Annotated in this window: 102 protein-coding genes and 1 tRNA gene (2 of these 103 cut by a window edge); 50 read left to right on the plus strand and 53 right to left on the minus strand. The window is 65.7% G+C overall.

From position 1 onward, the window contains the following. The 3 genes from ACE10W_RS09040 to ACE10W_RS09050 all read left to right on the plus strand — a co-directional run. Nucleotides 1–810, plus strand: the 3' portion of a protein-coding gene (locus ACE10W_RS09040; protein ID WP_304551144.1) for a phosphatase PAP2 family protein. It extends 105 nt beyond the left edge of the window; 810 of the gene's 915 nt are visible here — the last part of the coding sequence; its start codon lies beyond the left edge, outside the window; the stop codon is at nt 808–810. A gap of 243 nt (nt 811–1,053) precedes the next feature. Then, nucleotides 1,054–2,301 carry a phosphatase PAP2 family protein gene (locus tag ACE10W_RS09045; RefSeq protein WP_375762593.1) on the plus strand — a complete coding sequence of 416 codons (1,248 nt, stop codon included), beginning with the start codon at nt 1,054–1,056 and terminating at the stop codon, nt 2,299–2,301. Nucleotides 2,302–2,534: 233 nt separating this feature from the next. Beyond that, complete coding sequence (locus ACE10W_RS09050; protein WP_304551146.1) at nt 2,535–3,677, plus strand: acyltransferase; 1,143 nt, start codon at nt 2,535–2,537, stop codon at nt 3,675–3,677. A gap of 303 nt (nt 3,678–3,980) precedes the next feature. Here ACE10W_RS09050 and ACE10W_RS09055 read toward each other — a convergent pair whose 3' ends face one another. From ACE10W_RS09055 to ACE10W_RS09080, 6 genes are all read right to left on the minus strand, one after another. Further along, complete coding sequence (locus ACE10W_RS09055; protein WP_011085266.1) at nt 3,981–4,190, minus strand: YodC family protein; 210 nt, start codon at nt 4,188–4,190, stop codon at nt 3,981–3,983. Nucleotides 4,191–4,539: 349 nt separating this feature from the next. Then, a complete protein-coding gene (locus ACE10W_RS09060; RefSeq protein ID WP_304551147.1) occupies nt 4,540–5,286 on the minus strand; it encodes an HAD family hydrolase in 747 nt (248 codons plus the stop codon). Continuing rightward, nucleotides 5,277–6,164: an oxygen-dependent coproporphyrinogen oxidase gene (hemF, locus tag ACE10W_RS09065; protein ID WP_304551148.1), complete on the minus strand. Its 888-nt coding sequence runs from the start codon at nt 6,162–6,164 to the stop codon at nt 5,277–5,279. Before hemF ends, ACE10W_RS09060 begins: the two co-directional genes overlap by 10 nt. 119 nt (nt 6,165–6,283) lie before the next feature. After that, a complete protein-coding gene (locus tag ACE10W_RS09070) occupies nt 6,284–6,649 on the minus strand; it encodes a 6-carboxytetrahydropterin synthase (RefSeq protein ID WP_028175029.1) in 366 nt (121 codons plus the stop codon). 17 nt (nt 6,650–6,666) lie between these two features. After that, a complete protein-coding gene (queE, locus tag ACE10W_RS09075) occupies nt 6,667–7,299 on the minus strand; it encodes a 7-carboxy-7-deazaguanine synthase (protein ID WP_304551149.1) in 633 nt (210 codons plus the stop codon). An 18-nt stretch (nt 7,300–7,317) separates the two neighbouring features. After that, the gene (locus tag ACE10W_RS09080; RefSeq protein WP_011085271.1) at nt 7,318–7,776 is read right to left on the minus strand and encodes a tRNA (cytidine(34)-2'-O)-methyltransferase; all 459 of its coding nucleotides are present in this window, start codon (nt 7,774–7,776) and stop codon (nt 7,318–7,320) included. A 277-nt stretch (nt 7,777–8,053) separates the two neighbouring features. On the opposite strand from ACE10W_RS09080, the gene petA reads away from it, so the two are divergent. From petA to ACE10W_RS09110, 6 genes are all read left to right on the plus strand, one after another. Then, nucleotides 8,054–8,584: a ubiquinol-cytochrome c reductase iron-sulfur subunit gene (petA, locus tag ACE10W_RS09085; RefSeq protein WP_026232845.1), complete on the plus strand. Its 531-nt coding sequence runs from the start codon at nt 8,054–8,056 to the stop codon at nt 8,582–8,584. Nucleotides 8,585–8,646: 62 nt separating this feature from the next. Then, entirely contained in the window at nt 8,647–10,710 is a 2,064-nt protein-coding gene (fbcH, locus tag ACE10W_RS09090; protein WP_011085273.1) for a cytochrome b/c1, read from the plus strand. A gap of 210 nt (nt 10,711–10,920) precedes the next feature. Next, nucleotides 10,921–11,595, plus strand: coding sequence for a dienelactone hydrolase family protein (locus tag ACE10W_RS09095; RefSeq protein WP_011085274.1), 675 nt, complete (start codon nt 10,921–10,923; stop codon nt 11,593–11,595). A gap of 119 nt (nt 11,596–11,714) precedes the next feature. Next, a complete protein-coding gene (locus tag ACE10W_RS09100) occupies nt 11,715–12,917 on the plus strand; it encodes a DUF4375 domain-containing protein (RefSeq protein ID WP_304551151.1) in 1,203 nt (400 codons plus the stop codon). 249 nt (nt 12,918–13,166) lie between these two features. Continuing rightward, nucleotides 13,167–15,332 carry an anthranilate synthase component I gene (locus tag ACE10W_RS09105; protein ID WP_304551153.1) on the plus strand — a complete coding sequence of 722 codons (2,166 nt, stop codon included), beginning with the start codon at nt 13,167–13,169 and terminating at the stop codon, nt 15,330–15,332. Between the two features lie 9 nt (nt 15,333–15,341). Next, the gene (locus ACE10W_RS09110) at nt 15,342–15,881 is read left to right on the plus strand and encodes an adenine phosphoribosyltransferase (protein ID WP_011085277.1); all 540 of its coding nucleotides are present in this window, start codon (nt 15,342–15,344) and stop codon (nt 15,879–15,881) included. Between the two features lie 114 nt (nt 15,882–15,995). On the opposite strand, the gene ACE10W_RS09115 is transcribed toward ACE10W_RS09110, so the two are convergent. From ACE10W_RS09115 to ACE10W_RS09150, 8 genes are all read right to left on the minus strand, one after another. After that, nucleotides 15,996–16,664: a hypothetical protein gene (locus ACE10W_RS09115; protein ID WP_161536094.1), complete on the minus strand. Its 669-nt coding sequence runs from the start codon at nt 16,662–16,664 to the stop codon at nt 15,996–15,998. 62 nt (nt 16,665–16,726) lie between these two features. Beyond that, nucleotides 16,727–17,479, minus strand: a complete 753-nt coding sequence (locus ACE10W_RS09120; protein WP_011085279.1) for a hypothetical protein — start codon at nt 17,477–17,479, stop codon at nt 16,727–16,729. 185 nt (nt 17,480–17,664) lie between these two features. Then, entirely contained in the window at nt 17,665–18,876 is a 1,212-nt protein-coding gene (locus ACE10W_RS09125; RefSeq protein WP_304551160.1) for a M48 family metallopeptidase, read from the minus strand. A 144-nt stretch (nt 18,877–19,020) separates the two neighbouring features. Then, nucleotides 19,021–19,581 carry a LemA family protein gene (locus tag ACE10W_RS09130; protein WP_304551162.1) on the minus strand — a complete coding sequence of 187 codons (561 nt, stop codon included), beginning with the start codon at nt 19,579–19,581 and terminating at the stop codon, nt 19,021–19,023. Nucleotides 19,582–19,719: 138 nt separating this feature from the next. After that, entirely contained in the window at nt 19,720–20,697 is a 978-nt protein-coding gene (locus tag ACE10W_RS09135) for a small ribosomal subunit Rsm22 family protein (protein WP_028175023.1), read from the minus strand. A gap of 113 nt (nt 20,698–20,810) precedes the next feature. After that, the gene (smc, locus tag ACE10W_RS09140; protein ID WP_304551164.1) at nt 20,811–24,275 is read right to left on the minus strand and encodes a chromosome segregation protein SMC; all 3,465 of its coding nucleotides are present in this window, start codon (nt 24,273–24,275) and stop codon (nt 20,811–20,813) included. 218 nt (nt 24,276–24,493) lie between these two features. Continuing rightward, a complete protein-coding gene (locus ACE10W_RS09145; protein WP_161536091.1) occupies nt 24,494–25,165 on the minus strand; it encodes a DsbA family protein in 672 nt (223 codons plus the stop codon). 127 nt (nt 25,166–25,292) lie between these two features. After that, a complete protein-coding gene (locus tag ACE10W_RS09150) occupies nt 25,293–25,784 on the minus strand; it encodes a DUF721 domain-containing protein (RefSeq protein ID WP_011085285.1) in 492 nt (163 codons plus the stop codon). A gap of 159 nt (nt 25,785–25,943) precedes the next feature. Here ACE10W_RS09150 and mutY point away from each other — a divergent pair, with 159 nt between their 5' ends. The 3 genes from mutY (at nt 25,944) to ACE10W_RS09165 (ending at nt 28,356) form a co-directional block, all read left to right on the plus strand. Next, nucleotides 25,944–27,062, plus strand: coding sequence for an A/G-specific adenine glycosylase (mutY, locus tag ACE10W_RS09155; protein ID WP_063921414.1), 1,119 nt, complete (start codon nt 25,944–25,946; stop codon nt 27,060–27,062). A gap of 52 nt (nt 27,063–27,114) precedes the next feature. Further along, a complete protein-coding gene (locus tag ACE10W_RS09160; protein WP_011085287.1) occupies nt 27,115–27,534 on the plus strand; it encodes a PaaI family thioesterase in 420 nt (139 codons plus the stop codon). 384 nt (nt 27,535–27,918) lie between these two features. After that, nucleotides 27,919–28,356, plus strand: coding sequence for a cupin domain-containing protein (locus ACE10W_RS09165; protein WP_011085288.1), 438 nt, complete (start codon nt 27,919–27,921; stop codon nt 28,354–28,356). 41 nt (nt 28,357–28,397) lie between these two features. On the opposite strand, the gene ACE10W_RS09170 is transcribed toward ACE10W_RS09165, so the two are convergent. After that, a complete protein-coding gene (locus ACE10W_RS09170) occupies nt 28,398–29,684 on the minus strand; it encodes a flavin-dependent oxidoreductase (protein ID WP_161536088.1) in 1,287 nt (428 codons plus the stop codon). Nucleotides 29,685–29,812: 128 nt separating this feature from the next. Here ACE10W_RS09170 and ACE10W_RS09175 point away from each other — a divergent pair, with 128 nt between their 5' ends. Further along, the gene (locus ACE10W_RS09175) at nt 29,813–30,433 is read left to right on the plus strand and encodes a glutathione S-transferase family protein (RefSeq protein ID WP_011085290.1); all 621 of its coding nucleotides are present in this window, start codon (nt 29,813–29,815) and stop codon (nt 30,431–30,433) included. Between the two features lie 93 nt (nt 30,434–30,526). Here the strand turns inward: ACE10W_RS09175 and ACE10W_RS09180 are convergent, their stop codons facing one another. Next, a complete protein-coding gene (locus ACE10W_RS09180; protein WP_304551166.1) occupies nt 30,527–31,447 on the minus strand; it encodes a LysR family transcriptional regulator in 921 nt (306 codons plus the stop codon). A 91-nt stretch (nt 31,448–31,538) separates the two neighbouring features. Between ACE10W_RS09180 and ACE10W_RS09185 the strand changes: the two genes are divergently transcribed. The 4 genes from ACE10W_RS09185 (at nt 31,539) to ACE10W_RS09200 (ending at nt 36,998) form a co-directional block, all read left to right on the plus strand. Continuing rightward, entirely contained in the window at nt 31,539–31,982 is a 444-nt protein-coding gene (locus ACE10W_RS09185) for a nuclear transport factor 2 family protein (RefSeq protein WP_304551167.1), read from the plus strand. 89 nt (nt 31,983–32,071) lie between these two features. After that, the gene (locus tag ACE10W_RS09190; RefSeq protein ID WP_249163245.1) at nt 32,072–32,203 is read left to right on the plus strand and encodes a DUF1127 domain-containing protein; all 132 of its coding nucleotides are present in this window, start codon (nt 32,072–32,074) and stop codon (nt 32,201–32,203) included. 349 nt (nt 32,204–32,552) lie between these two features. Continuing rightward, nucleotides 32,553–34,562 (plus strand): methyl-accepting chemotaxis protein, encoded by a 2,010-nt coding sequence (locus tag ACE10W_RS09195; protein ID WP_063921416.1) that lies wholly within the window; start codon nt 32,553–32,555, stop codon nt 34,560–34,562. A 426-nt stretch (nt 34,563–34,988) separates the two neighbouring features. Continuing rightward, entirely contained in the window at nt 34,989–36,998 is a 2,010-nt protein-coding gene (locus ACE10W_RS09200) for a methyl-accepting chemotaxis protein (RefSeq protein ID WP_304551168.1), read from the plus strand. A gap of 70 nt (nt 36,999–37,068) precedes the next feature. Here the strand turns inward: ACE10W_RS09200 and ACE10W_RS09205 are convergent, their stop codons facing one another. The 3 genes from ACE10W_RS09205 to ACE10W_RS09215 form a co-directional block, all read right to left on the minus strand. Continuing rightward, complete coding sequence (locus ACE10W_RS09205; protein WP_304551169.1) at nt 37,069–37,755, minus strand: glutathione S-transferase family protein; 687 nt, start codon at nt 37,753–37,755, stop codon at nt 37,069–37,071. A gap of 132 nt (nt 37,756–37,887) precedes the next feature. Further along, on the minus strand, nt 37,888–38,214 hold the full coding sequence (locus tag ACE10W_RS09210; protein WP_028175588.1) for a hypothetical protein: 327 nt from the start codon (nt 38,212–38,214) through the stop codon (nt 37,888–37,890). 210 nt (nt 38,215–38,424) lie between these two features. After that, nucleotides 38,425–39,555: a site-specific DNA-methyltransferase gene (locus ACE10W_RS09215; RefSeq protein ID WP_011085296.1), complete on the minus strand. Its 1,131-nt coding sequence runs from the start codon at nt 39,553–39,555 to the stop codon at nt 38,425–38,427. Between the two features lie 413 nt (nt 39,556–39,968). Between ACE10W_RS09215 and ACE10W_RS09220 the strand changes: the two genes are divergently transcribed. Then, nucleotides 39,969–40,910 (plus strand): neutral zinc metallopeptidase, encoded by a 942-nt coding sequence (locus ACE10W_RS09220; RefSeq protein ID WP_011085297.1) that lies wholly within the window; start codon nt 39,969–39,971, stop codon nt 40,908–40,910. A gap of 258 nt (nt 40,911–41,168) precedes the next feature. Further along, the gene (gene moaB / locus ACE10W_RS09225) at nt 41,169–41,732 is read left to right on the plus strand and encodes a molybdenum cofactor biosynthesis protein B (RefSeq protein ID WP_038965931.1); all 564 of its coding nucleotides are present in this window, start codon (nt 41,169–41,171) and stop codon (nt 41,730–41,732) included. A 210-nt stretch (nt 41,733–41,942) separates the two neighbouring features. On the opposite strand, the gene ACE10W_RS09230 is transcribed toward moaB, so the two are convergent. The 3 genes from ACE10W_RS09230 to ACE10W_RS09240 form a co-directional block, all read right to left on the minus strand. Beyond that, on the minus strand, nt 41,943–42,083 hold the full coding sequence (locus tag ACE10W_RS09230; RefSeq protein WP_156149833.1) for a hypothetical protein: 141 nt from the start codon (nt 42,081–42,083) through the stop codon (nt 41,943–41,945). Beyond that, nucleotides 42,083–43,057 carry a helix-turn-helix domain-containing GNAT family N-acetyltransferase gene (locus ACE10W_RS09235; RefSeq protein ID WP_304551173.1) on the minus strand — a complete coding sequence of 325 codons (975 nt, stop codon included), beginning with the start codon at nt 43,055–43,057 and terminating at the stop codon, nt 42,083–42,085. The genes ACE10W_RS09230 and ACE10W_RS09235 overlap by 1 nt, the downstream gene beginning before the upstream one ends. A 75-nt stretch (nt 43,058–43,132) precedes the next feature. After that, the gene (locus tag ACE10W_RS09240) at nt 43,133–43,708 is read right to left on the minus strand and encodes a glycosyl transferase (protein ID WP_011085300.1); all 576 of its coding nucleotides are present in this window, start codon (nt 43,706–43,708) and stop codon (nt 43,133–43,135) included. Nucleotides 43,709–44,040: 332 nt separating this feature from the next. Between ACE10W_RS09240 and ACE10W_RS09245 the strand changes: the two genes are divergently transcribed. After that, nucleotides 44,041–44,880, plus strand: coding sequence for an RMD1 family protein (locus ACE10W_RS09245; protein WP_028175591.1), 840 nt, complete (start codon nt 44,041–44,043; stop codon nt 44,878–44,880). Here the strand turns inward: ACE10W_RS09245 and ACE10W_RS09250 are convergent. The 4 genes from ACE10W_RS09250 to ACE10W_RS09265 form a co-directional block, all read right to left on the minus strand. Beyond that, nucleotides 44,874–46,490, minus strand: coding sequence for a PEP/pyruvate-binding domain-containing protein (locus ACE10W_RS09250; RefSeq protein ID WP_304551178.1), 1,617 nt, complete (start codon nt 46,488–46,490; stop codon nt 44,874–44,876). The two genes, ACE10W_RS09245 and ACE10W_RS09250, sit on opposite strands and share 7 nt — an antisense overlap. Before the next feature lie 11 nt (nt 46,491–46,501). Beyond that, a complete protein-coding gene (locus tag ACE10W_RS09255; RefSeq protein ID WP_304551180.1) occupies nt 46,502–48,430 on the minus strand; it encodes a hypothetical protein in 1,929 nt (642 codons plus the stop codon). 82 nt (nt 48,431–48,512) lie between these two features. Then, nucleotides 48,513–49,709 carry an acetate/propionate family kinase gene (locus ACE10W_RS09260; RefSeq protein WP_304551182.1) on the minus strand — a complete coding sequence of 399 codons (1,197 nt, stop codon included), beginning with the start codon at nt 49,707–49,709 and terminating at the stop codon, nt 48,513–48,515. Between the two features lie 4 nt (nt 49,710–49,713). Continuing rightward, nucleotides 49,714–52,101: a phosphoketolase gene (locus ACE10W_RS09265; RefSeq protein ID WP_304551184.1), complete on the minus strand. Its 2,388-nt coding sequence runs from the start codon at nt 52,099–52,101 to the stop codon at nt 49,714–49,716. A gap of 210 nt (nt 52,102–52,311) precedes the next feature. On the opposite strand from ACE10W_RS09265, the gene ACE10W_RS09270 reads away from it, so the two are divergent. The 4 genes from ACE10W_RS09270 to ACE10W_RS09285 all read left to right on the plus strand — a co-directional run bounded on the left by ACE10W_RS09270 (nt 52,312) and on the right by ACE10W_RS09285 (nt 56,716). Next, entirely contained in the window at nt 52,312–53,475 is a 1,164-nt protein-coding gene (locus tag ACE10W_RS09270) for a PA0069 family radical SAM protein (protein WP_097531883.1), read from the plus strand. Between the two features lie 24 nt (nt 53,476–53,499). Next, nucleotides 53,500–53,955, plus strand: coding sequence for a VOC family protein (locus tag ACE10W_RS09275; RefSeq protein ID WP_304551187.1), 456 nt, complete (start codon nt 53,500–53,502; stop codon nt 53,953–53,955). 76 nt (nt 53,956–54,031) lie between these two features. After that, nucleotides 54,032–54,892, plus strand: a complete 861-nt coding sequence (locus ACE10W_RS09280) for a ribonuclease HII (RefSeq protein WP_304551189.1) — start codon at nt 54,032–54,034, stop codon at nt 54,890–54,892. Nucleotides 54,893–55,207: 315 nt separating this feature from the next. Continuing rightward, nucleotides 55,208–56,716 (plus strand): glycosyltransferase family 39 protein, encoded by a 1,509-nt coding sequence (locus tag ACE10W_RS09285; RefSeq protein ID WP_011085309.1) that lies wholly within the window; start codon nt 55,208–55,210, stop codon nt 56,714–56,716. 117 nt (nt 56,717–56,833) lie between these two features. Here the strand turns inward: ACE10W_RS09285 and ACE10W_RS09290 are convergent, their stop codons facing one another. Continuing rightward, nucleotides 56,834–57,649, minus strand: a complete 816-nt coding sequence (locus ACE10W_RS09290) for a uracil-DNA glycosylase family protein (RefSeq protein ID WP_304551190.1) — start codon at nt 57,647–57,649, stop codon at nt 56,834–56,836. 135 nt (nt 57,650–57,784) lie between these two features. Here ACE10W_RS09290 and ACE10W_RS09295 point away from each other — a divergent pair, with 135 nt between their 5' ends. From ACE10W_RS09295 to ACE10W_RS09305, 3 genes are all read left to right on the plus strand, one after another. Continuing rightward, entirely contained in the window at nt 57,785–59,446 is a 1,662-nt protein-coding gene (locus ACE10W_RS09295) for an electron transfer flavoprotein-ubiquinone oxidoreductase (RefSeq protein WP_011085311.1), read from the plus strand. Between the two features lie 298 nt (nt 59,447–59,744). Then, nucleotides 59,745–61,541 (plus strand): tetratricopeptide repeat protein, encoded by a 1,797-nt coding sequence (locus ACE10W_RS09300; RefSeq protein ID WP_011085312.1) that lies wholly within the window; start codon nt 59,745–59,747, stop codon nt 61,539–61,541. A 28-nt stretch (nt 61,542–61,569) separates the two neighbouring features. Next, the gene (locus tag ACE10W_RS09305) at nt 61,570–62,454 is read left to right on the plus strand and encodes a 4-(cytidine 5'-diphospho)-2-C-methyl-D-erythritol kinase (protein ID WP_304551193.1); all 885 of its coding nucleotides are present in this window, start codon (nt 61,570–61,572) and stop codon (nt 62,452–62,454) included. 130 nt (nt 62,455–62,584) lie between these two features. Here the strand turns inward: ACE10W_RS09305 and ACE10W_RS09310 are convergent, their stop codons facing one another. From ACE10W_RS09310 to ACE10W_RS09330, 5 genes are all read right to left on the minus strand, one after another. Then, nucleotides 62,585–63,463, minus strand: a complete 879-nt coding sequence (locus ACE10W_RS09310; protein ID WP_304551195.1) for an alpha/beta fold hydrolase — start codon at nt 63,461–63,463, stop codon at nt 62,585–62,587. Next, complete coding sequence (locus tag ACE10W_RS09315) at nt 63,456–64,088, minus strand: LysE family translocator (RefSeq protein WP_304551197.1); 633 nt, start codon at nt 64,086–64,088, stop codon at nt 63,456–63,458. The genes ACE10W_RS09310 and ACE10W_RS09315 overlap by 8 nt, the downstream gene beginning before the upstream one ends. 44 nt (nt 64,089–64,132) lie before the next feature. Beyond that, complete coding sequence (gene fabF / locus ACE10W_RS09320; RefSeq protein ID WP_028175604.1) at nt 64,133–65,395, minus strand: beta-ketoacyl-ACP synthase II; 1,263 nt, start codon at nt 65,393–65,395, stop codon at nt 64,133–64,135. Between the two features lies 1 nt (nt 65,396). Further along, a complete protein-coding gene (locus ACE10W_RS09325; protein ID WP_304551198.1) occupies nt 65,397–65,912 on the minus strand; it encodes a helix-turn-helix domain-containing protein in 516 nt (171 codons plus the stop codon). 406 nt (nt 65,913–66,318) lie between these two features. Further along, nucleotides 66,319–67,326: a polyprenyl synthetase family protein gene (locus ACE10W_RS09330; RefSeq protein ID WP_304551199.1), complete on the minus strand. Its 1,008-nt coding sequence runs from the start codon at nt 67,324–67,326 to the stop codon at nt 66,319–66,321. A gap of 132 nt (nt 67,327–67,458) precedes the next feature. Between ACE10W_RS09330 and ACE10W_RS09335 the strand changes: the two genes are divergently transcribed. The 6 genes from ACE10W_RS09335 to glyS all read left to right on the plus strand — a co-directional run bounded on the left by ACE10W_RS09335 (nt 67,459) and on the right by glyS (nt 73,096). After that, nucleotides 67,459–67,686: a DUF2007 domain-containing protein gene (locus ACE10W_RS09335; RefSeq protein WP_011085319.1), complete on the plus strand. Its 228-nt coding sequence runs from the start codon at nt 67,459–67,461 to the stop codon at nt 67,684–67,686. Next, nucleotides 67,679–68,440 (plus strand): tRNA1(Val) (adenine(37)-N6)-methyltransferase, encoded by a 762-nt coding sequence (locus ACE10W_RS09340; protein ID WP_011085320.1) that lies wholly within the window; start codon nt 67,679–67,681, stop codon nt 68,438–68,440. The genes ACE10W_RS09335 and ACE10W_RS09340 overlap by 8 nt, the downstream gene beginning before the upstream one ends. A gap of 216 nt (nt 68,441–68,656) precedes the next feature. Next, the gene (locus tag ACE10W_RS09345) at nt 68,657–69,565 is read left to right on the plus strand and encodes a S49 family peptidase (protein ID WP_304551200.1); all 909 of its coding nucleotides are present in this window, start codon (nt 68,657–68,659) and stop codon (nt 69,563–69,565) included. Nucleotides 69,566–69,681: 116 nt separating this feature from the next. Then, the gene (locus tag ACE10W_RS09350; RefSeq protein ID WP_028175609.1) at nt 69,682–69,873 is read left to right on the plus strand and encodes a hypothetical protein; all 192 of its coding nucleotides are present in this window, start codon (nt 69,682–69,684) and stop codon (nt 69,871–69,873) included. A 188-nt stretch (nt 69,874–70,061) separates the two neighbouring features. Beyond that, nucleotides 70,062–70,997 (plus strand): glycine--tRNA ligase subunit alpha, encoded by a 936-nt coding sequence (locus ACE10W_RS09355; protein ID WP_011085322.1) that lies wholly within the window; start codon nt 70,062–70,064, stop codon nt 70,995–70,997. Then, nucleotides 70,997–73,096: a glycine--tRNA ligase subunit beta gene (gene glyS / locus ACE10W_RS09360; protein WP_304551201.1), complete on the plus strand. Its 2,100-nt coding sequence runs from the start codon at nt 70,997–70,999 to the stop codon at nt 73,094–73,096. The genes ACE10W_RS09355 and glyS overlap by 1 nt, the downstream gene beginning before the upstream one ends. A gap of 306 nt (nt 73,097–73,402) precedes the next feature. Here the strand turns inward: glyS and ACE10W_RS09365 are convergent, their stop codons facing one another. Beyond that, entirely contained in the window at nt 73,403–73,756 is a 354-nt protein-coding gene (locus tag ACE10W_RS09365; RefSeq protein ID WP_038965925.1) for a DUF1236 domain-containing protein, read from the minus strand. Nucleotides 73,757–73,980: 224 nt separating this feature from the next. Here ACE10W_RS09365 and ACE10W_RS09370 point away from each other — a divergent pair, with 224 nt between their 5' ends. From ACE10W_RS09370 to ACE10W_RS09380, 3 genes are all read left to right on the plus strand, one after another. Further along, entirely contained in the window at nt 73,981–74,136 is a 156-nt protein-coding gene (locus ACE10W_RS09370; protein ID WP_074077234.1) for a DUF3096 domain-containing protein, read from the plus strand. A gap of 96 nt (nt 74,137–74,232) precedes the next feature. Then, the gene (ppdK, locus tag ACE10W_RS09375) at nt 74,233–77,169 is read left to right on the plus strand and encodes a pyruvate, phosphate dikinase (protein ID WP_304551207.1); all 2,937 of its coding nucleotides are present in this window, start codon (nt 74,233–74,235) and stop codon (nt 77,167–77,169) included. A gap of 521 nt (nt 77,170–77,690) precedes the next feature. After that, a complete protein-coding gene (locus ACE10W_RS09380; RefSeq protein WP_304551209.1) occupies nt 77,691–79,145 on the plus strand; it encodes a cell wall hydrolase in 1,455 nt (484 codons plus the stop codon). A gap of 189 nt (nt 79,146–79,334) precedes the next feature. Here the strand turns inward: ACE10W_RS09380 and nadC are convergent, their stop codons facing one another. The 3 genes from nadC to nadA form a co-directional block, all read right to left on the minus strand. Beyond that, nucleotides 79,335–80,213 carry a carboxylating nicotinate-nucleotide diphosphorylase gene (nadC, locus tag ACE10W_RS09385; RefSeq protein WP_161536065.1) on the minus strand — a complete coding sequence of 293 codons (879 nt, stop codon included), beginning with the start codon at nt 80,211–80,213 and terminating at the stop codon, nt 79,335–79,337. A gap of 11 nt (nt 80,214–80,224) precedes the next feature. Then, nucleotides 80,225–81,835 (minus strand): L-aspartate oxidase, encoded by a 1,611-nt coding sequence (locus ACE10W_RS09390; RefSeq protein ID WP_304551211.1) that lies wholly within the window; start codon nt 81,833–81,835, stop codon nt 80,225–80,227. A 172-nt stretch (nt 81,836–82,007) separates the two neighbouring features. Then, nucleotides 82,008–83,126: a quinolinate synthase NadA gene (gene nadA, locus ACE10W_RS09395; protein ID WP_011085329.1), complete on the minus strand. Its 1,119-nt coding sequence runs from the start codon at nt 83,124–83,126 to the stop codon at nt 82,008–82,010. A gap of 341 nt (nt 83,127–83,467) precedes the next feature. On the opposite strand from nadA, the gene ACE10W_RS09400 reads away from it, so the two are divergent. From ACE10W_RS09400 to ACE10W_RS09430, 7 genes are all read left to right on the plus strand, one after another. Continuing rightward, nucleotides 83,468–84,721 carry an MFS transporter gene (locus ACE10W_RS09400; protein ID WP_038965920.1) on the plus strand — a complete coding sequence of 418 codons (1,254 nt, stop codon included), beginning with the start codon at nt 83,468–83,470 and terminating at the stop codon, nt 84,719–84,721. A gap of 41 nt (nt 84,722–84,762) precedes the next feature. After that, on the plus strand, nt 84,763–85,749 hold the full coding sequence (locus tag ACE10W_RS09405; protein WP_011085331.1) for an MDR family oxidoreductase: 987 nt from the start codon (nt 84,763–84,765) through the stop codon (nt 85,747–85,749). Nucleotides 85,750–85,862: 113 nt separating this feature from the next. Continuing rightward, nucleotides 85,863–86,462, plus strand: a complete 600-nt coding sequence (locus ACE10W_RS09410; RefSeq protein WP_011085332.1) for a hypothetical protein — start codon at nt 85,863–85,865, stop codon at nt 86,460–86,462. Between the two features lie 163 nt (nt 86,463–86,625). Next, nucleotides 86,626–86,859: a DUF6894 family protein gene (locus ACE10W_RS09415; protein WP_028175619.1), complete on the plus strand. Its 234-nt coding sequence runs from the start codon at nt 86,626–86,628 to the stop codon at nt 86,857–86,859. 232 nt (nt 86,860–87,091) lie between these two features. Continuing rightward, nucleotides 87,092–88,834, plus strand: a complete 1,743-nt coding sequence (locus ACE10W_RS09420; RefSeq protein WP_028175620.1) for a methyl-accepting chemotaxis protein — start codon at nt 87,092–87,094, stop codon at nt 88,832–88,834. 205 nt (nt 88,835–89,039) lie between these two features. Next, complete coding sequence (locus ACE10W_RS09425) at nt 89,040–91,010, plus strand: methyl-accepting chemotaxis protein (RefSeq protein ID WP_304551215.1); 1,971 nt, start codon at nt 89,040–89,042, stop codon at nt 91,008–91,010. Nucleotides 91,011–91,283: 273 nt separating this feature from the next. Beyond that, on the plus strand, nt 91,284–92,972 hold the full coding sequence (locus tag ACE10W_RS09430; RefSeq protein ID WP_304551217.1) for a methyl-accepting chemotaxis protein: 1,689 nt from the start codon (nt 91,284–91,286) through the stop codon (nt 92,970–92,972). Nucleotides 92,973–92,975: 3 nt separating this feature from the next. On the opposite strand, the gene ACE10W_RS09435 is transcribed toward ACE10W_RS09430, so the two are convergent. The 6 genes from ACE10W_RS09435 to ACE10W_RS09460 all read right to left on the minus strand — a co-directional run bounded on the left by ACE10W_RS09435 (nt 92,976) and on the right by ACE10W_RS09460 (nt 99,705). Next, a complete protein-coding gene (locus ACE10W_RS09435) occupies nt 92,976–95,672 on the minus strand; it encodes a DUF2339 domain-containing protein (protein ID WP_304551219.1) in 2,697 nt (898 codons plus the stop codon). A 50-nt stretch (nt 95,673–95,722) separates the two neighbouring features. After that, nucleotides 95,723–96,691, minus strand: a complete 969-nt coding sequence (locus ACE10W_RS09440; protein WP_028175624.1) for an NAD regulator — start codon at nt 96,689–96,691, stop codon at nt 95,723–95,725. 250 nt (nt 96,692–96,941) lie between these two features. Beyond that, entirely contained in the window at nt 96,942–97,448 is a 507-nt protein-coding gene (locus ACE10W_RS09445; RefSeq protein WP_011085338.1) for a tyrosine phosphatase family protein, read from the minus strand. 141 nt (nt 97,449–97,589) lie between these two features. Next, on the minus strand, nt 97,590–98,204 hold the full coding sequence (locus tag ACE10W_RS09450; RefSeq protein WP_011085339.1) for a YfbR-like 5'-deoxynucleotidase: 615 nt from the start codon (nt 98,202–98,204) through the stop codon (nt 97,590–97,592). Then, nucleotides 98,201–98,827, minus strand: coding sequence for a DNA-3-methyladenine glycosylase I (locus tag ACE10W_RS09455; protein ID WP_011085340.1), 627 nt, complete (start codon nt 98,825–98,827; stop codon nt 98,201–98,203). Before ACE10W_RS09455 ends, ACE10W_RS09450 begins: the two co-directional genes overlap by 4 nt. Next, nucleotides 98,824–99,705, minus strand: coding sequence for a folate-binding protein YgfZ (locus tag ACE10W_RS09460; protein ID WP_028175625.1), 882 nt, complete (start codon nt 99,703–99,705; stop codon nt 98,824–98,826). Before ACE10W_RS09460 ends, ACE10W_RS09455 begins: the two co-directional genes overlap by 4 nt. A gap of 101 nt (nt 99,706–99,806) precedes the next feature. On the opposite strand from ACE10W_RS09460, the gene ACE10W_RS09465 reads away from it, so the two are divergent. From ACE10W_RS09465 to ACE10W_RS09485, 5 genes are all read left to right on the plus strand, one after another. Beyond that, on the plus strand, nt 99,807–101,141 hold the full coding sequence (locus ACE10W_RS09465; protein WP_028175626.1) for a dihydroorotase: 1,335 nt from the start codon (nt 99,807–99,809) through the stop codon (nt 101,139–101,141). A 180-nt stretch (nt 101,142–101,321) separates the two neighbouring features. Next, nucleotides 101,322–102,191 (plus strand): sulfurtransferase, encoded by an 870-nt coding sequence (locus tag ACE10W_RS09470; RefSeq protein ID WP_304551222.1) that lies wholly within the window; start codon nt 101,322–101,324, stop codon nt 102,189–102,191. A gap of 81 nt (nt 102,192–102,272) precedes the next feature. After that, nucleotides 102,273–102,977 (plus strand): RNA polymerase sigma factor, encoded by a 705-nt coding sequence (locus ACE10W_RS09475; RefSeq protein ID WP_304551223.1) that lies wholly within the window; start codon nt 102,273–102,275, stop codon nt 102,975–102,977. A gap of 92 nt (nt 102,978–103,069) precedes the next feature. Then, the gene (locus ACE10W_RS09480) at nt 103,070–103,603 is read left to right on the plus strand and encodes a DUF4142 domain-containing protein (protein ID WP_060910880.1); all 534 of its coding nucleotides are present in this window, start codon (nt 103,070–103,072) and stop codon (nt 103,601–103,603) included. A gap of 10 nt (nt 103,604–103,613) precedes the next feature. After that, nucleotides 103,614–103,934 carry a cupredoxin family copper-binding protein gene (locus ACE10W_RS09485; RefSeq protein WP_011085346.1) on the plus strand — a complete coding sequence of 107 codons (321 nt, stop codon included), beginning with the start codon at nt 103,614–103,616 and terminating at the stop codon, nt 103,932–103,934. Between the two features lie 196 nt (nt 103,935–104,130). Here the strand turns inward: ACE10W_RS09485 and ACE10W_RS09490 are convergent, their stop codons facing one another. The 4 genes from ACE10W_RS09490 to ACE10W_RS09505 all read right to left on the minus strand — a co-directional run bounded on the left by ACE10W_RS09490 (nt 104,131) and on the right by ACE10W_RS09505 (nt 106,100). Continuing rightward, the gene (locus ACE10W_RS09490; RefSeq protein ID WP_008135624.1) at nt 104,131–104,397 is read right to left on the minus strand and encodes a hypothetical protein; all 267 of its coding nucleotides are present in this window, start codon (nt 104,395–104,397) and stop codon (nt 104,131–104,133) included. A 185-nt stretch (nt 104,398–104,582) separates the two neighbouring features. Beyond that, the gene (locus tag ACE10W_RS09495) at nt 104,583–104,960 is read right to left on the minus strand and encodes a TIGR02301 family protein (protein ID WP_011085347.1); all 378 of its coding nucleotides are present in this window, start codon (nt 104,958–104,960) and stop codon (nt 104,583–104,585) included. 201 nt (nt 104,961–105,161) lie between these two features. Next, nucleotides 105,162–105,596 (minus strand): NUDIX hydrolase, encoded by a 435-nt coding sequence (locus ACE10W_RS09500; RefSeq protein WP_011085348.1) that lies wholly within the window; start codon nt 105,594–105,596, stop codon nt 105,162–105,164. Between the two features lie 3 nt (nt 105,597–105,599). Continuing rightward, nucleotides 105,600–106,100 carry a hypothetical protein gene (locus ACE10W_RS09505; RefSeq protein WP_304551231.1) on the minus strand — a complete coding sequence of 167 codons (501 nt, stop codon included), beginning with the start codon at nt 106,098–106,100 and terminating at the stop codon, nt 105,600–105,602. Between the two features lie 63 nt (nt 106,101–106,163). Between ACE10W_RS09505 and ACE10W_RS09510 the strand changes: the two genes are divergently transcribed. Next, complete coding sequence (locus tag ACE10W_RS09510; RefSeq protein WP_304551233.1) at nt 106,164–106,928, plus strand: SOS response-associated peptidase; 765 nt, start codon at nt 106,164–106,166, stop codon at nt 106,926–106,928. Nucleotides 106,929–107,013: 85 nt separating this feature from the next. Here ACE10W_RS09510 and ACE10W_RS09515 read toward each other — a convergent pair whose 3' ends face one another. From ACE10W_RS09515 to ACE10W_RS09540, 6 genes are all read right to left on the minus strand, one after another. After that, the gene (locus ACE10W_RS09515; RefSeq protein ID WP_304551235.1) at nt 107,014–108,207 is read right to left on the minus strand and encodes a CaiB/BaiF CoA-transferase family protein; all 1,194 of its coding nucleotides are present in this window, start codon (nt 108,205–108,207) and stop codon (nt 107,014–107,016) included. Between the two features lie 36 nt (nt 108,208–108,243). Next, on the minus strand, nt 108,244–109,173 hold the full coding sequence (locus ACE10W_RS09520) for a glycine reductase (RefSeq protein ID WP_304551237.1): 930 nt from the start codon (nt 109,171–109,173) through the stop codon (nt 108,244–108,246). Between the two features lie 287 nt (nt 109,174–109,460). Continuing rightward, the gene (locus ACE10W_RS09525; protein WP_161536050.1) at nt 109,461–110,042 is read right to left on the minus strand and encodes an NUDIX domain-containing protein; all 582 of its coding nucleotides are present in this window, start codon (nt 110,040–110,042) and stop codon (nt 109,461–109,463) included. Nucleotides 110,043–110,058: 16 nt separating this feature from the next. Further along, the gene (locus tag ACE10W_RS09530) at nt 110,059–110,499 is read right to left on the minus strand and encodes a GNAT family acetyltransferase (RefSeq protein WP_304551238.1); all 441 of its coding nucleotides are present in this window, start codon (nt 110,497–110,499) and stop codon (nt 110,059–110,061) included. Beyond that, nucleotides 110,496–111,923: an FAD-binding oxidoreductase gene (locus ACE10W_RS09535; RefSeq protein WP_304551239.1), complete on the minus strand. Its 1,428-nt coding sequence runs from the start codon at nt 111,921–111,923 to the stop codon at nt 110,496–110,498. The genes ACE10W_RS09530 and ACE10W_RS09535 overlap by 4 nt, the downstream gene beginning before the upstream one ends. A gap of 76 nt (nt 111,924–111,999) precedes the next feature. Continuing rightward, nucleotides 112,000–112,989: an L-threonylcarbamoyladenylate synthase gene (locus ACE10W_RS09540; RefSeq protein WP_011085356.1), complete on the minus strand. Its 990-nt coding sequence runs from the start codon at nt 112,987–112,989 to the stop codon at nt 112,000–112,002. 68 nt (nt 112,990–113,057) lie between these two features. On the opposite strand from ACE10W_RS09540, the gene ACE10W_RS09545 reads away from it, so the two are divergent. Then, a tRNA-Pro gene (locus tag ACE10W_RS09545) sits at nt 113,058–113,134 on the plus strand. 63 nt (nt 113,135–113,197) lie between these two features. Here the strand turns inward: ACE10W_RS09545 and ACE10W_RS09550 are convergent. Continuing rightward, nucleotides 113,198–113,851, minus strand: the 3' portion of a protein-coding gene (locus tag ACE10W_RS09550; protein ID WP_304551240.1) for a site-specific integrase. It continues 555 nt past the right edge of the window; only the last 654 of its 1,209 coding nucleotides appear in the window; its start codon lies beyond the right edge, outside the window; its stop codon occupies nt 113,198–113,200.

The raw sequence follows: 113,851 nt of genomic DNA on the forward strand, positions 1-113,851 counted from the left end.
GCCCTCGTGCTAATGAGCCTGTACGCATTTCTCACAATCTATTTCAGCTTCGTTCGGCCAAATGCGGAGGCCGCGCGTATTCTCACCTGCTTCGGTCAGCTCGTTGTTGTGGTCCTCATGGGAATCGCGCTGAGCTACGCCGCATCCACAGTGCCACTGCCCTACCGCGACGTGGAACTTCACGCCATAGATCGATGGCTTGGATTTGATCGCGCCAATTATCTCGCTTTTTTGAGAAGGCACGATGCGCTCCTCAGCGCTCTTTCTTTCGCCTACAACTCCATGATGCAACAAAATATCTTGGTGTTGGTCGCCGCCGTTCTGACCCAGCGCTATGATCGATTGCAGTTGTACATCGTCGCATTTGCAGTTGCCGTGACGGCTACTGCCGCCATTGGATGCTGCATCCCGGCCGCGAATGCAATGATCTATGTGGATAGGGTTCCAACCGAATTCTCAACCTTGCCGGATGGCGGGCATAGCTATTTCCCGATCCTCGAAGGCCTTCGCAACGGAACGCTCTGCGTTATCGACTTTCGTTCCTTGGAGGGGCTTATCTCCTTCCCGAGCTTTCACACGGCGAATGCCATTCTATTCATGTGGGCTCTTTGGCCAATCCGCATCTTACGTTTTCTTTTAGTGCCGTTGAATCTTCTTCTCATCGCCGGCACGCCCCTCTGCGGCGCACATTATGCCGTGGACATTATTGGCGGCGTTGCTGTGGCATGTGGAGCTATCGCTGCAACGGCGTGGCTCATCCATGCCGGTCGGATCGGGCGTCGCGAACAATTAGTTCTCGCCCGAAGCTGACGCTCTAGCCATCGTGTGGATCGATCGCCGCGATCTTCATTAGCAGAACCGTCCGTTTATCGTAAATCGTCGAGGGGGCGATCGAACGGACATGATTTCTCATCATCGATCATTCGCTGGAGCCCGCTTGCTCCCGACATTTTTTCAATCGGCATCCGCGGATAAAAGAATCTTTCCTGCAAGGATTCATGCAACCTTAACTTGTTTAACCGTAGTTCTACGCATGTAAATCGGAATTCGGCAATGCGGCCCGCAAGCGTGCTTTTTGCGTCACGACCCGTCCTCGATGAAGGTTGCGGCCACCGACTTGGTAAGCACGGGGAAATCGTCAATACGGTACACGGCGGGCTCGCTGCAGCGATGCCGGCTGCGCGCTTCGAGCAGCAGTTGCCCTCGTGCAAGCGTGCCGATGACGAAGTTACGGCCGCTTGGAGGTTGCTGCAGTTCAATTGGCGAGTTCTAGCCAGTACCGCAGGCATCGTGGTGGCTTGGCTCGTCGCGACGCAGTTCTATATCGAGCCGTCAGGCTATCTCGTCGCGTTCGCGCTGGCGGCGCTGTATTGGTGGATCGGTCTGCGTAACGCCCGATCGGACGCCAGCGCAAATCCCAGGGTTTTTCTCTGTCTCACGGCGTCGGCGCAGATAACCCTGGCCATCCCGGTTCTGCTCACGTTGACCTATGTGGCCACTTCCATCGGCTTTCCGCTCCAAGACGCCCGTTTGCTGGCTTGGGATCGCGCGCTGGGGTTCGACTTCAGGAGTTTCCTCAATTTCATAAATCGTCACCCGGAATTGATCCCGGTCCTGGCACGATCTTACACTTCCATTACGCTCCAGATGATCCTGCTGGTTCTCGTTCTTCCCCTGGCGGGATGCTACCGGCGCGCTGCGGAGGCGCTATGCGCGTACTTCCTTGCCCTCCTCGCAACAACCTTCATCTCAGTCTTCGTCCCGGCCATCGGGGTCTACCATGTGCTCGAATTGCAAGCCTCCGTTTTCTCCTACTTCGAACCTTCGGGCTACTATGACACCTTGCGCGACGCGCCGCTCGTGCGCGCGGGGCTGCTCCAGAAGCTGCATCTGCCGGGTCTTGTAGGCGTCCTTACGTTTCCGAGCTTCCACGCGGCATCGGCAATCCTCTACATGTGGTCGTTCTGGCCGCTGCGCTGGCTCAGGCTGGCCATCGTTCCCTGGAATGTCTTGATGATCGTCGCGACGCCGCTGGGGGGAGGCCACTATCTGGTCGACATCCTCGCCGGGGTCGCAGTGTCAACCTTCGCGATCGTCATCACGGCAGCGATCAGCGCAGCTTGCTCGTCGGGGCGGATCATGAGTGCCACCAGCCTCGCGCCTAAGCCGGCTTCGCGAGTGCGGTTGCATATCGGGAAGGTCCCCAGCAACACTAGGAACAAATTCTTCACCAATAGAAAAGATAGTATTGATATCACAATGCAACCTAACGATGCGCATGCTAGAACCGCCAAAAGGTAGCGCGAAGTTGCAGTCTGCCGTCGCAATTGGGAATTTGGAATGTTCAGTGGGTCGGCCTACGCGCGAGCCATAGTAGGGTCGCTCCTCCGCATTGGAACGTCGGAAGATGTGCAGATCGCGGGTTCGGGTGTGCTCGGAATACGCCACGCGTCCCGTCAGCGGTCCGTGAAGTGCTGTTGGTCGATCGCCGCTTGGGCGTGCGGTCTTGCGGTGTTTCCTTGAGAAGCACAACCATGTTCAGCCTGGCTGATCAGCTGGCTCTTTCGCGCAGTCGGCCCGCTGGTTTCGACTACATGCGGATTGTGCTGGCGGCTACGATTATCTGCCTGCACAGCGCGAACGTCACCCTTGGGCTCGATCGGGCGATGGAAATAGTCGGCCATCTTCGCATGCTGAACGCAATGATCCTTGCGCTCTTCTTCGCCTTGAGCGGGTTTCTGGTGACGGCTAGCTTGTTGAGGTGCAAGAGCCTGATTTCATTTATCGGCCTGCGCGTGCTTCGCATTGCGCCCGCGCTCGTGGTCGAGACGATGCTCTCAGCCATCATCATCGGCCCGATCTTCACCGCGATGCCATTGGCTCAGTACTTCGCGGACTCGAAGTTCCATGTCTATTTTCTCAACATCGTCGGCGACATCCACTTTGAACTCCCGGGCGTATTTCTTCACAATCCGGTGCCTGATCTGGTGAATGCTCAGCTTTGGACGGTACCGTATGAGCTGTGGTGCTACGTCATCCTGGCGCTTCTTGCTGTGACCACGATTTGCTTCAACAGGGTGGTATACCTTGGGTTCCTCGTGTTCGCCCAGCTCGGGCTCGCCTGCTACGATATCTACCATTGGAACGAACTGTTCATTCACCTTCGTCCGCACCTTCTTGTGTTCTGCTTCCTTCTAGGTGTCGGCTTCTACCTCTGGCGCGACAGGGTACCCTTCAATCGGGCGACGTGTCTGTTCGCGCTTCTGCTTTGCACTGCCGGCATGGCCAGTGGACGCTGCGACGCGATTTTTGCCGCGCCCGCTGCCTATGTCGCGTGTTATCTGGGCCTCATGAATCCGCGGCGGAGCTGGATCGTGTCGTCCGGCGACTACTCCTACGGGATGTACCTCTATGGATTCGTCATCCAGCAGTGCATAGCAGCGTTCGGCCCATCGGTTCAGTATTGGTATCTGAACGTCCTGATCAGCCTGCCAATTGCCTTTGGCGTTGCTGTCGCCTCTTGGCACCTCGTCGAGAAACTTGCACTTCGACTCAGAGGTCAGCTCGAACGATTTGAGGCGGCCGTTCTGTCGCGGATTTCGATTGTTCGGTTTTCGCGCAGGTCACCGCGACCGATCGAATTAGGCGCGACGCTTGGCAGTAGCGCATCAGGCTGACAGCGCTGCCTAGAACTCGAACTGTTTTGTTCATGGCGGCATCCATGCATCGAGCAGATCTACAGCCCGCTGCTGCTCGAGGACAAGCCGCGCCCGCCGAATAGCGTAACAAGACGGTCTGACGATGTCTGGCGCCTCTCAAGACGCGCAATCCAGCCTCAGCGGACAAGGTGAACTACGCCTTGGAGGAGGCTTGGGGAGATGTTGAATATCCAGTTCTATGTCCGCTTCTGGCGCAGAAGCGGACATAGACGCGCCGGAGCCGAGCGCTCCGATCTCATGAGGCCGCGGCCTTAACCGCGCCTACTCCTCGTCTTCGTCGTCCTCATCCTCTTCTTCATCCTCGTCCACCTCTTCCAGGTGTTCGAGCACGGCGAGCGGCAGCGTCTCGCGAAACAGGTCGCCTTCCACGCCCATCCAGAGGCAGATCACGTCGTCGCCTTTGACTTCTGCGACGGTCAGCGGCTGGCCGCCGGATTTGAGCATGACGATATCGCCGGCTTTCAGTTCCATGGATGGTCCTTTCGGGTTGATTGACTTGAGAGGCTAGCAAGCCGGCATGACACGCCGATCACGGACTGCGGGATCAGTGGATGTGCTGCGGCAGCGCGCATCCGCTGCCAAGGCTGCTGAAACGCCGACGACGGAGCTTCAGGCCGGGAGCGGGACCATGACGGAGGCAAGGGCGCCTGCGCGATGGGTTGCGCAGGGGCTTGTCTGTCCCATGCGCCGCGATGATGGCATCATGCGCCTGTTTCGCCCGACGGGTCAAACGGTTTCGTAAAATCCGTAAGCCGTTGATTTTGCTGCAGCCGGCTACTGTGCATGGGGTTGTTTTTCGCGTTTTTGTTTCGCGCCCTGGTTACGACCGGTCCGGCACCAGCTCGGTCAGCGAGCGGATGATGCGATCGGGCCTCACGGTCGAGCCTTCGGGCAGGCCGTCGCCATGCACGTCGATCCAGATCGAATAGATGCCGAGGCGCTGCGGCGTCACGACTTCCCATTCGAGGTTGTCGCCGATCATCCAGGTGTCCTCAGCGGCGACGCCGAGCGCGTCCATCGCGTGCAGATAGGCGCGCTCCTCGGGCTTGCCGAAGCCGTGCTCGCCCTCGATCTGGATGTGGTGGAAGCGGTGCGCGAGCTCGAAGCGCTCGACCTTGGCGCGCTGGGTGTCGGCGGCGCCGTTGGTCACCAGTGCGAGCTTGATGCCGAGCGCCTTCAACTTGTCGATCGCCTCATGCGCGCCGGGGAAGACGAACATCTCCTCCTCGCGATAGGCGGTGAAGCGGTCGGCGAGGCGGACGGCGAGATCATCTGGCAGGGCGCGGTGGCCGGCGGCCGCGAGCGCGGCGAAGCCGCCCTTGACCGTGAGGTGCCGGGCCTCGGCGAGCTTCATCCGCCAGGCGGCTTCCGCATTGGCCCAGAAGTTTCGCGCGAAAGCCAGGACCGCGGTCGCGACCTCTCGCGGCGGCAGCGGCGCAAGCTCCTCGGCGAACTCGTTCGCGATCGTGTTCCAGGCGATCTCGGGCCGGCCATAGGCCGACAGGATGGTGTCGTCCATGTCGATCAGCATGGCGCGGGGGAGGGGCCTCACGATGGTCATGGCCATTTCACCTCCGGCGGCAGCGACGACAAGATCGAATCTACATTGCCGCCGGTCTTGAGCCCGAAGATGGTGCCGCGATCGTAGAGCAGGTTGAACTCGACATAGCGGCCGCGCCGGATCAGTTGCTCCTCGCGGTCCGCAGCGGTCCAGGCGCTCGCGAAATTGCGCCTGACGATATCAGGGTAGATCTTCAGGAAGGCGCGGCCGACGTCCTGGGTGAAGGCGAGGTCGGCGTCCCAGTCGCCGCTGTCGTGCCAGTCGTAGAAGATGCCGCCGATGCCGCGCGCCTCTTTGCGGTGCGGCAGGTAGAAATACTCGTCGCACCATTTCTTGTACTTGTCGTAATCGGCAACGCCGTTCGGCTGCACGCAGGCCTCTTTCATCGCGGCGTGGAAGGCGATGCTGTCGGCGTCGTCCTGCGTGCGCCGGCGATCCAGCACCGGCGTGAGATCGGCGCCGCCGCCGAACCAGGCCTTGGTGGTGACGACGAAGCGCGTGTTCATGTGCACGGCGGGCACGTGCGGATTGCGTAAGTGCGCGATCAGCGAGATGCCGGAGGCCCAGAACCGCGGATCGTCCGCCGCGCCCGGAATCTGAGCGCGAAACTCGGGCGCGAACTCGCCGTGCACGGTCGAGCAATGCACGCCGACCTTCTCGAACAGCCGGCCCGACATCATCGACATCACGCCGCCGCCGCCGGCCGCACCGCTATGATCGGTGCGCTGCCAGGGCGTCCGCGTGAAGCGGCCAGCCTCGCCCGGATAGAGGTCTTGCGGGGCGTCGTCCTCCAGCCGCTCGAAGCTCGCGCAGATGTCGTCGCGCAAAGCTTCGAACCAGGCGCGGGCGCGCGTCTTGCGGTCTTCGATCGTCGAAACGTCCATATTCAATTCCCGAACGGACCTGCCGTAGGGTGGGCAAAGGCGCCCTTGCGCCGTGCCCACCATCTATCACCATTTGTCTTGATTGGTGGGCACGCTACGCTTTGCCCACCCTACGAAATCTAACCTTGCGGACCGTAATAGGTGCAGCTCTCGTTGCAACTGTCGCGGTGGATGCTGACGCGGGTCAGCTTGCCGATATGCTGTAGCCGCTCCCAGACGAAGCGCGACAGGTTTTCCAGCGTCGGCTTGCCCAGCGCCTCGATCTTGTTGAGGAACTTGTGGTCCAGCATCAAGCGCACGTCCTCGATGGCGCGCTGGAGAAGGCCGAGATCGACCACCATGCCGGTCGCTGGGTCCGGGGTGCCGCGCACCGTCACCTCGGCGCGGAAGGAGTGGCCGTGGATCTCTTCGCTCGCCGCGCCGAACGTCGTTCCCGACAGTGAATGCGCCGCCTCGAAGCGGAACGATTTCGTCAATTCCCACATCTGTTCGAAAACCAATCCTATCTGATGCCGAGCGATTTATGCGTCTGCACGCTCAGCCGCCATTGCGGATGCTGCAGGCAATAGTCGATCGCCCGTGCGGTGTTCTCGGCGACCTCCGGCCCGTCCATCGGCTGCAGCGAGAAGCGCTCGAAGGCGAGGCCTTCGAAGGTCTCCGGCGCGGCGAGGGCCTGCGGATAGACCAGCTTCAACTCGTGGCCACGGCGCAGCACCAGCTCGCTGCCGCCCTTGGGGCTGACGCAGATCCAGTCGAGGCCATCCGGTGCGGCAATCGTGCCGTTGGTCTCGACGCCGATCTCGAAGCCTCGCGCATGCAGCGCATCGATCAGCACATCGTCGACCTGGAGCAGCGGTTCGCCGCCGGTGAGCACCACGTAACGGTTGGCGTTGGAGGCGGTCCATTGTGCCGCGATGGTGTCGGCGAGCTCCGCGGCCGACGCGTAGCGGCCGCCGAGCGTGCCGTCGGTGCCGACGAAATCGGTGTCGCAGAACTTGCAGGTCGCTGACTGCCGGTCGGCCTCGCGTCCGCTCCACAGATTGCAGCCGGCAAAGCGGCAGAACACGGACGCGCGCCCGGCATGGGCGCCTTCGCCTTGCAGGGTCAGGAAGATTTCCTTGACCGCGTAACTCAATGGTCTCTCCTCAACATATCAACCTTGCGGGTTCCGGATCTGCCGCAGCGCCTCGCCTGCGGCCATCGCCGCGGTCATGGCGACATTGAGCGACCGCAGTCCCGGGGCGATCGGGATCACCAGCCGCGCATCCGCGGCCTCGACCACCGCGTCGGTGACGCCGGCGCTCTCGCGCCCGAATAGCAGGATGTCCGACGTCTGGTAACGGAAATCGCGGTAGTCGGTGGCGGCCTTCGTGGTGAACAGCAGCAGCCGGCAGCCCTGTGCCGCGCGCCACTCCTCGAATTGCGGCCAGGAGACATGGCGGGTGATGCTGACTTGGTCGAGGTAATCCATTCCCGCCCGGCGGAAATGCCGGTCGGAGACGGGGAACCCTGCCGGTTCGATGATGTGGGCGGCCAGCCCCAGGCAGGCGCAGAGCCTGAGAATCGTGCCGGTGTTCTGGGGGATGTCGGGCTGGAAGAGCGCTATCTGCATGGGCGGCGTCGGGTTGGTTGTGGGCCGGAAATGTCTCAATAAAACATCGCTGGCCGCGGAATTCGTGCATTGCACGCTTCCCCGCCGTTAGCGGGCTTGCGCTCGCCCGGCAAGGGTGCCAATAGAACGATTCTGGACTGCTGTTTTCGCTTGTTTTGGCGGGGACAAGCGAAGTTCTGCCGCCGCGGGGGGTCGCGGGCGCCGGCAGCCAGTTCTGGGGACCTTGGGGGCCCCCGGAGCGGTTCCACCGGTAGCATAAGAAGAAAGGGTTGGAATCGTGACGACAGCGTCTTCGGCGGACCATCCGACACGCCGTGATTTCTTATTCGTTGCAACGGGGGCAGCTGCAGCAGTAGGGGGCGCAGCCGCGCTCTGGCCCTTCATCTCCCAAATGAATCCTGATGCCTCGACCATCGCGGCCGGTGCGCCGATCGAGGTTGATCTCAGCCCGGTCGCCGAGGGCCAGGACATCAAGGTATTCTGGCGCGGCAAGCCGATCTACATCAGCCACCGCACCAAGAAGCAGATCGACGAGGCGCGCGCCGTCAACGTGGCGAGCCTGCCCGATCCGCAGAGCGACGAGGCCCGGGTCAAGTCCGGCCATGAGCAGTGGCTGGTCGTGATCGGTATCTGCACCCATCTCGGCTGCATCCCGATCGCTCATGAGGGCAACTACGACGGGTTCTTCTGCCCCTGCCATGGTTCGCAGTACGATTCGTCCGGCCGCATCCGTCAGGGGCCCGCGCCCGCGAACCTGCCGGTGCCGCCGTACCAGTTCGTTTCCGACACCAAAATCCAGATCGGCTGAGCTTCGGACCCTCGTCCGAAGCTTCGCGCCGTCTCGTCGTATTATTTCCTCAGGATCGCATCATGAGCGGACCATCCGACTACCAGCCGAGCAATCCGGCCCTGCAATGGATCGAGCGGCGCCTGCCGATCCTCGGCCTCATGCACTCCTCCTTCGTCGCCTACCCCACTCCGCGCAATCTGAACTACTGGTGGACGTTCGGCGCCATCCTCTCCTTCATGCTGGGGATGCAGATCCTGACCGGCGTGATCCTGGCGATGCACTACACGCCGCATGCCGATCTCGCCTTCAAGTCGGTCGAGCTGATCGTCCGCGACGTCAACTACGGCTGGCTGCTGCGCAACATGCATGCCTGTGGCGCGTCGATGTTCTTCTTCGCGGTCTACGTCCACATGCTGCGCGGCCTCTATTACGGTTCCTACAAGGAGCCGCGTGAGGTGCTGTGGATCCTCGGCGTCATCATCTACCTCCTGATGATGGCGACCGGCTTCATGGGCTACGTGCTCCCCTGGGGCCAGATGAGCTTCTGGGGGGCCACCGTCATCACCAACCTGTTCTCCGCCATTCCCTATTTCGGCGAGAGCATCGTGACGCTGCTGTGGGGCGGCTATTCGGTCGGCAATCCGACGCTGAACCGCTTCTTCTCGCTGCATTATCTGCTGCCGTTCCTGATCGCGGGCGTCGTCGTGCTCCACGTCTGGGCGCTGCATGTCGCCGGCCAGAACAATCCTGAGGGCGTCGAGCCGAAATCGGAAAAGGACACGGTGCCGTTCACGCCGCATGCCACCATCAAGGACATGTTCGGTGTCGCCTGCTTCCTGCTGCTCTACGCCTGGTTCATCTTCTACATGCCGAACTATCTCGGCGACGCCGACAACTACATTCCGGCGAACCCGGGCGTGACGCCGCCGCACATCGTGCCGGAATGGTATTACCTGCCGTTCTACGCGATCCTGCGCTCGATCCCGAACAAGCTCGCGGGCGTGATCGGGATGTTCTCGGCGATCATCATCCTGTGCTTCCTGCCCTGGCTCGATGCCGCGAAGACCAGGTCGTCGAAGTACCGTCCGCTGGCCAAGCAGTTCTTCTGGATCTTCGTCGCGGTCTGCATCCTGCTCGGCTATCTCGGTGCGCAGCCGCCGGAAGGCATCTACGTGATCGCCGGCCGGGTCCTGACGGTCTGCTACTTCGCCTATTTCCTGATCGTGCTGCCGCTGCTCTCGCGCATCGAGACGCCGCGGCCGGTGCCGAACTCGATCTCGGAGGCGATCCTGGCCAAGGGCGGCAAGGCGGTAGCCTCCGTCGCCATCGCGCTTGTTGCCGCCGGCGCGCTGTTCCTCGGCAGCTTGCAGGACGCGCGCGCCAACGAAGGCAGCGACAAGCCGCCGGGCAACAAATGGTCGTTCGCCGGTCCCTTCGGCAAGTTCGACCGCGGCGCGCTCCAGCGCGGCCTGAAGGTCTACAAGGAAGTCTGCGCCAGCTGCCACGGCCTGTCCTACATCGCCTTCCGCAACCTCGCGGAAGCCGGCGGCCCCAGCTATTCGGTGGCGCAGGTGGCGGCGTTCGCGTCGGATTACAAGATCAAGGACGGTCCGAACGATGCCGGCGACATGTTCGAGCGCCCGGGCCGGCCGGCCGACTACTTCCCCTCGCCATTTCCGAACGAGCAGGCAGCCCGTGCGGCGAACGGCGGTGCGGCGCCGCCCGACCTGTCGCTGATCACCAAGGCGCGCTCCTACGGCCGCGGCTTCCCCTGGTTCATCTTCGACTTCTTCACCCAGTACCAGGAGCAGGGCCCGGACTACGTCTCGGCGGTGCTCCAGGGTTTTGAGGAGAAGGTGCCGGAGGGTGTGACCATTCCGGAGGGCTCCTACTACAACAAGTACTTCCCGGGCCACGCCATCAAGATGCCGAAGCCGCTCAGCGACGGCCAGGTGACCTATGACGACGGCTCGCCGGCCACGGTCGCGCAATATTCCAAGGACGTCACCACGTTCCTGATGTGGACCGCCGAGCCGCACATGGAAGCGCGCAAGCGCCTGGGCTTCCAGGTGTTCGTGTTCCTGATCATCTTCGCCGGCCTGATGTACTTCACCAAGAAGAAGGTCTGGGCCGACTCGCACTGAGCGGCGTGAGACGAGAATGAAAAGGCCCCCGCTAGGGGGCTTTTTTGTTGCCGTCATTCCGGGGCGATGCGTAAGCACCGAGCCCGGAATCTCGAGATTCCGGGTTCGCACTTCGTGCGCCCCGGAATGACGGGACTGTGGATTGCGCCGCGCGCCCCCAGCGGCCAAAATACCGCCAACCGCTCCCCCAGAAACTCATCGGAGGACACCATGGGAACCGCCATCACCTTCAAGCGCCCGGACGGCAAGGACGCATCGGGCTATCTCGCCAATGCCGCGCGCGGCAACGCGCCGGGCGTGGTCGTGATCCAGGAATGGTGGGGGCTGTCGGACCAGATCAAGGGCCTGTGCGACCGCTTTGCGCTGGCCGGCTTCGACGCGCTCGCGCCCGACCTCTACAAGGGCAAGGTGGTGCCGTATCACGACATGGAGAGCGCCAACAAGGAAATGAACTCGCTCGACTTCATGGACGCCACCACGCAGACCGTGCGCGGCGCCACGCAATATCTGTCGCGCAACGGCGCCAAGGTCGGGCTGACAGGCTTCTGCCTCGGCGGCGCCGTCACCATCATCGGCGCGACCAAGATCCCGGAGCTTGCGGCCGGCGTCGTGTTCTACGGCATTCCGCCGGAGCAGGCGGCCAAGCCCGCCGACGTCAAGATTCCGCTCCAGGCCCATTTCGCCAACAAGGACGATTGGTGCACGCCGGAGCTGGTCAACGGCTTCGAGAAGGCGATGAAGGCCGCCGGCAAGTCGCTGGAGCTGTTCCGCTATGACGCCGAGCACGCCTTCGTCAACGAGCAGCGCCAGGCCGTGCACGACCGCGAAGCCGCCGAGCTCGCCTGGGGCAGGGCGACGGAGTTCTTCCGGAAGCATCTGGGGTAACGGGGCGGCCTGCGGCGCGAGCCAACTAACGTCTCTTGCTGGACCACGACTGCAATTGCCTTTTGCAACTATAAGCCGTAGTTGCATGGCGTTTCGCCATGGTGAACGTGGGAGGCGTAATGATCGAAGGAAGCCGGTTAACAACAGTTGTCGTGTCTCTCGATGCGCTGGAGGCGGCTCAAGCACCTGAGAAGGCTGACTACCTGACCGAGGCGGTGGTCTACTACGTCAATGAAATTCAACGCGTCGGCGTCTACAAGGGACGTGAACTGCCGGCTGTGGCCATGCAGGCCTATCACGCCGACTACTATCTCGCTCAGGTCAACAACGGCGGTCACAGTCAGTTCATCGGTAACACGGGCGTTGCGATGCTGCCGACGACATCTGGCGATGCGCTCGCTGGACTGAAGGCTATGGGAGCGGCCGCGCAACACCAGATCCTGCAGGAAATGATGGACTGGGTGAAAGCCAATCCCGGCGAGGCTGCACTGCAAAACGGCTTCGGAGAGCGCGCCGCGCCGCTCGATGCGCTTGACCGTCGCTTCTATGAGGCCGAACGACAGCAACCAATGACGCAGCTGGCAGCCCGGTGGATCGCGAACTGGCCCGAATTGCGCGCCGTAGCCAAGCAGCAATACGCATCCGAAATCCAGCGGCTTGCGCAACTTAATCCGCATCTGTCGCAGCGACGGATCTGGCGAGGCGTTCGCCAGATCCGCTTCCAGATGACTGACCGCTTGCAAATCACGGTCGCCGCAGCATGCGGGGCGGTGGCGCCCGAGCCAGAGCTCAAGCTCATGGTTCTTGCAGGAAGCAGTATGGAGGTGGAAGGGCAGCAATGCATGGCCTTCGGCGTTAAGACAGACAAGGGCGCGCGACTCTGCGTTTATGAGGATGCGGGTGGACAACTTTATGAGTACGGCCCGGGCAGCCAGAGCCCGAAGCCTGCGGAAATGCATGAAATTTTGAAGAGCTTTCCGCCATCACTGGTGGGCGGGCGGCTATCTGTTGTGGGGGCTGACGCGATCCGGAATTTCTCGAGGATCGCCGAGCAAAACCTTGCAGCCGAAGCCATCGACCTGCTGTTGCGGAAGTCGGGTCTGGATCCGACCGCGATGATCACGGCGTTGGACGTGAGCGACGACCGGGCGGCATGGCATGCGGTCACAGGAAAGACCTGCGTTTTGATTGAAACCTTGGGCGACCGCGCCAACATGATCGGACCTGACGGCAGGCCCGCGCTCACGGTCACGCGGGCCGAAATCGAACGACATGCCGCGGAGGCGGCTGTGGGGCGCGACAGCCTGGAGATCCAGGCATAAGCCGCAACGCGATCCGCGCCATTTTGGTGATCGAGGCCGCCCGGCCGCCCTTGACGCCGTCCCCGCGCCATGGTGAGTATCCGCCCATGAGCACCGCCGTCCGCCCAGCCCGTCTTTGGTGGCGCACCTCCTAAGAGGTGGCCGGTGCGATTTCTTTTCCCAAAATCGTCGAAGGTCGCCCACGCAGTGCGGCGGCCTGATCGTTTGTCCTGTGTGGCGTTCCCTCGGCAAGTTTCGTAAGAGGACGACATGAACAGGACAGTCTTTGCCCTCCCGGCCAGAAGCGATTACGTGACCCGCGCGGGTCTCGCGATCACGCGCGTGGCGGAGCAGTTTACCGGCGGCGCGAGCCGGCTCGACGATCTCGTCAACCTGCTCGACCGCCGCCGCGGCGTGGTGCTGTCGTCGGGCACGACCGTGCCGGGCCGCTACGAGAGTTTTGACCTCGGCTTCTCCGATCCGCCGCTCAAGCTCGAGACCACGGGCGTCGATTTCAAGCTGGAAGCGCTGAACGAGCGCGGCCAGGTCCTGATCGCCTTCCTTGCCGACGTCCTGCGCGAGCCCTGCGTGGTGATCTCGGAGAAGACCGCTTCGCGCCTCGCCGGCCACATCATCCGCGGCGATGCCCCGGTCGAGGAAGACCAGCGCACCCGGCGCGCCAGCGTGGTGTCGCTGGTGCGCGACCTCGTCGCCGCCTTCTCCGCCAATGACGACGGGCTGCTCGGCCTGTTCGGCGCCTTCGCCTACGATCTCGTGTTCCAGATCGAGGATCTCGTGCAGAAGCGCGCGCGCGAGAGCGACCAGCGCGACATCGTGCTCTACGTTCCCGATCGCCTGCTGGCCTATGACCGCGCCACCGGCCGCGGCGTCGTGCTCAGCTACGACTTCACGTGGAAGGGCAGATCCACCGAGGGCCTGCCGCGCGAGACCGCCGACAGCCCGTACATGAAGACACCGCGCCAGGGCTTTGCCGATCATGCGCCCGGCGAATACCAGGCCACCGTCGAGACCGCGCGCGCGGCCTTTGCCCGCGGCGATCTGTTCGAGGCCGTGCCGGGCCAGCTGTTCGCCGAGCCCTGCGATCGTTCTCCGGCGGAAGTGTTCCAGCGCCTCTGTGTCATCAACCCGTCGCCCTACGGCGCGCTGATGAATCTCGGCGACGGCGAGTTTCTCGTCTCCGCCTCGCCCGAGATGTTCGTGCGTTCGGACGGCCGCCGCGTCGAGACCTGCCCGATCTCGGGCACCATCGCGCGCGGCACCGATGCGATCGGCGATGCCGAGCAGATCCGCCAGCTCCTGAATTCGGAGAAGGACGAGTTCGAGCTCAACATGTGCACCGACGTCGATCGCAACGACAAGGCGCGCGTCTGCGTCCCCGGCACCATCAAGGTGCTGGCGCGCCGGCAGATCGAGACCTACTCAAAACTGTTCCACACCGTCGACCACGTCGAGGGCATGCTGCGTCCCGGCTTCGACGCGCTCGATGCCTTCCTCACCCATGCCTGGGCCGTCACCGTGACAGGTGCGCCGAAGCTCTGGGCGATGCAGTTCGTCGAGGATCACGAGCGGTCGCCGCGGCGCTGGTATGCGGGTGCGATCGGCGCGGTGAATTTCGACGGCAGCATCAATACCGGCCTCACCATCCGCACCATCCGCATGAAGGATGGTCTGGCCGAGGTGCGCGTCGGCGCCACCTGCCTGTTCGATTCCGATCCCGCGGCCGAGGACCGCGAATGCCAGGTCAAGGCTGCGGCGCTGTTCCAGGCGCTGCGCGGCGATCCGCCAAAACCGCTCTCGACCTTCGCGCCCGATGCGACCGGAAGCGGCAAGCGGGTGCTGCTGATCGACCACGACGACAGCTTCGTGCACATGCTCGCCGACTATTTCCGCCAGGTCGGCGCCAGCGTCACCGTGGTCCGCTATGTGCATGCGCTCGACATGCTCAAGCAGAAGAGGTGGGATTTGCTGGTGCTGTCGCCCGGCCCGGGCAGGCCCGAAGATTTCGGGATCAAGAAGACGATCGATGCGGCGCTGGAGAACAAGCTGCCGGTGTTCGGCGTCTGCCTCGGCGTGCAGGCGATCGGCGAATATTTTGGCGGCGAGCTCGGCCAGCTCACGCATCCCGCCCACGGCCGGCCCTCGCGGGTGCAGGTGCGCGGCGGCCGCCTGATGCGCAATTTGCCGAGCGAGATCGTGATCGGCCGCTATCACTCGCTCTATGTCGAGCGCGACAGCATGCCGGAGGTTTTGTCCGTCACCGCCAGCACCGAGGACGGCGTCGCCATGGCGCTGGAGCACAAGACCCTGCCGGTCGCGGGCGTGCAATTCCACCCGGAGTCGCTGATGTCGCTCGGCGGCGAGGTGGGCTTGAGGATTGTCGAGAACGCGTTCCGGCTGGATGCGCGTGTTGATTGAGAGGCACCAATGACCTTTGACCACGACCTGAAGGCGAGCGTTCGCACCATCCCCGACTATCCCAAGCCGGGGATCATGTTCCGCGACATCACGACCCTGCTCGCGGATGCGCGCGCATTCCGCCGCGCCGTGGACGAGCTCGTGAACCCCTGGGCCGGCAACAAAATCGACAAGGTCGCCGGCATGGAGGCGCGGGGCTTCATCATCGGCGGCGCGGTGGCGCACCAGCTCTCCGCCGGCTTCGTGCCGATCCGCAAGAAAGGCAAGCTGCCGCACACCACCGTGCGCATCGCCTATTCGCTGGAATACGGCATCGACGAGATGGAGATGCATGTCGACGCCATCCAGCCCGGCGAGCGTGTCATCCTGGTCGACGACCTCATCGCCACCGGCGGCACCGCGGAAGGCGCGGTGAAGCTGCTGCGCCAGATCGGCGCCAACGTGGTCGCAGCCTGCTTCATCATCGACCTGCCCGAGCTCGGCGGCGCCGCCAAGCTGCGCGCCATGGACGTGCCGGTGCGCACGCTGATGACGTTCGAGGGGCATTGAGCGACGGCGGGCGCAAGATATCGCCCGGGTAAATTCTGGTCGGTGCAGGCCGAGGACGGGCTTCACCTCTCCCCGCTGGGGAGAGGTGAACACCGAGTTCGCCGGCCGAGTGCTCTACGACCGCTGCAGGATCAGGCTGAGCTCGAGCTCCCGGAACGCGAGGTAATTGCGCCGGGTCCACTGGTGCAGCTCGGTGGAGGCGTCCTTCTCCTGGCGCAGATAGCCGGTGAAGGAGAAGTTGAGCCGGTCGATATAGGTCTTCAGGAAGCCGGGCAGCGCGGGCAGGCGGAACAGCCTCCCGGTGGCCATTGCGGCCGGCAACTCGCCGCGCACGACGTGCTCATTGTCCACCGTGATCAGGTTCATCCGCGGGATCTGCTCGCGCAGCATCTCGTGGGCGCGGGCCGAGACGCGGTCGGTGTCGGCCACGAACAGGATCTGTGGCGCGACATGGCGGCGTGCCGCCTCCTTCAGGAGCCCGATCTCGTCGGCCATCTTGAAGAACTCGTCGAAGGCGTGGAAGCCGAGGTCGATCACCTTGGCAACCCCGTCATCGACGATGACGCGGTCCATCAGCTGCATCTTGCCGTAAGTGTCGATCACGTCGGCCGTCTCCGTGATCTTCGGCAGATAGTCGAGCAGCGACGGCTCCTTCAGGTTGACGTCGAAGGCCGCGACGTTGCCGTTCTTGAGCAGCAGGAACTCGCTCAACAGCCGCGCCAGCAGCGTCTTGCCGACCTGCGGGCGGGGCGAGCAGATGATGTAGACGGGTGTCGCGGGCATCACGAACTATTATCTGAGCGAACTCACCGCCCAATCCAGCCGTATCAGCCCGGGCTCCGCAACTATTTTTCGCTGCTGCGGGCGCCGGGCTTCGAACCGACGATGTCGGTCAGGCGGATGCGGTCGAACTCGCTCCAGACATTGGCCAGCCAGTGCCGGACATAGCCGCGCAGCACGAAGGAGTAGTTGGCGGCCTCGTCGTTGATGCCCTTGTTGGCGACGAATTTCAGGAACGGGACGGAGGAGACCTCGACCTGCTCATAGGCCATTTCGTTGAGCTTGGGGATGGTCAGCTCGGTGGCGTCCTTGATGCGGTGGAAGTAGGAATTATAGGTCGCCTGGTCCCACTGGAAGAACTGGGTGTCGTTGATGAAGTTCTTGACCAGGAAATATTTTGCGCCGGTCATGAAATTCGCGGTCTCGGCGATTTCGTCCAGCGAGGCGATCGAGGGGCCGAGGATGTGGAACACCGCGAAGGTGATCTGCCCGGCCTTGGCGGCGTCGAGGAAACCGATGTCGCGCAGCGAGGCGAGCGCCGGGGAGAGCAGGCCGGCGCGGACGTCGATCACTGTGACCGACGGGCTGGTCGCGTTGAGCGTATCGAAGATCTTCATCTGATCGGCCGTCGTCGTCATGTCGACGATCTCGGTGATGCCAGGATGGAAGCGCTTCAGCGTTCCGCGCGGGGATTCCGTGTCGAAGGCGCGGGTCGGCACGTTGTTGGCGGAAAAATAATCGAGCAGGGTGCGCGATACCGTGGTCTTGCCGACCCCGCCCTTGTCCGCGCCCACCACAACCACTGCCGGCTTTGCCATTGCTGTCCCCTAACGCGCGCCCCCGATCGCGAGGTCGCAATCGGCCGGGCCCCAAATCGATGTCCCGAGTCTGCTGTTGGGCGCGAACATGGCAGAAACAAGGGAGAATTCAATTCCGCAGGCCCCGGTTGCGGCAATTCCCGAGGTTTTTCCAGATTGCCGTGAAACTGGCCATGGGCGCGCGCTTAGTGGCGGCCCCAGGGCCCCATGGGATTCCCGATCGGGTTGCCGGCCGCGGTTCCGGAGGGGCTGGGCGCGGACACGGGCGGATTGGCCGGGCTGCCTGCATCGCTCCATGGCCCCTGCGACAGCGGTGGCGGGGTGTTCTGCGGGGCGGCCTGCGCCTCGGGCTGTTCCGTCTCGTCGGTCGGGTCCGGCAGCGGACCTGGATCATGGCCGCCGGCGAATTTGACCAGCGCGTCGACCCGGGACTGCACCGACGGGTGGGTCGCAAACAGATCGGCAAAACCCTCGCGCGGATTGTCGACGCAGAGCTCCATCACCGCCGAGGTCGCGCCCGGCAGCTCGCCGCGGTTCTCGATCTTGCGTAGCGCCGAGATCATGGCGTCAGGGTCTTTCGTCAGCTCGACGGAGCCGGCGTCGGCGAGATATTCGCGCGAGCGCGACAGCGCCAGCTTCACCACCTGCGACATCAGCCAGGCCACCACGATCAGCACGACCGCGATGATGATGACGATCACGGCGCCGCCCCCCGAGTTCTTGCTGTCGCTCGACGACGAGGACGACCGCGACGACGACGAACCCGAGGACCATGAGCCGCCGGAGTTCCAGCTCAAATTCGTGAACAGGCGGAAGAACAACTCGCCGAAGAAGCCGACCACGCCGGCGATGATGACGGCGACCACCATGAGCTGCACGTCGCCGTTCTTGATGTGGGTCAGCTCGTGGCCCAGTACCGCCTCGATCTCCTTGTCGTTCAGGGCGTTGAGGAGGCCGGTGGTGACGGTGATTGAATATTGCCGCGGGTTGAGGCCGGTCGCGAACGCGTTCAGCGCCGGGCTTTCCATGATCTTCAGCTTCGGCATGGTGATGCCGCGCGAGATGCAGAGGTTTTCGAGCAGATTGTAGAGCCGCGGCTCCTCCTTCCGGGTGACGTCGTGTCCGCCGGTCACGGCATCGATCATCGACTGGTGGAAGAAATAGGCGATCACGACCCAGACCGCCGTCACGACCGTCGCAACCGGCGCGGCGACTTTCAGGTCTAGGAAGGCGTGGCTCAGGTAGAAGGCGACGGTCTCATTGCCGTTGATGACGACTTCGGCGACCAGCGCGCCGGCATAGACCAGCACATAGACCAGCGCGAACAGGCCGGCGAGCAGCAGCATCGAACGTAACTTGTTCGAGGCGATGTGCGTGTAGAGACCATACGCGGCCATGGCTGCTTCCGTTAGCTCCCGTCATTCCGGGCAGGCCGCAGGCCTGAACCCGGAATCCAGAGCTTAGTGTCTCAGGCGAGGTTCCGGGTTCGCGTCTTCGACGCGCCCCGGAACGACAAAGATGAGAAACCGGTCACGCGACAATCAGAACTTCACCTGAGGCGCGGCCTCGACCTCGGTGCGGCTGGCGCCGAGATCGAAGAAGTCCTTCTTGGTGAAGCCGAACATGCCGGCGAACAACGCGGCGGGCATCTGCTGGATGCCGGTGTTGTATTCCTGGACCGCGCTGTTGAAGAAGCGGCGGCTCGCCGCGATCTTGTTCTCGAGGTTGGAGAGCTCGCTGGCGAGCTGCTGGAAGTTGGCGTTGGCCTTGAGGTCGGGATAGGCCTCCGACAGCGCGATCAGCCGGCCGAGCGCGCCGGAGAGCTGGTTCTCGGCGGCGGACACCTGCGCCGGGCCTTGCGCCGACATCGCCGAATTGCGCGCCTTGATGACGTCGTCGAGCGTGCCGCGCTCATGCGAGGCGTAGCCCTTCACCGTCTCGACCAGGTTCGGGACCAGGTCGTGGCGCTGCTTGAGCTGCACGTCGATATCGGCAAAGGCCTGGCCCACGCGCTGGCCCAGCGCCACCAGGCGGTTGTAGGCGCTGAAGGCCAAGAACACGAGGACGACGATGACGCCGAGAACGATCCAGCCGGTCGACATGGAGAACTCCTGAAGGGGATTTAAGGCGGGCGCAGCCTAGACCAAAATGGCGCAGGGCGAGAGCCCCGGCGCGGAGGGGAGGTAAGACTTGGTCGGATCAGGAACCATCCGAGTTCAAGGCAAAACCGCCGATCGAGGTTAACTTTCGGCAATGACGGTGTCGCCCCAGCGCCAGCGCCGGGCACTTGCATAGGCGGCCTTGTCGCGGCGGGGGATCTTGGCGAGTTCAACGCTTTGCTCGGTGCAAAGCTTCGCCGTGATTTCGGCCTTGCCGACATCCGGCGGCGCCAGCACGCGGGCGGCGCGCGTCGCGGGCGGCGTGCGGGTCAGGGCGACGTAGATGAAGCGCTCGTCCTCGAACGGCACGTCGGCGCCCTTGATCTGGCGGTGGGCCTGGGAGCGCGGCAGGCGTTGGGAGAAATGGCACCAGTCGGGCGCAATCAGCGGGCAGGGCCTTTCGTGCGGGCAGGGCGCGGCGACGTAAGCGCCGGCTGCGATCACCTGCTGGCGCAGCGCGAGGATGCGCGCGTAGCCGGCCGGCGTGCCGGGCTCGATCACGACCAGCGCATGGCGCGCTTTCGCCCACATCGTTTCCGCGAGTTTGCGTTGATCGGCCTCACCGAGCTCGCCGATGATGTAGCTCGCGACGACGAGATCGGCTGGCGAGACCTCGGCAAGGTTGCCGCCGGCATCGCCGGGCAAATAGCGGCAGTCCGCCAGACGCGTGCTGTCATGCGCGAGTTCGAGGGCAAGCCGACTCAGGGTGGCGTTGGCGTCGAGCAGGGTGAAGTCCTGCAGCGAGGGAAACGCCTCTGCGGCGGCCCAGCTTGCGGTGCCTGGACCTGCGCCGACGTCGAGCAGCGTCTCCGGGGCGAAGTCCGGCGCGATCTCGGTCAGCGCATTCAGGCTCGCCGCCACCGCCGCGTAGGTGGCCGGCATGCGCGCGAGCGCGTAGGCGAGCGCATCGGCCTCCGACTTGATCGTGCCGGAGCCGCCGCCGGCGCGATAGGTGTTCGAGATTTTCTGGGATCGCTGCGCGGCGTCGCTGCGCGAAAAGCCCTGGAGCTTGCCGTCGAGGGCGGCCTTTAGCTCAGCGGGAAGCGTGGGGGAGACCATTTTCATTCGCCGTCATTCCGGGGCGCGCGTAGCGCGAACCCGGAATCTAGAGATGGTGGCGCGAGATTCCGGGTTCGTTGCTGCGCAGCGCCCCGGAATGACGGCCAAAAACGTCACGCCACGTTCTGGTCGAGAATGTCCACCGCCTCTGAGAGGCTCACCGACACGAGTTGCGAGACGCCGCGCTCGGCCATGGTGACGCCGAACAGGCGGTTCATCCGCGCCATCGTGATTGGGTTGTGCGTGATGATGATGAAGCGCGTGTCGGTCGAGCCGGTCATCTCGTGCAGCAGGTTGCAGTACCGTTCGACGTTGTGGTCGTCGAGCGGTGCGTCGACTTCGTCCAGCACGCAGATCGGCGAAGGATTGGTGAGGAACACGGCGAAGATCAGCGCCATCGCTGTCAGTGCCTGCTCGCCGCCCGAGAGCAGCGACAGTGTCTGCGGCTTCTTGCCCGGGGGCTTGGCGATGATTTCGAGGCCGGCCTCCAGCGGGTCGTCGCTCTCGATCAGGTGCAGTGCGGCCTCGCCGCCGCCGAACAGCTCGACGAACAGGCGCTTGAAGTGGTTGTTGACGACCTCGAACGAGGTCAGGAGGCGCTCGCGCGCTTCCTTGTTGAGGCTCTGGATGCCCTGGCGCAGCCGCTTGATGGCTTCGACGAGGTCGTCGCGCTCGGTGACGAGGCCGGTGTGCTGGGTCTCGACCTCGCGCAGCTCTTCCTCGGCGCGCAGGTTGACTGCGCCGAGGCGCTCGCGGTCGCGGCGCATCTTTTCGAGGTCTTCCTCGATGTCGTGCAGCGGCGGCAGCTCCGCGCCGGGCTCGATCTCGGCAAGGCCGGCGACGGCCTGCGGCTCGACCTCCAGCATGTCGCGGATCTCGCGCTCGATGTCCTCGAGCCGGCGCCGCGCGCCTTCCATGCGCTCCTCGGCGCGGGCGGTGGCCTCGCGGGAGCTGGAGAGCGCCTCGAGCGTCAGCTTCGCGACGCGGTCGGTCTCCGCCATCGCGCTTTCCGCGGTGGCGAGCGCGTCGGCGGCCATGCGGCGGTCGTTTTCCGCGTATTCGATCTCGGTGATCAGCGCGCTGCGCTTCTCTGCGAACACGGCGGGGGCGTTTTCGAGCTCGCTGCGCTCGATCGTGAGTTCGGCGATGCGGGCCTGGATGGTGTCGATGTGGGAGGCCGCGCTCTCCTTGCGGTTCTGCCACTCGGTGCGCTCGGCGAGGATTGCCTGCACGCGGCGGTCGGCCAGCTCGGCCTCGCGCGCCAGCGCCTGCGCCTCGGCGCGGACCTGGGCGGCCATGCGGCGATGGGCCTCGATGTCGCTGCGGACGGCGGCGAGACGGGTCTCGGTGTCTTCGCTCGACGGCAGCTCGCTGATGCCGGCCTCGGCGTATTCGTAGGCGGCTTCGGCCTCGGCGCGGTCGGCGGCGAGACGGCTGTGCGCTTCCGACAGCGTCGCCTTGCGCGCGGCGTGGCGGCTGATCTCGCGCTCGGCCGTGGCATGGCGCTCGCGCGCGACGTTCAGCTCGCGCTGCGCGGCGCGCCAGGCTTCGCGGCTCGCGCCTTCGGTGCTGGCCGCCATCTGCAGTTCGGACTCGGCATTCTCCAGCGCCTGGCGCTTGATCTGCGCGTCGATGCGGGCCTGCTCCAGCTCGTTCTCGATGTCGACGAGGCGGGCGCGCTCGGCAAGGCGGCGTGCGGCGCCGGTCGGGGCATGGGCCGCCGCGACGAAGCCGTCCCAGCGCCAGACGTCGCCCTCGGGCGAGACCAGCCGCTGGCCGGTCTTGAGCTGCGAGACCAGCTCGGCGCCGCGCTCGCGCGGCACCACGCCGATCTGCGCCAGGCGGCGGGCCAGCTCGGCCGGGGCCTGCACATGGTTCGCGAGCGGCACGACGCCTTCGGGCAGCTCCGGATCGCCGTCGGTCTCGCCGACATTGGTCCAGCGCATCGGCGCCGACGGGTCGATCGGCGCATCGAGATCGTCGCCGAGCGCGGCGCCGATGGCCTTTTCAAACCCCTTGTCGACGGTGATGCCGTCGATGATCGGCGGCCACAGGTTCTTGGTTTCGCCATTGACGATCTTGGAGATCGTGCGCGCCTCGGTCTCGAGCCGCTGCACGCGCTTGTCGGCTTCGTTCAGCGGCGAGCGCGAGGATTCCAGCGTGTGCCGCGCGGCGACGTGCGCGGCTTCGCTCGCCTGCGCCGCGGCCTCCGAGGCAGCCAGCGTCTGCTCGGCGGTCTCGACCGTCGCGGTCAGCTCGTCGAGGTCGCCGAAGCCGCCCGTTTCATCGGCAAGCTTCTGCTCCTCGGCGGTGACGTTCGCGATTTCCTGGTCGAGCCGGGCGAGCTTGTCGCGGTGGGTGCGGACATTGGCTTCGAGCTGGTTGCGCTTGGCGGTGAGGTCGGCGAGCGCCGTGGTGAGCTCGGCGAACTGCTGCTCGGTTTCGGTCAGCACCGCCTCGGCTTCGCCGACGCGCTCGTCGACGCCGGAGCGCTTCTCGACGCGCGACTTGATCTCTTCCTTCAGCTCGGCGTCTTCACTGTCGAGGCGCTGGAGCGCGACGTCGGCGTCCATGGTTTGTTGCTGAGCACGGGAGATGTCGCCTTCGAACTGGGCGAGGCGGCGTTCGAGCTCGGCGACGCGCTCCTTGGCGCGCTCTTCCTCGCGGTCGAGCAGTTCGCGGGCATTGGTCAGGCGCTGGAGCCCGGCCGCGGCGCGCGCCTCGGCATCGCGCAGCGCCGGCATTTCGGCGGCGCGGATCGCCTGGATGCGGGCGGCCTCGGCCTGGTGCTGGGTGCGCTCGGCCATCTCGCGCACGGCGAGATCGTGGGTCTGGCCGGATTCGTTGACGTCGGCATGGGCGCCGATCCAGCGCAGATGGAACAGGGTGGCTTCGGCCTTGCGGACCTTGGCGGCGACCTCGCGATAGCGCACGGCCTGGCGGGCCTGCTTCTTCAGGCCTTCCATCTGGCCGGAGAGCTGGCCGATCACGTCCTCGACGCGGGTGAGGTTGGTTTCGGCGGCCTTCAGCCGCAGCTCGGCTTCGTGGCGGCGGGCATGGAGACCTGCGACACCGGCGGCGTCTTCCAGCACGCGGCGGCGCTGCTCCGGCTTGGCCTGGATGATCTCGCCGATCTTGCCCTGGTGGACGAGGGCGGGCGAGCGCGCGCCGGTGGCGGCGTCGGCGAACAGGATCTGCACGTCGCGGGCGCGCACGTCGCGGCCGTTGATGCGATAGACCGAGCCGGCCTCGCGCTCGATGCGGCGGGAGATCTCCAGAAGCTGGCTGTCGTTCATCGCCGCCGGCGCGGTGCGATCGGCGTTGTCGATCGTCATCGTCACTTCGGCGTGGTTGCGCGCCGGACGGTTGCCGGATCCGGCGAAGATCACCGCGTCCATGTCGGCGGCGCGCAGCGATTTGTACGAGGTCTCACCCATCGCCCAGCGCAGCGCTTCGACGAGATTCGACTTGCCGCAACCGTTGGGTCCGACCACGCCGGTCAGGCCGGGCTCGATGACGAAGTCCGTGGGCTCAACGAAGGACTTGAAGCCGTGAAGGCGCAGGCGGGTGATTTTCATAAGCACGCATCTCTGTTGGCAGGCGCGAATCCCCCTGCCGGGACAATACCATGGAAGGCAATGTCGCTATCCGGGCGAGTCGCGCGAGGCGCCTCATGCGGCTGGACAATGGCCGCGGTGCGCCGCGAGGGCAACCGGCGAAAGCCGCTTTTCCCAAGGGATTTATCCCGGGAATGATACGGCTTTCGAGATGCGAATCAGGCGTTGAGGGCGAAGAATCAGCTCTTCAGCAGCGGATTGATCTTCTTGGCGAATTCCTCGAACGAGGCCTCGCCCTTGATCTTCTCGCCGTTGATAAAGAAGGTCGGCGTCGAATCCACCTTCAAAACGTCGCTGGCGTATTTCTGGTCGGCGGCGATCTTGTCGAGCAGCGCCTGGTCCTTCAGGCAGGCTTCGACCTGCTGCTGGGTGAGGCCGGCCTGCTTGCCGATCCGCGTCAGGGTCTCGGTGGTGTTCTTCATCACCCAGTCGTTCTGCTGCCGGAACAGCATGTCGGTGACCGCGAAGTATTTCGGCGCATCGCCATTGGCGATGCAGCGCGACAGCATCGAGCCGGCGGCGGCTTTGATGTCGAGCGGGAACTCGCGGAAGACGTAACGGATCTTGCCGGTGTCGATGTATTCCGCCTTGATCTTGGGGAACACCTGCTCGTTGAAGGCCGCGCAATGCGGGCAGGTCATCGAGGCGAATTCGGTGATGGTGACGGCGGCGTCCTTCGGGCCGAGCGCCATGTCGGGCAGCGACACGGGCTTGGCCACGTCACCGGCGGCCTGCGCCATTGCTTCAGGGATCATGGCCTCGGAGATGAACCGCAATGGGGAGAACCCGGCGACCGCGGCAAGCCCGGTCAGCGACAGCATCGTGGTGAAGGCGCGGCGGGTGATGATCAAGGTCGGCTCCCGGATTGGCGTGGTCTTGCCCGAAGTTCCCATTTGGGCGGCCTGTCGCTAGCTTGAAACGTCGTTTGAGGCAATGGCGGGCCGCGGGAACGGGTCCAGATTGACCGCGAAATGAGGCTCAATTTCGCTTGATGGCCGCCCCGAGCCGCGCCAGCGCCGACTTGAGCTGTTCATCTTCGATGTCCCCGAGGGTCTCCTCCACCTTGGCGACACTCTTGGGGTCCGGCGGGCCCGGCCGGACCGGCCGCTTGGCGCGCGACAGGGGGGCCTGGCGGAAGGCGAGCTTGCCGACCGCGCTCCAGCCGAAGAAGCGGTTGACCCGTTCCAGGATCACATCCGCGGAATGCTGGATCTCCAGCGCCATCGGCCCCTCGACCCGCAGCACCAGCGTGGCCGGCTCCTGCGGCTGGCCCTCGACCGGTCGCGGCCATTGCATCTTGAGGGGCTCGGCATGGGCCGCGATCTCTGCTCCGGCAATCTGCGCCCAGCGCGTCACCAACTCGCGCGCGGCAAAGCCCTGTTTGGCGTACGCCTCGGCAAAGACGTCGTTGAGCAGCAGCGAGAGCGGCTTGGCGCTGATGGGGCCCGGCTTGGGTGGGAATTTGGACATGGACCCTTATAGCACTGCGGCGTGAGAGCCACAGGCTCTTCGCCGTCATGGCGGGTTCGTCCCGGCCATCCACGTTCTCTTGCGAAGAAAGACGTGGATGCCCGCGACAAGCGCGGGCATGGCGTGGAGAGGTCGGTGCGTTGTCGTTACAGTGGGAGCATGAGCCCCAAATCCGCCCTGAAGGCGAAATCGGAACCCAGTCAGCCGGAGACCGCATCGCGCCCCTTGGCGCTGCTCGCCTGGTATGACCGCCACCGCCGCCACCTGCCGTGGCGGGCGGCGTCTGGTGAGGCATCGGACCCTTACCGCGTGTGGTTGTCCGAGATCATGCTCCAGCAGACCACGGTAAAGGCGGTCGGCCCTTACTTCGAAAAATTCGTCGCGCGCTGGCCGGATGTCACCGCGTTGGGACAGGCTTCGCAGGACGACGTGCTGCGGATGTGGGCGGGGCTCGGCTATTATTCCCGTGCGCGCAATCTCCATGCCTGCGCGGTCGCGGTGACGCGCGAGCATGGCGGCGTCTTTCCCGACACGGAGGAGAGGCTGCGCGCGCTGCCGGGCATCGGGCCTTACACTGCGGCCGCGATCGCCGCGATCGCCTTCGATCGCCGCACCATGCCGGTCGACGGCAATATCGAGCGGGTGGTGTCGCGCTTGTTCGCGGTCGAGGAGGAACTGCCGCAATCAAAACCGCTGATCCAGCAACTGGCGGCGACGCTCCTTGCCGACGCCCGCGCCGGTGATAGCGCACAGGCATTGATGGATCTCGGCTCTTCGATTTGCACGCCGAAGAAGCCGGCCTGCTCGCTGTGTCCGCTGAACGATGATTGCATCGCACGCGCGCAAGGCACGCAGGAGAGTTTTCCGCGCAAGACGCCGAAGAAGAGCGGGACGCTGCGGCGCGGCGCTGCCTTCGTCGTGACGCGCGGCGACGAACTGCTGGTCCGCAGCCGGCCCGAAAAGGGCCTGCTCGGGGGCATGACGGAGGTGCCGGGCTCGGACTGGCTCGCCGGTCAGGAGGACGCGACGGCGAAGCAGCAGGCGCCTGCGCTGAAGGGCCTGTCGCGCTGGCAACGCAGGGTGGGCGTCGTCACCCACGTCTTCACGCATTTTCCGCTGGAACTGGTGGTCTATACCGCCAAGGCAGAAGCTCGCACGCGGGCACCCGCGGGCATGCGCTGGGTGCCGATCGCGACGCTGGCCGGCGAAGCGCTGCCCAACGTCATGCGCAAGGTGATCGCGCACGGATTGCGCCTCCCGCCGGCCCCATCCTCCTGACACCACGCTGGCAGCAGGGCCGCGTTAACAGGGGCGACACGGAGGCTCCCCAATGGTCAAGACCGCGCTCGACAACTTTCCCAGGCCGCCCTGTGCCGAGCTGCTGGGATGGCGCCTGCTCGATGCCCGTCCGGAGGACGGCTGGATCAAGCTCGGCTTCGAGGGCAAGCCCGAATTCTGCAATCCGGCCGGCTTCATCCAGGGCGGAATGCTCTCGGCCATGCTCGACGACACCATGGGCCCGGCCGTGCTGGTGATGAGCGAGGGCCGGCTCTACACCACCACCATCAGCATGACCGTGAACTTCCTGAGCCCCGCAAAGCCCGGCCCGATCATCGGCGAGGCGACGGTGACGCAACTCGGCAAGACCATTGCCTTCGTCGAGGCCAGGCTGATGACCGAGGACGGCACCGTGCTTGCCACCGCGACCGCGAGCGAGCGGCTGCTGGAAGCGGCGAGAGTGGTTCGCTGATCCAGGTGCGGCGGGCCCATTCTGCTCGAATAGGAGGGGATGCCTCGCGCAGCGCGGAAGCGGACAGAGATCTACCCGCGCGTGCAATCGCAGAATTTGCTCGCGAATTCCTTGCGCACGCAATGAGCGTGCGGCTCGTTGTCGGCTCTAGCAACGCGAGCATTTGACTCGCGCATATTGTCGCAGCCCGCAGAGAAAACAGGTGGATCCGCGCAATCCGCAGGCGAATCGCGACGGTCGAGGCGCCATCGACGTGACTTGCGGCAAATTGACCAATTCATATTTTTGGCGGAAACTTTGAATGTTGCTGCCCCGATAAAAATTTCACAAACCTGAACGGGATGATTGTCAAGCTGCGCGTTATTTGAGGCCTTGAGGTGAGTCATGGCGCTTGCGCTTATTGAGACCGGCCACACCAACGTCGATCTTAAACCGTCCCCGATTGAGCCATCCTGGATCATTGAAGGAAATCCGGAAGCGCGCTCGCACCTGCTGTCAACCAGCGCGTGCGGCACCGCCACGACCCTGATCTGGTCCTGCACCATGGGCAAGTTCAACTGGTACTACGATCTCGACGAGACGATCATGATCCTTGAAGGATCAACGGTGATCGAGAGCGATGGCATGCCACCGAAGCGCTACGGTGTCGGCGACGTTGTCTTTTTCCGCGAGGGCGCGCACGCCAAATGGCACATCGAAGACTATGTGAAAAAGGTCGCCTTCCTGCGCCAGACCAATCCCGTCGGGCTCGGTTACGCTATCCGTGCCATCAACAAGCTTAAGCGCATGTCGTCAACCTTGGGCGGTCGTCGCTCCACCTAACTCGCACCCGTCAACGGCATTGCGGAGTGTGAAGCAACGACCTAGGTGCTCGCGCCTCTCGCATCGGCGCGCCGCGGCACGATCGGCGGCTTGGCATTCAGCGCCTCGACCTGGAACCCCGCGACGCGCTTGTAGTTCGCGGCGATGTCTTCCAGCTCGTGCTGCGACAGCACGTCGGTGACGACCTCAAAGCCGTCGGGCGCGCGCTCTTCGACCAGTTGCATCACCTGCTCGGGTCCGTTCTTGCGGTTGAGCAGGACGAGGTCGGTGGTCGCCGGCCTCCGCTCGGCCTCGTAGGCGAGCAGCGCTGCCTGCGTCGGGCCATGCGCCAGGATCTCGCGGGTGATGACGCGGGCATCGAGGATCGCCTGCGAGGCGCCGTTCGATCCGATCGGGTACATCGGATGCGCGGCATCCCCCATCAGCGTGACGCGGCCGAACGTCCACTGTGACACCGGATCGCGGTCGACCAGCGGATATTCGTAGGCGTGCGGGCAGTTCCGGATCAGGCCGGGCACGTCGAGCCAGTCGAACTGCCAGCTCTCGAACCACGGCAAGAACTCCTCCAGCCGCGCGGTGCGGTTATAGTCCTCGCGTCGCCACTGGTAGGTCGGCGGCATGTGGCGCTCGGCGACCCAGTTGATCAGATGGTTGCCCGCCGCATCCGGCACCTTGCTGATCGGATAGCAGACGAATTTCAGGATCTCGTGCCCGGCCATGATCATGGTGCGGCCGGTGAGGAATGCCTTTGCCGGCGTCACGCCGCGCCAGAGGATGCGGCCGTTCCAGATCGGCGGGCCTTCATCGGGATAGAGCTTTTCTCGTGCGGCGGAATGGATGCCGTCGGCGGCGATCATGATCGCGCCTTCGTAGGTGCCTGCGGCCTTGCCGGTCGCCTTGTCGATGAAATCGGCGCGGACGCCGTCCGCTGTCTCGGTCCAGCCGGTCAGATGATGGCTGGTGAGGATGCTGTCGCGGCCGAGCCGCTCGATTGCGGTGTCGAGCAGGAGCTGCTGCAGCGTGCCGCGATGGATCGAGAATTGCGGCCATTTGTAGCCGGCCTCCAGCCCGCGCGGCTCACTCCAGATCGGCTTGCCGTGCTTCGAGAAGTAGGCGAGCTCGCTTGTGCGCACGCCGCTGGCATCGAGCTTGTCGATCAGCCCGAGCTCGATCAGCTCGCGCACGGCATGCGGCAGCACGTTGATGCCGACGCCGAGTGGTTTCAGCTCCGCGACGCTCTCGAACACTTTTACGGGAACGCCGATTCCGTGCAGGCTGAGCGCAAGCGTTAGCCCGCCGATGCCGCCGCCGGCGATGAGTACCGTCATGACAAAGCCCCTCCGATTGCGGGCGTCTTGGCACAGGCGGGCGGATGTGGGCAACTGCGAAGAGGATGTCGTGCTATGGACCTCGGGGCCGACAGTCGTTAATTTCCAATTTTCCCATGAGGTCCGACATGCTCAAGCTCTACTACGCCACCGGCACCTGCGCGCTCGCTACCTACATCACCCTGGAGGAGGCCGGCGCCGACTACACGGCTGAACGGCTGAGCTTCAAGGACAATCAGCAGAACAGCCCGGACTATCTCGCCATCAACCCGAAGGGCCGCGTGCCCGCGCTGGTGACCGACCGCGGCGTCCTGACCGAGACGCCGGCGATGCTGGCCTATATCGCGCAGACCTTTCCCAAGGCGAAGCTCGCGCCGCTCGACGATCCCTTCGACTTCGCCCAGGTGCAGTCGTTCAATTCCTATCTCTGCTCGACCGTGCACATCAACCATGCGCACAAGATGCGCGGCGCGCGCTGGGCGACACAGGAGAGCTCGTTCGCCGACATGAAGGCGATGGTGCCGAAGACCATGGGCGCCTGCTTCGCCCTGATCGAGCAGAAGATGTTTAGGGGGCCGTGGGTGATGGGCGATCAGTTCACGATCTGCGATCCCTATCTTTACACCCTGTCGACCTGGCTCGAAGGCGACAGCGTCGACATCAACGCCACGCCGAAGATCGCCGATCATTTCAAGCGGATGTCGGAACGGCCTGCCGTGCGCAAGGTGATGGACGCGCAGAAGGCGTAAGGTTCTTGTGGGGTGGGCAACGGCGCGAAGCGCCGTGCCCGCCATCTTTCCACGTCATGAAAGAATTGGTGGGCACGCTTCGCTTTGCCCACCCTACGACGAAGCCCTCCGCTTCTCCAACTCCCGTCCCGTCTCCAGCATCAGCCGCCGCAGCCAGATCGAGCCGGAATCCATCTGCGCGCGGGTCGGATAGAACATGAACTGCTCGTCGATGCCGGGGTCGAGCGGTGGGGTCACGGTGTCGAGGCCGAGCTGCCTCGACAGCGCCGCGATCAGCCGGCGCGGCACGAAGGCGACAAGGTCGGTGCGGGCGGCGACGTGCAGCGCTTCGAGATAGCCTGACACGACGAGTGCAATGTGCCGCTCGATGCCCTTGGCTCGCAGCCAGGTGTCGATCAGATCCTCACTATTGCCCCGGATGATCACGCCGACATGGCGCGCGGCGAGGAACGTCTCGCGCCGCTTCAGCTTGGCTCCCATGGGATGGCCGCGCCGCACCGCCAGCGCGTCGCTGTCGGTGTAGAGCAGCTGGCGGTGAAAGCCCTTGAAGGCGTTGCCGATCGAGATCACGAGGTCGATGGTGCGGGCGAACTCGGCGTGGAAGATCGCAGGCCCCCGCCACGGCACGACATCGACGCGAACGTTGGGCGCGGCCCGCGTCACTTTCTCCATCAAGGGCGGCATCAACAGCTCGACCGCGAGGTCCGGCATCATCAGGCGGAATTGCCGTTCGCTGCGCGCGGCGTCGAATTCATCCGGCACGAACAGCCCGCGCACCTGATCGAGCGCCTGTGCCAGCGGCGCGCGCAGGGCCTGTGCCCGCGGCGTCAGCTCCATGCGCGCGCCGGTGCGCACCAGCAGCGGGTCGCCGAAGATGTCGCGCAGGCGTTGCAACGCGTGGCTCGTCGCCGGCTGTGACAGGCCGATCCTCATGGCCGCGCGGCTGACATTGGCTTCGCGCAGCAGCGCGTCGAGTGCGGTCAAGAGGTTCAGGTCAAGCGAATTCAAATTCATGAGGCGAATAGATATCATATTGGCTATCGATTTGAAGAATGCTGATCGGCGGACGATGATCTCCCCGACGCCACCACACGGAGATGCCGCCATGAGCGCTGCCGCCAACAAGAAACTGATGCAGGATATTTTCGCCGCCGCCGCCAACCCCGATCCGGGCGCGCGCGACCGCGCCCTGTTCACCGCAAGCCTCGCCGACGATGCCAGATGGGTCGTGACCGGCCAGTATTCCTGGTCGCGCACCTTCACCGGCAAGGAAGCGATCCTTGGCGATCTGCACGGCTATGTGCGCACCCGCCTGCGCGACCGGACGCGCACCGTTGCCCACCGCTTTATCGCCGATGGCGACATCGTCGTGGTCGAAGCCAAGGGCGACAACGTCACGCCGGAAGGCGTGCGCTACGACAACGATTACTGCCTGGTGTTTCGCCTGGAGGGCGGCAGGATCAAGGAGATCCGGGAATATTGCGACTCGGTCCTGACCGAGAAGGCGCTCGGCCCGTTTCCGCAAACACCCGCGAGGGCCGCGAGCTGACCGGATTGATCGACGTCGCGCCGACCGACCGACCCGGTCCGTTACGGCCGTCAATGGTCGTGCGGGCCTGGCGGACGCTGGTGGAGATCATGCGGATCCGGCGGGAGCGGTCCCGGGCCCGGTGCCAGCTCGCTGCCATGACCGAGCGGGAGCTGCAGGACTGCGGGATGACCCGGTCGGAGATTGCGTACGAGCTGCATAAGCCCCGCCGGCGAAGTTAAGATCGGAAGGCGTTGCCTCGCCCCCGCTGGAAGCGGTCGAGAACGCGCTTGGCAAAATGACGCAGGGGCGGCCTGACGAACGTCCGTCGGGACGCTCCATGCAGCGATCTGCATGCGCCTGCGGGCCTTGCGCCAAAACCTTGCGCAACTGCCGATAAAATCAGCAGTTCTGCTGCGATCCTTCGCGCGCACGCGCGAAGGATTAGAAGGTTCAATTAACGAGTGTCCCCCATTGTGTCGCGGTGCAGCGTGGGTCGCCGAGCAACGACTCGCGGCTGCCAGGGTGGCCGGTGACGATCGCCGGACGTTCGGCCGCTCGAATTCACATGCATCTGGGTGGACAGTGGGAATGCCGAAATTTCGTTTGCGGATCAGGGGACGCCTGTACGCAGGCTTCATGGCCTTGGTGGCGGTCGGTCTCGTGATGGCGGTGGTCGCCATCTGGAACTTGCGGGCCGTGCAGGATCAGGTCGCAAAACTCTCGGCTTTCTCGGACAGCACGGCGCGGGTTCTGGAGATCTCGACCCATCTCCAGGCGATCCAGCGGGCCAATCTGCGCTACATCTACGACGCCAGCGAACCTGCGATGAAGGAAGCTTCTGAACGGGAAGCCGCGGCGACCGAGCTGTTGAAGGTCGGAGCGCAGGGGACGGCCTCCGAGGAGCGGCGTAAGCTCTACGAAGATCTCATCACCGACATCGCCAGGATGCGGAGCCTGCGTGACAATCTCGGCGACGCCGTCAACGAGGCGCGAACCGGCAAGGCGACGCTGTTGCCGAGCGGCGACGAACTGACCGTCAAGATGGGCAAGCTGGTCGATACGGCGCGCGCAGCCGTTGACGAAGACACCGCGGCCCTCGTTGCGGACCTCGAATCCAGGCTCCTTCTCGTCCAGATCGCGAACTGGCGTTTCTTGGCCTTGCGCGACACCAAGGGGCCGGCCAACTTCAGGACGAATGTCGACAGGGCCATGCAGCGGCTCACGGCGCTCGAAAAGAGCCCGCAGGCGACGGAATTGCGCGCCACGCTCGCGCCGGTGAAGACCTCGCTCGGAATCTACAAATCCGCGTTCGAGACGACGTCGGCCGCGATGCTCCAGGCCGACGAGATCTATCACAAGAACCTCGCCCCGCTCATCGTCGAGAGCATCGGCAAGCTCAAGGTCGCCGAAACCACCCTGAAGAAGGACTACAAGGATTCGCGTACCACCGCCGAAGCCGTGATCGAGGGCACGACGTCCGTGCAGGCGATCGCGGGCGGCCTCGCCGTTCTGTTCGGGTTGATCGTCGCCTTCCTGATCGCCCGCAGCATCGTCGGTCCCCTGACCTCGATGACGCGCGCGATGGGGCTGCTCGCCGGTGGCAATCTCGAGGTCGAGATTCCCGGCCGCGGCAAGGCCGACGAGATCGGCGACATGGCCAAGGCGATCGAGGTGTTCAAGAACAACATGGTCGACACCGAGCGCATGCGCGCGGAGCAGGTGGAGGTCGAGGCGCGGCAGGCCGAGGGCCGCAAGAAAGACATGGTCCGGCTCGCCGACCAGTTCGAGCAGGCGGTCGGCGAGATCGTCGACACCGTATCATCGGCGTCGAACGAATTGGAGGCCTCGGCCGGCACGTTGACCACGACCGCCTCGCGGGCCCAGGACCTGTCCACGGAGGTGGCCAGCGCCTCACAAGAGGCATCGGCCAACGTACAGGCGGTTGCCTCCGCGACCGAGGAGCTGTCCTCCTCGGTTTCGGAGATCGCCCGCCAGGTGCAGGAATCCGCCCGCATCGCCAGCGAGGCGGTCGGGCAGGCGAGCAGGACCAACGACCGGGTCGGCGAGCTCTCCAAGGCCGCCGCCCGCATCGGCGACGTGGTCGAGCTGATCAGCACCATCGCCGGCCAGACCAATCTGCTGGCGCTGAACGCCACCATCGAGGCGGCGCGCGCGGGCGAGGCCGGCCGCGGCTTTGCCGTGGTTGCCTCCGAGGTCAAGGCGCTGGCCGAGCAGACCGCGAAGGCCACCGGTGAGATCGGCCAGCAGATTTCCAACATCCAGGCCGCTACCGAGCAATCCGTCGGCGCCATCAGGGAGATCAGCGGCACCATCGAGCGGCTGTCGGAAATCTCCTCGACGGTTGCCGCGGCCGTCGAACAGCAGGGCGCGGCGACGCAGGAAATCTCCCGCAACGTCCAGCAGGCGGCTCACGGCACCCAGCGCGTCTCGACCAATATCGGCGACGTGCAGCGCGGCGCCTCCGAGACCGGTTCGGCCTCCTCGCAGGTGCTCTCGGCGGCGCGCTCGCTGTCGGCCGACAGCAACCGGCTGAAGCAGGAAGTCGCGAGGTTCCTGAACTCGGTCCACGCCGCCTGATCGGCGCGGGCGTCTCAAGAGCAAAGGTCCACGCGCATGCGCGTGGACCTGCGCGGCGCGGGTGGATCCTTCAGCTCGATCGCGCGGGCAGCTGCTCGATGCCCGGATAAATTCGTCGATACAATTTTGCTGGGCGTGCGACTCGCACTGCGCCCTGGCGCAAACCGCGTCGGACAGTTTCGATTGCCACATTCCTGTTCAGATGATTGCAGACCTGGCGGTGCCCGCCATCTCCGCGGGCATTCTTTCGTGCGATCCTCCGTAGTCGACGCGTGGCAAATGCAGCATTGAATTAAGAAGTATTCTTCATGGTGTCGCGGTGCAGCGCGAATCTCCGAAAGGTGATTGCGGCTGGGCGGGGGGCCGCTGCGACGTCGGGGAGTCGTTCGGTTGCTCCATCTCTCTTGCTATGGATGGACGGTGCAGATGCCGAGCTTGCGTTTCAGAATCCGGGGGCGTCTCTACGCCGGATTTTCGGTTCTCGTTGTCGTTGGCTTGATCATGGCCGCGGTCGCGATCTGGAATTTGTGGGCGGTCCAGGGCCAGATGGCGCGGCTATCCGCACTCTCGGACAACACGGCCCGCGTCCAGGAAATCTCGATCAACCTCCAGGCGCTGCGGCGCGCCAATCTCCGCTACATCTATGACGCCAACGAGCCGGCCTTCAAGGAGGCTGCGGAGCGGGAGGGGGCGACGGTGGAGCTGCTGAAGGACGCGGCCAAGTCGACGGTCTCCGAGGAGCGGCTCAAGATCTACAATGGCCTGATCGGTGACGTCGAAAAGATGAAGTCCCTGCGCGAGAGCATGGGCACCGCCGTCAACGAGACGGCGAAAGGCAAGGCTGTTCTGCTCGCCGGCGGGGATGAGCTGACCGCCAATACCGGCAAGCTCGTCGACGCCGCGCGTGAAACCGGCGATACCAGCGTGACCGCCCCTGTCGCCGATCTCGAATCCAAGATCCTGCTGGTTCGTGTCGCAAACTGGCGCTTCCTCGCCGTCCGGGACGCAAAGGGGCCGGCGACCTTCAGGACCAATGTCGATCGGGCGCAGCAAGCGCTCAAGTCACTGCAGGAGGCCGGTCTGCCGGACGAGGTCAAGGTCGCGTTCGGACCGATCAAGAGCTCGCTTTCGGCCTACAAGGCGGCGTTCGAGACGACCTCCGCCGCAATCCTCCAGGCCGATGAAATCTACCGCAACAGTATCGCTCCCCTGATCGGCGAAAGCGTCGACAAGCTCAAGATGGCGGAGACCGGATTGAAGGCCGACTACCAGAAGTCGCGCGCGGCCGCCGATGGCGTCATTGCCAATACGACCTGGATCCAGGAAGTCGCCGGCGGCCTTGCGATCCTGTTCGGCAGCCTCGTCGCCTTCCTGATCGCGCGCAGCATCGTCGGACCGCTGACCACGATGACCCGGGCGATGGGAGCCCTCGCCGGTGGCGATCTCAAGGTCGAGATTCCGGGCCGTGGCAATCGCGACGAGATCGGCGATATGGCCAAGGCGATCCAGGTGTTCAAGGAGAGCATGGTCGAGACCGAGCGCCTGCGTCACGAGCAGGTCGAGGTCGAGGCGCGGCAGGCCGAGGGCCGCAAGGCCGACATGAGAAACCTGGCCAATCAGTTCGAACGTGCGGTCGGCGAGATCGTCGACACCGTGTCGTCGGCATCGAACGAGTTGGAGGCCTCGGCCGGCACGTTGACCACGACCGCCTCGCGGGCCCAGGACCTGTCCACGGAAGTCGCCAGCGCCTCACAAGAGGCCTCGGCCAACGTACAGGCGGTTGCGTCCGCGACCGAGGAGCTGTCCTCCTCGGTTTCGGAGATCGCCCGCCAGGTGCAGGAATCCGCCCGCATCGCCAGCGAGGCGGTCGGGCAGGCGAGCAGGACCAACGACCGGGTCGGCGAGCTCTCCAAGGCGGCCGCCCGCATCGGCGACGTGGTCGAGCTGATCAGCACCATCGCGGGCCAGACCAATCTGCTGGCGCTGAACGCCACCATCGAGGCGGCGCGCGCGGGCGAGGCCGGCCGCGGCTTTGCCGTGGTCGCCTCCGAGGTCAAGGCGCTGGCCGAGCAGACCGCGAAAGCGACCGGTGAGATCGGCCAGCAGATTTCCAACATCCAGGCCGCCACCGAGCAATCCGTCGGCGCCATCAGGGAGATCAGCGGCACCATCGAGCGGCTGTCGGAGATTTCCTCGACGGTCGCGGCTGCCGTGGAGCAGCAGGGCGCGGCGACGCAGGAAATCTCCCGCAACGTCCAGCAGGCGGCCCACGGCACCCAGCGCGTTTCCACCAATATCGGCGACGTGCAGCGCGGTGCCTCCGAGACCGGTTCGGCCTCCTCGCAGGTGCTCTCGGCGGCGCGCTCGCTGTCGGCCGACAGCAACCGGCTGAAGCAGGAGGTCGCCAGGTTCCTGAACTCGGTCCACGCCGCCTGATCGGCGCGGGCGCTTCAAAAGCAAAGGTCCACGCGCATGCGCGTGGACCCGGGTTGAAGGCGTGGCGCGATCAGGCGACCTTGGTCATCATGTGCTTGAACATGTTGGCGCGCGCTTCGTCGTCCATCTCGGCCTTGAAGGTGAACTTGTCCTTCAGCCCGATCGCGCGCACAGCCGCAGGGCGCGCCGAGATCTCGTCGACCAGGCGCTTTACGTTCGGATATCGTGCAAAGGCGTCGTCGCCGAGCTTGAACGGCACCATCCGCGCCCAGCCCCACAGCGCCATATCGACGATCGAATAGCTGTCGCCGACCATGTAGCGGTGGTCTTTGAGGTGGCCGTCGAGAATCTTGTAGTGGCGATCGGTCTCGTACTGATAGCGGTTATGGGCGTAGTCGTGGTTCTGGTCCTTCGGCGCGAAATGCTTGAAGTGCACGGCCTGGCCCGAATACGGGCCGACGCCGGTGGCGATGAACATCAGCCATGACAGCGTCTCGCCGCGCAACGACGCGGCGGGCAGGAATTTTCCGGTCTTCTCGGCGAGATAGAGCAGGATGGCGTTCGAGTCGAACACGATCGTGCCGCCGTCGTCGATCGCCGGCACCTTGCCGTTCGGATTGATCTTGAGGAACTCCGGCGTGAACTGCTCGCCCTTGCGGGTGTCGATCTTCACCGGCTCGAAAGGAAGGCCGGACTCTTCGAGATAAAGCGCGATCTTGGTCGGGTTCGGCGAACCGTTGAAATAGAATTTGAGCATCACACATCTCCCCAGTGTTTCTTGCCGAGAGTGAACGCAGCGTCATTGCCGCGGGGCCGGCCTGTCTTGCCTGAAGCTCGTCGGGGAGGGCAACCGGCGAGTTTGCCGGGCGGTACCTGCGCGCCGCGCAGATCAGCCGGCGTAACAAAGGCCGATCGCCGCCGTAATAATCATCCCGGCGCCGACGGCTTCCAGCCGCAGCCCGAGCCGCGCGGCAAGATGCATGTCGGAGGCCCGCGCCGATCGCTCCGATCCCCGCGAATAGCCGTGCACGATGACGTCGTGATTGAAATCGTCGTGTGCTTCGTTGCTGCTGGCGAGCCCGACGCAGACCACGAGCACGCCGAACAGAGCGAGGCCGAAAAATCCCAGCAGCGCGATCAGGAACATCGGAAACATGCCGAGCAGGAAGATCGGCAGCAGCGGCACCAGCAGCAAGGTCTCGGACTGTCGTCGCATGAGAGCCAACCGGTCAGGACGGGGCTGATCGGTCGAATCTAGTCCTGGTTCCGCTGGCTTTCAACCACCGCTGTCACTCCGGGCGCGCCTCTTGGCGCGAGCTATGATGCGCAATTGCGCATCTGAGAGTCCATTGGGCGGCGTGTGCTTGGGTTCGATGGATTCCGGTTCTCGCTTCGCGAGCCCCGGAATGACGGAGGAGAGGGAGGACTACTCCGCAGCCATGCCGGAGCGGATCTCGGCGCGGAGCTCGTCGATCAGCTTGAGACCCTTCTTGGTCTCGACATGCCAGAAGGTCCAGCCGTTGCAGGCCTGCGCGCCCTGCGCCACCGCGCCGATGCGGTGGATCGAGCCGACCTTGTCGCCGAACATGATGGCGCCGTCGGCGCGGACCAGGGCGCCGAGCTTCTTCTTGGCGTCGAACAGCTTCGTGCCGGGCATGATCATGCCGCGCTCGATCAGCTCGGAGAACGCGACCCGCGGCGCCTCGCGCGCGGTCATGAACGGGGCAAGGCTTGCCTCCGGCAGCGGCTCGACCGCGGCGATGCGGGCCTCGGCGGCCTTGGCGTAGGTCTTGTCGCGCTCGAAGCCGATATAGGAGCGGCCGAGACGTTTGGCGACGGCGCCGGTGGTGCCGGTGCCGTTGAAGGGGTCGATCACGAGATCGCCGGGCTTCGATGACGACAGTAGCACGCGCGCGAGCAGGCCTTCCGGCTTCTGCGTCGGATGCACTTTCTTGCCGTCGGCGCCCTTGAGGCGCTCCTCGCCGGTGCAGAGCGGGATCAGCCAGTCGGAACGTGCCTGCACGTCCTCGTTGGCGGCCTTCAGCGCTTCGTAGTTGAAGGTGTAGCCCTTGGCCTTCTCGTCGCGCGCGGCCCAGATCATGGTCTCGTGCGCGTTGGTGAAGCGGCGGCCGCGGAAGTTCGGCATCGGGTTGGTCTTGCGCCAGACGATGTCGTTCAGGAGCCAGAAACCGAGGTCCTGCATGATCGCGCCGACGCGGAAGATATTGTGATAGGAGCCGATCACCCAGATCGTCGCCGACGGCTTCATCGCGCGGCGGGCGGCAAGCAGCCAGGCGCGGGTGAAATCGTCATAGGCGGAGAATGAATCGAACTTGTCCCAGTCGTCGTTGACGGCATCGACATGGGATTCGTCGGGGCGCTTCAGATCGCCCTTGAGCTGGAGATTGTACGGCGGATCTGCGAACACCAGATCGACCGAACCAGCCTGAAGCTTCGACATCTCGGCGACGCAATCACCGAGGATGATGCGATGCGACGAAGACTCAAAATTTGTGCGGGGCGCCCTTGCAGACGCCCCGCGACGCGACTCTACCATGACTCAAGAACTCTGACTCAGGCGACGCTGTCGGCGACGCGGGACCAAACAACCGACTGACCGTTACATTGAAGGGGCAAAGTAAAAATCGACTTAATCCGCCGCTTTCGTGTGCAGGCCTCGCATCGCGCGTCGTGCGTGGTTCGCTGTTCGCATTCGCCGAGTTTTACAGTGTATTTCTCGTTTCTTCGCGCTGCGGGAGCAGCTGGAGCTGCGAAACGACTCCAAATTTCTCTCGGAAAAAATTGCTCAACCCTCGGAAAAAATTGCTGGCATCGGCATGCTGTCGCACTAGGCAATAATTGCCGAGCGGGATATTGATAAAGGCAACGGAAATTTTACGTATGTGGCGCGTTGAGCTTTGTCGCATTTGCGCCCAATTGACGCCATCAAGGACTTAAGGGAAGCCCGCCATGCGCTACGATGATTTCCGCCGCAGCGACGACATCGAGGATCGTCGCGACGAAGGCGGCGGCGGGTTTGGCGGCGGCGGAGGCGGCGGGTTCGGCCTGCCCATGGGCGGCGGCGGGCTCGGCATCGGCACCATCATCGTGCTCGGCCTGATCGGCTACGCCTTCGGCATCGATCCGCGCATCCTGATCGGCGGCGCCGAGATCCTCACCGGCGGCGGCCAGGCGCCGAGCTACCAGACCGATCGCCAGTCGACGTCGGCCAAGCGCGGCGCGCCGACCGACGAGATGGGCAGCATGATCTCCGGCATCCTCGGCGAGATCGACGACCGCTGGAGCGAGATCTTCCAGGCCAGCGGCCAGTCCTACACCGGTCCGAAGATCGTGCTGTTCCGCAACGCCACCAATGGCGGCCGCTGCGGCATGGCGCAGTCGGCGATGGGCCCGTTCTACTGTCCGCCGGATCGCACCATCTTCCTCGACACCGGCTTCTTCCGCGAGGTCGAGACGCGCTTCCGCGGCTGCTCCGGCAAGTCGGCTTGCAATTTCACCACCGCCTACATCATCGCGCATGAAGCCGGCCACCACATCCAGAACCTGCTCGGCATCATTCCGCGCGTGACGCGGCTTCAGCAGCAGGCCGGCAGCAAGGCCGAGGCCAACGCGCTCCAGGTCAAGGTGGAGTTGCAGGCGGACTGTCTGTCCGGCGTCTGGGTCAACCGCGAGGCGAAGAAGCGTCCGAACTTCCTGGAAGCCGGCGACATCGACGCCGCGCTGACCACGGCCAGTGCGATCGGCGACGACACGCTCCAGCGTCAGGCCACCGGACGCGTCGTGCCCGATTCCTTCACCCATGGCTCGGCCGCGCAGCGCAAGCAATGGTTCATGACCGGCTACCAGCAGGGCACGGTCCAGGCCTGCAACACGTTCGGCGGCGGGTCGTAGTACACTGGACTTCGTGCCCCGGACGTAGCGCAGCACGAACTATGATGCCCAATTGCGCATCCGGGAATGCAGGAGTAGTGGCGTCATCCTGATGTGCTCGCCTCTTCGGCGAGCCTCGAAGGATGGCGAGCTCCCGGCCCATCCTTCGAGGTGCGCCCTTGCGGTGCGCTTGCGCCGCAAGAGCGCGCACCTCCCGAGCGAACGCAAATGCGTTCGTCCGGGGATGACGGCGGTGGCCGGGGAAACAGGAGTGAAGTCGTGGCCTCGATCGACGAAGCAAAACAGTTCATCCCGCTCAACATCGCGGTGCTGACCGTCTCCGACACGCGCGCGCTCGCCGACGACAAGTCCGGCCAGACGCTGGCCGACCGCCTCACCGGCGCGGGCCATCATCTTGCCGCGCGCGAGATCGTCACCGACGACGTCGAGGCGATCCGCGCCGTCATCCGCCGCTGGATTGCGGATAGCGGCGTCGACGTCGTCATCACCACCGGCGGCACCGGCTTCACCGGGCGCGACGTCACGCCGGAGGCGATCGAGCCCTTGTTCGAGAAACGCATGGACGGTTTCTCGATCGCATTCCACATGCTGAGCCACGCCAAGATCGGCACCTCGACGATCCAGAGCCGCGCCACCGCGGGCGTTGCCGGGGCAACCTACATCTTCTGCCTGCCCGGCTCTCCCGGCGCCTGCCGCGACGGCTGGGACGGCATTCTCGCCGCTCAGCTCGACTACCGCACGCGCCCCTGCAATTTCGTCGAGATCATGCCGCGCCTCGACGAGCATCTGCGCCGGCCGAAGGCGCAAGGCGCGACGGCGTAGTTGCCGGCGTTGACGCTTTCTTCCCTTCTCCCCCTTGTGGGAGAAGGTGGCGCGAAGCGCCGGATGAGGGGTTCCCTCCGCGGAGACCTGTGTTCGTGGAGACATACCCCTCACCCAACTGAGCCCGGGTCTACCGGCGTCGCTGCCCTCTCCCACAAGGGGCGAGGGCATAGCGATGCGCATCTCGCTCTTTGCGACATTCGTCCTCGACTAGAACTTGCTGGTCAGCGAACTCCACACCATCAGCCACATCTGCCGGCACGCCTCCGCGTGCAGGCGTCGCGCCCGGCGCTTGTAGAGATCGACGAGCTCTCCGGTGATGCGGTGCGCGGATTGGTGCCGCTGGTGCATCAGAGATCGCGCTCCCAGGTTTCGCCGACGAGGTTCTGGCCGAAGCTGCGGTGCGGCTCGGTGGCGACCAGCTTGAGGCCGGCATCCTGATAGATTTTTCGCGCGGCTGTGAGATTGCTCTGCGTCCACAGTGTCATCCGCCGATAGCCGCAGGCCCGTGCGAACGAGACGCATTCGGCGACCAGCCGCTGGCCGAGACCCTGTCCGCGTGCGGCGGGGTCGAGCAGCAGCAGCCGCAGCTTGGCGACGTCGTCGCTGGCCTTCACCAGGAACACCGAGCCGACCGGGCGGCCCTCGATGTCGGCGATCCAGCAGCGCTCGCGCGAGGCATCGTAGGAGGTCATGTATTTGGCGACGATCTCGGCCACCAGCGCCTCGAAGCCGGAATCGAAGCCATATTCGCCGGCATAGAGCGCGCCGTGGCTCTGCACCACCCAGCCCATGTCGCCGGGGCGGGGATCGCGCAGGATCGCGCGCGGCGCCGGCGCGCGTGGCAAAGCGAGCAGCCGCTCGATCGTCTCCATCGCTCCGGTGAGCCGCCTGCGCTCCTCGTCCGGCAGCGGCCGCAGCATCGCGGCGACGTCCTCCTGGGACGAGCGCTCCAGCTTGGCGAAGGCCTGGCGGCCCTTTGCGGTCAGGCTGAGCTGAACCTGCCGGCGGTCGCTGGCAAGCGGCTTGCGCGCGATCAGGCCGCTCTCGTCGAAATTCTGCACGATGCGGCTGAGATAGCCGGCGTCGAGCCCGAGCGCGATGCCGATCTCCTTGGCCGATTGCTCGCCTCCATGGGCGAGCTCGTAGAGCACGCGCGCCTCGCTCAGCGAGAACGGGCTCTTCAGGAGCTGCTGGTCGAGAACGCCGAGCTTTTGGGTGTAGAAGCGGTTGAAAGCGCGGACCGCCTGAACCTGGTCGTCGGCGACCTGTCCGGCCGCAGCGCTTGATGACGACGAGCTTGATGGCAGAGGGCTTGATGGCATGGGTCACCTCAACACTTGCCATTGTCAAACAATTATTTGACTTTGGCAAGTATCAAGAGTGAGTACAAGGTGGCTTCAGCCGACCATGACGATCCGGCTGCGCAGCATGGTCCGGGACGAGCGGCCGAGCCGGCGCAGCAGCCGCGCCTCCGAGCGGCGGGCCTGGGGCGGGTAGCCGCCGATCCGGTCGTAATGGTCACGCGCGATCAAAAGTCCCTGATCGCCGAGCGGGCCGACCAGCTTGCGGGCCACGGCGCGGAGCATGTCGCGGAATCCGGTGTCGGCGTAGGGCGAGCGGGCGTAGCGGAACACCGCCGCGCGGTCCCGGCCGCTGCTCGCGACGGCCTGGATGAATTGGGTGGTCTCCTCGATCCAGCCGGTTTCCAGCACCGCGCCTGCGGGCAGGAACATCAGCCAGGCCGACCGGGCCTGGAGCGCACCGGCGGCCAGCGCCGCGCCCTGCGAGGATCCCTCGAAGCCGATGAAACGGCAGCCGGCGACGTCGGCCACGCGCTCGATGACGCCGTTGCGCGTGCCGTCGACCAGGAGCACTTCCCGGACGATGCCCGCGGCGGCGCCGGGGACCAGCGCGGCCAGAGTTGCGACCGCCGTCTGCTCGACGCCCTCGGTCGGAATGATGACGCTCAGCATGGTTGAGGCTTCGATGTCCGCACTTCGGGAGAAGCGTAACTTGTTATGATGTTGTCATAAACACGCGGCAATGCCGAGTGCAACTTTTCGGCGGGGGCTCCGCCGTTCGATGGTAAACTGCCAGAGCCATCGCATCCAAAGATGTCCCGCGCGGGATGGCAATGTTGCTGAATATTTCGGCGCAGCTTTGTCTTGACCGTATTAACCCGGAGTTTCGTTCCGATATTGCGCGCCACGCAGGCGGATCGCAATCCTACGAGAGGAGGATGCGAGTGGAACGACGCCCCGGAACGGGAAAAGCAGGCAATCCATTGTGCTGAAGAGGGCTTCGTATGACTGCCGATCAACTTGCTGTTAGCGCGCCGTCGACATCTCCCAGGCCGGCCGCCGCGCCGACCTTGCGGATCCGGGCGCTGATGCTGGGCGACCGCATCAATGCTTCGGGCCTCGAGCTCGGCGCGCTGGTGTCGTCGACGCCGGCCGCCTTCCGCGTCCATGCCGGCCTTGCCGTGATCTTCCGCTACGGCGTCGTGGTGCTGATCGGCCTGTTGCCTTCGGAGGAGAAGGTGCTGATCGACAGCCTGAAGCCGCGCGTGATCGGCGAGCTCAGCCCCTATGAGGAAGAGACCGCGCAGGCGCAGCTCTGCAACGACGAGAACGCCGAGGTGATCCAGCCGGGCGGGCCGATCTGCCTCGCCAAATTCTCCGACGACCGGTTGCTTCTGGTTGCCGACGCGCTCGCCAAGAGCACGTCGCTGGCGCGCGACGAACGGCGTGTCGCGGCCGTGTTCGACGTCATCGAGCCGTTCGCGCGCGAGCTCGCCGAGCGCGGCCGCACGCCGCGCCGGCGCAGGGCCATTCTGCAACTGATCGGCAACGCGCTGCTGGTGCAGCAGCGCGTCGCCGGCCGCGTCGCCGTCGCCGAGAAGCCCGACGTGCTCTGGGAGAAGCCCGAGCTCGACCGGCTCTATGCCCGCCTCGAAGACGAGTACGAATTGAAGGAGCGCCTCGACACGCTCGAGCGCAAGCTCACCGCCGTGTCCGAGACGGCCAATGCGCTGACCGACATCATCGACACCGAGCGCTCGTTGCGTCTCGAGATCGCCGTGGTGGTGCTGATCCTGATCGAGGTCGCGATCGGGTGTATCCAGATCTTCGCCGGCATTCACTGAGCCGCGGCGGCGCGTGCCGGCGGATCGAGGTCGCCGGCCTGCAATTGCCATTTCGCGATCTCGGTGAGTTCGGCGTCGGGGCGCGTCTCCACCGTGCGGCAGCGTCCGAGATAGAGTTGTCCCGCATCGCCCTCGATCGTGATCCAGTCGCCCTCCGACAATGTCGCGTCGGCAAGCTGGGCCTGCCGCGCAACAGGATCGATCTTCAGCGCGTGACAGCCGACCACGCAGGGCTTGCCCATCTGCCGCGCCACCAGCGCCGCATGCGAGGTGCGCGCGCCGACCGCCGTGACGATGCCAGCCGCCACCGCGAAGCCCGCGACGTCCGCGGTGCTGGTATCGGGACGCAGCAGGATGACCGGATCGCCCGTGGCCGACAGGCGCTGGGCGCTTTCGGCGTCGAAGACCGCGCGGCCGACGCCGATGCCCCCGGACGCGCCGATGCCGATCGCCGCCGGCTCGCCCGCGCAGACCAGTGCGGTCGCGGCGAGCGAGGCGAGGTCGATCCCGGCGATCCGCTCCAGCGCCTCGTCCTGCGTGATCAGCCCCTCATGCACCAGGTCGATCGCGATCCTGACCGCCGCACGCGGCGTTCGCTTGGCCGCGCGCGTCTGGAGGATCCACAGCCTGCCATCCTCGACGGTGAACTCGACGTCCTGCACGTCGCAAAATTCACGCTCGAGCCGCTTCAGGATATCGCCAAGCTCGGCCTCGGTCCGCGGCAGTGCGCGCACGATCGCATCCTCGGCGTCGGGGGAGCGGCGTCCGGACACGACGTCCTCGCCCTGCGCATCGAGCACGAGATCGATCATCGGGCGCGGTGCGCCGGTCGAAGGATCGCGCGAGAAGGCCACGCCGGCACCCGATGCCAGCCCGCCATTGCCGAACACCATCGCCTGCACCGTGACGGCGGTGCCCTGGAGCCCTTCGAGTTGCTGGAGTTTCCGATAGGTCTTCGCCCGCTCGCTCGTCCAGGACCGGTAGACGGCTTGCGCCGCGGCCTCGAGCTGCGCGACCGCATCCTCGAGCCACCCATCGGCGTGATCCTCGACCAGCGCCTGTTCGTCGCCGGCAAGCCGCTCCAGCGCTTCGCTATCGAGCGCGCGATCGTTCTCGGCACCTTCGGCCTCGACCAGTTCCGAGATGCGGGCCGCGAATGCGGCGGCGTCCAGCCCGAGCACCGTCTCGCCAAAACTCTCCAGGAAGCGCCGCCGGCAGTCCCAGGCGAGCCGCGGCCGGCCGGTCGCACGGATCAGGCCGTGCACGGCATCCGACGTGCAGCCGACATTGAGCACGGTGTCGAGCATGCCCGGCATCGATCGGGCGGCGCCCGAGCGCACCGAGACCAGCAGCGGCAGCCGCCGGTCGCCGAACCGCCTTCCGGTCGCGCTCTCCAGGAAGGCAATTCCTTCCTTGAGCCCGTCGCTCAGATGACGCTCCGCATGCGCGTGCCCTGCGATGATGTCGGCGCAGAGCTTGACCGGCAGCACGAAAGCCGGCGGCACCGGCAGGCCCAGCGCCGCCATCCGGGCGAGGTTGGCGGCCTTGGCGCCGATCTCCTCGGCGGGACGCAATTCGGTCGCCTCGGCGCCGATACGCACGATATGCATGGTGCTTCCCCCTAGGCTGCGAGATCGATCATGATGTGCCGGCGCAACAGATGCCCGAAGCCGGCGAAACGGTCGGTGGCGCGCTCGATGGCGCGGGCAAGCTCGAGCACCGAGAGCGAGGTCGCGACGTCGAAGCCGCCGCCGAAGACCAGCGCGGTCGTCGCACGCTCGTGGCCGTCCGCGGCATGTTCGGTATCGATCAGGCGGCTCACGGCGGACAGCGCATCCTCGGAATCGGCGCGCCGCCCTTCCGGCACGTCGGTGGCCGCGGCGACGCCGCTGGCCGCGACCTCGGTCGCGGTCATCGCCACCGCACAGAGTTCGGCGAGTGCGGCCAGCAGCGACGGATCGGTTCGCTCCGGCATCAGCGAGGCGATGAAGGCCGCCTGCTCCAATTCGTCGACGGCCTCTTCGGCGCGATCGATCAACTGGGCGATCGTTGGCCGGGCGTTGAGCCGGTCGACTTCCTTGCGCGTTTCGAGCGCAATGCGATCGGCCTTCTGTTCGATCGCGCCGCAGCGTACTGCCAGCAGCTTGCGATCGGCCGGCTGGCCGGCCCGAAGCGTCGCAATATGGCGGGAGATCGCCGCAACGAGATCATGGGCAAGCCCGATCTGGCGCAGCACCGCGGCGAGCAGGGTGCCGTCAACGCGCTCCAGATGCCGCACCAGGTCGGCTTCGATCTGGTCGCGGACCGTCCTGACGGAGCGACCTGCGAGCAGCGCCTCGGTGGAGGCGCGCAGTGCCGCCTTCAGAAAATCGATCGCGGCGGCGCGGCCGAGCGCCTGGTCGAGCCGCTCGCCGAAGCCGATGCGCGCGGGGGCGGCGTTGCGCACCGCCGACCCCAACAGCTCGTTGCCGCCGAGCTCGAGAAAGCCGCGATGGCCGATCCGCTGTCGCGCCGCCCATTCCAGGATTCGTGTGGCGTCGTCCTTGGCAACCCAGGTCCGCAGCAGCTTGCGCGCCTTGTTCCAGTCGATCAGGAACACCAGCGCGGCGCCCACGGCCGCGAGGAATTCGTTGCGATCCGCGGCGTGAGCCGGCTGATGCTGGCCGGTGACGAGATAGAATGAATTGTCTTCGCCGAGGCCCGCGGCGGTGTGGCGGTCGAGCCCGCTCCAACTCGCCTCGAACTTGTCGAACAGCGAGATGAAGAATTTTGCCCGCGCCAGATGTACGTCGGTGTAGGTGACAGTGACCGCGTTCTTCTTGACCGCGATCACCACCACATGAACGTCCGTGGTGCCGATGTCGTTCTGGATCAGCAGCCGGCCGCCCGAGCGGGTCGCCATGGTGTCGAGACCGGGGTGGTTGAACTTCAGCCTTCGCGTCTGGTTCAGGCCTTTCATGAAGGCCTCCACCGCGCCGCGATCTTCGCCGTGCAGTCCGAACACATGGGCACCGTCGAGCGTTTCCTCCGAACAGTTCGCTGCAAGCTTGTTCAGCGCCTTGTGCAGATCCATCACCAGCCGATGGAGGCTGTCGCCGGACGCCTCGGCAACTCCGGTCAGGCGCGCAATGCGGGAAAGATCGATTTCATTGGTGGCATCGAGCAGACCCGCGCTTCGGACGGCCGTCAGCCGCGCGTTCGCCTTGTCGCCGTCCGACGGCGCGCCGGCGCTGACGGCGCGGATCATGGCCGCAGCGTCGTCCTGGATCTCCTTCATCAGCTTGGCGAGGTTCGGCGCCGCGAGCCGGGACGGTCCGACCAGATGGGCGCCGCCGATCAGCGTTGCGATCGCGGCTGGTGCAATGCCGGCGGCGTGACTCTCGACCGCAAGCTCGCTGGCGGGACGATCGGGATCTTGCGCATGCCGAGCCGCCGCCTGGAGCGCACTCATCCGCACCTTGATGCGGTCATTCGCGCCAAGCCCTTCCGCCACCAGCGCGGGCAACAGGATGTCGCCCTGTCCGAGTTCTTCGATGATCTGGGTTTTCATGGTCTGTCCGCGCAACGGTTGATGCCGTCCTTATGCCGCGAAGTTGCGACGGCCTCATTGCGACAGATCATTCATAAAACCGTCACGCAGCGTGTCGTTCGCGCAGCAGCGCGGCGCAATGGCGCGCGATCGTGATCTCTTCGTTGGTGGGAATGATGAAAATATCGACCGCACTGTCGCCGGTGCCGATCCGCTCGCGTCCCTCGCTATTCGTCGCTGCATCGATGCGCACGCCGAGCCAGGCGAGACGCTCGCCGATCGCGCTGCGGATCTCGCTGGCATGCTCGCCGATGCCGCCGGTGAAGACCAGACAGTCCAGCCCCTGAAGCGTGGTCGCCATCATCGCGATCTCCTGCGCTGCACGGAAGGTGAAGAGATCGATCGCGTCCCGTGCCGCAGCCTCGCGGCTCGCAAGCAGCGTGCGCATGTCCGCCGACATGCCGGAGACGCCGAGCAGGCCCGACTCGTGATAGAGCAGGTGCTGGACGTCTTCGACCGACATCCCCTCGTGCTGTTGCAGATAGAGCAGCACGCCGGGGTCGATCGTGCCGCTTCGCGTGCCCATCACGAGGCCGTCGAGCGGCGTCAGTCCCATCGTGGTGTCGATACTGCGGCCGTTGCGGAGTGCGCAGAGACTTGCGCCATTGCCGAGATGCGCGATGACGGTGCGCTTCGCAACGAGCTGCGGCGCGATTCCCGCGAGGCGGCCCGCGACATATTCGAACGACAGTCCGTGAAAGCCGTAGCGCCGGACGCCGCGTCCTTCATAGCGCCTCGGAATCGCGAAACGGCTCGCAGGCGGTGCAAGTCCGTGATGGAAGGCGGTGTCGAAGCAGGCGATCTGTGGCAGCGCGGGACGGATCGCGGAGAGGGTGCGGACCGGCGCGAGGCAGCGCGGCTGGTGCAGCGGCGCCAGCGGCGTCAGGGCCTCCAGCTTCGCGGTGATATCGTCCGTCAATTCGACCGGGCCTGAATGATCCGGCCCGCCGTGGACGATACGGTGGCCGACTGCGCGCAAGCTGTCTTGGCCGAACCGGTCGTCGATGAAGGCGAGCGCGTCGGCGAACAGGTGGCCGCCGTCGGCATCGGCCTCGTCCCGCCGCTTCTCGAACAGGTCTTCGCCCGCGGGGCCTTTCACGACGAGCCGGGGCCTGGCCTCGTGCTCGTCGAGCAGGCCCTTGCAGAGCAGCGCGGGCTCTGCTGTCGAGATCTCGAACAGGCCGAACTTGATGCTCGACGAGCCCGAGTTGAGGACGAGAACCGCCTCTGGCACCGGCATGGCGTCAGCCCGGCTTGCCCGGCCAGACCCAGTCGCGGATCTCGGGCATATCCTCGCCGTGCTCGCGCACGTAACGTGAGTGCTCGATCAGCTTGTCGCGGAGCTGCTGCTTCACCTGCGCGGCCCTGGTCGCAAGACCCGGCACGCGTTCGATCGCCTCGATCGCAAGGTGGTAGCGGTCGAGCTCGTTGAGCACGACCATGTCGAACGGCGTCGTCGTGGTGCCTTCCTCGGCGAAGCCGCGCACATGCAGGCCGGCATGGTTGGTGCGGTTATAGGTCAGCCGGTGGATCAGATGGGGATAGCCGTGATAGGCGAAGATCACCGGCTTGTCGCGCGTGAACAGGCTGTCGAAGTCGCGGTCGGACAGGCCGTGCGGATGCTGGTCCTGCGGCTGCAGCGTCATCAGGTCGACGACGTTGACGACGCGGATTTTCAGATCCGGCAGCGCCTTGCGCAGCAGGTCGACGGCGGCAAGCGTCTCCAATGTCGGCACGTCGCCGGCACAGGCCATCACCACATCGGGCTCGCCACCCGCGTCTTCCGTGCCCGCCCAGGTCCAGATGCCGATGCCGACATCGCAATGCGTGGCGGCGTCCTGCATCGACAGCCATTGCGGCGCCGGCTGCTTGCCGGCGACGATCACGTTGATGCGGTTGTACGTCCGCAGGCAATGATCGGCGATCCACAGCAGCGTGTTGGCATCGGGCGGGAAGTAGATGCGAACGATGTCGGCCTTCTTGTTGGCGACGAGGTCGACGAAGCCGGGGTCCTGATGGCTGAAGCCGTTATGGTCCTGGCGCCAGACATGCGAGGTCAACAGATAATTGAGCGAGGCGATCGGACGCCGCCACGGCAGATGCCGCGTCACCTTCAGCCATTTGGCGTGCTGGTTGAACATGGAATCCACGATGTGGATGAAGGCCTCGTAGCAGGAGAAGAAGCCGTGGCGACCGGTGAGCAGATAGCCCTCCAACCAGCCCTGGCAGAGATGCTCGCTCAACACCTCCATCACGCGTCCGTCCTGCGCAAGATGCACGTCGTAAGGCTCGATCGGCTCCATCCAGACACGTTCGGTCGTCTCGAACACCGCATCGAGCCGGTTTGATGCCGTCTCGTCCGGACCCATGATGCGAAAGTTGCGCTCTTGCGCGTTGAGGCGGATGACGTCGCGCAAAAATTTGCCGAGCTCGCGCGTCGCTTCTCCCGTGACGGCGCCGGGCTGCGGCACTTCGACGGCAAAGCTGCGGAAGTCCGGCAGCTTCAGCTCCTTCTTCAGCAATCCGCCATTGGCATGCGGATTGGCGCCCATGCGGCGATTGCCCTCGGGTGCCAGCGCCTGGAGCTCGGGGACGAGCGCGCCGCTCGCGTCGAACAGTTTCTCCGGCTCGTAGCTGCGCATCCAGTCTTCGAGCACCTTCAGATGCGCAGGGTTCTCGCGGCAGCTTGCGACCGGCACCTGATGCGCGCGCCAAAAACCTTCGACCTTCTTGCCGTCGACTTCCTTCGGACCGGTCCAGCCCTTCGGGCTGCGCAGCACGATCATCGGCCAGCGTGGCCGCTCGACGTTTTTGCGCCCGTCGCGGGCGTGCTGCTGGATCGAGCGGATGCTGGCGAATGCGACGTCGAGCGCATCCGCCATGATCCGGTGCATCAATTTGGGATCGTCGCCCTCGACGAACAGGGGCTCGTGGCCGAACCCGCGGAACAGATCGCGGATCTCGCTGTCAGGCATCCGCCCGAGCACGGTCGGGTTGGCAATCTTGTAGCCGTTCAGGTGCAGGATCGGCAGTACCGCGCCGTCATGCGCCGGGTTCAGGAACTTGTTGGAGTGCCAGGACGCCGCGAGCGGGCCGGTTTCGGCCTCGCCGTCGCCGACGACGCAGGCGACGACCAGGTCGGGATTGTCCAGCGCCGCGCCATAGGCGTGCACCAGCGCGTAGCCGAGCTCGCCGCCTTCGTGGATCGAGCCGGGCGTCTCCGGCGCGGCGTGGCTCGGGATGCCGCCGGGGAAGGAGAACTGCCGGAACAGCTTGCGCAATCCGTCCGCATCGCGCGCGATGTTAGGATAGATCTCGCTGTAGCTGCCTTCGAGATAAGTGTTGGCGACCATGCCCGGCCCGCCATGGCCGGGACCGCAGACATAGAGCACGTTGAGGTCCAGCGCGCGGATGACGCGGTTGAGATGGGCGTAGATGAAGTTCAAGCCGGGCGTCGTGCCCCAATGGCCGAGCAAACGCGGCTTGATGTGCTCGGCCCGCAGCGGTTCGCGCAGCAGGGGGTTGTCGAGCAGGTAGATCTGCCCGACGGAGAGGTAGTTGGCGGCGCGCCAGTAGCGATCAAGGAGATCGAGGTCGCTGCTCGCGGCGGCCGATTGTTGTTGATTTGTCATGTTCCTGCCGACCTTCACCCGGGATCGTCACCAACCGAGTTCCGGCGCGATCGATCCTTCGCGGCATCAAACGAGATCGTGGTGACGGCGATGTTGCGTGAGGTCAAAGGCAGGCGCCCGAAGTTTGGGCGCCTCTACTGTGCATGGGGTTGTTTTCACGTTTTTCGTTCTTGTTCTTGATTTGTTCCTTTGGCGTGCTATCTTGGCTTCATGAGTCCAGCATCCTCTCATGCTCTCAAGCACCCGCCGGTCACGGCGCCCTCCGAGCCGGCGGGTGCGCCTTCTGATTTCCCCGAGCTCGCTGTCGCCATCGACAAGCAGCGCAGGCGGGGGCGGGGCGCGCAGTCCAACGCCAGCGGCCGCTATGAGGCCGAGGCGCGCGTCGCCTTCGACGACGGCTGGCAGAGCCTGGAAGAGCTGCCGCCATTCAAGACCACGGTCGCGGTCGACACCTCGCGCAAGGTGATCACCCGCAACGATTCACCCGATATCGGCTTCGACCGCTCGATCAACCCCTATCGCGGCTGCGAGCACGGCTGCGTCTACTGCTTCGCGCGGCCGACCCATGCCTATCTCGGCCTGTCGCCCGGGCTCGACTTCGAGTCCAAACTGTTCGTCAAGCCGGAGGCCCCGGCGCTGCTCGAGAAGGAGCTCGCAGCAGCAGGCTATGAGCCGCGGATGATCGCGATCGGCACCAACACCGATCCCTATCAGCCGATCGAGCGCGAGCGCAAAATCATGCGCGGCATCCTGGAGGTGCTGGAGCGCGCTGGTCATCCCGTCGGCATCGTCACCAAATCGGCGCTGGTGGTGCGTGACATCGACATTCTCTCGCGCATGGCCAAGCGCAACCTCGCCAAGGTCGCGATCTCGGTGACCTCGCTCGATCCAAAGCTGGCGCGCACCATGGAACCGCGGGCCTCGACGCCGCCGAAGCGGTTGGAGGCGCTGAAGCAGCTCTCCGACGCCGGCATTCCCACCACGGTGATGGTCGCGCCCGTGATCCCCGCGCTGAACGATTCCGAGATCGAGCGAATTCTCGATGCGGCCGCCCATGCCGGCGTCAAGGAAGCCTCCTACGTGCTGCTGCGGCTGCCGCTGGAGGTGCGCGACCTCTTCCGCGAATGGCTGATGGCGAACTATCCGGACCGCTATCGTCACGTCTTCACGCTGATCCGCGACATGCGCGGCGGCCGCGACTACGACGCGAAATGGGGCGAGCGCATGAAGGGCACCGGCCCGATGGCCTGGACCATCGGCCGCCGCTTCGAGATCGCCTGCGACAGGCTGGGGCTCAACAAGCGTCGCGCAAAACTGACGATGGATCACTTCGCGCGGCCGAAGCGGAACGGCGATCAGCTCAGCCTGTTCTAGGAGCCGAGGCGAACGAGGTGTGTCATGAGTAAGGAACTGCCGCCCCCGGTGCCGCGGCTTACCGTCATCACGCTGGGTGTGAGCGACATCCGCGCCAGCATCGCGTTCTATGATACCCTCGGCTTTTCGCGCCGGCTGAAGGCGACCGGCGAGGCCGTCGCCTTCTACGATACCGGCGGTCCGGTGCTTGCCCTGTTTCACTGGGACCAGCTCGCGGCCGACGCGGCCTTGCCTGATAAGCCCAGGCCGACGACCTTCCGCGGCATCACGCTCGCCTGGAACTGCGCCACGCGCGAGGAGGTCGATGCGGTGCTGGCCTTCGCTGTCGACAAGGGCGCCGCGCTGCTGAAAGCGGCGCATGAGACCGACTATGGCGGTTATTCCGGCTATTTCGCCGACCCCGACGGCCATCCCTGGGAAGTCGTGGTCGCGCCGGGCATCGAGGTCGGTGAGGACCGGCGGGTGCATCTGGCCGAGTAGGCGGCTCGCCTGAATAACGGGAATTGCGAGGGGTTCCCGGTTGCGCAAGCAGGGCCGCTTGCGCACGATCCCCGCCATGATTCGGGATAAATCCGCCAAGACGTCGGCCAAAGCTGCGCCCAGGAAGGACGCTGCGAGGAAGGCTGCACCTGCAAAGGCTGGAAAGGCCTCGGCGGCCAAGCCTTCGACCGGCAAGAGCGCGGGCCCGAAAGGCGTTATCGCCGTCGCGCCGCCGAGCTTCCGCCGCGAGCGCGCGCTGATCAAGCGCGGCATCTGGCCGGTTGCGGGCTGCGACGAGGCCGGCCGCGGGCCGCTCGCAGGTCCCGTGGTGGCGGCCGCAGTGATTCTCGACCCTGACCGCATTCCCCGTGGCATCGACGATTCCAAGCGCCTGACGGCGGAGCAGCGCGAAAAGCTGTTCGACAAGATCTGCGCCACCGCGCAGGTCTCGGTCGCGGTCGCCTCGCCCGCCCGGATCGACCGCGACAACATCCTGCGCGCCTCGCTGTGGGCGCTGAAGCGCGCCGTGGTGGCGCTGCCCGAGGCGCCCCGCCACGTCTTCGTCGACGGCCGCGACCGGCTCGATACGGCATGCGACTGCGAGGCCGTGATCGGCGGCGACGGCATCGTCCTGTCGATCGCGGCGGCGTCCATTGTCGCCAAGGTGACGCGCGACCGGCTGATGTGCGCGCTGGCGCAGGACTGCCCGGGCTATGGCTTCGAGCAGCACAAGGGCTACGGCGTCCCCGAGCATCTCGACGCGCTGAACCGCCTCGGCCCGACCGTCCACCACCGCAGCTTCTTCGCTCCCGTCGCCGCCGCCCGCGCCAAGCACATGCCCTGGACAGTCGAGCCGGTGCGCGACTTGTTCGCGGCGACCGAGGTCGAGGTGCAGGTGGAAGCAAGCGTGCAGGTCGATACGTCGGCGGGCCTCTAATACTCATCTCTCGCGACGGGCTCTTCGCCTCTCCCCGTGCGCGGGGAGAGGCCGCAGCCCATCGAAGATGGGATGCGGGTGAGGGGGAGCCTCCGCGAGTCAATCTGTCACTATCCTTGCGGACGCTCCCCCTCACCCCAACCCTCCCAGCGCGAGCGAAGCTCGTCGCGCGCCTGCAAGCGGGGAGAGGGAGAAGACACACGGTCGGGGAGAGGGAGCAGACGGTCGTTGCCACAACGCGTAGCGCCCTTTATCAAAACACTCGTGAGCGAATAGGGCCGGCTGGACGGGTTGGCTGCATCTTTCGGGCGTTGCATGCGGTTTACCTCCCTGGTCATCGAGCTCATTCGCGCCCGGCCGCGGCTGATCGTGTGGATCGTCGTGCTGCTCCAGGCCGCGATGTGGCTGTTCGTGGCGCTGGCGTTCTATCGCAGCCCGCCCGGCACCCTTGCGACCCTCCTGGCCTTCGGCAGGGAATACCAGGTCGGCACCGATCTCGGCCCGCCGCTGCCGGTCTGGCTCGCCGACATCGCCTATCGCGCCGCGGGCGGCCACATGTTCGGCGTCTATGTGCTGGCCGAGGTCTGCGAGATCGCGACCTTCATCGCGCTCTACCACCTCTCCCGCGCCGTGGTCGGCTCGCAGCAGGCGGTGCTGGCCGTGCTGCTGACGATGACGGTGCTGGCCTTCTCCTCGCCCGCGCTCGATTTCGGCCCGCTGGTGCTGGCGCGACCGCTGTGGGCGCTGCTGCTGCTGCATTCCTGGCAGATCATCGGCCAGCGCCGCGGCAACGCCTGGTTCGCCTGGTCGATCGAGGCCGGGCTCTTGCTGCTGACGACGCCCGCGGCGGTCTTCCTGCTCCTGCTGCTCGTCGTCTTCGCGTTTGCGACCGCCGGCGGCCGCCGCACGCTGCTCGCGCTCGATCCGCTGTTCGCGCTGATCGTTGTCGCCGTGCTCGCGCTGCCCTATGCCGTCTGGCTGATGCGCGCCGAGACGCTGGTCCTGCCGGCCCTGCCTGCGGTCGCCGAGCTGAGCACCCGCGCGATCCACGCGGCCTGGCTGCTCGGCGGGCTCGTGCTTGGCGCGGCGGCGATCCCGGCGCTGACTTTCCTCAACACCGGCCTGTTCCTCGCCAAGGGCGAGGAGGCGCCGATCATCTACCGCCCGCCGGTCGAGCCGCTGGCGCGCAACTTCGTCTATTTCTTCGCGCTGGCGCCGGCGCTCGGTGCGGTGCTGATCTCCGGCCTGTTCGGGCTCGAGTCCGTCGTCGGCGGTGCCGGCGTGGTACTGGTGATGTCGGGGCTCGCCGTGGTGGTGGGTGCCGGCGATCTCATCGCGATGCGCCGCGCGCGGATGCTGCGGACGGTGTGGGCCGCCGCCGTCGTGGCGCCCGCCGCCGGCGTCGTGCTCGCCGTCCTGTTCCTGCCCTGGACCGGCGCCAATGAGATCGCGACCTCGATGCCGGCGCGTGCGATCTCGGATTTTTTCGATGACAGCTTTGCCCGCCGCACCAACCATCGCCTGCGTGCGGTGGCCGGCGAGACCCAGCTTGCGAGCCTGATCGCGCTGCATTCCGGCCGCCCACATCTGTTCATCGATGCCGAGCCCGCGCGCACGCCGTGGATCAATCAGGCCAAGTTCAGCGAGACCGGCGGCGTCGTGGTCTGGCGCGCCGCCGACACCGCGGGCACGCCGCCGCCGGACATCCTCAAGCGCTTTCCCGGCATAGTGCCGGAAGTGCCGCGCGCCTTCGAATGGCTGGTGACCGGCCGCCAGCAGCTGCTGCGCATCGGCTGGGCCATCGTGCGGCCGAAGGGGGCCTAACCCGTCATTCCGGGGCGCGGCAAAGCCGCGAACCCGGAATCCATTCATCCACCAACTCTGCCGCTCGATGGATTCCGGGCTCTCGCTTCGCGAGCCCCGGAATGACGGTGTGTGTGGTTACACCGTGCCTTGCCCCAGCACCTTCGCGATCGCCCGCAGATCCTGCCAGGCCAGCCGCTTGTAGGACGGCGAGCGGAGCAGATAGGCCGGGTGGAAGGTCGGCAGCGCGCGGATGGTGCGCCCAGCGGTCTCGTAGTCGAACCAGCGGCCGCGGGTGCGCATGATGCCTTCGCGCGTTCCGAGCAGCGTCTGCGTCGAGGGATTGCCGAGCGTCACCAGCACGTCGGGGTTCACCAGCTCGATCTGGCGCTGGATGAAGGGCAGGCACACTTGCGTTTCCTGCGGCGTCGGCGTGCGGTTGCCGGGCGGCCGCCACGGAATCACGTTGGCGATGTAGGCCGTGGTGCGGTTGAGGCCTATGGCCCCTATCATCAGATCGAGCAGCTTGCCGCTGCGCCCGACGAAGGGCAGTCCCTCGATGTCCTCGTCGCGGCCCGGCGCCTCGCCGACGAACATGATGCGCGCCTGCGGATTGCCGTCGGCGAACACCAGCCTTGTTGCGGTGTGCTTCAGCGCGCAGCCCTCGAAGCCCTGCATCAGCTCGCGTAGCGCCTCGAGCGTCGGCGCGGTGCGCGCAGCCTCGCGTGCCGAGGCGATCGCGACGTCGGGCGCGGGTGCGGCCTCGCCTCGGATCACCGCAGGCGCGGCGACCGGCCGCGGCGCCTCGACCGGCGCTGCTGCGCGCGGGACCGGCGGCGGGGCGGCGATTTCCGCCAGGCGGTCTATCGGCTCCTCCGCAAGCGCGCAGTCGACACCAGCCTCCAGATAGAAGGCGAGAAGCTCTCGGACGGTGGGGGCGGGTTCGGGGATCATGCGAAAGTCAGACTTTTATATCAGTTTGGGGCGCCATGCATCCCACTGGAACGCATTTCCGTGGTTGTCCTATCCGGAAAAATCGGAAACAAGAGGGCGCAAACGACCGAGGACCGTCTCAAGGGCTGAGATCAGATGAGCACCGAAGAACTTCCCCCGCGCGAATCCATGGAATTCGACGTCGTCATCGTCGGCGCCGGCCCCTCGGGCCTGTCGGCCGCGATCCGGCTGAAGCAGCTCAACGCCGATCTCAACGTCGTCGTGGTGGAGAAGGGCTCCGAGGTCGGCGCGCATATTCTCTCCGGCGCCGTGATCGATCCGGCCGGGCTCGACAAGCTTGTTCCCGACTGGCGCGAGGATTCCGACTGTCCGCTCAAGACGCAGGTGAAGGACGACCGCTTCTACTGGATGACGGGCGGCGGCGCGATCAAGCTGCCGAACTTCATGATGCCGCCCCTGATGGACAACCATCACTGCTACATCGGTTCGCTCGGCAATGTCTGCCGCTGGCTGGCGCGCAAGGCCGAGGCGCTCGGCGTCGAGATCTATCCGGGCTTCGCCGCGGCCGAGGTGCTCTATGACGAGGAGGGCAGGGTCAGGGGTATCGCCACCGGCGACATGGGCATCGGCCGCGACGGCAAGCCGAAGGACTCCTTTACCCGCGGCATGGAATTGCTAGGAAAATACACGCTGTTCGCCGAAGGCGCCCGAGGCAGCCTGACCAAGCAGCTGATTGCGAAGTTCGCGCTCGACGCCAAGAGCGAGCCGGCGAAGTTCGGTATCGGGTTGAAGGAAGTCTGGCAGATCGATCCCGCCAAGCACCAGAAGGGTATGATCCAGCATTCATTCGGCTGGCCGCTCGACCTGAAGACCGGCGGTGGTTCGTTCCTCTATCACTACGACGACAATCTCGTCGCCGTCGGCTTCGTCGTGCATCTGAACTACGACGATCCCTATTTGTCGCCGTTCGACGAGTTCCAGCGCTTCAAGACCCATCCGTCGATCCGCGGCACCTTCGAGGGCGGCAAGCGGCTCGCCTATGGCGCGCGCGCCATCACCGAGGGCGGCTATCAGTCAGTGCCGAAACTGAGCTTCCCCGGCGGCGCGCTGATCGGCTGCGCGGCCGGCTTCGTCAACGTCCCGCGCATCAAGGGCGTGCACAATGCGATGGGCACCGGCATGCTGGCCGCCGAGCATGTCGCAGCAGCGCTTGCGGCCGATCGCGCCAATGACGAGATCGTCGAGTACGAGAACGCGTGGCGTTCCTCCTCCGTGGGCAAGGACCTCTTTCTGGTCCGCAACGTCAAACCGCTGTGGTCGAAGTTCGGCACCGTGCTCGGCGTCGCGCTCGGCGGACTCGACATGTGGTGCAACACGCTGTTCGGCGCCTCGCTGTTCGGTACCCAGTCGCATTCCAAGCCCGATCGCGCGACGCTCGATCCGGCCAAGAGCCACGCGCCGAGGAACTACCCGAAGCCGGACGGCAAGATCTCGTTCGACAAGCTGTCGTCGGTATTCCTGTCCAACACCAATCACGAGGAGGACCAGCCGGTCCATCTCCGGGTTGCCGACATGAACCTCCAGAAGACCTCCGAGCACGACGTGTTCGCCGGTCCCTCGAATCGCTATTGCCCGGCCGGCGTCTACGAGTGGGTGGAGGAGGGGGCGAGCCCGCGCTACCAGATCAACGCCCAGAACTGCGTCCACTGCAAAACCTGCGACGTGAAGGACCCCAACGGCAACATCACCTGGGTTCCGCCGGAGGGCGGCGGCGGTCCGAACTACGAGGCGATGTAAGGGCGGGCCAATCAGCGCGGATCTGGTCACAAAGGGTGATCTGCCGCACGTTCGCGTGAGAACCGGGCCGCGGCCACCTGTCGCGGCCACGATAAGGCCATAGTGGCGGCGTCTTGGGGCGCTCTTGTCCGATTTGGGGCGTTCGGAGGCGATCGCCCGGTCCGAATCCTTGCGGTAAACCGCCAAAAGCGGCATTGTCCGACCTGACGGTTCCGGGTCCCGATGCCACCGGCCGCGTTCGCATGCGAGACGGCTTTCTGCTGCAAACCCAGGCACTACCAACTCAAGGCGAGCCCTGATGCTTTCAAATCGTTTCAACCGCTGGACTGTCGCCGCCATCGCCCTCATGGGCACAGCGATCGCGACGGTCCCCGGCAGGGTCCTGGCGCAGACGCCGGATCATCCGTCCGATACGGCGGCGCAGTTTCCGACCCGGAACGATCTGAAGTCGCTCACGACCTCCGGCAGCTATCTCGCCGCCCGCCACGCCAGCGTCGAGCGCGACGCAACCTCGGCCGCCGCATTCTACCGCTCGGCGCTCCGCACCGATCCGAAGAACAACGAGCTGCTCGACCGTGCCTTCATCTCCTCGGTCGCCGACGGCGACATCGACGAAGCGGTCAAGCTCGCCGAGCGTGTCCTCACCATCGACAAGACCAACCGCGTCGCGCGCCTCGTCGTCGGTGTGCACGATCTCAAGATGAAGAAATACGCGACTGCGCAGACCAACATCAACCAGTCGATCCGCGGCCCCATCACCGATCTCGTCGCCACGCTGCTGTCGGGCTGGGCGGCCTATGGCGCCGGCGATTCCAAGGGTGCTGTCGCCACCATCGACAAGCTCGCCGGTCCGGAATGGTATCCGCTGTTCAAGGATCTCCACGCCGGCATGATCCTCGAACTCGCCGGCAAGGAGAAGGACGCCGGCACGCGCTTCGAGCGCGCCTACAAGCTCGACGATTCCATGCTGCGCGTCACCGAGGCCTATGCGCGCTGGCTGTCGCGCAACAAGGATGCGGCCGCCGCGACCACCGTCTACCAGGCCTTCGACAAGAAGCTCGCCCGCCATCCGCTGATCGTGGAAGGGCTGCGCGACACCAAGGCCGGCAAGAAGCTGCCGCCGCTGGTCGATTCCGCGCAGGCCGGCGCTGCCGAGGCCCTCTACGGCATCGGCGCCACGCTGACCCGCCGCGGCGGCGAGGATCTGGCACTGGTCTATCTCCAGCTCTCGCTCTACCTCCAGCCGACCCATCCGCTGGCGCTGCTCTCGCTCGCCGATCTCTATGAATCGGTGAAGCGGCCGCAGATGGCGATCAAGGTCTATGAGCGCGTGCCGTCGACCTCGCCGCTGAAGCGCAACGCGCAGATCCAGCTCGCCATCGATCTGGATTCCGCCGACCGCACCGATGAGGCGATCAAGATCCTCAAGGGCGTCACGTCAGAGGATTCCAAGGATCTCGAAGCCATCATGGCGCTCGGCAACATCGAGCGCGGCCGCAAGAAGTTCGGCGACTGCGGCGCGACCTATTCGCAGGGCGTCGACGTGCTGCCGGCCGGCAACGACAAGGCCAACAGCGTCTGGTACTATTATCGCGGCATCTGCGAGGAGCGCTCCAAGCAGTGGGCCAAGGCCGAAGCCGACATGAAGAAGGCGCTCGAGCTGCAGCCCGACCAGCCGCATGTCCTCAACTATCTCGGCTATTCCTGGATCGACCAGGGCGTGAACCTCGACGAAGGCATGAAGATGATCAAGCGCGCCGTCGAGCAGCGTCCCGACGACGGCTACATCGTCGACTCGCTCGGCTGGGCTTACTACCGCATCGGCAACTACGAAGAGGCGGTGAAGAACCTCGAGCGCGCGATCGATCTCAAGCCCGAGGATCCCACCATCAACGATCACCTTGGCGATGCCTATTGGCGCGTCGGCCGCACGCTGGAAGCCAAATTCCAGTGGTCGCACGCCCGCGATCTCAAGCCCGAGCCGGATGAGCTTCCGAAGATCGAGGCCAAGATCGCCAACGGCCTCACCGAGGACAATTCGAACTCTTCGGCCGCGCAGGCGGAGAAGAAGAAGGACGACGGCAAGGGCGGCTAAGCTGAGTGAAGTTGGGGGCGTGTCGCCGATGCCGGCGTTGATTGAAGAGGGGCGCGCGAAGGTCAATCTGAGCCTTCGCGTGGTCGGCCGTCGTGCCGACGGCTATCATGATCTCGAAAGCGTGGTGGCGTTTGCCGATTGCGCCGACCGGCTCACGTTGGAGCCGGGCGGCGAGCTGAAGCTCGCCACCACCGGGCCGCTGGCCGCAGCATGCGGCGATACTGCCGACAATCTCGTGTTCAAGGCCGCAAAGCTTCTGGCCGAGGCCGTGCCGAACCTGAAGCTGGGCGCCTTTGCGCTCGACAAGGTGCTGCCCGTCGCGGCCGGCATCGGCGGTGGCTCGGCGGATGCAGCGGCAGCGCTGCGGCTGCTGGCGCGTCTCAACAACCTGTCGCTCGATGATCCCCGCCTCCAGAAGGTCGCGCTCGCGACCGGCGCCGACGTGCCGGTGTGCCTGTATTCGCGCGCCTGCGACATGACCGGCGTCGGCGAGCAGCTGCTGCCGCTCGCGCTGCCGAGCATGCCCTGCGTGATGGTCAATCCGCGCGTGCCGGTCGCGACCAAGGACGTGTTCCAGGCGCTGGGCCTGCGCAACGGCGAGCTGCTGGTCGGCGCCACCTCCGTCATCGGAGCCCCGGCCTGGCCGGAGGAGGGCGCCTCGATTGCCGACTGGGTCGAGGTTCTCGAAATCGTCGCCAACGACCTCGAAGCCCCCGCGATGCGCATCGAACCTGTCATCGGCGAGGTGCTGGAGGCGCTACGCGACTCCGCCGGCGTCAAGCTCGCCCGCATGTCCGGCTCGGGCGCGACCTGCTTTGCGATCTATGGCGCGCCGGCCGAGGCCCATGCTGCCGCGGAAAAGATCCGGCGCGATCACCCCGGCTGGTGGGTGCATGCGGGGACGTTGAGCTAATTTAGGTATTTCTCCGACGACACTGCCGTAGGGTGGGCAAAGGCGCGATAGCGCCGTGCCCAACATGCATCCAAGTGACGCGATCGAAGTGGTGGGCACGCTTCGCTTTGCCCACCCTACGGCAGTGGAGCTAACCCGCGCCGTCCTCGGCCAGCCCGAGAAACCGCCGGATCTCACCCAACACCTCCTGCGGCTTGTCATGCTGCAGCCAGTGCCCCGCGCCGGCGATGGTCTCGACACGCGCCTGCGGGAAATAGCGCTCCAGGCCTGCGGCCCTGGCACCCGCCAGAAAGCTTTCGCCGGCATTCAGCAACAGCGTCGGGCAGGCGATGCGCGACCAGAGTTCGACGTGATCGTCCGGCCAGAGCCGGTGCGGCGCAGAGGCGCGCTGGTAGGGATCGAACTTCCAGCTATAGGTGCCGTCCTCGTTCCGTCGCGCGCCGTGCGTTGCAAGATGCAGCGCGAGGTCGCGGGAGAGCCGCCTGTTGTGAAGCACCATCTGCGCTGCGGCATCCGCGAGGGTGGAATAGCGGCGCGGCGTGCGGTCGTGCAGCTTGTCGAGCTGGCCGACCCATTTGCTGATGCGCTCGTGCGCCGGCGGCTTCGGCGCGTCCGGCAACATGGTCACGCCGTCGAGCACGACCAGCTTCGCGACCTGCTCGGGGAACGATCCCGAAAAGATCAGGCTCACCATGCCGCCCATCGAATGGCCGACGAGAGTCACTTGGGGCGCTGCGACGCCGCGGACGAGCTGGGCGAGATCGTACACATATTCCGTCAGCGCGTAGCTGCCGCCCTTGGTCCAGTCGGAATCGCCGTGGCCGCGCAGGTCGGGCGCCAGCACGTGAAAATGCGGTTGCAGCGATCTGGCGATGACGTCCCAGCTGCGGCAATGATCGCGGCCGCCGTGGACCAGGATGAGGGGCGGCGCGCCCTCGTTGCCCCAATCGGCATAATGCAGCCGCAGGCCGTGCGATTCATAGAAGCGGCTTTGCGGGGCGCTAGCCATTTGCCGGCCGCCGCGCCAGCGCGAGCGAGAGTCCGAGGCCCGCGATGAAGACGCCGGAGCCCTGGGTGAGGCGCCGCATCAGGTGCGGCCGTCCGATCAGTTGCGTGCGCGTCGCGGACGCCATCAGCGCCACGACGACATCGGCGAGTGTGTTCAGCGTCACCGAGATCGCGCCGAGCACGATGAATTGCAGCGTGGGGTTCGATCCCATGGGATCGAGGAATTGCGGAATGAAGGCAAGGAAGAACGCCGCGGTCTTCGGGTTCAGCGGCGCGACCAGCACGCCGTCGCGGAATGCGCGCCTGTCGCCGACGGGCTCGCTTTCGAGCGACAGTGCGCGGCCGGCGCTACGAAACGTCTTGATGCCGAGCCAGACCAGGTAGAGCGCGCCGACGAATTTGACGGCGCCAAACAGCTCGGCGCTGGCGAGAATGATGGCGGAGATGCCGAGACTGCCGGCGATGACATGAACCAGCCCGCCCAGCGCCGTGCCTGCGGTCGAGGCAAAGCCGCTGCCGCGCCCCTCGGACAAGGTCCGCGCCGCGACGTAGAAAATGCCGGGGCCGGGAATGGCGGCAATGAGAGACGCCGCGGCAAGGAACAGCCAGAAATTCGTGTCGGTCATCCTGCTGTCGTAGCGATGCTTGGGGCGATTGCAAGGCCCGTCGTTTAGTCCATCCGGCGGAAGATCACGCTGGCATTCACCCCGCCGAAGCCAAATCCGTTGGAGATGGCGTGCCGCATCGGCATCGGCCGCGCGCTACCTGAGACGATGTCGATGCCATCAGCGCTCGCGTCGGGGTTCTCGAAATTGAGCGTCGGCGGCGCGACCTGGTCGCGCAAGGCGAGCACGGTGAAGATCGCCTCCAGCCCGCCGGCGGCGCCGAGCAGATGGCCGGTGGCCGATTTGGTCGCGCTCACCGCGATGCTGCGGCTACGGCCGAACAGCGCGCCGATCGCGCCAAGCTCGCTTTCGTCACCGGCGGGCGTCGACGTCGCATGCGCGTTCAAATGCTGCAATTCGCCGGGCTCAAGCCGCGCCTGCCGCAGTGCGATCTCCATGGCGCGGCGCGCGCCGTCGCCATCGGGCGGCCCCGACGTCATGTGGTAGGCGTCCGCCGTCGTGCCGTATCCGACGATCTCCGCGATCGGTGTCGCGCCGCGCGCCAGCGCATGCTCGAGCGTCTCGATCACCAGGATGCCGGCGCCTTCGCCCATGACGAAGCCGTCGCGGTCGCGATCGAACGGGCGCGAGGCGCGCCTCGGCTCCTCGTTGAAGGAGCTCGACAGCGCGCGCGCCGCGGCGAAGCCGCCGAGGCTGACGATGTCGATGCAGGCCTCCGCGCCGCCGCAGATCGCAACGTCGGCCTCGCCGGCGCGGATCATGCGTGCGGCATCGCCGATCGCCTGGACGCCGGCGGCGCAGGCCGTGACCGGCGTTCCCAGCGGTCCCTTGTAGCCGTATTTGATCGAGACGTGGCCGGCGGCGAGATTGGCGAGGAACGAGGGGATCGTGAATGGCGAGAGCCGGCGCACGCCGCGCTGCTCGGTGATGCGCACCGCCTCCGCCATCGCCGGAAAGCCGCCGACGCCGGAGCCGATGACCGTCGCGGTCCGTTCCAGCGCGCTCGCATCCTGCGGCGTCCATTTGGCCTGCGCGACCGCCTCGGCGGTGGCGAGCAGCGCAAACAGGATGAAGCGGTCCATCTTGCGCTGGTCTTTCGGCGCGGCGGCCTGCGCGGGATCGAAGCCGCCGTCCGCATCGCCGGCCTTGTCGGGCACGAGGCCCGCGATGCGTGCGGGGAGCGCCTGCGCCCATTCGGGCAGGGGACGCAGCCCGCTTTGGCCGGCGAGCAGCCGGCGCCAGGACAGCTCGACACCGCAGGCGAGCGGCGACACCGCGCCCATTCCCGTCACGACGATACGACGCATGTCAGTCTCCAGCCGGCGCAATGGCCGGGTTCATGGCCTTGAGCGAAGCGAGCCGTTTGCGCATCCCGCGGCTGGCGCCCGGCCCAGCGATGATGACCGCATTGTCGAGCGTGATCGGCTGCATGTCGGCGGCATCGACCACGACCGGGTCGAACGGTCGACGATCGGCCCGGCTCGCCAGCAGAATGGATTCACCCTTCGGTGCGAGATGCCTGTTGCCCCAGGCGAGCAGCGCGGCGACCACGGGGAAGAAATCCCGCGCCTTGTCCGTCAGCACATATTCGTAACGCGGTGGCCGCTCGCTGTAACGGCGGCGGACGAACATGCCTGACGCGGTGAGATGGGCGAGGCGCCGCGACAGGATGTTCGGCGCGATCCCGAGATTTTGCGAGAACTCGTCGAACTTCGTCGCGCCCTGGAACGCATCCCGCAGGATCAAAATGCTCCACCATTCGCCGACCGTCTCCACGGCGCGGCCGACCGGGCATTCCAGGATGGAGGGGGATTTGGGCTGCATGGCGGGAGGATAGGAGAGTAACTTGCAAAATGCAAGTTACTAGGTGAGCAGCTTCATCGCGCGCGGGCGAGTTGTGCGATTGCGAACCTGTCTCTGTGATTTGAAAATGCGAATTGGCGAGCAGGGCTTGCGCGCCTTGCTCCGTCGTTGCGAGCGCAGCGAAGCAATCCAGACCGTTTCCGCGGAGGGACTCTGGATTGCTTCGCTGCGCTCGCAATGACGATCTGGGGGCAATGCGCACTGATCGAACACCGTCACCCTGAGGTGCTCGCCTCTTCGGCGAGCCTCGAAGGGCGACGGCCCGGGCCGTGCATCCTTCGAGGCTCCCGGCGCGATGCTTCGCATCGCGCCACTCGCGCCTCAGGATGACGGGGTTGATAGCAGAAGCAGAAAGACCCTCAGGCCGCTAATGCGACCGCGCCAGGCAGAACGCCACGACCTGCTCCAGCGCGCTCTTCATCGGCGACGACGGGAACAGTGCCAGGGCGTCCACCGCCATGGCGCCGTAGTGCTGGGCGCGGCTCAGCGTGTCCTCGAGCGCGCGGTGCTTGTTCATCAGGCCGATGGCGTGGTCGAGGTCGGAATCGCCGATCTCGCCGCGCTCCAGCGCCTTGATCCAGAAGGCGCGCTCGGTGTCGTTGCCGCGGCGGAAGGCGAGCACGACCGGCAGCGTGATCTTGCCCTCGCGGAAATCGTCGCCGGTGTTCTTGCCGAGCTTGGCGCTCTTGCCGCCATAGTCGAGCACGTCATCGACGAGTTGGAAGGCGATGCCGAGATTCATGCCGACCGAGCGGCAGGCGGTCTGTTCCGCCTTCGGGCGGTTGGCGATCACGGGGCCGACCTCGCAGGCGGCGGCGAACAACTCGGCGGTCTTGCCGCGGATCACGGCGAGATATTCGTCCTCGGTGGTCGCGGTGTTCTTGGCGGCCGCAAGCTGCATCACCTCGCCCTCGGCGATGGTGGCGGCCGCCGCGGAAAGAATGTCGAGCGCGCGGAGCGAGCCGACCTCGACCATCATGCGAAACGCCTGGCCGAGCAAGAAGTCGCCGACCAGCACGCTCGCCTCGTTGCCCCAGAGCATGCGCGCCGAGAGCTTGCCGCGGCGCATCTCGCTCTCGTCCACGACGTCGTCATGGAGCAGGGTGGCGGTGTGCATGAACTCGACGGAGGCCGCCAGCTTGATGTGGCCGTCGCCGGTGTAGCCGGCAAGGTTCGCCATGGCGAGCGTCAGCATCGGCCGCAGGCGTTTTCCCCCGGAGGAGATCAGATGGTTGGCGACCTCCGGGATCATGGTTACGTCGGAACCGGTCCGCGACAGGATCGTGGCGTTGACGCGCTCCATGTCACCGGCGACAAGGGCAACCAGCTCTTCGATCGACGCGCCGGGACTTTCGAAAGGTACGATGACGGCCACGCCGGTCTCCAATATTTGCCCCGGAAGGGCTATTCTGATGGAAATACAATAGAAACTGGAGGCGGACGCGGCAAGTGCCGCGGAACCATTGACATTTGCCGCTTAACCCCTTTCAGGCAGGAGACCTGCGTTTTGCGTGAACTGGTTCGGACCAACGATATGGTGCTGGTGTCGGCGATCGGCGCGCTGCTCGACGGCGCCAATATCCATCATCTGGTGCTGGACCAGAACATGAGCATCATCGAGGGCTCGCTCGGCATTTTGCCGCGGCGGATCCTGGTCCATGAGGACGACGCCCAGGAGGCCCGGCAGCTCCTGACCGAGGCGGGGCTCAGCCACGAACTGCGCGGCGATGATTGAGGCCGACATCACCGAGGACGCCTTTCTCGGCGGCCAGTTGCGGCTGAAGCAGAAGCGGTCCGGGCATCGCGCCGGGCATGACGCCATCCTGCTCGCGGCGGCGACGGAGGCGAGAGCGGGCGACCGCGTGGTCGATCTCGGCGCCGGCATCGGCACGGCCGGGCTGGCGCTTGGCCGGCGCGTGGCGGGGATCAGGCTCAGCCTGGTCGAGATCGATCCGGAACTGGCGGAGCTCGCGCGCGCCAATGCGGCGGCGAACGCGATTGCCGCCGAGACGATCGTGCTCGACGTCACGGCCGATGCGCAGGCTTTCGTGGCACATGGGCTCGTGCCCGACAGCGTCGATAGTGTGCTGATGAACCCGCCCTTCAACGATCCGGTGCGCCATCGCGGCTCGCCGGACCAGGCGCGCCATATCGCGCATGTGGCGACGGAGGAGACGCTGCATGCGTGGGTGCATGCAGCGCGGCGTATCCTCCGGTCGAACGGTGTGCTGACGTTGATCTGGCGCGCGGATGGAATCGCCGAGATTTTGGCAGCGCTGTCACGCGGCTTCGGCAGCCTTGCGATCCTGCCGGTTCATGGCGAAGCGGGACGGCCCGCGATCCGCGTGCTGGTGCGCGCGATCAAAGGCGGCAGGGCGCCGACGCGCCTGCTGCCGGGCCTCATGCTTAACGAAGAGTCACACGTGCCTAAAAAAGAGGTGACGGATATTCTGGAGGGAAGGGCAGTCTTGCCGCTGGCGGAGCTGTGACGGCCTACTGCGGCAGCGATTCCGACTGCTGTTCTTGCGGGGACGTAAAGCGAATCGCCGTGAAAAGCGCACCGATCAGCATCAACAGCAGATAGATCTTCATGGCGTTTCCTCCGCTGCTTCATTGCAGCTTCCCGACGGGAATTCTGCAAAACACGTTCCAGGCACTTTCAATGACAGTCGCGTGATAAAAAATGGTTAAACAGAGGTAACGGCATGGCCGAACAATTGAACGATCGTGAGAGTTCCGGCCTGGCCGACAAGCTCATGCAATATCTGCCGGCGCGCTTCCGCCCCGGCACGGCGGTGGTGCCGGTGGTGCGGCTGTCAGGCGTGATCGGTGCAGTGACGCCGCTGCGTCCGGGCATGACGCTCGCAGGCGTCGCGCGGGTGCTGGAGCGGGCCTTCTCGATGCGGAACGCCAAGGCGGTGGCGCTGGTGATCAATTCGCCCGGCGGCTCGCCGGTGCAGTCGCGCCAGATCTATCTGCGCATCAAGCAGCTCGCGGCGGAGAAGAAGCTGCCGGTGCTGGTGTTCGTCGAGGACGTCGCGGCGTCGGGCGGCTACATGATCGCCTGTGCGGGCGACGAGATCTTCTGCGATCCGTCCTCGATCCTCGGCTCGATCGGCGTGGTCGGCGGCAGCTTCGGTTTCCAGGACGCGATCAAGCGGCTCGGCATCGAGCGGAGGCTCTATACCGCCGGCGCGCACAAGGCGATGCTCGATCCGTTCCTGCCCGAAAACCCCGACGACGTCGCCAAGCTCAAGGCGCTCCAGCGCGAGATCCACCAGATCTTCATTGCGCTGGTGAGGGAGAGCCGCGGCGCGCGGCTCAAGGGCGAGGACGACACCTTGTTCACCGGCGAATACTGGGCCGGCGAGAGTTCGATCGCGCTGGGGCTGGCCGACGGCATCGGCGATCTCCGCTCAACTCTTCGTGCCCGCTATGGCGAGAAGGTTCTCACCCCCGTGATCGCGCAGCCGACCGGGCTGCTGTCCGGCCTTCTGGGGCGCAAATCGCCCGGCGCAGGCCAGCTTTCGGCCCTGGAATCAATGGCCGGGCTGCCGGACGAGCTGATCTCGGCGGTCGAAACGCGGGCGATTTGGGCGAAATTCGGGTTCTAGGGCGCGGTCTTCCGCGCCATTTGGTCCCAAGGAGACTTGAAGCCGGGCCAATTGCGGCGCGGCCCGGTCTGCGCAAGAATGTGCGTGGGGGCTGAGCACTAGACAAGGATCGACAGATGCCGCCGTTCGTCGCTTTCGCGGGCGTCCTGGGCGGGCTTGCCGTGGTCCGCTGGGCCTACAAGACCGCTGTCCGGATCAACCAGGAGCTGGAGGAGATGCGCCTCGCGCGCGTCGCCGAGGCCGCCCATATGGGGGACATCCAGACGCTGAAGCGTGACCCCGTGACCGGGGCGTATCGGCCGGGTTAGCTGCACCTTCCACACGGCGTCATTCCGGGGCGGTCCGCAGGACCGAACCCGGAATCTCGAGCTTCCGGGTTCGCCCTTCGGGCGCCCCGGAATGACGGCCATTTCCACCCCCTTTGCCTTGATTCCCATCCCTGCCGTCGATACGGTCCCGCGCGATTCAAAACCCCCCGCGAGAGCCTGATCTGACGATGGACGCCTCCTTGCCCGCCCATATGCGCCCGGAACGCTCGTTCCAGGGCTTCATCCTCGCGCTCCAGCGGTTCTGGGCCGAGCAGGGCTGCGTGATCCTGCAGCCCTACGACATGGAGATGGGCGCGGGTACCTTCCATCCGGCGACCACCCTGCGCGCGCTCGGGCCGAAACCCTGGAACGCGGCCTATGTGCAGCCCTCGCGCCGGCCCAAGGACGGCCGCTACGGCGAGAATCCGAACCGGATGCAGCACTATTACCAATTCCAGGTGATCATGAAGCCGTCGCCGCCGAACCTTCAGGAGCTGTACCTGAAGTCGCTCGCCGCGATCGGCATCGATTCCGCCGTGCACGACATCCGCTTCGTCGAGGACGATTGGGAGAGCCCGACGCTGGGCGCCTGGGGCCTGGGCTGGGAATGCTGGTGCGACGGCATGGAGGTCTCCCAGTTCACCTACTTCCAGCAGGTCGCGGGCTTCGAATGCGCGCCGGTCGCGGGTGAGCTCACCTACGGGCTCGAGCGCCTCGCGATGTATGTGCAGGGCGTCGACCGCGTCTACGACCTCAATTTCAACGGCCGCGACGGCGACGCCAAGGTCACCTATGGCGACGTCTTCCTCCAGGCCGAGCGGGAATATTCGAAGCACAACTTCGAAGTTGCCGACACCGCGATGCTGTTCGAGCAGTTCAAGATGGCGGAAGCGGCCTGCCGGAAATATCTCGACGCGGGCTGGCGCGAGGGCAACCGGAAAGAGCACCTGATGGCGCTGCCGGCCTATGACCAGTGCATCAAGGCGAGCCATGTCTTCAACCTGCTCGACGCGCGCGGCGTGATCTCCGTGACCGAGCGGCAGAGCTATATTCTTCGCGTGCGCGAGCTGGCAAAGGCCTGCGGCGAGGCCTGGATCCATACTGAAGCGGGCGGAGCGGCCTGATGCCCGATCTTTTGCTTGAACTGTTCTCGGAAGAAATCCCCGCGCGCATGCAGGCGAAGGCGGCCGACGATCTGCGCCGCATGGTCACCGACAAGCTGGTCGCCGAAGGCCTCGTCTACGAGGGTGCGAAAGCCTTCGCGACGCCGCGCCGCCTTGCGCTCACCGTACACGGAATCCCTGCGCGCCAGCCCGACCTGAAGACCGAACGCCGCGGACCGAAAATGGGCGCGCCCGATGCGGCCGTGCAGGGTTTTCTGAAAGCGACAGGTTTGAAGTCGCTGGATGAGGCTAAGATCCAGCGCGATCCGAAGGGCGACTTCTACATCGCGCTGATCGAAAAACCCGGCCGCGACGCGATCGACGTGCTTGCGGAGATCCTGCCCGTCATCATCCGCACCTTCCCCTGGCCGAAATCGATGCGCTGGGGCGCGCGTTCGGGCAAGCCGGGCTCGCTGAACTGGGTGCGTCCGCTGCACGCGATTACCGCGACGTTTGGGCTCGAGACCGAAGAGCCCGATGTCGTGAAGTTTGCGGTGGACGGCATCGAAGCCGGCCAGACCACCTACGGCCATCGCTTCCTGGCGCCCGCCGCGATCAACGTGCGCCGCTTCGAGGACTATGAAGCGAAGCTGCTGGACGCGAAGGTCGTGCTCGATCCCGAGCGCCGCAAGGACGCGATCCTCACCGACGCCAAGCAGCTTGCGTTCGCGCAGGGTTTCGATCTCGTCGAGGACCAGAACCTGCTCGACGAGGTCGCCGGCCTCGTCGAATGGCCGGTCGTGCTGATGGGCTCGTTCGAGGAGGAATTTCTGGCGACGCCCGCGGAAGTAATCCGCGCCACGATTCGCAACAACCAGAAGTGCTTTGTCGTGAGCGATGCCAAGACGGGCAAGCTCGCCAACAAGTTCATCCTGGTCGCCAACATCGAGGCGACGGATGGCGGCAAGACCATCATCGCCGGCAACGAGCGCGTCATCCGCGCGCGGCTTTCCGATGCGAAGTTCTTCTACGAGACGGACCTCAAAACCAAGCTCGAGGACCGCCTGCCGAAGTTCGAGCAGATCGTGTTCCACGAGAAGCTCGGGACGCAGGCCGCGCGCATCAAGCGCATCGAGCGGCTCGCCGCCGAGATCGCGCCGTTTGTCGGCGCCGATGTTGCCAAGACGACGCGTGCCGCGCATCTGGCGAAGGCGGATTTGCTGACCGAAGTCGTCGGCGAATTCCCTGAGGTGCAGGGCCTGATGGGCAAGTACTACGCGCTGGCCCAGGGCGAGGATGCCTCCGTCGCGGCGGGGTGCGAGGAGCACTACAAGCCGCAGGGCCCCGCCGATCGCGTGCCGACCGACCCGGTCAGCGTCGCGGTGGCGCTCGCCGACAAGCTCGACACGCTCGTCGGATTCTGGGCCATCGATGAGAAGCCGACGGGCAGCAAGGACCCGTATGCGCTGCGTCGCGCGGCGCTCGGCGTGATCCGGTTGATTGCCGAGAACACGTTGCGGCTGTCGCTCATGAAGGTGGCTGCGTCCGCACTCGCCGGCTTGTCGGTGAAGCCAGCCGATGCGCAGAAGCTTCCGGGTGACCTGCTTACCTTCTTCGCCGACCGTCTGAAAGTCCAGCTCCGCGAGCAGGGCGCGCGGCACGATCTCGTCGACGCCGTGTTCGCCCTCGGTGGCCAGGACGACCTGCTGATGATCGTTCGCCGCGTCGATGCGCTCGGCAAGTTCCTCGAGTCGGACGACGGCAAGAACCTGCTCGCCGGCACCAAGCGGGCCAGCAACATCCTCTCGATCGAGGAGAAGAAGGACAAGCGCACGTTCGATGGTGCGCCGGACCCTGCGCTCTACGGCCTCGGCGAGGAAAAGGCGCTGGCCAAGGCGATCAGTGAGGTGCAGGCGGAAGCATCCGCCGCCGTCGCCAAGGAGGACTTTGCCGCCGCGATGAGCGCGATGGCGAAGCTGCGTCCGCCGGTCGATGCGTTCTTTGAAAAAGTTCGCGTGAACGACGACGATCCGAAGGTGCGCGAGAACCGCCTGAAGCTGCTCAACGAAATCCGCAGCGCCACGCGTGCGGTCGCGGACTTCTCGAAGATCCAGGATTGAGGCGCGGCCGCGCGGCAAACACTACTGTCATTCCGGGGCGCGCGAAGCGCGAACCCGGAATCCATTCATCGTCACGCGCTGTGGCCCGATGGATTCCGGGCCCACGCCTCCGGCGTGTCCCGGAATGACGGCTCTTGCTGAGGATAAAAAAGCCCCACCCGGCGGGGGAAACCGGGCGGGGCCTGATGTCCGATTCTAACACTGCACGCGTCAGCCTGATTTGACGCGCCGGACATCGAGTTGAACGATGCGTTTTCGAGCGAAGTGGATACCGGTTCGCTCGAAAGGAACGTGTCCGTCGAGGACCTAGTCCAGCACCTCGACGATGCGCCGCGAGCGCGGCTCGACCAGCACGGTCTCGCCGTTCACGACGGTGTAGCGATAGGTGGTGGCGCCGAAACGTTGCGGCACGTCATAATAGGTGACGCCGCTCTCGGGTAAGGTGGCGCCGACCACCACGCGATCCGGAATGCGAAAGGCCGGTACACGTTGTTCGACCACATAGTCGCGGAAGGCTGGCCGCTGCTCGACCGCGATCGTCGGGCCGCCGTCGACCACGACGGGCGCGCGTCCAACCGTAATGCCTGTTTGCGCCTGTGCCGCAATCGGCGCACCGAGCGCGACGCCAAGCGCTGCGAGAGCGAGAATCCTGTTCCGCATGGGCAACTCCTTCAACATGATTTCAGCCGGCGCCAGTGGCGCGACCGGTTGCCAATGCTGCGACGCGCGCGATGTTCCGGAAAATGCCTTGCCGCATTCGCGGCATTTTTGGGCAGTTTTCGCGAAGAGGGGAACTCGTGCGACCCCTAGTGCGTCTCTACCCGCGGAACCGGGTCCGCTATGATCCGCCCGCGATTCGCCCCACCACCACGGAAAGATAATTCATGCACATCACTGTCGCCCACATTTCGCCGATCCTGTCGTTGATTGCGGGCGTGCTCATCCTGATCATGCCGCGGCTTCTCAACCTCATCGTCGCGATCTTTCTCATCATAAATGGTGCGATCGGGCTCGGATTGTTGAAGTGGCTCCATCTCTAGGCCTTCATTTTCCGGAACTCTTCGACTTGCGCGGGCCTGCCCAAAGTGGTGTAAGGCGCGCGATTTCCCTTTCCTCTCGCAGGTTGTGTGCAAGCTATGGCCAAAGCCGCCTCGAAGCCTAAGAAAATACCAGCGAAATCAAAGTCCTCCGTCAAGGCGAAAGCCGCGCCGGCGGCTCGCAAGGCGCTTTCCAAGAGCGCCCCGAAGCCGATTGCCAAGCCTGCGTCCAAGCCGGCTGCGAAGCCCGCCGCCAAGGCGGTTTCAAAGGCTGCGACCAAGCCGGTTGCGCCGAAGGCCGCCGCCAAGGTCGCTCTGAAGCCGGCACCGAGCAAAGTCGCGCCAGCTGCGGCCAAGGCCGGCAAATGGGTGTTCACGTTCGGCGACGGCAAGGCCGAGGGCCGGACGGAGATGCGCGACCTGCTCGGCGGCAAGGGCGCCAACCTCGCCGAGATGGCCAATCTCGGCCTGCCGGTGCCTCCCGGCTTCACCATCCCGACCTCGGTCTGCACCTACTTCTACGCACACGGCAAGACCTATCCGAAGGAGTTGCAGTCGCAGGTTGAGAAGGCGCTCGACCATGTCGGCAAGTTGACCGGCAAGGTGTTCGGCGACACCAAGAACCCGCTGCTCGTCTCCGTGCGCTCCGGCGCGCGCGCTTCGATGCCGGGCATGATGGACACCGTGCTCAATCTCGGCCTCAACGACGAGACCGTGGAAGCGCTCTCGGAACTGTCGGGCGACCGCCGCTTCGCCTATGACAGCTACCGCCGCTTCATCACCATGTATTCCGACGTGGTGCTCGGTTTCGAGCATCATCATTTCGAGGAAATCCTCGATACCTTCAAGGACAGCCAAGGCTACACGCTCGACACCGACCTGTCCGCGGAGGACTGGGTCGAGCTGGTCGGCAAGTACAAGGACGCGGTCGCGCGCGAGACCGGGAAGAATTTCCCGCAGGATCCGCACGACCAGCTCTGGGGCGCGATTGGAGCGGTGTTTTCATCCTGGATGAACGCACGCGCGGTGACCTATCGCAAGCTGCACGACATTCCGGAATCCTGGGGCACCGCGGTCAACGTGCAGGCCATGGTGTTCGGCAACATGGGCGAGACGTCGGCGACCGGCGTCGCCTTCACCCGCAACCCCTCGACCGGCGAGAGCAAGCTCTACGGCGAGTTCCTGATCAACGCGCAGGGCGAGGACGTGGTGGCGGGCATCCGCACGCCGCAGGACATCACCGAGGAAGCGCGGAAGGAATCCGGCTCCGACAAGGCGTCGATGGAAGCGGCGATGCCCGAGGCCTTCAAGGAGCTGACGCGGATCTACACGCTGCTCGAGAAGCACTACCGCGACATGCAGGACATGGAGTTCACGGTCGAGCAGGGCAAGCTCTGGATGCTTCAGACCCGCGGCGGCAAGCGTACCGCCAAGGCGGCGCTGCGCATCGCGGTCGAGCTCGCCAATGAGGGCCTGATCACCAAGAAGGAAGCGGTGACGCGGATCGATCCGGCTTCGCTCGACCAGCTGCTGCATCCGACCATCGATCCCAACGCCAAGCGCGACGTGATCGCGACCGGCCTGCCGGCTTCGCCCGGTGCGGCCTCCGGCGAGATCGTGTTCTCCTCGGACGAAGCGGCCAAGCTTCAGGCCGACGGGCGCAAAGTGATTCTGGTCCGCATCGAGACCAGCCCCGAGGACATCCACGGCATGCACGCCGCCGAAGGCATCCTCACCACCCGCGGCGGCATGACCTCGCATGCGGCGGTGGTCGCACGCGGCATGGGCAAGCCCTGCGTCTCCGGCTGCGGCACCATCCGCGTCGACTACGGCCGCGGCACCATGAGCATCGGCTCGCGCACCTTCAAGACCGGCGACGTCATCACCATCGACGGCTCGCTCGGCCAGGTGCTCGCCGGCCGCATGCCGATGATCGAGCCGGAGCTGTCCGGCGAGTTCGGCACGCTGATGAAGTGGGCCGACCAGGTCCGCAAGATCGGCGTTCGCGTCAACGGAGATACGCCGGACGACGCCCGCACCGCGATCAAGTTCGGCGCGGAAGGCATCGGCCTGTGCCGCACCGAGCACATGTTCTTCGAGGAGACCCGCATCCGCACGGTGCGCGAGATGATCCTCTCGGAGGACGAGCAGTCACGCCGCGCAGCGCTCGCCAAGCTGCTGCCGATGCAGCGTGCCGACTTCGTCGAGCTGTTCGAGATCATGAAGGGCCTGCCCGTCACGATCCGGCTTTTGGATCCTCCCCTCCATGAGTTCCTGCCGCATACCCATGCCGAGGTCGAGGAAGTGGCGCGTGCCATGAACACCGACCCGCGGCGCCTGGCCGACCGCGCGCGCGAGCTGTCGGAGTTCAACCCGATGCTCGGCTTCCGCGGCTGCCGTATCGCGATCGCTTACCCCGAGATCGCCGAGATGCAGGCGCGCGCGATCTTCGAGGCCGCGGTCGAGGCCGAGAAGCGCACCGGCAAGGCCGTGGGCCTCGAGGTGATGGTGCCGCTGATCGCCACCAAGATGGAGCTCGACCTCGTCAAGGCGCGCATCGACGCCACCGCACAGGCCGTGATGCGCGACACCAACACCAAGCTCGCCTATCAGGTCGGCACCATGATCGAGCTGCCGCGCGCCTGTCTGCTCGCGGCCGAGATCGCGGAGAGCGCCGAGTTCTTCTCGTTCGGCACCAACGATCTGACGCAGACCACCTACGGCATCAGCCGCGACGATGCCGCGAGCTTCCTCGGCACCTACGTGTCCAAGGGCATCCTTCCGATCGATCCCTTCGTCGCGCTCGATCAGGAAGGCGTCGGCGAACTGGTCAAGATCGGCGTCGCGCGCGGCCGCAAGACCCGCCCGAAGCTCAAGGTCGGCATCTGCGGCGAGCATGGCGGCGATCCCGCTTCCGTCGCCTTCTGCCACAATATCGGCCTCGACTACGTCTCCTGCTCGCCCTACCGCGTGCCGATCGCCCGTCTCGCCGCGGCGCAAGCCGCACTCGGCAAGGCGGTCGCGAGCCAAGCGTAAGGCGATTTGAAATGTTGAATGCGAAGAGGCGGGGCCCAACCCCGCCTCTTTCATTTTGAGCGGCACTCTTGCCACGCGTCATTGCGAGCGCAGCGAAGCAATCCAGAATCCCTCCGCGGCGGCAGTCTGGATTGCTTCGCTCCGCTCGCAATGACGAGACTGTTGAACGCGCATGCCGCCACACTCTCGGTGTCATCGCCCGCGGGGCATGACTGCTGTGGTGTGGAAGCGCTGTGTGCAAACGCCAACACCGGGAACTCGTCGCGCGTGCCGTAATGATACGTGCGCGCAAGAGTTCCTTCACCATTCGCGTTGACCAGATGTTTACCGCTTCACGTGAGGCGGCATTTACCAAGGCGCATCATTGCCCCGTGAAAACACCTGCAATCGCTTGAGTGTGCCGCGCGCGCAACGCCGATTAACGCCCCGGCAACCTAAATTGGATACTTAAGAAAAAGATCGAATTGCACGGATGTACTGCGGTTCGATTTGTCTGGCGTTAGCGTAGCGTGAGCGTATCGATGTCAGTGTTGCGTAACCATCCGAAGGGCGCGCGGTTCGCGTCCTTCGGCATCGGTCTCTGCATCTTCGCATTGATGCCGAGAGAGACCGGCTATCAGGATATTGCCTCGCTGCTGGCGCGTCAGCCCGGCGTCGCCGAGCGTTGGCAGAAGCAGGTGTATTCCGCGGCGTCCTCGATCCAGCTCGCCACCTACAGTTTTTCCCGCCCCATCGGCACCTCGGTTCCGCAGAGCGCGATGGTTCGCCTCGCCAGCCTCGATGGCCGTGACGTTACCGGCGCGATCAGCCGCAATCCGGCGCTTCAGGCGCCGCCGCGCTACCAGGCCGCCGACTTTCCCAAGGTCGATCGCTCCATGAAGGGTGATCGCCTCGCTATCGTACCACCGACGACGTCTCCCGACGCTGCCGCACCGACCGCAGCCCCCGCGCAGGAAGATCCCGCGACGTCGAACAGCTCGGTGTTCGGCGCCAAGACCGCCGCGTTGCCGCAGGCGATGTCGCCGGAGTCCGCAGCCGCGCTCGACCCCGAGCTCCAGGAAGCGCTTCGCGCGCCGCCGTTGCCGCAATATGCCAATCCGCCGAAGGCCAGCGACCTTGCGCGCTCGTTCGCGGTTCAGCCGCTGGAGGTGCTGAAGCGGGCCGCAGCGCCCGCCGCGCCTGCGCGCGATCCCTTCAGCGTCAAGACCGCGAACCTGTTCTTCGGCAGCTCCTCGCTCGGCGGCAATCTCGAGAGCATCGAGAGCTGGCAGCCCGGCGCCGAGCCGCTTATCGTGATGCCCGACCCCGACATGAAGGTGACGGCCTCGCTGACGCCGCCGTCGGAAGAGATTGCCAAGGACATCGAGAGCGGCGAGAGCGTCGCGCCGAAGGGCGAGGTCAATGCCGACAACCAGCGCGCCAGGTCGCCGGCGGAGCGGCTCGCACTCGACGACAAGTCGCGCGCGAAATCCGAGAAGTGCCTCGCGGAAGCGGTCTACTTCGAGTCCCGCGGCGAGGCCGTGCGCGGCCAGATGGCGGTCGCGCAGGTTGTGATGAACCGCGTGTTCTCCGGCAAATATCCCGACACGGTGTGCGGAGCAGTCTATCAGAACAAGCACCGCCATTTCGCCTGCCAGTTCACCTTTGCCTGCGACAACAATCCCGACGTGATCCGCGAGCCCGAGATGTGGGAGCGCGCCAAGAAGATCGCGAAAGCGATGCTCGACGGCCAGATCTGGCTGCCCGAGGTCGGCAAGTCCACGCATTACCACGCCTATTGGGTGCGCCCGTCCTGGGTCGCCGAGATGAAGAAGATGTACAAGACCGGCGTGCACACCTTCTATCGCCCGCGCGCCTGGGGCGACGGCAGCGAGGAACCGAGCTGGGGCTCTCCGGCCCAGACTGCCGCACTCTCCGCCGAGCTCACGCAGGAAGCCAAGAGCTCCGCCGAGATGGGTGTGAGCGAGCGGCGCTGAGATAGCTTACGGCTGTCGCCGTAAGCGCAGCCGTGCTCCCTCGCCCCGCTTGCGGGGAGAGGGTTGGGGTGAGGGGGACTCTCCACGGGGACGGTGAGAGTTAGACTCGCGGAGACTCCCCCTAACCCGGAATCCGCGCTTTCAGCGCGAATTCCGGCCTCTCCCCGCAAGCGGGGAGAGGCAAAGAAATCACGCCTCGATATCCAGTGCACAATCGAAATTCGGCGCCGAATGCGTCAGCGCGCCGGACGAGGCGTAGTCGACGCCGGTCGCTGCGATTGCGGCGATCGAGTCCAGCGTGACGCCGCCGGATGCTTCCAGCTTGAGCCGTCCCTCGCTCATCCGCACCGCCTCACGCAGCGTCGCAAGGTCCATGTTATCGAGCAGTACGGCGTCAGCCATCCCCGTGTCCAGCACCTCGCGCAGTTGCGCCAGCGTATCCACCTCGATCTCGATCTTGATGAGATGGCCGGCGTGGGCGCGTGCGCGCTCCAGCACGGGGCGGATGCCGCCGGCGACCGCGATGTGGTTGTCCTTGATCAGGATCGCGTCGTCGAGGCCGAAGCGGTGGTTGAAGCCGCCGCCGCAGCGCACCGCGTATTTCTCCAGTGCGCGCAAGCCCGGCGTGGTTTTTCGCGTGCAGCAGATCCGCATCCTGCTGCCTTCGGTGCGCGCGACATAGTCCGCCGTCAGCGTCGCGACGCCCGACAGCCGCCCGACGAAGTTCAGCGCGGTCCGCTCCGCGGTGAGAATGGCGCGCGCGGGACCGGAGATCGTCAGCACGTGCTGCCCGCGGGCCATGCGCGCGGCGTCGCGAACATGCGCGCGCACCTCGATGTCGGACGACAGCTCTTGCAGCGTCGCCAGCGCCAGCGGCAGGCCGGCGATCACGCCGGACTGGCGTGCGACCAGGATCGCCTTTGCTTTTGTCGCCTCCGGGATCGTCGCGAGCGAGGTGATGTCGCCGGCGCGGCCGAGATCTTCGTCGAGCGCGCGGTGCACGGCCTCGTCGATCGCGAGCGGCGAGAGGAAGGCGTCGGGATAGAGCAGGGATGTCGGGGTGATCATAGAGGACTCCGTCAGGCGATCATGGGTTGCGCGATGCGCGGCATTGGGCGTTCGGTGAGGTTTTCTGCGACCTCGCGCGCTGCTGCGAGGGTGGTCATCGTTCTCTTCGCCTGCGCGGGGAGATCAGCCGGATGATCGGAGCGGAAATGCGCGCCGCGGCTCTCGCACCGCGTCCAGGCCGCAGCGGCGACGAGCAGGGCTGTTGTCGCCATGTTGCGGACAGCGATGCTCGTTGCGTCACGTTCGAGCGCAGCGAAGCTGTGCACGGCCTCCGCAAGACCGTCACCGTGACGGATCACGCCGACATGCGCGCTCATCGTCGCGCGCAGCCGCTTCACGACCGCGGCATCCGGTGCGCCGCCGCGCGGCGCCACCAATGCGTCGGGAAGGCGGGCAGCCGAGGGGATGGCGCGGCCGGCGATGTCGTCGGCGATGCGTGCGGCGTAGACCACGGCCTCCAGCAGCGAATTCGAGGCGAGGCGGTTGGCGCCATGCGCACCGGTGGAGGACACTTCGCCGCCGGCCCATAGCCCGTCGATCGAGCTGCGGCCGCGCCCGTCCACCGCGATGCCGCCCATGTGGTAGTGCGCGGCGGGCGCGATCGGGATGGCCTGCGTGGCGGGATCGATGCCGGCGGCGATGCAGCTCGCATGCACGGTCGGGAATTTGTCGGCGAAGCGTGCGCCCAGCGCCTGCCGTGCGTCGAGGAATGCGCCGCGCCCGGCCGCGATCTCGGCGAACACGCCGCGGGCCACGATGTCGCGCGGCGCGAGCTCGGCGAGCGGATGACGCGCCAGCATGAAACGCTCGCCATCGGCGTTGATCAGCGTCGCCCCTTCGCCGCGCAGCGCCTCCGTCGCCAGCGGTGCCGGATCGCGGCCGACCATGATGGCGGTGGGGTGAAACTGCACGAATTCAGGATCGGCGATCACGGCGCCGGCGCGCGCGGCGATCGCAAGGCCCGATCCGCTTGCTTCAAGCGGATTGGTGGTGACGGCATAGAGATGGCCGAGGCCGCCGGTCGCGAGCACCACCGCGCGTGAGGCGAGCAGGACCGGCGGGGCGGCAGGATTGCCGGCCTCGCGCAGCTGAAGGCCGGAGACGGCGCCGTCTTCCGTCAACAGCGCTTCGGCGACGAAACCCTCGATCAGCCGGATCGACGGCGTCCGGCGCGCGGCCTCGCCCAGCGCCGCGATGATCGCTGCGCCCGCACCGTCGCCGCGCACATGCACGATGCGGCGCGCCGAATGCGCAGCTTCCCGCCCCACCGCGAGCCTGCCTTCGAGATCGCGGTCGAACGGCACGCCATAGGCGAGCAGGTCGTGGATGCGCGGCGCGGCCTCGCGGGCGATCCCGAGCGCGACCGCTTCGTCGACAAGGCCGCCGCCGACGGCAACCGTATCTGCGGCATGTGCTTCCGGAGTATCGCCCTCGGCCACCGCCGCGGCGATGCCGCCTTGCGCCCATGCGGACGAAGCGCCCTGTCCGAGCGGTGCCGCCGAGATCAGCGTCACCGGCCGCGGCGCGAGCTTCAGCGCACAGAACAGTCCGGCAAGGCCGCCGCCGACGATGACGACATCGTCGGTGCTGCGAGTGAGGTTGTGGATGTTGTTTGTTGTCATGGCTTTCTCCAAGCTCTCAACCGTCGTCCCGGCGAAGGCCGGGACCCATACTCCGCAGCAGTAGTTGTTTGGCTAAGCTGCTTGACGTCGTTCTCTGCAACCACACCTTCCTGTGGTTATGGGTCCCGGCCTTCGCCGGGACGACACTGTGGGTGTTGCTGCTGTTTGATGCTCAATTCTTCAGATTGATCATCCGCTCGACCGAGCGTCGCGCGCGCACCGCAAGCGCGGGATCGATCGTCACCTCCTCGCGTAGCGTCAGCAGGCTCTCCAGAATGTTGGCGAGCGTGATGCGCTTCATGTGCGGGCAGAGATTGCAGGGGCGGAGCATCTCCACGTCAGGCAGCTCGGCGCGTACATTGTCGGCCATCGAGCATTCGGTGATCATCACGAGCCGCCGCGGCCGCTTCGCGCGCACCCAGTTGATCATGTGTGCGGTCGAGCCGGTAAAGTCGGCCTCGGCCAGCACGTCGGGCGGGCATTCGGGATGGGCGATGATCTGCACCGAGGGATCGGCCTCGCGAAGCTCACGCAGCTCTCCGCCGGTGAAGCGCTCGTGCACCTCGCAGGCGCCCTTCCAGGCGATGATCTTCACGTCGGTCTTCGAGGCCACGTAGGTCGCGAGATAGCGGTCGGGCAGGAAGATCACACTCGGCGCATTGAGGCTCTCGACTACCTGCACCGCGTTCGACGAAGTGCAGCAGATGTCCACCTCGGCCTTAACCTCCGCCGAGGTGTTGACATAGGCGACGACGGGAACGCCGGGAAATTTTTCCCGGAGCAGGCGAACGTCGGCGCCAGTGATGCTGGCGGCAAGCGAGCAGCCGGCGCGCGAATCCGGAATCAGCACCGTCTTGTCCGGGTTGAGCAGTTTCGAGGTCTCCGCCATGAAGTGCACGCCGCACTGGACGATGATGCCGGCCTTCACCTTGGTGGCTTCGACGGCGAGCTGGAGCGAGTCGCCGCCGATGTCGGCAACGCAGTGGAAGATCTCCGGGGCCTGGTAATTGTGCGCGAGGATCACTGCGCCTCGCGCCTGCTTCAGCTCGTTGATCGCCTTGATGGTCGGCGCCATCAGCGGCCACTCGATCGGCGGGATCACGTGCTTCACGCGCTCATAGAGCGGCGCGGTGGCGCGCTCGACCTCGTCAGTCCATTCCAGCGAGGGCATCGGCAGTATCGATCCCGTTCGTGCCGGCGCGGCGCGTGGGAAGGGCGTGATCTGGTTCGTGGCTTGGCCCTGCGGCCGGTTGGCAAAGTCGTCGGGGCCGTAAAGTCCAGTGATCGGCATCAAAGCCTCCCGCTCGTGTTATTATGCTCAATGTGAGTATATTCGGGGCCCGAGAAATCCGGCCGAGAGGCCGGGTCGCACGTCGTCATCACCCTAATATGCTCAATCTGAGTAAATCAAAGATATCACGCATGGCCGGGAGTTGCTAGGTCTGCTCGCACACATTCCCGTCAAGTCGCGCTCCGCGGCGCCGGACCAGGTCTGGTTGAAACGCAATGCTCGCGCGGCAGCCCTTCGGAGAACGCAATCATTTTTGACTTGGGATGTTCATGCATTTGCATTAAACGAGCTGACCTGTGGCTGCCTATTTCGGATCCGCCAACGACAAGATGAGGAACACCATGTCGACACAAGTGGGCGAACTCGGTCCGGTCTCGCGTTCCTCCACCTGGCGCACGCCGGCAATCATCATCCTCTGCGGCTGCGCCATCGGCATGCTCGGCTTCGGCCCGCGCTCGGCGCTCGGCTTCTTCGTGCAGCCGATGAGCCATGAGTTCGCCTGGGGGCGTGACGTGTTCGGCCTCGCCATCGCCGTGCAGAACCTGTTGTGGGGATTGGGCCAGCCGGTCGCCGGCGCGGTCGCCGATCGATTCGGCCTGTTCCGGGTGATGTGCGTCGGCGCGCTGCTCTATGCCGGCGGCCTGCTCCTGATGCGCTACTCCTCGACGCCGCTGTCGCTGAACTTAGGGGCGGGCGTGATGGTCGGCTTTGGTCTTGCCGGCTGCTCGTTCAACCTGGTGCTGTCGGCGTTCAGCAAGCTGTTGCCGCCCGAGAAGCGCGGCCTGGCGCTCGGCGCCGGTACTGCGGCGGGCTCGTTCGGTCAGTTCCTGTTCGCGCCGATCGGCGTCGCGCTGATCGACAATTTCGGCTGGCAGCAGGCGCTCACTGTGTTCGGCTTCCTGATGCTGCTGATCATTCCGCTGTCGCTGGCGCTCTCGACGCCGCCGGTCGCAAGCACGGCAAGCGCGGCGCCTGCGGATGAGCAGACCTTCATGAAGGCGCTCGCGGAAGCCTTTGGCCACCGCTCCTATGTGCTGTTGGTGCTCGGCTTCTTCACCTGCGGCTTCCAGCTTGCTTTCATCACGGTGCATCTGCCGGCGTTCCTGGTCGATCGCGGCATCTCGACACAAACCGGCGGCTGGGTGATCGCGGCGATCGGCCTGTTCAACATCATGGGATCGCTCAGCGTCGGTTATCTCCAGAACTCGCTGCCCAAGCGCTACATCCTCTCGACCATCTATTTCACCCGCGCGCTTGCGACGCTGGCCTTCATCTCGTTCCCGATCACGCCGTTCTCGGCGATCGCGTTCGGTGCGATCTCCGGCCTGACCTGGCTGTCGACGGTGCCGCCGACCTCGGCGCTGGTCGCGCTGATGTTCGGCACGCGCTGGCTCGCGACGCTCTATGGCTTCGCCTTCGTCAGCCATCAGGTCGGGGGCTTCCTCGGCGTCTGGCTCGGCGGCATCGTGTTCGAGCGGTTCGGTTCCTACACGCCGATCTGGTGGCTCTCGATCCTGTTCGGCGTGCTCTCGGCGCTGATCAATCTTCCGATCGTGGAGAAACCCGTCGCGAGAGCGGTTGCGCAGCCTGCCTGATCGGCTAAACATCCCCGTCAAACAAGTCAGGGAGTTCAGCTGTGGCCACGTTCAAGGCGATCCGGATCGACAAGGCGGACAAGGGCACCACCGCGCAGCTTACGCAGTTCGACGAAGCCGAGCTGATGGAGGGCGACGTCACCGTCCGCGTGGAATGGTCGACGCTGAACTACAAGGATGGCCTCGCGCTCACCGGCAAGGCGCCGGTGGTGCGCCGCTTCCCGATGATCGCCGGCATCGACTTCGCCGGCACGGTCGAGCAATCCTCGCATCCGCAGTGGAAGGCGGGCGACAAGGTCGTCTGCACCGGCTGGGGCATGGGTGAGACCCATCTCGGCGCCTATGCCGAGAAAGCGCGGGTGAAGGGCGACTGGCTGGTCGCCCTGCCGCAGGGCCTGTCGGCGCGCGACGCCATGGCGATCGGCACTGCCGGCTTCACCGCAATGCTCTCAGTGCTGGCGCTGGAGAAGCACGGCCTGTCGCCGAAGAGCGGCCCCGTGGTGGTGACGGGCGCGGCCGGCGGCGTCGGCTCGGTCGCGACCGCCGTGCTGTCCAAGCTCGGCTATCACGTCATCGCCTCGACCGGCCGCACCTCGGAAGCGGATTACCTGAAGCACCTCGGCGCCGCCGAGATCATCGACCGCAACGAATTGTCGGCGCCGGCCAAGCCCCTCGCCAAGGAACGCTGGGCGGGTGGTGTCGACAGCGTCGGCTCGACCACGCTGGCCAACCTCCTGTCGATGACGAAGTACGGCGGCGCGATCGCGGCGTGCGGCCTTGCCGCCGGCATGGACCTGCCGTCTTCTGTCGCACCTTTCATTTTGCGCGGAGTGTGCCTTCTCGGCATCGATTCCGTGATGTGCCCGATCGAGCCCAGGAAGGCCGCATGGCAGCGTCTGGCGTCCGATCTGGACCGGTCTAAACTATCTGAAATTACTCACGAAATTCCGCTCGCCGAGGTTTCCGAATGGGGCGCGAAAATCCTGTCCGGCCAGGTCCGCGGCCGGATCGTGGTAAAAATTGTCTAACGGCGTTCAGACTTTACCAACCAAGCTGCTTCAATGTCGCCATGGTTAGTATGGTAAGCAGCGGGTAAAGAGATAAGGCATCGCCCGCTGCGGGGGTCGGTTCGGAGTTGAGCATGCTTGCGCGTATTGTGTTGGGGGCTGTCACGGCTGCGGCGACGATTGCGCCGGCCATTGCTGGAGGCATGAACGCCGACGAGGCACGTCGCTTCGTCGCCGGCAAGGTGTTCGCCTTCACCTGTTTCGACGGCACCCGCGGCGCGGGCCGAATCCTGGATGACCTCGGCGCCGCCGGCGCCGTGCAGTTCTCGGGCGCGGGCCCGGTCCGCCATCTCCGCCTGCCCGGCAACACGCTCCAGATCCGTGGCCAGAACGTCTGCGCCTCGATCAAGGGCATTCCGTTCGAGCCCTGTTTCAACCTGGAAAAGACCGACGATCGCAGCTTCCGCGGCTCGGTGTCGGGCATGGGCTTCGCCTATTGCGACTTCCACCACCAGGGCGGCAACCAGATGCTGATGGCGCGCGCCGTCGCGCGGCCGCGCTCGCTGCGCTCTTCGGAGCACACGGGGTCGGTCGCTACGCCGAACACCGAGGTCGCCGCGCGCGTCGAGACCCCGCGTGTCGAGAGCAGCCGGCTCGAGCCGGTGAAATCGGAAAGCAAACCGGAGCCCGCGAAGAACGAAGGCCCGCTGGAGCTGCGCCGCTCGACCCAGTGAGCGGCTGCGCGGGACCGTCCGCGCACTTTCTCGTTGAAGACGTCCATCGAACACGAAGCCGCCGCGCCGTAGTCATACGGACGGCGGCTTTCATGCGTTGGTAGCTGTTCGCGTCCCAGTTTGCGTACGGCCGGGGGGCGCGGCCCGATAAAAGGGTTCAACGATGTCGCTGTACTTCTTCCGCATCAGTACCGGTCGCTATTCCGGCGCCGCCGATCAGCCGTATGAGTTCGAGGATCGCGCGGCCGCGTGGACCGAGATGACCGAGGTCTGCGCCAATCTGCTCGGCGGCATCTCGCGCACCCTGAAACCGAACGCCGAGTGGTGCATGGAGCTGCTCGACGAGAACAAGAAACCGGTGTTTCGCATCAGCCTCGTCGGGGAGACGGTGAACTGACACCGCCGCGAATGACGGCGCGGGCGTTAACGAACGCGAAGCATGCAAATCCGAGAAGCTTCATTTCGCTGCGCGTGAAACGTGTGGAAGTCCACAGATTTAAGCTGCGTTTTCCGTACTTCTACCTAAGACGCGAGGGCCCCGCTTAACGTTAATGAGTAACCTGCCGGTTAGCCTTCCCGGGATGTTCACGCGCTTCGTCGCGGCAATGCGTATCCCGGGGAAAAGTTCGATGATGGTCATTCAGAATCTGCGAATCGGCACCAAGCTCGCCATCACCTCCGCGCTGACAATCGGGCTCGTCGCGCTGATGATCTTCCTCCAGATGAGCGGCAGCACCGAGGTTCAGAGGCTCGGCAACGGAGTATCGGGACAGCAGACGATCGCGCAAAACGCCGCGGAAGCGAAGGCCTCGGTGCGAGGGATGCAAATCGGCATTCGCGACATCCTGACCTCGTCCTCGCCCGCCGAGATGCAGAAGGCGGTCACCTATTTCAACGACCGGCAGACGGCGGCCCTGAAATACTCCGGCGAAATGGCCAAGCTCTCGCGCTCGGCGGAAAATCGCAAGCGGATCGATCGCCTGACCGTGCTGATCGGCGAATTCGGCAAGGGTGAGCTGCAGATCGAAGCCATCCGCAAGCAGGAGCTTGCGCTCGATGGGAAGAAGGACGGCGAAGCGGCGGCGCAACTCGCAAAGCTCGTTGCCGAGGTCGATCGCATCCGCAAGGGGACGCTGGCGCCGATCAACGAAGAGATCTCCGAGCTGGCCAATCAGATCACCGACTTCGCCAAGCAGAGGAGCGTCGAGACGCGCACCGAGGCAGAGGCCGAAGCCGCGTCGGTTGCGCGGACGTCGCTCGTCACCGGCGTGCTGGTCGCGCTGGTTCTGATCGGTGCCTGCATCTTCTCCGTCTTCAGCATTGCGCGGCCGATGCGCGCACTCACGGCCGCGATGGAGAAGCTCGCCGGCGGCGACTTTTCCGTGGTGCTGCCAGGCCTCGGCCGCAAGGACGAGGTTGGCGAGGTCGCCGGTGCCGTCGAGAAATTCAAGATCGTATCCGAGCAGAAGGCGCGCGAGGAAGCGGAGGCCAAGATGCGGCAGGATCAGATCGCGGCCGAGCAGCGCAAGGCCGAGATGCGCAGGCTCGCCGACAGCTTTGAAGGCGCCGTCGGTGAGATCGTCGGCACGGTGTCGTCGGCCTCGACCGAGCTCGAGGCATCCGCGACGACGCTGACCTCGACCGCCGAACGCACGCAGCAGCTTACCACCGTGGTTGCAGCAGCCTCGGAGGAAGCTTCCACCAACGTGCAGTCGGTGGCGTCCGCGACGGAGGAACTGTCGTCCTCGATCACCGAGATCAGCCGGCAGGTGCAGGAATCCGCGCGCGTGGCGAGCGAGGCCGTCGGCCAGGCCCGCACCACGACCGAGCGCGTCAGCGAGCTGTCCAAGGCGGCGACGCGGATCGGTGACGTCGTCGAGCTGATCAACACCATCGCGGGCCAGACCAACCTCCTGGCACTCAATGCCACGATCGAGGCGGCGCGCGCCGGTGAAGCCGGCCGCGGCTTCGCTGTCGTTGCCTCCGAGGTCAAGGCGCTCGCCGAGCAGACCGCGAAGGCGACGGGCGAGATTGGCCAGCAGATCGCCAGTATCCAGACCGCGACCGAGCATTCGGTCGGCGCGATCAGGGACATCAGCGACACCATCGAGAAGCTGTCGGAGATTTCCTCGACCATCGCAGCGGCCGTGGAGGAGCAGGGCGCGGCGACGCAGGAGATCTCCCGCAATGTGCAGCAGGCCGCGCAAGGCACACATCAGGTCTCGTCCAATATTACGGACGTGCAGCGTGGCGCGAGCGAGACCGGATCGGCCTCCTCGCAGGTGCTGTCCGCCGCGCAGATGCTGTCCGGCGACAGCAATCGCCTCAAGCTCGAGGTCGGCAGATTCCTGGAGACGGTGCGCGCCGCCTGAGGGCGGCCGTCCTCACTGGTCACCCGACGGCTGCAACCGTCGCGCGAAGGTGCACGGTGTTCGCATGCGTTCGCGGCTGGATGCGCGATCAGAAGAGCTGCACGGTTAACCTTCCGGAAAAGCGATGCAGGCATCATCTCCGCAATATTCCGCGCGCCCAGCCGCCCTCCCTGCATTGCGTATCAATCGTCTTGGAGCACATTCCATGAGTGGCCTCTCCATTCGCCTCACCCACAAGGTCATGGCGATCGGACTGTTCGGACTGTTAGGTCTCGTCGCCTTCGGCGCGATCTACGAGATCGGCAGCCTTTCCCAGGACGCATCGCGCGACATTGCCAATCGTGCCCGCGCGATCGCCGATCTCGACAAGCAGCTCTCGATCGAGATGCTGGAGGCACGCCGCAACGAGAAGAACTTCTTGCAGCGCCGGGCCGAGAGCTACGCCAAGGCGCATGCCGAGCTGATCGGGCCGATCAACCGCGATTTCGATGAGGTGCAGCGGCTGATGGCGGCGGGCGGCATGAGCGTGCTGTCCGACAAGATGAAGCAGGCCCAGGACGGCTTCAAGCGATACGCGTCGGACTTCGGCGCATTGGTGGCCGCCGAGACCAGGCTCGGTCTGAACGAGACGGTCGGCCTGTCCGGTTCGCTCCGCGCCGCGGTGCACGACATCGAGGCCAAGCTGAAGGAGATCGACGATCCCAGGACGACGACCTGGATGCTGATGATGCGCCGGCACGAGAAGGACTTCATGCTACGGCGCGACCCCAAGTACATCGCCGAGGTGAAGAAGGCCGCGGTTGAATTCTCCAAGGCGATAGAGGTCGTCGCAATTCCGACGGCGGCGATGAACGACATCATGGCCAAGCTCCAGAAATACCAGTCCGAGTTCACGGCCTGGGCCGAGACCGCGCAGCAGAGCGCGGCCCTTGACGCCAGCATGATGAAGACCTTCCGCGAGGTCGAGCCTGTCATGGCGGAGGTGCGGACCGCGGTCGATGCGATGTCCAGGCGGGCGGACGCCGCCGAAGCTGCCACGCGCGAGGCCGTGCGTCTGTGGATGGTCGTCGCCTTCGGCGTCACCGTCATCGTGCTTGCCGCCGTCGGCTTTTTGCTGGGACGCTCGATCTCGAAGGCACTCGGTGCGATGATCGGTGCGATGACCCGGCTTGCGCGCGGCGATCTCTCGATTTCCGTTCCCGGCGTCGGCCGCAGGGACGAGATCGGCGAGATGGCCGGTGCGGTCGAGGTGTTCAGGACCAACATGGCGGAAGCCGAGCGGCTGCGCGCCGAACAGGCGGAAGCGGACGCGCACGGGCGCGAACAGCGCAAGGCCGACATGCAGCGGCTCGCCGACCGGTTCGAAGGCGCGGTCGGCGAGATCATCGAGATCGTGTCGTCGGCGGCAACCGAGCTCGAGGCGTCTTCCAACACGCTGACGCAGGCCGCCGAGCGCGGCAACGGGCTTGCCACCGCCGTGGCGGCGGCCTCGGAAGAGGCGTCCGCCAACGTGCAGTCGGTGTCATCCGCGAGCGAGGAGATGACCTCCTCGATCTCCGAGATCAGCCGCCAGGTGCAGGAATCGGCGCGCGTCGCCGACGTCGCGGTCGGGCAGGCCCAGCGTACCAATGCGCGCGTCGCCGAATTGACCAAGGCGGCCTCCCGGATCGGCGACGTGGTGGAGCTGATCAACACCATCGCCGCCCAGACCAACCTGCTGGCGCTCAACGCGACGATCGAGGCGGCGCGGGCGGGCGAGGCCGGCAAGGGCTTTGCGGTGGTCGCAACCGAAGTGAAGGCGCTCGCCGAGCAGACCGCGAAGGCCACGGGCGAGATCGGCCAGCACATCGGTGCGATCCAGGCCGCGACGGACGACTCCGTCGGCGCGATCAAGGAGATCGGCGACACCATCGCGCGGATGTCGGAGATCTCGTCGACCATCGCGGCCGCGGTGGAGGAGCAGGGCGCCGCGACGCAGGAGATCTCCCGCAACATCCAGCATGCCGCGCACGGCACCTCCGAAGTCTCGGCGAATATCGCCGACGTCCAGCGCGGTGCCGGCGAGACCGGAGCCGCCTCGGCGCAGGTGCATTCGGCCGCGCATTCGCTGTCTCAGGAGAGCAACCGGCTGAAGAGCGAGGTCGCGCGCTTCCTGGAGTCGGTGCGGGCGGCGTGACGGCGTTCCGTTCGGGGTTGCGCTGCGTCGACCGCATCGCAACACGAGATATCAGTGCTGCCGCAACAGATGGTTGCAGGGACAATAACGACGAAACGGGCGAGCCCGTAATTTTACGTAGGTTCCTGTTAACGCCTGTTTGCGATTATAGGCGCAATCTCACGGGATAAGAACCAGCCAGCATCGATGAATTGACTTCCGCCCTGTCGTCCGTCGCGACGATTGCGGCGCAGGTGATTCACGCGTTGCCGGGTATCATCGGGATTTGTCGTGATGTCGAAGTTGTCGATCGTCTTCAAACTTCTGGCCGTGTTGTCGGTCCTCGTGCTGTCACTCGCCGGCGTCGGCGTGACCGCGATCGGCACCATGCAGAACATCAATGCGCATACGGTCGAGATCGCGGAGAGCTGGCTGCCGAGCGTGCGCGCGCTCGGTTCGCTTCGCGCCGACATCAATGAGCTGCGCGTCGCGCTCCGTCTGCATCTGATGCAGGACAGCGCGGAAGGCAAGGATGCGGCCGAGAAGCGCCTCGCCTCGCTGCAGGGGCGCATCGACCAGACGCGCAAGGTCTACGAGCCGCTGATCACGACCGCCGAGGAGCGCTCGCTCTACGGGCAATGGACCAAGGCGTGGGCCGAGTATCTGAACGGCGTGCAGGACGTGATGGCGCTGTCGCGCAAGAGCGTCGGTCGTTTCCCGACCGAGGCCAACGAGCTGTTGCAGACCAAGGTCGCCAAGATGGCCCAGGCGGCCGATCCGTTGCTCCAGAAGGGCATCGAGCTCAACAACCGGGGTGCAGAGCTGGAGACCAAGCAGGCGGCCGACAGCTACGCCATGATCTTCCGCGTGCTGGTCGGCAGCATCGTGTTCTCGGTCGTGATTGCGATCGCCGCCGCCTATTATCTCGTGCGCGACGTTTCGCGTGGTATTGCCTCGATCATCCGTCCGATGCAGTCGCTCGGCGAGGGCGACCTTTCGGCCGAGGTGCCGCATCGCGGCGAGAAGACCGAGATCGGCTCGATGGCGGATGCGCTCCAGATCTTCAAGGAAGCGCTGATCGCCAAGAAGGCTGCCGACGAGGCCGCCGCCGCCGACGCCGAAGCCAAGATCGAGCGCGGCCGCCGTGTCGATGCCATTACCCGCAAGTTCGAAGCCATGATCGGCGAAGTCGTCGGCACCGTCTCCTCGGCCTCGACCGAGCTCGAGGCGTCGGCGTCGACGTTGACCAGCACCGCGCGGCGTGGGCAGGAGCTCGCGACCGTCGTGGCGGCAGCCTCCGAGGAAGCCTCCACCAACGTCCAGGCCGTGGCCTCCGCCTCGGAGGAGCTGTCGTCCTCGATCACCGAGATCAGCCGCCGCGTGCAGGATTCGGCGCGGATGGCGGCGGAAGCCGTCGAGCAGGCGGCGCGGACCAACGAGCGCGTCAACGCGCTGTCGCAGGCCGCCTCCCGCATCGGCGACGTCGTCGAGCTCATCAACACGATCGCAGGCCAGACCAATTTGCTGGCGCTGAACGCGACCATCGAGGCGGCGCGCGCCGGCGAGGCCGGCCGCGGCTTTGCGGTCGTCGCCTCCGAGGTCAAGGCCTTGGCCGAGCAGACCGCGAAGGCGACCGGCGAGATCGGGGCCCAGGTTTCGGGGATCCAGGCGGCAACGCAGGAATCCGTCAGCGCCATCCAGGAGATCGGCGGCACCATCGAGCGGCTGTCCGAAGTGTCCGCGGCGATCGCCGCGGCCGTCGAGGAGCAGGGCGCCGCCACGCAGGAGATCTCGCGCAACGTCCAGCAGGCCTCGGTCGGCACGCAGGAGGTCTCGGCGAACATCACCGACGTGCAGCGCGGTGCGATCGAGACCGGCGAGGCCTCGACCGAAGTGCTGTCGGCGGCGAAATCGCTGGCGACCGACAGCACGCGCCTCAAGGTCGAGGTCGCGCAGTTCCTGGATTCGGTCCGCGCGGCCTGATCTTCAGCTTCCCGTCTGTGGAGCCGGCGGCGGAGCCTGTCGCCGGAACAGGATGCGCTGGTAGAGCCATCCGATCGCGACCAGCACGACGCCGAGGCACATGAACGACAGCGCGCGGTAAACGCCTGTCAGCGTCGACATGTCGATCACGAAGGCCTTCAGGATCGTCAGCGCGATGACGGCGGCGGACGCAAGCCGCGCGCGCTCCGAGTTGACGAGGATGCCGACGCCGAGCAGCACCACGCCGAAGGCGAGCCAGCCGATCGAGTAGGTGTATTGCTCGGCCCCCGTCGTCTCGCCGCTGGACAGGATCGGGCCGTGATAGAAGCGGCGGATCTCCAGCGTGACATAGGCGAGCGCGAACACGAGCGCGCCGCCAGCGATGGTGTTTGCATAGGCCTTGCCACGCTCGCCGACCACCGCATAAGACAGCAGCAGCATCAGCACCGCCGGCAGCGCGTAGCCGAGCAGCAGCAGGTTGAACACGGCGCCGCCGACGTCGATATGCCACAGCAGCGGGTTCTCCAGGATCAGTAGGCCGAACACGCTGATGAGCCCGCCGATGGCCGTGAGCACCACCGCGCCGACATTGTGCACGATACTGCGGCTGCGCAGCCTCAGCCGTTCCAGCCCGATCGCCATGGCGAACGCGACGCAGACTTGCAGCGCGCATTCGAGCAGCGACGGCGCAGACGTCATCTGGCCTCCAGTCGCAAAGTGCCGGATCTCCATGAAGGCGAGCAGCGCGGTGAACAGGATCGCGGCGGCTTCCACCACGCGCAGCGGCGCGTCGTCAGCGCGGCGGCGCAGGAAGATGCTCGCGCCCCAGAACGAGGCCGCCGGCAGGCCGTAGCCCCATAGCAGCCAATTGAAGATCGGCGTCGTGCCGACGGCATCGCCGACGATGCGCGGATCATAGACGATGCGCGCGGTGACGATCGCGGCGAAAATGGCCGCGAGCCGGCGCAGGACCGGGATCGGGCGCTGCAGCGAGATCCAGGCGGTGCCGAGCGACATCAGCGCCAGTGCAATCGTGAGCCAGCCCTTCTCGAGCGCGAAGGTCAGCGCCAGCGCCAGCGCGCCGAGCGTGCCGGTCGCGAACAGCGCGACGGAGGTCGCCGCCCCCGGCCGATCTTCGCGGCGCGCAAGCGCTTCGGTGGCGGCGCCAAAGGCGGCGGCAAGCAGCACCGCGAGGATCGCGAACGGGATCGAGCGATCCAGATGGGCAATGCGCGCATAAAGCGCAACGAGGATCGCAATTGGCGTGGCGACACCCGCCGCCGACCACACCACCGGAATGATCGCCGAGTTCGAGCGGCCCTGCGCGAAAAAGCCGGCCATGCCGAAGCCGGCGGCGAAGATCGCAGCCATCACCAGATGCAGCGTCACAGAGCTGTCGGTCGCGACCGGTCCGATGCCGGGCAAGGGGCCGCCGGGCAGCACCAGCATGTCGGGATTGGCGCGCACCGCCCACTCGGCGAACACGATGAAGACGGTCGCCGCGGCCGCGCCCAGCGCGCCGGTCGCTGCCGGCGCGCGCCAGGCGACGAACAGCGTCGCACCGACGAGAAGCGTGAAGGCGATCAGCGCCAGATCCGCATGCGCGCTCGACAGCACGATCAGCATCGCGCCGAACAGATAGGCGCCGAGCGAGCTCGACGACACCGGCTCGATTTCGCCGTCCTCGATGCTGGGCCCGAACATGAAGCCGCAGACGACGAGCAGCGCAGCCAGCACGAATCCCGCGATCGCATGGAAGGCGTGCGGCGCGACCTGCACGTCACTGGTGTCCAGACCCGGGAAGATCCAGAGCACAGCGAAGGCGATCGTGGTCACCGCAAGCCAGCGCCACAGCCGGATGCGGGCAAGGCCGAAGCTCGCGGCGGTGACGATCGCAAGATAGACGTAGAGCGCCGGCTTGCCGCTGGAGACGAGGAGCGGGGTCACGAACGCGCCGACCACGCCGAGGCCGGCGAGCGCGGGCCCGTGCAGCAGGGCGGCGGCAAGCGTGCCGAGTGCGACGAGGCCGAGCAGCACGAAGGCGGTCGCAGGCACGAGGAAGCCATAGAGCGCGTAGGCGGCATAGATGGTCGCGAACGCGACGGCCGTGCCGGCCGCGGTGAGGATCGCGGGAATATTGGCGATCGGCAGCGCCGCGATGTTGGAGATGCTCTCCTTGCGCCGCGACCATTCGCCGGCGCCGAGCAGCGCGGCTGCGAACAGGCCGCCGAGGAACACGCGCACGCCGGGGCCGACGAGGCCGGCCTCGATCGAATAGCGCACCATGAAGAAGCCGCCGAGCGCGAGCGCAAGGCCGCCGATCCACACCACCCAGCGCGTGCCGAGACGCTCCTCGAAGCCAGGCTCTCTCATATCAAGCGCCGGCAGCGGAGGCGGTGCATCGGCTCCGGTGCCCGCTTCGAGCGGTGGCGGCGCAGCCACTTCGGTGACGAGCGGCGGCGGCGCCTCGGCCTCGGGCGCGAGCGGCGGTGGCTCGGCCGGAGTTGTCGCGGGCGCTTCAGCCTGCACCGGTGCGGGCATCAGCGGCGGCGGCTGCACCCGCCGTTGCGCGTAAACCATCTCTTCGAGCGAGCTCAGCCGGCGGCGCAGCTCGGCCGCCTGGTTGGAGGCCTTGATCGCGATCAGGAAGGCGATGATCGCAATGATCAGCGCAAAGACGTCAAACGGGCCGTCGAACATGAAGCCTCCAGGCAACCGGCGGGCAGGGGCCGATCGCGCAAATGTCGTATCTAGCGCCGGGAGCGCATGCGCAAGCCCGGCGCGGGCCGCTCCTGGAGCACGTCGCGGCGGAAGCGGTAGAGCGCCGCCGGCCGTCCGCCAGTCTGTGTCGACATCACGCCGGTCGGTTCGACCAGGGCTTCCGTTTCGACCAGGCGGCGGAAATTCTGCTTGTGCAGGTGCCGGCCGGAGATCGCCTCCACCGTATGCTGCAATTCGGTGAGTGTGAACTCGGCGGGCAAAAGTTCAAAGACCACAGGACGATACTTCAGTTTTGCGCGCAGCCGCGCGATCGCGGTGGCGAGGATCCGGCGATGATCGAACCGCATGGAGGTGCCGAGTGCGGGAAGCGCCTTGCGTGCTAATGCCGCAGGTCGGCCGTCGCGCCGCGCCTCCTCGATCAGCCCGGCCTCATAGAGCAGCTCGTAGCGGTCGAGCACGCGCTCCTCGTCCCAGGGCGCGCCATCGAGACCGAAATAGAACCGCACGCGGTCCCTGCGCGGCAATGCGCGCGTCGTCTCCGGCGTCTCCTGTTCCGCCCATGTCGTCAGCGCCGGGATGATGTCGCGGGCGATGATCGCCGGCGGCTCCTCGCGCCAGTCCTCCCAGGGGAGAAAGCGATACCACGGCTCGAAGCTCGCCCCGGTTGCTGCGAGTTCGCCGTCGACGGCGCGGGTGAGTGCGAGATATCCGATCGACACCATATGCGCGCCGGTGTCGCCGGCCTCCGCATGACGGCCGCGATCGCCGAACGTATAGAGCTGCTCGACATAGCCGAGCCGCAAGCCCGCCTGCTCCTCGACCCAGGCGCGCAGGCCGATCTCGAAGGTCCGATGGCTCAGCGCATCGAACGGGCCGAACGGCAGGCCCGCCAGGCCGTCGCTGCCGCGCGCGGTGAGGATCAGCGGTTCATGGTCCTCGATCGCGACGATCGCGGCGGTCAGGCCGATCTCGATCGGCGTCAGCAGCGTCTCGCTCATGCGGCTGAGATCGTTGGAGTTGCGAGAAAGATATGCCGTTTGGTTGAGTCGGTCTCTCCGCGGGCTCGCCGCACCTCCCCCGCTTGCGGGGGAGGTCGCCTCGCTCGAAGAGCGAGGCGGGTGAGGGCTCTCTCCCCACGGGGAGCGCTCATTGCGGAAGCACCCCCACCCCAACCCTCCCCCGCAAGCGGGAGAGGGGGCGCAGTCCCGTTGCCGCAGCAGTGCGAGCGCATCCCATGGAGTGCTCGCCTCATTCGAGCTCGATCACGAAGGGGCGGCCCTCGACCATCATCGCGCCCGGGCCCATCTCGTCGAGCGCGCGCAGCATGCGGCCCTCGCGTCCCAGCGCGCGGTCGGCGAGGCCGACGATGCGCCGGTTCGGCGATGCGATCGGCGAGGCCGCGCGGATCTTCTTCGCGATCTCGATCTCGTCGCGATGCGGATTGAGGGCGCATGCCGCGGCGAAGGCGCTCGCGGTGGAGCGGCTGATGCCGGCGTAGCAATGCACCACCAGCGGCGCGCTGCGTTCCCAGCGGCGCACGAAGTTCAGCACCTGGTCGATATGGGCCTCCGACGGCGCGACAAAACCGTCCATCTCCTCGGTGATGTCGTCCATAGACACCTTGAGATGGTTGGCCGGCAGCACCGACACCGGCCGCGCCACCTGCTCGACATTGGCCATCACGGTCAGCACGTGGCTGGCCCCGGTGAGGCGGACGGTTTCGGGAAGCGCGGCGAGGGAACAGACGTGGATCATGGCGGACCTTTTCGTTGATTATAGCCGCGGCTGTAGGGTGGGCAAAGGCGCATCGCGCCGTGCCCACCATTTCGCAACTGCGCTCATCTCGCCTTGTTTGGTGGGCACGTTTCGCTTTGCCCACCCTACGAAGGGATGATGCTACGCAAACACCGCGCCAAACCGCTCCAGGAACTGCTTCTCGGCCCGCGCCGCCGTCCAGGGCGTGAGATAGTCGCGCCGGACGCTGTCGGGCAGGCCGGGATCCTTGCCGAACAGGCGCCTCGCCTCGGCATCGCTGAAGCCGGCAAGCTCGGTCGCTTCCAGATAAGCCGCGCCGCGATCGGCGGCCTTGATGGCCAGCGTGATCTCGTCGGGCAGCACCGGCGGCAGGCCGAAGCGGATGTGGATGGCGCCGAGCAGGCGCTTCTCGACCGCCTTGTAGTGGCCGTCGAGCACGGCCTTGAACGGCGAGATCATGTCGCCGATCACGTATTCGGGCGCGTCGTGCAGCAGGGCTGCGAGCCGCACGCGCTGGTCCACGCGCGGCGTTTCGTGCCGCATCACGGTCTCCACCAGCAGCGTGTGCTGCGCGACCGAGAAGATGTGCGCGCCTGTCGTCTGCCCGTTCCAGCGCGCCACGCGCGCCAGCCCATGCGCGATGTCGGCGATCTCGATGTCGAGCGGAGAGGGATCGAGCAGATCGAGCCGCCGGCCCGACAGCATGCGCTGCCAGGCGCGGGACTCCGCGCCGCGTGCCGACTTCTTCGCGCTCATTTGACCTTGAGGCGCGGCTTGCGCTGCGTCTTGCCGCAGCTTGCGTGACAATGGCAGTCGACGAGATGGTCGTTGACCATGCCGGTCGCCTGCATGAAGGCGTAGACGATGGTCGGGCCGACGAACTTGAAGCCGCGCGAGGACAGCTCCTTGGAGATCTGCACCGACAGCGGCGTGGAGGCCGGCACGCTCGCCGTGGTCTTGAAGTTGTTGACCTTGGGCCTTCCGTCCATGAAGTCCCACAGCAGCTTCGAGAAGCCCGGCCCCTTCTCCATGATGTCCAGATAGGACTTCGCACTCAGGATCGCGCCGTCGATCTTGGCGCGGTTGCGCACGATGCCGGCATCGTTCATCAGCGCGTGCACCTTCTTGGCATTGTAGCGCGCGATCTTCTCCGGCTGGAAATCGTCGAAGGCCTTGCGGAAATTGTCGCGCTTGCGCAAAATCGTGATCCAGGACAGGCCCGCCTGGAAGCCATCGAGGATCAGCTTCTCGTACAGTGCGCGGTCGTCATATTCAGGCACGCCCCACTCGGTGTCGTGATAGGCGACATAGAGCGGATCTTCGCCGGGCCAGGGGCAGCGGGTCAGGCCGTCGGGATGCAGGCGAGGGGCGCGGCTCATGCGGTGGGCTGCTTGGCTGGAATGCGTACGACTTCAGGTTCGGCGAGCGTCAAGGCAAGTCCGCCGGCCGTGAGCGGCTGGCCGGCATCGAGCGCGTCGGCGACGCGGTCGATGCGCACCAGCGCGATGCCCTTGCCGTCGGCAGAAGAGCCAATGGTGCCGACCGGCTTGTCGCCGGCGAGAATGGCAGCACCAATCTCGGGCGAGGGTCCATCGAGCAGCACCTTGACGCTGCGGGTGCGCGCGGTGCCGCGATGCTGCATGCGCGAGACGACCTCCTGGCCGACATAGCAACCCTTGTCGAAATCGACGCCGGCGAGGCGGTCCATATTGGTCTCGTGCGGGAACGCATCGCTGTACATGAAGTCGAGCCCGCCGCGCGGCACGCCAAGCGCGATGCGATGTGCCTCATAGGCGGCCGCGTCGACCAGCTCGGCGCCGATGAGGTCGGACAGCTTCTGCTTGAGATCCTCGGGGATCAGGATGCGGTAGCCGAGCCCGTCATGGCGCGGATCGGCGAAGGCAAGGTCCGGCTGGGCCGCGAGCGCGCCGTCCCAGGCGGCGAGCACGCCGAGATCGTCGGAGAGGTTTTCCACGGTGACCTTGGCGCGCAGCTTGTAGAATTTCAGCTTGGTCGCGAGGCCCTCGGCCAGCGCTTTGGGGCAGTCGATCAGGAACCCGCCGCCATGGCCGGCCGGCACCTCCGTGATCAGGAAATCGACGATGATCTTGCCCTGCGGCGTCAGCAGCGCGCCGAATCGCCCCAGGCCCGGCTTCAGCCTGTCGAGGTCGGTCGTGACGAGGCCGTTGAGGAAGTTGCGCGCATCCTCGCCCGCGACCTTGACCACGCCCCGGTCGGGAAGAAACGCTGATTTCATGAGAAAATCTCTTGCGACATGTTGCTCCGGAACGTAAGCCCGCAGCGCATAAACGACAAGACCTCGAGCCCTGCGCTTGGGGATGAGAGGGGCCTTCAGCCATGACCCAGCGTTTCGATGTGATCCTCAGGGGCGGCACTGTCGTCAACCAGGACGGCGAAGGCCTGCGCGACATCGGCATTGCGGGCGGCCGCATCGCCGAGATCGGCGCGCTGTCGCAAGCCTCCGCCGCCGAGGTGATCGACTGCAAGGGCCTGCACATCCTGCCCGGCGTGATGGACACGCAGGTGCATTTTCGCGAGCCCGGGCTGGAGCAGAAGGAAGACCTCGAGACCGGCTCGCGCAGCGCCGTGATGGGCGGCGTCACCGCCGTGTTCGAGATGCCGAACACGTCGCCCTTGACCGTGACCGAGGCCAGCTTCACCGACAAGGTGAAGCGCGCCCATCATCGTATGCACTGCGACTTCGCCTTCTTCATCGGCGGCACCCGCGAGAACGTGCAGGACCTGCCGGTGCTGGAGCGCGCGCCCGGCTGCGCGGGCGTCAAAGTGTTCATCGGCTCCTCGACCGGCGCGCTGCTGGTGGAGGACGACGAGAGCCTGCGCCGCATCTTCCAGGTGATCCGCCGCCGCGCCGCGTTCCACGCCGAGGACGAATACCGCCTCAACGAGCGCAAGCCGCTGCGCATCGAGGGCGATCCGCGCTCGCATCCGGTCTGGCGCGACGAGACCGCGGCGCTGATGGCGACGCAGCGCCTGGTCAAGCTCGCGCATGAGACGGGCAAGCGCATCCACGTGCTGCACATCTCGACCAAGGAAGAGATCGAGTTCTTGCGCGACCACAAGGACGTCGCATCCTGCGAGGCGACGCCGCATCATCTCACGCTGGTCGCGCCTGAATGCTACGAGCGGCTCGGCACGCTGGCGCAGATGAACCCGCCGGTGCGCGGGGCCGATCACCGCGCCGGCATCTGGCGCGGCATCGAGCAGGGCATCATCGACGTGCTCGGCTCCGATCACGCCCCGCATACGCTGGAAGAAAAGCAGAAGACCTATCCCGCTTCGCCCTCGGGCATGACAGGCGTGCAGACGCTGGTGCCGCTCATGCTCGATCACGTCAACGCCGGCCGCCTGTCGCTGGCGCGGTTTGTCGATCTCACCAGCGCCGGCCCCGCGCGCCTCTACAACATGGCCTGCAAGGGCCGCATCGCGGCCGGTTACGACGCCGATTTCACCGTCGTCGACTTGAAGCGCAGCGAAACCATCACCAACAAATGGGTGGCATCCAAGGCCGGCTGGACCCCTTACGACGGCGTTCGCGTCACGGGTTGGCCCGTCGGCACCTTCATCCGCGGCCGCCGCGTGATGTGGCAGGGCGAGCTGGTGACGCCATCGCAAGGCGAGCCGGTGCGGTTTCTGGAGACGCTGAAGGCGTAGGGCTTGGCGTGCCGTGGCACGGTGCGTGCCTCAGACTCGGTGTCGTCCTGGCGAAAGCCAGGACCCATAACCCCGACCGGATATTGTTGCGAAGACTGGTGGCCAGATCTGCCCGCAGCCATATAGTGCTGTGGTAATGGGTCCTGGCTTTCGCCAGGACGACGTTGGAGAGGTCATCGCATGCCCCAACCGGCACCCCTCATCTCCACCGAGCAGCTCGCCGCCATCCTCGGCGATCCCGCCTTACGCCTCTACGACTGCACGACCTATAACGAACCGGTGCCGCCAGGCAGCGACTTGCCGTATCGTGCCGTTCCCGGCGACAAGACCTTCGCGGCGCGCCACATCCCCGGCGCCGATTTCCTCGATCTTCAGGGCGAGTTCTCCGACGCCTCCGCGCAGCAGTTCTTCATGATGCCCGGTGTGGCCCAGCTCGAAGCTGCCTTCGGCCGCCACGGCCTCGATGCGTCCAAGACCATCGTGCTCTACAGCATCGGCACGATGATGTGGGCGACGCGGTTCTGGTGGATGCTGCGCTCGCTCGGCGTCGACGCGCTTGTGCTCGACGGCGGTTTCGACAAATGGAAGGAAGAGGGGCGACCGGTCGAGACCGGCACACCGCAGGGCTACCCCGCCACGACCTTCAAGGCCACACCGCGCGCGGGCTTCTTCGTCGACAAGAATGTCGTGAAGGCGCGGATCGGCGATCCCGCGACCGTGATCGTCAATGCGCTCGGGCCGCAGTTTCATCGCGGCCCCGAGCCGAGCCGCTACGGCCGGCCCGGCCGAGTTCCAGGCAGCGTCAACGTTCCCGCCGCAACGCTCACTAATGCGGACAAGACGCTGACGAGCCTTGCAGATGCCGAAGCGAAATTCGCCGCCCAGGGCGTTACGCGTGACAAGAGCGTGATCTGTTATTGCGGCGGTGGCATCTCGGCGACGATCGACCTGTTGCTGCTGACGCAGCTCGGCTTCGACAAGCTGACGCTTTACGACGCCTCGATGGGCGAATGGGCGAGGGATCCGTCGCTGCCGATCGAGACCGACTAGGGGAAGGTAAGAAAGTTGGGAACCTTTCCCTTGGGCCAGCATCCAATGTCTGGAACCAATGGAGACAAGCAGGTGACCGCAATGCAACGGACCGCAGCCGGCCTGTCCGCCGGAGCCAAGACTTCAGAATTCAGGACCTCGGAGGCGGAACTGGTCGATCGTGCGCGAGGCCGCGACGAGTCCGCGCTCCGCGAGATCATGCAGGCCAACAACCGCAGGCTCTACCGCCTCGCGCGCGGCATTCTGCGCAGCGACAGCGAAGCCGAAGATGTGGTGCAGGAAACCTATGTCCGCGCCTTTACCCATCTCGATGGCTTTCGCGGGGAATCCGGGTTGTCGACCTGGCTGTCGCGCATCGCCATCAACGAAGCGCTCGGCCGGGCGCGAAGTGCCAGGCCCCATGTCGAGCTCGGCTCGGTGCCCGAAGCCGCGATCGAGGCGCAGATCATCAAATTTCCCGTCTCACCCGCAGGCGATCCGGAAAGGACCATGGCCCAACGTGAAATCCAGCGCGTCGTCGAACGCGCAATCGACGAGTTGCCGGATGTCTTCCGCATGGTCTTCGTCGCACGCGTCATGGAGGGCATGAACATCGAGGAGACCGCCGATCTGCTCGGCGTGAAGCCCGAAACCGTGAAGACGCGGTTGCACCGCGCCCGCACCATGCTGCGTGAGAACGTCGAGAAGGAGATCGGTCCGGTGATGATGGATGCGTTCCCGTTCGCGGGCTGGCGCTGCGAGCGCCTGACCGTGGCGGTGCTGAAGCGGCTCGGCGTCGGCGGCTGAAGTTTTTCGGGAACGTTTGCGCGAAATTCCCATCCAACACCTGTGAAGCAACGGCCGGCGGACCCCGTCCGGCAGCACAGGAGTGTCAAACCATGTTCATTCGACGGAGCGCGGCTGTTGCCGCAGCAATCTTGTTGTCGAGCCCCGCGCTGCTGCAAGGCGCCGGCGCAGCCGACAAGCCGACCGATCCGCAGATCGCCCATATCGCCTATACCGCTGGCGTGATCGACATCAACGCCGCCAAGCAGGCGCAGAAGAAGGCGCAGAACAAGGACGTCAAGGCGTTTGCCGAGGACATGCTGCGCGACCACGAGGCCGTCAACAAGCAGGCGCTCGCGCTGGTCAAGAAGCTGAACGTCACGCCCGAGGACAATGACACCAGCAAGGCGCTGTCGAAGCAGGCGAGTGACAAGCTGGCTGAGTTCGACAAGCTGAGCGGCGCGGCCTTCGACAAGGCCTATGTCGCCAACGAGGTCGCCTACCACAAGGCGGTCAATGGTGCGCTGGAGACCCAGCTGATTCCGTCGGCGAACAATGCCGAGCTGAAGAGCCTGTTGCAGACCGGCCTGAAGATATTCCAGGGCCATCAGCAGCACGCCGAGCACGTCGCGGCCGAGCTGAAATAGGGAGCGTGGGATGAAGCCGGGACGCCTCGCTTCGATCGCGCTTGCGATCATCTTCCTGCCGATGGCCGTCCCGGCGCACGCGGCGACCATCGAGATCACGATGGAGAATCTCGTGATCTCACCGACTGAGGTGTCGGCGAAGGTCGGGGACACCATCAGGTGGGTCAACAAGGACGTCTTCGCCCACACCGCCACCGCGAAGAACGGCGATTTCGACGTGACGTTGCAGCCCGAGAAATCGGCGACGTTCGTTCTGAAGAAGGCGGGAGCGGTCGACTATTACTGCCGCTATCATCCCAACATGAAAGCGACGCTCAAGGTCGAGCCGTGAGGGAGGAGGGAGTGCATCCCCAATCGTGGCGGGAATATCTCCCGGTCATCGCGAGACTAATGCTTGTCCGGGGGAGCGGGCTTCCGTGCGATAAACGCAGCAGACTTCGCGAACCTGTTCACCAGATCCCGTTCGCCAAGTCATTCATCCGTCAACTGGCCCCGCCCACGTGGCGGGGTCATTTTCGAAAAGGCGTTTACTGCCGGGAGATGTCGACGGAGAATTCGCCGTTGCGGATCCGGCCGGGAAAGCCCTCGACGAACTTCGCTACCGCGTCCTCGCCATAGGTGCCGACGAGCTCGGCAAAGGCCGCAAACAGGCTCGCCTGCGCCAGGCAGTCGCCGTCGACGCCGTCATGGCGCGCCTCGGCCCAGGCCTCGTTGAGATAGCTCAATGCGGCCTGTTTCTGCTCGTGGTCGGGCAGCGGCGCGCGGGCGGGGGCGTAGGAAATCGGCTGGCTCATGAAACTCGATCAGGGCTGGGGCGCGATCCACGGCGATGCGCTGTGCGAGTGGTGTAGCACGCGTATTAACGCCCGCTAGGCCACATCTTTAAGAACGGTTAATGGCTGTGAACAAAGACGATGACAGGGTTCCCGTCGCCGTCATTCCGGGCTCGCACTACGCGCGCCCCGGAATGACGGCGAGATCAGTTCGCGTAGCGCGCCGTGAGATCGCGCGAGATCTTCGAGCCTTCCTCGATGTAGCGGCGGATCGCCACGGTGGCGGCCGGCGTGCAGCTCCGGTAGGTCTGCTGGAAGCCGTTATAGCCGCGGTTGAAGCCGGCGATCATGCGGGTGCGGCGCTCTCCGGAGGGGGTTTCGGCATCGATCAGCGCCTGCATCTCGCTGCGCCATTTGTTGCCCTCGTTGGACCCGCAAATGCCGCGCAGATAGTGCAGGCCGCCGAGGATCTCCGCCAGCCGCTGCAAATCGGCGTCAAACGGCGCCGCCACGTCCTGGGCCCTCGTGGGCACCGAGGCGCAGGCGAGGATCAGGGCAAAAATGGCCAGAAATCGCGTCGACATCGGCGGGGTGTATGCCCCCTCAGGGCGGCGGGCGCAAGGCGGGCTGCGCGAGCGGTGTGCTCCCTCCCCCGCTTGCGGGGGAGGGTTGGGGAGAGGGTGCCTCCGCTAGCGAGAACCCCCCAGAGGAGAAAGCCCTCACCCGCGCCTTCGGCGCGACCTCTCCCGCAAGCGGGAGAGGTATAGCGGCGCCCGCGGCTCGGCCTATGCCTCAATCAAGCGCGCGGCGGATTGAATGACCTCCTCCAGCCCCCCGGTCAGCTTGATGTCGCCGAGGCTCGCCAGGGCATCGGGGGCGATCCAGCGGTAGTCGTCGAGCTCGTCGTTCAAAACCGGCTCCCGGGCCGCCCAGCGGGCGGCAAAGGACATGATCAGGTAGTGGCCGGCGCCGGCCGTGGCCGGCAGCACCTCGCGCCAGCCGGCAAGGCCAATGATCTCGATGGCGAGCCCGGTCTCCTCGTCCACCTCGCGCACCAGGGCCTGGTGCAGCGATTCGCCGAACTCGACCCGGCCGCCGGGCAGCGAATAGAACCCCTTGGCGGGCGATCGGGCGCGGCGGGTCAGAAGCACCTTGCCATCACGAAAAATCGCGGCGCTGACCGCAATCTGGGGATGGGTGGGCTGGACGACCGCAGACACGGCTCAGTTTGCCATGATGGTGTCGACGTCGGCTTCCGCCCCGCCATTGATGATGCCGCCGCAGGCAGCGATCAGCGGCTTGACCCAGAGGGTGGCCTGCTCGGCCAGGCGGACGCGGGTGGTGTCCTTCTCGACCTCGCGCATGGCCGAGCCGACCGCGGTCAGGATCGAGGTCATCGTGTCGGTGAGGTGGTCGAACTGGGCGCGCACGTTGGGATCGGCCTTCTCATAGGCTTCAATGGCGAGGTCGCGTGCCTTGAAGTTCGACGCCGTGAAATGCTCGGCATAGGACAGCGGCGACCAGGTCCGAAAGTCTTCGGCGCATTCCGGCATGTCCGGGACCATTTCGAGCAGCATCACGGCTTCATTGAAATGGTTGAGATAGTCGGTGGCAAGCCCGGTCCGCGGGTTGATGTTGGCCACGCGCAGCCGTTCGGCCCAGGCCGCTGCCTCGGGGCCCGTCTGTACATGCGTCCGCGCGGGTTGGGAGGCCATTGAGCTCATTCGCCGCAGTGTTAACGTTCGGGGTTAAAAGGACCTGAACGGACCCTATATAGACGCCCAAGGATGTGTGGACGCTTCGTCATAACTTCGGCCCCCGCGGCTTTGCGGCAACTGTTCGGCTATGTCGAGCAGCCGAATTTCCCGCCCCGGTACAATGTCGCCCCGACGCAACCGATTCCGGTCGTGCTGGTCGAGAACGGCGCGCGCCATTTCCGCCTGATGCGCTGGGGTCTGCTGCCGGGCTGGGTCAAGGATCCCAAAGGCTTTACGCTCCTGATCAACGCCCGCTCGGAGACGGTGCTGGAGAAGCCCGCCTTCAAACGCGCGATTCGCCGGCGGCGCGGCCTGATCCCGGCCGACGGGTACTACGAATGGAAGGCGGTGGATGGCCGCAAGCAGCCGTTCTTCATCCATCGGGCCGACGGCGCGCCGCTCGGCTTTGCCGCGGTGTTCGAGACCTGGGCCGGGCCGAACGGCGAGGAGCTCGACACGGTCGCGATCGTCACGGCGGCGGCGGGCGAGGACCTCGCCGCGCTGCATGACCGCGTGCCCGTGACCATCAGCCCGCGTGATTTCGAGCGCTGGCTCGACGTTCGCGGCGACGAGGTTGACGCGATCCTGCCGCTGATGATCGCCCCGCGCATCGGCGAATTCGCCTGGCACCCGGTCTCCACTCGCGTCAATCGCGTCGCCAATGACGACGAGCAACTGCTCTTGCCGATCAGCGCGGAGGAGATGGAGGCGGAGCTGGAGGCGTCGAAGCCGAAGAAGGTCGCGCGGAAGGCGGCGGCCGCGTCATCCGATGACGGGCAGGGGTCGTTGTTTTAGCCAAGCTGGCGCCATTCACTCGGTTGTCGTCCCGGATCTGCGCTGACGCTTGTCCGGGACGACAGCGGAGTTTCTTGCTGGAGAGTCACACAATCTCCCGCGCCCGCAACGCCGCGATCTCCGCCGCATCGAAGCCCAGCTCCTCGAGCACCGCGTCGGTATCCGCGCCCAGCTCCGGCGCCATCCGGTCCAGCTTGCCGCCGCCATGCGCGAGCCTGAATCCGCTGCCGGCAAAACGCAGGCGGCCATAGGGCGTGTCCAGCTCCTGGATCGCACCGCGTGCCTGCACTTGCGGATGATCGATCACTTCCTCGACCTTCCAGATGCTGGCGCAGGGCGCGCCGGCGTCTTCGAGAATTGTCTCCCACTCGCGCGCCGGCTTTTTCGCGAGCGCCTCTTCGATGATGGCGCGCAGGGCCGGCTCGTTCTCGTTGCGCGCGAACCAGTCGGCGAAGCGCGGATCGGACAGCGTGTCCTCGCGGCCGAGCGCGCCCATCAGCGCGCGGTACTGTTTCTCGTTGTTGACGGCGAGCAGGATGTGGCCGTCGCCGCATTTGAACAGGTTCGCCGTGGTCCGGCGGCTCACCGCCTGGTTGCCCGAGAGCTGCTGGCGATGGCCGGCGACCGACCAGTCCGCGATCTGCCCCGAGAGAAACGCCAGCGTCGCTTCCAGCATCGAGACGTCGATGAGCTGCCCCTTGCCGGTGCGGTCGCGCTGGTACAGCGCGCTCGATACGCCGAACGCGGCCGTGGCGCCCGAGAGCACGTCGCAGACCGCAAAGCCCGCGCGCGTCGGCCCCGTTTCAGGGTGGCCGGTGATCGCCATGATGCCTGATAGCGCCTGCATCTTGCCGTCATAGCCGGGCCGCAAGCGGTCCGGGCCGGTCTGGCCGAAGCCCGAGACGGCGCAATAGATCAGCTTTGGATTGATCGCGGACAGCGCCTCATAGCCGATGCCGAGTTTGTCCATCACGCCCGGCCGGAAATTCTCCATGACGACGTCGACCTGGGCGGCAAGCTTCTTCACGATGGCGATTGCATCGGGCTTTTGCAAATCGAGCGTCAGGCTGCGCTTGTTGCCGTTGATGGCCTGGAACGCCGGCGCTAGCCCGCGCTCGGCCCATTCGCGGCTGAGCGGCGTGCGGCGCATGTCCTCGCCCTCGCGCCGCTCGACCTTGATGACGTCGGCCCCCAGCAGCGCGAGCTGGTAGCTCGCATAGGGGCCGGCCAGCACTTGCGTGAAATCCAGGATCTTCACGCCCTCGAACGGTCGCGTCACGTCGCTCTCCCTTTTTGTTTTGATTGCCGGAGGACGTCAGGCGGCGCGGTTGCCGCGCGCGATCTCCTTCTGCTTGTCGAATTCGGCGCGGCGGCGCGCCAGCTCTTCAGGCGGGAGCTGCGCGACATTGTTGTAGTCGAGCTTCCAGGAGGCGTCCTCGCTCCAGCGCAGCGGCGACTGCATCGTGGTCTGCGGACCGCTCGCGGTCTCGAGCAGCCTGAGTGCGAGCTCGAGCGTCTGCGCCTGCGAGGTGACGTCGTGCGGCTTGCCGGCGGAATTGCCGAGCGGGAAGTCGGAGAACAGGAAGCGCGGCACGGCGGCGTGCTCGATGATGTCCTTGGCGCAGCCCATGATCACGGTCGGAATGCCGTTCCGCTCCAGATGCCGCGCCACCAGCGCGGTGGTCTGGTGGCACACCGGGCAGTTCGGCACCAGCACCGCGACATCGACCTTGTCGGCAAGGCAGCGCGCCAGAATCTCCGGCGCGTCGGTGTCGAGCGTGACGCGATGGCTGCGGTTGGTCGGCGCGCCGAAGAAGCGCGGGGCCACTTCACCGATCCGGCCCGCGGCGGACGCCTTCAACAGCTGCGGCAGCGGAAACCAGGTGCCGCTGTCGGTCGCCGAGGTGTGCTTGCGGTCGTAGCCGATGTGCGAGATGCGCAAATCGTGCGCTTTCGACGTGTCGCCGTCATAGACCTGGTAGAATTTGGCGCTGCCATTATACGCCGCGCCCGGCCCCTGGTCGCCCTTGGCGGGATCGTACGGCGCAGCCGTGGTGATGATGGTGACGCGCGATTGTGAAAGCGGTTTCTTCAGCGGCTGGAACGGCGCCTCGACATGATGTGCCCAGCGGTACGGCGTGGTGTAGCCGATCGCCGCGTAATAGTCGCGGGTGCGCTGCATGTAGGGGACGGGGGAGTCGTAGTCGGGCGCAAAGCCGAATTCGTCGTCGCGCGAAGCGGACATGGGCGCGTCTCCTGGTTCTTGTTGAGAGCCAGACTAGAGATAGTCGGCTGTGAGCTCAACAGGGGGAGGGGCGGCGCAGGCCAGAATTGCTTGCATAGGAGAGCCGCTTGCGCCGTCTCCCCTCTCCCCTTGTGGGAGAGGGTGGCTCGCCGCGATAGCGGCGAGACGGGTGAGGGGTTCTCTCCGCGAGTCCAACTCTCATTCGAATTTGCGGAGGCAAACCCCTCATCCGGCGCTTCGCGCCACCTTCTCCCACAAGGGGAGAAGGGAAGAAGACGGCTCGCGAATTATCTAAAGACATGCAGCGCCGCATATTGCAGCAGCATGATCGCCTTGGCGTCGATGATCCGTCCGTCGGCGATCATCGCCAGCGCTTCGTCGATGCCAAGCTCCAGCACCTCGATGTCCTCGCCCTCGTGCTCGAGGCCCCCGCCGTCGCTGACGCGCATCTCCGGTTCGTATTCGGCGACGAAGAAGTGCAGCTTCTCGGTCACCGCGCCCGGGCTCATGAAAGCCTCGAACACCTTGTGGACGTGGTGCAGGCGATAGCCGGTTTCCTCCTCGGCCTCGGCGCGGATGCGCACCTCGGGAGAGGCATCGTCCAGCACGCCGGCGGCGGCCTCGATCAGGAGATCGTCGTAGCCGCGGATGAACACCGGCAGGCGGAACTGGCGCACCAGGATCACGGTGCGCCGCGCGCGATTGTAGGGCAGCACGGCGGCGGCGTTGTCGCGCTCATAGGTTTCCCGGTGCTGCGTCTGCCACTCGCCGTTGGCGCGCCGGTACTCGAACGTCGTGCTCTTCAGGGGAGTCCAGTTGTCCGAGAGCACGCGAACGTCCTTGATGCGGACGCGGTCGGAAATGGTCATGGCTGTTTTCCGGGAGCTAGGGAGTCGAAGCGCGGCCGTCGAGCCACTTCTGGAACATCAACGAGGTGGATTCCTCGAAGCCCAGCGACTGGTAGAACGCGTTGGCCTGCGCGTTCTCGCGGCGGACCAGGAGCTGGAGCTTGGCGATGCCGGCCTGGCGCAGCCAGTCCTCGGCCGCCGCCATGACCGCCCGGCCAAAACCGCGCTTGCGGCCATCGGGGTCGACGGCGACGTAATAGACCCAGCCGCGGTGACCGTCATGGCCGACCATCACGGTGGCGATGATCGCGCCGGCCTCACGGCCGACCAGCACGGTCGAGTTGTCGCGCCGCCGCGCCAGCGCGATGTCGGCATGCGGGTCGTTCCAGGGCCGCGTCAGGCCACAGCGCTGCCACAGCGCGACGACCGGCTCGACGTCGGCGTCGCTGATCGCATCGATCGTAAGTGAGACGCTCACAGCACCTTCCCCGGATTCATGATGCCGAGCGGGTCGAGCATCGCCTTGATGGCACGCATCAGCTCGATCGCGGTCTTGTCCTTCACCTCGGGCAGCTCGTCGCGCTTGAGCACGCCGATGCCGTGCTCGGCCGAGATCGAGCCGCCCATGCGCAGCACGATCTCGAACACCACCGCGTTCATCTCGTGCCAGCGCGCCAGGTAGTCCGCGGTGTTGGCGCCGATCGGCTGACTGATATTGTAGTGCAGGTTGCCGTCGCCGAGATGGCCGAACGGCACCGGCCGCGCGCCGGGGATCAGCTTCACCACGGCGGCATTGGCTTCGTCGATGAAGGCGGGCACGGCGGCGACGGGCACCGAGATGTCGTGCTTGATCGAGCCGCCCTCCGGCTTCTGCGCCGACGACATCTCCTCCCGCAGCTTCCAGAAGCCGTTGCGCTGGCTGAGGTTGGCCGCGATCACGGCGTCGTCGACGATCTCCTCCTCCATCGCGCGGGTCAGGATCGTTTCCAGCGGCGTGCGGGCATCGTCGCCCGGCGAAGACAATTCCATCAGCACGTACCAGGGATGCTTCTCTGCAAGCGGATCGCGCACGTCGATGCCGTGGCGGACCGAGAAGTCGACCGCCATCTCCGACAGCAGCTCGAAGCTCGTCAGCGCATTGGCGGCTTCGCCCTGCGCGATCGTCAGCAGCTTGAGCGCCGCGGCCGGCGACTTCAGCCCGACGAAGGCGGTCTCGACCGCCCGCGGCTTCGGAAACAGCTTCAGCGTCGCCGCCGTGATGATGCCGAGCGTGCCTTCCGCACCGATGAAGAGGTTGTGCAGATTGTAGCCGGTGTTGTCCTTCTTCAGCTTCGACAGCACGTTGAGCACGCGCCCGTCCGCGAGCACGACCTCCAGCCCCAGCGCCATCTCGCGCGCGACGCCATAGGCGAGCGCGGCGGTGCCGCCGGCATTGGTCGAGAGATTGCCGCCGATGGTGCAGCTTCCTTCCGCGCCGAGCGAGAGCGGAAACAGTCGGTCCACGTCGGATGCCTTCTGCTGCGCGATCTGCAGCACCACGCCGGCCTCGCAAGTCATGGTGTTGGAGGCGGTATCGACCTCGCGGATCTTGTCCAGCCGACGCAGCGACACCACGACCTCGCCATTGTGCGGGGTCTGGCCGCCGACGAGCCCGGTGTTGCCGCCCTGCGGCACCAGCGCGATTTTGTGCGCGGAGGCGAGCTTGCAGATTTCGGAGACTTCAGCGGTCGAGCCCGGACGCAGCACCAGCGGCGAGCGGCCGTGGAACAGATTGCGCTCCTCGGTGACATAGGCCTCGATGTCGGCCGCATCCGTGATCGCGTGGCGCTCGCCGACGATCTTGCGGAATTGCTCGATCAGCTCGGGCGCAAGCGGAGGAGTGGCAGGCTTGTTGATGTTCATTGTCTCGTCTCTACTTCGCTTATCTCTCGCACATGATCTTATCGGAAAACCGCTTCACACTTTTCCGGATCATGCGCTATCTCGCCACCGCAGCCCGGCGCAGCCGGTCATTGATCGCTTCGCCCAGATCGTCTTCGGGAATCGTCATCACCGCGATCGCCCGTGGCCCCTTCGCATCGAGGGCGCGAAGATAGCCGAACAGGTTGGCGGCGGCTTCATCGAGATCAGCGGTGGGCGACAAATTCATGACGGCCGCTGCGGCGTCAAGGCCGGGCAGGCGTGAAGGCCCGAACGCCAGCAGCGCCTCGCCCGGCGCCACCTCGCGCGCATTGAGCCGCACATTGGCGCGCGGCGCGTAATGCGAGGCCAGCATGCCCGGCGCCAGCGGCTGGCTGTCGTCGCTCCCGGCCTCGGCCGGCGGCCGCGCCAGGGCTGCGCCGAGCACGGCCTCGATCCGCTCGCGCGACAGTCCGCCGGGCCGGAGCAGCATCGGCGCGTTGAGGCAGCCGACAATGGTGGATTCGACGCCAACCGCGACCGGCCCGCCGTCGACGATCAGGTCGATTCGCCCGGAAAGGTCGCTCTCGACATGGGCGGCCAGCGTCGGCGAGACGTGGCCGGAGATATTGGCGGACGGCGCCACCACGGCCCCGCCAAAGGCGCGCAGGATCGCCTGCGCCACCGGGTGGGCGGGAATCCGGATCGCGACGGTGTCGAGGCCCGCGGTGGCGAGATCCGCCACCGGGCAGCCGTCCGTCTTCGGCACCACCAGCGTCAGCGGCCCCGGCCAGAACGCCTCCGCCAGCTTCAAGGCGCGCGCGTCGAACCGGCCAATGGCCTGCGCGGCGGTAATGTCGGCGACATGGGCGATCAGCGGATTGAAGGCCGGCCGCCCCTTGGCGGCATAGAGATGGGCGATCGCGGTGGCATTGGCGGCGTCCGCGCCGAGCCCGTAGACCGTCTCGGTCGCAAACGCGACCAGCCCCCCGGCGGCCAGCGTCCGGGCGGCGGCCCTGGCGGCGGCATCGCCAGCCGGTAAAATCAGCGTTTCAAGACCCGTTTTCACAGGGATAAAATTCCTCAACTCGGCCGCTTGCGGTGCGCCAAACCCGACGCTATAAGCCGGCCTCTTGTCGGAGTGTGGCTCAGCCCGGTAGAGCACTGCGTTCGGGACGCAGGGGTCGCAGGTTCGAATCCTGCCACTCCGACCAAGACTTTCAGATACTTAGCGTTTTGCACTTTTTTCAAGCCCAAGAAATAGCCCAAGATTGATATCAGACCACGGCTTTTTTCATGGGCCGCTTGGCCGTGATACCCCGTACTGCGTCCGCCAGATGGTCCGGATGGTGATGGCCATATACCCGCTCCAACACCTCGACCGTCATGCCCAGATAGCCGGCCGCCGTCCATAAATCGACGCCCTGGTGCATCAACCACGTCGCCGCCGTGTGGCGGAGCGTGTGGGGGGTCACGTTTTCGACGGTGATATCGATTTTGGCGAGCTTGACGACCGTCTTGAAAGCCTTTTTGACGGACAGAACGGGTTTGCCGTTGTATTCGACAAAATGCTCCTTGGCGATGCCCAGGCGATCCCAGCGGCGCATGTGTGCTAGGAGGCGAGGAGGGATAGGTGCGGGGGGCTGGCGCTTGTTCGTCGTCTTCTTGCCGATCGCCTTTCGATAGTACATGCCACGCTCCAGATCGACGTGCGACTTGCCGATGGATCGCAGTTTGGACGCCGACGCAATCGCTCCGGCTCGGGTTCCAGTGTAACACCCGATCAGGAGGAAGCGGGCGACGTGTCGAAGTGGTCGGCGGTCGGTGACGACTTTCTTACCCTTGTCCGGTCCGACGTGGATCGTCTGGACCTCGCGATACCGCCAAGCGCTCCAGATCATTTGAGCTGCCTCGCTCCGTGTGAGCCATCG

Origin of the sequence: Bradyrhizobium sp. B025, assembly GCF_042257955.1 — a bacterium.
Classification (GTDB): domain Bacteria; phylum Pseudomonadota; class Alphaproteobacteria; order Rhizobiales; family Xanthobacteraceae; genus Bradyrhizobium; species Bradyrhizobium diazoefficiens.

Coding starts and splice junctions, on each gene's coding strand:
- ACE10W_RS09045 (WP_375762593.1), top strand. CDS start 1,054: ATGCGGCCCGCAAGCGTGCTTTTTGCGTCACGACCCGTCCTCGATGAA.
- ACE10W_RS09050 (WP_304551146.1), top strand. CDS start 2,535: ATGTTCAGCCTGGCTGATCAGCTGGCTCTTTCGCGCAGTCGGCCCGCT.
- ACE10W_RS09055 (WP_011085266.1), bottom strand. CDS start 4,190: ATGGAACTGAAAGCCGGCGATATCGTCATGCTCAAATCCGGCGGCCAG.
- ACE10W_RS09060 (WP_304551147.1), bottom strand. CDS start 5,286: ATGGCCATGACCATCGTGAGGCCCCTCCCCCGCGCCATGCTGATCGAC.
- hemF (WP_304551148.1), bottom strand. CDS start 6,164: ATGGACGTTTCGACGATCGAAGACCGCAAGACGCGCGCCCGCGCCTGG.
- ACE10W_RS09070 (WP_028175029.1), bottom strand. CDS start 6,649: ATGTGGGAATTGACGAAATCGTTCCGCTTCGAGGCGGCGCATTCACTG.
- ACE10W_RS09080 (WP_011085271.1), bottom strand. CDS start 7,776: ATGCAGATAGCGCTCTTCCAGCCCGACATCCCCCAGAACACCGGCACG.
- fbcH (WP_011085273.1), top strand. CDS start 8,647: ATGAGCGGACCATCCGACTACCAGCCGAGCAATCCGGCCCTGCAATGG.
- ACE10W_RS09095 (WP_011085274.1), top strand. CDS start 10,921: ATGGGAACCGCCATCACCTTCAAGCGCCCGGACGGCAAGGACGCATCG.
- ACE10W_RS09100 (WP_304551151.1), top strand. CDS start 11,715: ATGATCGAAGGAAGCCGGTTAACAACAGTTGTCGTGTCTCTCGATGCG.
- ACE10W_RS09105 (WP_304551153.1), top strand. CDS start 13,167: ATGAACAGGACAGTCTTTGCCCTCCCGGCCAGAAGCGATTACGTGACC.
- ACE10W_RS09110 (WP_011085277.1), top strand. CDS start 15,342: ATGACCTTTGACCACGACCTGAAGGCGAGCGTTCGCACCATCCCCGAC.
- ACE10W_RS09115 (WP_161536094.1), bottom strand. CDS start 16,664: ATGCCCGCGACACCCGTCTACATCATCTGCTCGCCCCGCCCGCAGGTC.
- ACE10W_RS09120 (WP_011085279.1), bottom strand. CDS start 17,479: ATGGCAAAGCCGGCAGTGGTTGTGGTGGGCGCGGACAAGGGCGGGGTC.
- ACE10W_RS09125 (WP_304551160.1), bottom strand. CDS start 18,876: ATGGCCGCGTATGGTCTCTACACGCACATCGCCTCGAACAAGTTACGT.
- ACE10W_RS09130 (WP_304551162.1), bottom strand. CDS start 19,581: ATGTCGACCGGCTGGATCGTTCTCGGCGTCATCGTCGTCCTCGTGTTC.
- ACE10W_RS09135 (WP_028175023.1), bottom strand. CDS start 20,697: ATGGTCTCCCCCACGCTTCCCGCTGAGCTAAAGGCCGCCCTCGACGGC.
- smc (WP_304551164.1), bottom strand. CDS start 24,275: ATGAAAATCACCCGCCTGCGCCTTCACGGCTTCAAGTCCTTCGTTGAG.
- ACE10W_RS09150 (WP_011085285.1), bottom strand. CDS start 25,784: ATGTCCAAATTCCCACCCAAGCCGGGCCCCATCAGCGCCAAGCCGCTC.
- mutY (WP_063921414.1), top strand. CDS start 25,944: ATGAGCCCCAAATCCGCCCTGAAGGCGAAATCGGAACCCAGTCAGCCG.
- ACE10W_RS09160 (WP_011085287.1), top strand. CDS start 27,115: ATGGTCAAGACCGCGCTCGACAACTTTCCCAGGCCGCCCTGTGCCGAG.
- ACE10W_RS09165 (WP_011085288.1), top strand. CDS start 27,919: ATGGCGCTTGCGCTTATTGAGACCGGCCACACCAACGTCGATCTTAAA.
- ACE10W_RS09170 (WP_161536088.1), bottom strand. CDS start 29,684: ATGACGGTACTCATCGCCGGCGGCGGCATCGGCGGGCTAACGCTTGCG.
- ACE10W_RS09175 (WP_011085290.1), top strand. CDS start 29,813: ATGCTCAAGCTCTACTACGCCACCGGCACCTGCGCGCTCGCTACCTAC.
- ACE10W_RS09180 (WP_304551166.1), bottom strand. CDS start 31,447: ATGAATTTGAATTCGCTTGACCTGAACCTCTTGACCGCACTCGACGCG.
- ACE10W_RS09185 (WP_304551167.1), top strand. CDS start 31,539: ATGAGCGCTGCCGCCAACAAGAAACTGATGCAGGATATTTTCGCCGCC.
- ACE10W_RS09190 (WP_249163245.1), top strand. CDS start 32,072: ATGCGGATCCGGCGGGAGCGGTCCCGGGCCCGGTGCCAGCTCGCTGCC.
- ACE10W_RS09195 (WP_063921416.1), top strand. CDS start 32,553: ATGCCGAAATTTCGTTTGCGGATCAGGGGACGCCTGTACGCAGGCTTC.
- ACE10W_RS09200 (WP_304551168.1), top strand. CDS start 34,989: ATGCCGAGCTTGCGTTTCAGAATCCGGGGGCGTCTCTACGCCGGATTT.
- ACE10W_RS09205 (WP_304551169.1), bottom strand. CDS start 37,755: ATGCTCAAATTCTATTTCAACGGTTCGCCGAACCCGACCAAGATCGCG.
- ACE10W_RS09210 (WP_028175588.1), bottom strand. CDS start 38,214: ATGCGACGACAGTCCGAGACCTTGCTGCTGGTGCCGCTGCTGCCGATC.
- ACE10W_RS09215 (WP_011085296.1), bottom strand. CDS start 39,555: ATGGTAGAGTCGCGTCGCGGGGCGTCTGCAAGGGCGCCCCGCACAAAT.
- ACE10W_RS09220 (WP_011085297.1), top strand. CDS start 39,969: ATGCGCTACGATGATTTCCGCCGCAGCGACGACATCGAGGATCGTCGC.
- ACE10W_RS09230 (WP_156149833.1), bottom strand. CDS start 42,083: ATGCACCAGCGGCACCAATCCGCGCACCGCATCACCGGAGAGCTCGTC.
- ACE10W_RS09235 (WP_304551173.1), bottom strand. CDS start 43,057: ATGCCATCAAGCCCTCTGCCATCAAGCTCGTCGTCATCAAGCGCTGCG.
- ACE10W_RS09240 (WP_011085300.1), bottom strand. CDS start 43,708: ATGCTGAGCGTCATCATTCCGACCGAGGGCGTCGAGCAGACGGCGGTC.
- ACE10W_RS09245 (WP_028175591.1), top strand. CDS start 44,041: ATGACTGCCGATCAACTTGCTGTTAGCGCGCCGTCGACATCTCCCAGG.
- ACE10W_RS09250 (WP_304551178.1), bottom strand. CDS start 46,490: ATGCATATCGTGCGTATCGGCGCCGAGGCGACCGAATTGCGTCCCGCC.
- ACE10W_RS09255 (WP_304551180.1), bottom strand. CDS start 48,430: ATGAAAACCCAGATCATCGAAGAACTCGGACAGGGCGACATCCTGTTG.
- ACE10W_RS09260 (WP_304551182.1), bottom strand. CDS start 49,709: ATGCCGGTGCCAGAGGCGGTTCTCGTCCTCAACTCGGGCTCGTCGAGC.
- ACE10W_RS09265 (WP_304551184.1), bottom strand. CDS start 52,101: ATGACAAATCAACAACAATCGGCCGCCGCGAGCAGCGACCTCGATCTC.
- ACE10W_RS09270 (WP_097531883.1), top strand. CDS start 52,312: ATGAGTCCAGCATCCTCTCATGCTCTCAAGCACCCGCCGGTCACGGCG.
- ACE10W_RS09275 (WP_304551187.1), top strand. CDS start 53,500: ATGAGTAAGGAACTGCCGCCCCCGGTGCCGCGGCTTACCGTCATCACG.
- ACE10W_RS09280 (WP_304551189.1), top strand. CDS start 54,032: ATGATTCGGGATAAATCCGCCAAGACGTCGGCCAAAGCTGCGCCCAGG.
- ACE10W_RS09285 (WP_011085309.1), top strand. CDS start 55,208: ATGCGGTTTACCTCCCTGGTCATCGAGCTCATTCGCGCCCGGCCGCGG.
- ACE10W_RS09290 (WP_304551190.1), bottom strand. CDS start 57,649: ATGATCCCCGAACCCGCCCCCACCGTCCGAGAGCTTCTCGCCTTCTAT.
- ACE10W_RS09295 (WP_011085311.1), top strand. CDS start 57,785: ATGAGCACCGAAGAACTTCCCCCGCGCGAATCCATGGAATTCGACGTC.
- ACE10W_RS09300 (WP_011085312.1), top strand. CDS start 59,745: ATGCTTTCAAATCGTTTCAACCGCTGGACTGTCGCCGCCATCGCCCTC.
- ACE10W_RS09305 (WP_304551193.1), top strand. CDS start 61,570: ATGCCGGCGTTGATTGAAGAGGGGCGCGCGAAGGTCAATCTGAGCCTT.
- ACE10W_RS09310 (WP_304551195.1), bottom strand. CDS start 63,463: ATGGCTAGCGCCCCGCAAAGCCGCTTCTATGAATCGCACGGCCTGCGG.
- ACE10W_RS09315 (WP_304551197.1), bottom strand. CDS start 64,088: ATGACCGACACGAATTTCTGGCTGTTCCTTGCCGCGGCGTCTCTCATT.
- fabF (WP_028175604.1), bottom strand. CDS start 65,395: ATGCGTCGTATCGTCGTGACGGGAATGGGCGCGGTGTCGCCGCTCGCC.
- ACE10W_RS09325 (WP_304551198.1), bottom strand. CDS start 65,912: ATGCAGCCCAAATCCCCCTCCATCCTGGAATGCCCGGTCGGCCGCGCC.
- ACE10W_RS09340 (WP_011085320.1), top strand. CDS start 67,679: ATGATTGAGGCCGACATCACCGAGGACGCCTTTCTCGGCGGCCAGTTG.
- ACE10W_RS09345 (WP_304551200.1), top strand. CDS start 68,657: ATGGCCGAACAATTGAACGATCGTGAGAGTTCCGGCCTGGCCGACAAG.
- ACE10W_RS09350 (WP_028175609.1), top strand. CDS start 69,682: ATGCCGCCGTTCGTCGCTTTCGCGGGCGTCCTGGGCGGGCTTGCCGTG.
- ACE10W_RS09355 (WP_011085322.1), top strand. CDS start 70,062: ATGGACGCCTCCTTGCCCGCCCATATGCGCCCGGAACGCTCGTTCCAG.
- glyS (WP_304551201.1), top strand. CDS start 70,997: ATGCCCGATCTTTTGCTTGAACTGTTCTCGGAAGAAATCCCCGCGCGC.
- ACE10W_RS09365 (WP_038965925.1), bottom strand. CDS start 73,756: ATGCGGAACAGGATTCTCGCTCTCGCAGCGCTTGGCGTCGCGCTCGGT.
- ACE10W_RS09370 (WP_074077234.1), top strand. CDS start 73,981: ATGCACATCACTGTCGCCCACATTTCGCCGATCCTGTCGTTGATTGCG.
- ppdK (WP_304551207.1), top strand. CDS start 74,233: ATGGCCAAAGCCGCCTCGAAGCCTAAGAAAATACCAGCGAAATCAAAG.
- ACE10W_RS09380 (WP_304551209.1), top strand. CDS start 77,691: ATGTCAGTGTTGCGTAACCATCCGAAGGGCGCGCGGTTCGCGTCCTTC.
- nadC (WP_161536065.1), bottom strand. CDS start 80,213: ATGATCACCCCGACATCCCTGCTCTATCCCGACGCCTTCCTCTCGCCG.
- ACE10W_RS09390 (WP_304551211.1), bottom strand. CDS start 81,835: ATGACAACAAACAACATCCACAACCTCACTCGCAGCACCGACGATGTC.
- nadA (WP_011085329.1), bottom strand. CDS start 83,126: ATGCCGATCACTGGACTTTACGGCCCCGACGACTTTGCCAACCGGCCG.
- ACE10W_RS09400 (WP_038965920.1), top strand. CDS start 83,468: ATGTCGACACAAGTGGGCGAACTCGGTCCGGTCTCGCGTTCCTCCACC.
- ACE10W_RS09410 (WP_011085332.1), top strand. CDS start 85,863: ATGCTTGCGCGTATTGTGTTGGGGGCTGTCACGGCTGCGGCGACGATT.
- ACE10W_RS09415 (WP_028175619.1), top strand. CDS start 86,626: ATGTCGCTGTACTTCTTCCGCATCAGTACCGGTCGCTATTCCGGCGCC.
- ACE10W_RS09420 (WP_028175620.1), top strand. CDS start 87,092: ATGATGGTCATTCAGAATCTGCGAATCGGCACCAAGCTCGCCATCACC.
- ACE10W_RS09425 (WP_304551215.1), top strand. CDS start 89,040: ATGAGTGGCCTCTCCATTCGCCTCACCCACAAGGTCATGGCGATCGGA.
- ACE10W_RS09430 (WP_304551217.1), top strand. CDS start 91,284: ATGTCGAAGTTGTCGATCGTCTTCAAACTTCTGGCCGTGTTGTCGGTC.
- ACE10W_RS09435 (WP_304551219.1), bottom strand. CDS start 95,672: ATGTTCGACGGCCCGTTTGACGTCTTTGCGCTGATCATTGCGATCATC.
- ACE10W_RS09440 (WP_028175624.1), bottom strand. CDS start 96,691: ATGAGCGAGACGCTGCTGACGCCGATCGAGATCGGCCTGACCGCCGCG.
- ACE10W_RS09445 (WP_011085338.1), bottom strand. CDS start 97,448: ATGATCCACGTCTGTTCCCTCGCCGCGCTTCCCGAAACCGTCCGCCTC.
- ACE10W_RS09450 (WP_011085339.1), bottom strand. CDS start 98,204: ATGAGCGCGAAGAAGTCGGCACGCGGCGCGGAGTCCCGCGCCTGGCAG.
- ACE10W_RS09455 (WP_011085340.1), bottom strand. CDS start 98,827: ATGAGCCGCGCCCCTCGCCTGCATCCCGACGGCCTGACCCGCTGCCCC.
- ACE10W_RS09460 (WP_028175625.1), bottom strand. CDS start 99,705: ATGAAATCAGCGTTTCTTCCCGACCGGGGCGTGGTCAAGGTCGCGGGC.
- ACE10W_RS09465 (WP_028175626.1), top strand. CDS start 99,807: ATGACCCAGCGTTTCGATGTGATCCTCAGGGGCGGCACTGTCGTCAAC.
- ACE10W_RS09470 (WP_304551222.1), top strand. CDS start 101,322: ATGCCCCAACCGGCACCCCTCATCTCCACCGAGCAGCTCGCCGCCATC.
- ACE10W_RS09475 (WP_304551223.1), top strand. CDS start 102,273: ATGCAACGGACCGCAGCCGGCCTGTCCGCCGGAGCCAAGACTTCAGAA.
- ACE10W_RS09480 (WP_060910880.1), top strand. CDS start 103,070: ATGTTCATTCGACGGAGCGCGGCTGTTGCCGCAGCAATCTTGTTGTCG.
- ACE10W_RS09485 (WP_011085346.1), top strand. CDS start 103,614: ATGAAGCCGGGACGCCTCGCTTCGATCGCGCTTGCGATCATCTTCCTG.
- ACE10W_RS09490 (WP_008135624.1), bottom strand. CDS start 104,397: ATGAGCCAGCCGATTTCCTACGCCCCCGCCCGCGCGCCGCTGCCCGAC.
- ACE10W_RS09495 (WP_011085347.1), bottom strand. CDS start 104,960: ATGTCGACGCGATTTCTGGCCATTTTTGCCCTGATCCTCGCCTGCGCC.
- ACE10W_RS09505 (WP_304551231.1), bottom strand. CDS start 106,100: ATGAGCTCAATGGCCTCCCAACCCGCGCGGACGCATGTACAGACGGGC.
- ACE10W_RS09510 (WP_304551233.1), top strand. CDS start 106,164: ATGTGTGGACGCTTCGTCATAACTTCGGCCCCCGCGGCTTTGCGGCAA.
- ACE10W_RS09520 (WP_304551237.1), bottom strand. CDS start 109,173: ATGTCCGCTTCGCGCGACGACGAATTCGGCTTTGCGCCCGACTACGAC.
- ACE10W_RS09525 (WP_161536050.1), bottom strand. CDS start 110,042: ATGACCATTTCCGACCGCGTCCGCATCAAGGACGTTCGCGTGCTCTCG.
- ACE10W_RS09535 (WP_304551239.1), bottom strand. CDS start 111,923: ATGAACATCAACAAGCCTGCCACTCCTCCGCTTGCGCCCGAGCTGATC.